This window comes from Methanothrix soehngenii GP6 (genome assembly GCF_000204415.1).
In the GTDB taxonomy this organism is placed as follows: Archaea; Halobacteriota; Methanosarcinia; order Methanotrichales; family Methanotrichaceae; genus Methanothrix; species Methanothrix soehngenii.
The window spans coordinates 227256-340338 of sequence record NC_015416.1 but is presented as its reverse complement, the minus strand read 5'-3'; the positions used below and the strand labels follow the sequence as shown (position 1 = coordinate 340338).

Annotated in this window: 120 protein-coding genes, 3 tRNA genes, 3 rRNA genes and 1 pseudogene (2 of these 127 only partly in view); 62 read left to right on the top strand and 65 right to left on the bottom strand. The window is 50.3% G+C overall.

Features of this window, described 5'->3' with window-relative positions; genetic code table 11:
• The 5 genes in view from MCON_RS01685 to atwA are tightly spaced (at most 15 nt apart) and all read right to left on the bottom strand, a layout consistent with a single transcriptional unit that may run on beyond the window.
• Nucleotides 1–289 carry the 5' end (the start) of a methanogenesis marker 15 protein gene (locus MCON_RS01685; RefSeq protein ID WP_013718319.1) on the bottom strand. 938 nt of this gene lie to the left of the window's left edge, so 289 of the gene's 1227 nt are visible here — the first part of the coding sequence; the start codon lies at nt 287–289; the stop codon falls past the left edge of the window.
• The gene (locus tag MCON_RS01680) at nt 286–723 is read right to left on the bottom strand and encodes a methanogenesis marker 5 protein (RefSeq protein ID WP_013718318.1); all 438 of its coding nucleotides are present in this window, start codon (nt 721–723) and stop codon (nt 286–288) included. The genes MCON_RS01685 and MCON_RS01680 overlap by 4 nt, the downstream gene beginning before the upstream one ends.
• Nucleotides 724–738: 15 nt before the next feature.
• Entirely contained in the window at nt 739–1152 is a 414-nt protein-coding gene (locus MCON_RS01675; protein ID WP_013718317.1) for a methanogenesis marker 6 protein, read from the bottom strand.
• Nucleotides 1152–2675 carry a methyl-coenzyme M reductase-associated protein Mmp3 gene (gene mmp3 / locus MCON_RS01670; protein WP_013718316.1) on the bottom strand — a complete coding sequence of 508 codons (1524 nt, stop codon included), beginning with the start codon at nt 2673–2675 and terminating at the stop codon, nt 1152–1154. Before mmp3 ends, MCON_RS01675 begins: the two co-directional genes overlap by 1 nt.
• A 1-nt stretch (nt 2676) precedes the next feature.
• Nucleotides 2677–4278, bottom strand: a complete 1602-nt coding sequence (gene atwA / locus MCON_RS01665; protein WP_013718315.1) for a methyl coenzyme M reductase system, component A2 — start codon at nt 4276–4278, stop codon at nt 2677–2679.
• 404 nt (nt 4279–4682) lie between these two features.
• Here atwA and MCON_RS01660 point away from each other — a divergent pair, with 404 nt between their 5' ends.
• Nucleotides 4683–5192, top strand: a complete 510-nt coding sequence (locus MCON_RS01660; RefSeq protein WP_013718314.1) for a nitroreductase family protein — start codon at nt 4683–4685, stop codon at nt 5190–5192.
• Nucleotides 5193–5237: 45 nt separating this feature from the next.
• On the top strand, nt 5238–5804 hold the full coding sequence (locus MCON_RS01655) for a flavin reductase family protein (protein WP_013718313.1): 567 nt from the start codon (nt 5238–5240) through the stop codon (nt 5802–5804).
• Nucleotides 5805–5852: 48 nt separating this feature from the next.
• Here the strand turns inward: MCON_RS01655 and MCON_RS01650 are convergent, their stop codons facing one another.
• From MCON_RS01650 to MCON_RS01635, 3 genes are all read right to left on the bottom strand, one after another.
• On the bottom strand, nt 5853–6164 hold the full coding sequence (locus MCON_RS01650; RefSeq protein ID WP_013718312.1) for a DUF3303 domain-containing protein: 312 nt from the start codon (nt 6162–6164) through the stop codon (nt 5853–5855).
• A gap of 367 nt (nt 6165–6531) precedes the next feature.
• Nucleotides 6532–7104, bottom strand: coding sequence for a hypothetical protein (locus MCON_RS01640; protein WP_162144985.1), 573 nt, complete (start codon nt 7102–7104; stop codon nt 6532–6534).
• Between the two features lie 60 nt (nt 7105–7164).
• Nucleotides 7165–7620, bottom strand: coding sequence for a hypothetical protein (locus MCON_RS01635; RefSeq protein ID WP_157863621.1), 456 nt, complete (start codon nt 7618–7620; stop codon nt 7165–7167).
• Between the two features lie 206 nt (nt 7621–7826).
• Here MCON_RS01635 and MCON_RS01630 point away from each other — a divergent pair, with 206 nt between their 5' ends.
• Nucleotides 7827–9134, top strand: coding sequence for a sodium:solute symporter family protein (locus MCON_RS01630; protein ID WP_232844316.1), 1308 nt, complete (start codon nt 7827–7829; stop codon nt 9132–9134).
• Nucleotides 9135–9244: 110 nt separating this feature from the next.
• Here MCON_RS01630 and MCON_RS01625 read toward each other — a convergent pair whose 3' ends face one another.
• Nucleotides 9245–9487, bottom strand: coding sequence for an RNA chaperone Hfq (locus tag MCON_RS01625; protein ID WP_013718308.1), 243 nt, complete (start codon nt 9485–9487; stop codon nt 9245–9247).
• Between the two features lie 259 nt (nt 9488–9746).
• Here MCON_RS01625 and MCON_RS01620 point away from each other — a divergent pair, with 259 nt between their 5' ends.
• Together MCON_RS01620 and MCON_RS01615 are read left to right on the top strand one after the other, a co-directional pair.
• The gene (locus tag MCON_RS01620; RefSeq protein WP_157863620.1) at nt 9747–10133 is read left to right on the top strand and encodes a hypothetical protein; all 387 of its coding nucleotides are present in this window, start codon (nt 9747–9749) and stop codon (nt 10131–10133) included.
• 75 nt (nt 10134–10208) lie between these two features.
• Nucleotides 10209–10586, top strand: a complete 378-nt coding sequence (locus tag MCON_RS01615) for a hypothetical protein (RefSeq protein WP_157863619.1) — start codon at nt 10209–10211, stop codon at nt 10584–10586.
• Nucleotides 10587–10780: 194 nt separating this feature from the next.
• Here the strand turns inward: MCON_RS01615 and MCON_RS01610 are convergent, their stop codons facing one another.
• The 3 genes from MCON_RS01610 to MCON_RS17040 form a co-directional block, all read right to left on the bottom strand.
• Entirely contained in the window at nt 10781–11878 is a 1098-nt protein-coding gene (locus MCON_RS01610; RefSeq protein WP_013718305.1) for an RNA-guided endonuclease InsQ/TnpB family protein, read from the bottom strand.
• 32 nt (nt 11879–11910) lie between these two features.
• Nucleotides 11911–13164 (bottom strand): IS110 family RNA-guided transposase, encoded by a 1254-nt coding sequence (locus MCON_RS01605; RefSeq protein ID WP_013719824.1) that lies wholly within the window; start codon nt 13162–13164, stop codon nt 11911–11913.
• Between the two features lie 211 nt (nt 13165–13375).
• A complete protein-coding gene (locus MCON_RS17040) occupies nt 13376–13423 on the bottom strand; it encodes a helix-turn-helix domain-containing protein (RefSeq protein ID WP_157863879.1) in 48 nt (15 codons plus the stop codon).
• Nucleotides 13424–13693: 270 nt separating this feature from the next.
• On the opposite strand from MCON_RS17040, the gene MCON_RS16810 reads away from it, so the two are divergent.
• Complete coding sequence (locus tag MCON_RS16810; RefSeq protein ID WP_013718302.1) at nt 13694–13855, top strand: flavin reductase family protein; 162 nt, start codon at nt 13694–13696, stop codon at nt 13853–13855.
• A 184-nt stretch (nt 13856–14039) separates the two neighbouring features.
• A complete protein-coding gene (locus MCON_RS01595) occupies nt 14040–14255 on the top strand; it encodes a heavy-metal-associated domain-containing protein (protein ID WP_013718301.1) in 216 nt (71 codons plus the stop codon).
• Nucleotides 14256–14348: 93 nt separating this feature from the next.
• Here MCON_RS01595 and MCON_RS01590 read toward each other — a convergent pair whose 3' ends face one another.
• Together MCON_RS01590 and MCON_RS01585 are read right to left on the bottom strand one after the other, a co-directional pair.
• On the bottom strand, nt 14349–15029 hold the full coding sequence (locus tag MCON_RS01590) for a hypothetical protein (RefSeq protein ID WP_162144984.1): 681 nt from the start codon (nt 15027–15029) through the stop codon (nt 14349–14351).
• A 104-nt stretch (nt 15030–15133) separates the two neighbouring features.
• Nucleotides 15134–15580, bottom strand: coding sequence for a hypothetical protein (locus MCON_RS01585; protein WP_013718299.1), 447 nt, complete (start codon nt 15578–15580; stop codon nt 15134–15136).
• 357 nt (nt 15581–15937) lie between these two features.
• Between MCON_RS01585 and MCON_RS01580 the strand changes: the two genes are divergently transcribed.
• The 3 genes from MCON_RS01580 to MCON_RS01570 are packed head-to-tail and all read left to right on the top strand — an operon-like array spanning nt 15938 to nt 19633.
• Nucleotides 15938–17881, top strand: coding sequence for an oxidoreductase (locus tag MCON_RS01580; protein ID WP_013718298.1), 1944 nt, complete (start codon nt 15938–15940; stop codon nt 17879–17881).
• Nucleotides 17882–17917: 36 nt separating this feature from the next.
• Nucleotides 17918–18787, top strand: a complete 870-nt coding sequence (locus MCON_RS01575; protein ID WP_013718297.1) for an acetoacetate decarboxylase family protein — start codon at nt 17918–17920, stop codon at nt 18785–18787.
• A gap of 27 nt (nt 18788–18814) precedes the next feature.
• Nucleotides 18815–19633, top strand: a complete 819-nt coding sequence (locus MCON_RS01570) for an SDR family NAD(P)-dependent oxidoreductase (RefSeq protein WP_013718296.1) — start codon at nt 18815–18817, stop codon at nt 19631–19633.
• Nucleotides 19634–19648: 15 nt separating this feature from the next.
• On the opposite strand, the gene MCON_RS15470 is transcribed toward MCON_RS01570, so the two are convergent.
• On the bottom strand, nt 19649–20968 hold the full coding sequence (locus tag MCON_RS15470) for a hypothetical protein (protein WP_013718295.1): 1320 nt from the start codon (nt 20966–20968) through the stop codon (nt 19649–19651).
• A gap of 93 nt (nt 20969–21061) precedes the next feature.
• On the opposite strand from MCON_RS15470, the gene MCON_RS01560 reads away from it, so the two are divergent.
• The 7 genes from MCON_RS01560 (at nt 21062) to MCON_RS01530 (ending at nt 29212) form a co-directional block, all read left to right on the top strand.
• A complete protein-coding gene (locus MCON_RS01560; protein WP_013718294.1) occupies nt 21062–22687 on the top strand; it encodes a DUF362 domain-containing protein in 1626 nt (541 codons plus the stop codon).
• Between the two features lie 163 nt (nt 22688–22850).
• Nucleotides 22851–23762, top strand: a complete 912-nt coding sequence (locus tag MCON_RS01555; RefSeq protein WP_013718293.1) for a MerR family transcriptional regulator — start codon at nt 22851–22853, stop codon at nt 23760–23762.
• Between the two features lie 181 nt (nt 23763–23943).
• Nucleotides 23944–25032, top strand: a complete 1089-nt coding sequence (locus MCON_RS01550; protein ID WP_013718292.1) for an iron ABC transporter substrate-binding protein — start codon at nt 23944–23946, stop codon at nt 25030–25032.
• Nucleotides 25029–25646 carry a class I SAM-dependent methyltransferase gene (locus tag MCON_RS01545; RefSeq protein WP_013718291.1) on the top strand — a complete coding sequence of 206 codons (618 nt, stop codon included), beginning with the start codon at nt 25029–25031 and terminating at the stop codon, nt 25644–25646. Before MCON_RS01550 ends, MCON_RS01545 begins: the two co-directional genes overlap by 4 nt.
• An 11-nt stretch (nt 25647–25657) precedes the next feature.
• Nucleotides 25658–27430, top strand: a complete 1773-nt coding sequence (locus MCON_RS01540) for a radical SAM protein (RefSeq protein WP_013718290.1) — start codon at nt 25658–25660, stop codon at nt 27428–27430.
• Complete coding sequence (locus MCON_RS01535) at nt 27423–28442, top strand: FecCD family ABC transporter permease (RefSeq protein ID WP_013718289.1); 1020 nt, start codon at nt 27423–27425, stop codon at nt 28440–28442. The genes MCON_RS01540 and MCON_RS01535 overlap by 8 nt, the downstream gene beginning before the upstream one ends.
• Nucleotides 28433–29212 carry an ABC transporter ATP-binding protein gene (locus MCON_RS01530; protein ID WP_013718288.1) on the top strand — a complete coding sequence of 260 codons (780 nt, stop codon included), beginning with the start codon at nt 28433–28435 and terminating at the stop codon, nt 29210–29212. The genes MCON_RS01535 and MCON_RS01530 overlap by 10 nt, the downstream gene beginning before the upstream one ends.
• A 326-nt stretch (nt 29213–29538) precedes the next feature.
• Here the strand turns inward: MCON_RS01530 and MCON_RS01525 are convergent, their stop codons facing one another.
• The 5 genes from MCON_RS01525 to MCON_RS01505 form a co-directional block, all read right to left on the bottom strand.
• A complete protein-coding gene (locus MCON_RS01525) occupies nt 29539–30030 on the bottom strand; it encodes a shikimate kinase (RefSeq protein ID WP_013718287.1) in 492 nt (163 codons plus the stop codon).
• Nucleotides 30031–30057: 27 nt separating this feature from the next.
• Nucleotides 30058–30585, bottom strand: coding sequence for a hypothetical protein (locus MCON_RS01520; protein WP_013718286.1), 528 nt, complete (start codon nt 30583–30585; stop codon nt 30058–30060).
• A 442-nt stretch (nt 30586–31027) separates the two neighbouring features.
• Nucleotides 31028–32752 carry a sirohydrochlorin chelatase gene (locus tag MCON_RS01515; protein ID WP_162144983.1) on the bottom strand — a complete coding sequence of 575 codons (1725 nt, stop codon included), beginning with the start codon at nt 32750–32752 and terminating at the stop codon, nt 31028–31030.
• Between the two features lie 38 nt (nt 32753–32790).
• On the bottom strand, nt 32791–33468 hold the full coding sequence (locus MCON_RS01510; RefSeq protein ID WP_013718284.1) for a ZinT/AdcA family metal-binding protein: 678 nt from the start codon (nt 33466–33468) through the stop codon (nt 32791–32793).
• Between the two features lie 113 nt (nt 33469–33581).
• Entirely contained in the window at nt 33582–34706 is a 1125-nt protein-coding gene (locus tag MCON_RS01505; protein WP_013718283.1) for an IS256-like element ISMco4 family transposase, read from the bottom strand.
• Between the two features lie 306 nt (nt 34707–35012).
• Here MCON_RS01505 and MCON_RS01500 point away from each other — a divergent pair, with 306 nt between their 5' ends.
• Nucleotides 35013–35966: a cache domain-containing protein gene (locus MCON_RS01500; RefSeq protein ID WP_013718282.1), complete on the top strand. Its 954-nt coding sequence runs from the start codon at nt 35013–35015 to the stop codon at nt 35964–35966.
• A 122-nt stretch (nt 35967–36088) separates the two neighbouring features.
• Here the strand turns inward: MCON_RS01500 and MCON_RS01495 are convergent, their stop codons facing one another.
• The 6 genes from MCON_RS01495 to MCON_RS01475 all read right to left on the bottom strand — a co-directional run bounded on the left by MCON_RS01495 (nt 36089) and on the right by MCON_RS01475 (nt 39719).
• Complete coding sequence (locus MCON_RS01495; RefSeq protein WP_013718281.1) at nt 36089–36619, bottom strand: metal-dependent transcriptional regulator; 531 nt, start codon at nt 36617–36619, stop codon at nt 36089–36091.
• 108 nt (nt 36620–36727) lie between these two features.
• Nucleotides 36728–37018, bottom strand: a complete 291-nt coding sequence (locus MCON_RS01490; protein ID WP_013718280.1) for a hypothetical protein — start codon at nt 37016–37018, stop codon at nt 36728–36730.
• A 167-nt stretch (nt 37019–37185) separates the two neighbouring features.
• Complete coding sequence (gene feoB / locus MCON_RS16530) at nt 37186–38490, bottom strand: ferrous iron transport protein B (protein ID WP_202795816.1); 1305 nt, start codon at nt 38488–38490, stop codon at nt 37186–37188.
• The gene (locus tag MCON_RS16525; RefSeq protein WP_202795815.1) at nt 38487–39221 is read right to left on the bottom strand and encodes a FeoB small GTPase domain-containing protein; all 735 of its coding nucleotides are present in this window, start codon (nt 39219–39221) and stop codon (nt 38487–38489) included. Before MCON_RS16525 ends, feoB begins: the two co-directional genes overlap by 4 nt.
• Nucleotides 39218–39481 carry a FeoA family protein gene (locus tag MCON_RS01480; RefSeq protein ID WP_013718279.1) on the bottom strand — a complete coding sequence of 88 codons (264 nt, stop codon included), beginning with the start codon at nt 39479–39481 and terminating at the stop codon, nt 39218–39220. Before MCON_RS01480 ends, MCON_RS16525 begins: the two co-directional genes overlap by 4 nt.
• A 1-nt stretch (nt 39482) precedes the next feature.
• Entirely contained in the window at nt 39483–39719 is a 237-nt protein-coding gene (locus tag MCON_RS01475) for a FeoA family protein (protein WP_048131660.1), read from the bottom strand.
• 162 nt (nt 39720–39881) lie between these two features.
• Between MCON_RS01475 and MCON_RS15025 the strand changes: the two genes are divergently transcribed.
• On the top strand, nt 39882–40439 hold the full coding sequence (locus MCON_RS15025) for a hypothetical protein (RefSeq protein ID WP_052297507.1): 558 nt from the start codon (nt 39882–39884) through the stop codon (nt 40437–40439).
• A 98-nt stretch (nt 40440–40537) separates the two neighbouring features.
• Here the strand turns inward: MCON_RS15025 and MCON_RS01465 are convergent, their stop codons facing one another.
• Nucleotides 40538–41428: a cache domain-containing protein gene (locus MCON_RS01465; protein ID WP_013718276.1), complete on the bottom strand. Its 891-nt coding sequence runs from the start codon at nt 41426–41428 to the stop codon at nt 40538–40540.
• A 249-nt stretch (nt 41429–41677) separates the two neighbouring features.
• Between MCON_RS01465 and MCON_RS01460 the strand changes: the two genes are divergently transcribed.
• From MCON_RS01460 to MCON_RS01445, 5 genes are all read left to right on the top strand, one after another.
• Nucleotides 41678–42229: a plasmid pRiA4b ORF-3 family protein gene (locus tag MCON_RS01460; RefSeq protein WP_157863617.1), complete on the top strand. Its 552-nt coding sequence runs from the start codon at nt 41678–41680 to the stop codon at nt 42227–42229.
• A 55-nt stretch (nt 42230–42284) separates the two neighbouring features.
• Entirely contained in the window at nt 42285–42491 is a 207-nt protein-coding gene (locus MCON_RS01455; RefSeq protein ID WP_013718274.1) for a type II toxin-antitoxin system HicB family antitoxin, read from the top strand.
• 50 nt (nt 42492–42541) lie between these two features.
• Nucleotides 42542–42709, top strand: a complete 168-nt coding sequence (locus MCON_RS17035; RefSeq protein ID WP_232844362.1) for a type II toxin-antitoxin system HicA family toxin — start codon at nt 42542–42544, stop codon at nt 42707–42709.
• Nucleotides 42710–43131: 422 nt separating this feature from the next.
• Nucleotides 43132–43365, top strand: coding sequence for a type II toxin-antitoxin system HicB family antitoxin (locus tag MCON_RS01450; RefSeq protein WP_013718273.1), 234 nt, complete (start codon nt 43132–43134; stop codon nt 43363–43365).
• Nucleotides 43358–43585, top strand: coding sequence for a type II toxin-antitoxin system HicA family toxin (locus tag MCON_RS01445; RefSeq protein ID WP_013718272.1), 228 nt, complete (start codon nt 43358–43360; stop codon nt 43583–43585). Before MCON_RS01450 ends, MCON_RS01445 begins: the two co-directional genes overlap by 8 nt.
• 428 nt (nt 43586–44013) lie before the next feature.
• On the opposite strand, the gene rrf is transcribed toward MCON_RS01445, so the two are convergent.
• The 4 genes from rrf to MCON_RS01425 form a co-directional block, all read right to left on the bottom strand.
• Nucleotides 44014–44135, bottom strand: a 5S ribosomal RNA gene (rrf, locus tag MCON_RS01440).
• 121 nt (nt 44136–44256) lie between these two features.
• A 23S ribosomal RNA gene (locus tag MCON_RS01435) occupies nt 44257–47159 on the bottom strand.
• A 126-nt stretch (nt 47160–47285) separates the two neighbouring features.
• A tRNA-Ala gene (locus MCON_RS01430) sits at nt 47286–47358 on the bottom strand.
• Nucleotides 47359–47494: 136 nt separating this feature from the next.
• A 16S ribosomal RNA gene (locus MCON_RS01425) occupies nt 47495–48965 on the bottom strand.
• The 16S, 23S and 5S rRNA genes sit together here with 1 tRNA gene alongside, the layout of an rRNA operon.
• A gap of 502 nt (nt 48966–49467) precedes the next feature.
• On the opposite strand from MCON_RS01425, the gene MCON_RS01420 reads away from it, so the two are divergent.
• Nucleotides 49468–51459, top strand: coding sequence for an aconitate hydratase (locus tag MCON_RS01420; RefSeq protein ID WP_013718271.1), 1992 nt, complete (start codon nt 49468–49470; stop codon nt 51457–51459).
• Between the two features lie 14 nt (nt 51460–51473).
• Here MCON_RS01420 and MCON_RS01415 read toward each other — a convergent pair whose 3' ends face one another.
• Complete coding sequence (locus tag MCON_RS01415) at nt 51474–51917, bottom strand: hypothetical protein (RefSeq protein ID WP_157863616.1); 444 nt, start codon at nt 51915–51917, stop codon at nt 51474–51476.
• 126 nt (nt 51918–52043) lie between these two features.
• Here MCON_RS01415 and tgtA point away from each other — a divergent pair, with 126 nt between their 5' ends.
• Both tgtA and arcS read left to right on the top strand, forming a co-directional pair.
• The gene (tgtA, locus tag MCON_RS01410; RefSeq protein WP_013718270.1) at nt 52044–53483 is read left to right on the top strand and encodes a tRNA guanosine(15) transglycosylase TgtA; all 1440 of its coding nucleotides are present in this window, start codon (nt 52044–52046) and stop codon (nt 53481–53483) included.
• A complete protein-coding gene (arcS, locus tag MCON_RS01405; protein ID WP_013718269.1) occupies nt 53480–55237 on the top strand; it encodes an archaeosine synthase subunit alpha in 1758 nt (585 codons plus the stop codon). Before tgtA ends, arcS begins: the two co-directional genes overlap by 4 nt.
• Nucleotides 55238–55394: 157 nt before the next feature.
• Here the strand turns inward: arcS and MCON_RS01400 are convergent, their stop codons facing one another.
• The gene (locus MCON_RS01400; RefSeq protein ID WP_013718268.1) at nt 55395–55622 is read right to left on the bottom strand and encodes a type II toxin-antitoxin system HicB family antitoxin; all 228 of its coding nucleotides are present in this window, start codon (nt 55620–55622) and stop codon (nt 55395–55397) included.
• Nucleotides 55623–55901: 279 nt separating this feature from the next.
• Nucleotides 55902–56222: a hypothetical protein gene (locus MCON_RS01395; protein WP_157863615.1), complete on the bottom strand. Its 321-nt coding sequence runs from the start codon at nt 56220–56222 to the stop codon at nt 55902–55904.
• Nucleotides 56223–56286: 64 nt separating this feature from the next.
• Between MCON_RS01395 and MCON_RS17030 the strand changes: the two are divergent.
• The 4 genes and pseudogenes from MCON_RS17030 to MCON_RS01375 all read left to right on the top strand — a co-directional run.
• Nucleotides 56287–56427: pseudogene (locus MCON_RS17030) on the top strand (adenine methyltransferase); the annotation flags it as partial.
• A gap of 125 nt (nt 56428–56552) precedes the next feature.
• Entirely contained in the window at nt 56553–56975 is a 423-nt protein-coding gene (locus tag MCON_RS01385; protein ID WP_162144982.1) for a hypothetical protein, read from the top strand.
• A 25-nt stretch (nt 56976–57000) separates the two neighbouring features.
• The gene (locus MCON_RS01380) at nt 57001–57336 is read left to right on the top strand and encodes a hypothetical protein (protein WP_157863613.1); all 336 of its coding nucleotides are present in this window, start codon (nt 57001–57003) and stop codon (nt 57334–57336) included.
• A gap of 199 nt (nt 57337–57535) precedes the next feature.
• Nucleotides 57536–58723, top strand: coding sequence for an RNA-guided endonuclease InsQ/TnpB family protein (locus MCON_RS01375; protein WP_048131654.1), 1188 nt, complete (start codon nt 57536–57538; stop codon nt 58721–58723).
• Here MCON_RS01375 and ilvA read toward each other — a convergent pair.
• Nucleotides 58710–59921 carry a threonine ammonia-lyase gene (ilvA, locus tag MCON_RS01370; protein ID WP_013718261.1) on the bottom strand — a complete coding sequence of 404 codons (1212 nt, stop codon included), beginning with the start codon at nt 59919–59921 and terminating at the stop codon, nt 58710–58712. The two genes, MCON_RS01375 and ilvA, sit on opposite strands and share 14 nt — an antisense overlap.
• A 95-nt stretch (nt 59922–60016) precedes the next feature.
• Between ilvA and MCON_RS01365 the strand changes: the two genes are divergently transcribed.
• Entirely contained in the window at nt 60017–60928 is a 912-nt protein-coding gene (locus MCON_RS01365; RefSeq protein WP_013718260.1) for an ion transporter, read from the top strand.
• 359 nt (nt 60929–61287) lie between these two features.
• On the opposite strand, the gene MCON_RS01360 is transcribed toward MCON_RS01365, so the two are convergent.
• Together MCON_RS01360 and rqcH are read right to left on the bottom strand one after the other, a co-directional pair.
• Nucleotides 61288–62781, bottom strand: a complete 1494-nt coding sequence (locus MCON_RS01360; RefSeq protein ID WP_157863612.1) for an HNH endonuclease signature motif containing protein — start codon at nt 62779–62781, stop codon at nt 61288–61290.
• A 537-nt stretch (nt 62782–63318) separates the two neighbouring features.
• Complete coding sequence (rqcH, locus tag MCON_RS01355) at nt 63319–65244, bottom strand: ribosome rescue protein RqcH (RefSeq protein ID WP_013718258.1); 1926 nt, start codon at nt 65242–65244, stop codon at nt 63319–63321.
• Nucleotides 65245–65299: 55 nt separating this feature from the next.
• On the opposite strand from rqcH, the gene MCON_RS01350 reads away from it, so the two are divergent.
• The gene (locus MCON_RS01350) at nt 65300–65863 is read left to right on the top strand and encodes a Mut7-C RNAse domain-containing protein (protein ID WP_013718257.1); all 564 of its coding nucleotides are present in this window, start codon (nt 65300–65302) and stop codon (nt 65861–65863) included.
• 87 nt (nt 65864–65950) lie between these two features.
• Here MCON_RS01350 and MCON_RS01345 read toward each other — a convergent pair whose 3' ends face one another.
• Nucleotides 65951–66631, bottom strand: coding sequence for a transglutaminase domain-containing protein (locus MCON_RS01345; protein ID WP_013718256.1), 681 nt, complete (start codon nt 66629–66631; stop codon nt 65951–65953).
• Between the two features lie 175 nt (nt 66632–66806).
• On the opposite strand from MCON_RS01345, the gene MCON_RS01340 reads away from it, so the two are divergent.
• Nucleotides 66807–67271 (top strand): nucleoside deaminase, encoded by a 465-nt coding sequence (locus MCON_RS01340; RefSeq protein WP_013718255.1) that lies wholly within the window; start codon nt 66807–66809, stop codon nt 67269–67271.
• A 63-nt stretch (nt 67272–67334) separates the two neighbouring features.
• Here MCON_RS01340 and MCON_RS01335 read toward each other — a convergent pair whose 3' ends face one another.
• From MCON_RS01335 to MCON_RS01325, 3 genes are all read right to left on the bottom strand, one after another.
• Entirely contained in the window at nt 67335–67922 is a 588-nt protein-coding gene (locus MCON_RS01335; RefSeq protein ID WP_048131653.1) for a hypothetical protein, read from the bottom strand.
• A 90-nt stretch (nt 67923–68012) separates the two neighbouring features.
• Nucleotides 68013–68315: an Lrp/AsnC ligand binding domain-containing protein gene (locus MCON_RS15020; protein ID WP_052297504.1), complete on the bottom strand. Its 303-nt coding sequence runs from the start codon at nt 68313–68315 to the stop codon at nt 68013–68015.
• A gap of 183 nt (nt 68316–68498) precedes the next feature.
• A complete protein-coding gene (locus tag MCON_RS01325) occupies nt 68499–69050 on the bottom strand; it encodes a hypothetical protein (protein ID WP_013718252.1) in 552 nt (183 codons plus the stop codon).
• Between the two features lie 565 nt (nt 69051–69615).
• Here MCON_RS01325 and MCON_RS15015 point away from each other — a divergent pair.
• Nucleotides 69616–70725, top strand: a complete 1110-nt coding sequence (locus MCON_RS15015) for a DJ-1/PfpI family protein (protein ID WP_013718251.1) — start codon at nt 69616–69618, stop codon at nt 70723–70725.
• A 125-nt stretch (nt 70726–70850) separates the two neighbouring features.
• Here MCON_RS15015 and budA read toward each other — a convergent pair whose 3' ends face one another.
• The 6 genes from budA to gatC form a co-directional block, all read right to left on the bottom strand.
• Nucleotides 70851–71654 carry an acetolactate decarboxylase gene (gene budA / locus MCON_RS01315; RefSeq protein ID WP_013718250.1) on the bottom strand — a complete coding sequence of 268 codons (804 nt, stop codon included), beginning with the start codon at nt 71652–71654 and terminating at the stop codon, nt 70851–70853.
• 183 nt (nt 71655–71837) lie between these two features.
• Entirely contained in the window at nt 71838–72992 is a 1155-nt protein-coding gene (locus MCON_RS01310; protein WP_013718249.1) for a baeRF10 domain-containing protein, read from the bottom strand.
• 102 nt (nt 72993–73094) lie between these two features.
• The gene (locus tag MCON_RS01305; RefSeq protein WP_048131648.1) at nt 73095–73292 is read right to left on the bottom strand and encodes a hypothetical protein; all 198 of its coding nucleotides are present in this window, start codon (nt 73290–73292) and stop codon (nt 73095–73097) included.
• A gap of 349 nt (nt 73293–73641) precedes the next feature.
• Nucleotides 73642–75057: an Asp-tRNA(Asn)/Glu-tRNA(Gln) amidotransferase subunit GatB gene (gene gatB / locus MCON_RS01300; RefSeq protein WP_013718248.1), complete on the bottom strand. Its 1416-nt coding sequence runs from the start codon at nt 75055–75057 to the stop codon at nt 73642–73644.
• Complete coding sequence (gene gatA / locus MCON_RS01295; RefSeq protein WP_013718247.1) at nt 75058–76476, bottom strand: Asp-tRNA(Asn)/Glu-tRNA(Gln) amidotransferase subunit GatA; 1419 nt, start codon at nt 76474–76476, stop codon at nt 75058–75060.
• Nucleotides 76477–76478: 2 nt separating this feature from the next.
• Nucleotides 76479–76760: an Asp-tRNA(Asn)/Glu-tRNA(Gln) amidotransferase subunit GatC gene (gene gatC / locus MCON_RS01290; protein ID WP_013718246.1), complete on the bottom strand. Its 282-nt coding sequence runs from the start codon at nt 76758–76760 to the stop codon at nt 76479–76481.
• A 283-nt stretch (nt 76761–77043) separates the two neighbouring features.
• Here gatC and MCON_RS01285 point away from each other — a divergent pair, with 283 nt between their 5' ends.
• Nucleotides 77044–78384, top strand: a complete 1341-nt coding sequence (locus tag MCON_RS01285) for a phytoene desaturase family protein (protein WP_013718245.1) — start codon at nt 77044–77046, stop codon at nt 78382–78384.
• Between the two features lie 28 nt (nt 78385–78412).
• Here MCON_RS01285 and MCON_RS16805 read toward each other — a convergent pair whose 3' ends face one another.
• Nucleotides 78413–78541 (bottom strand): hypothetical protein, encoded by a 129-nt coding sequence (locus MCON_RS16805; RefSeq protein ID WP_269798824.1) that lies wholly within the window; start codon nt 78539–78541, stop codon nt 78413–78415.
• A gap of 154 nt (nt 78542–78695) precedes the next feature.
• Here MCON_RS16805 and MCON_RS01280 point away from each other — a divergent pair, with 154 nt between their 5' ends.
• Nucleotides 78696–80057: a PQQ-dependent sugar dehydrogenase gene (locus MCON_RS01280; RefSeq protein ID WP_013718244.1), complete on the top strand. Its 1362-nt coding sequence runs from the start codon at nt 78696–78698 to the stop codon at nt 80055–80057.
• A 12-nt stretch (nt 80058–80069) separates the two neighbouring features.
• On the opposite strand, the gene MCON_RS01275 is transcribed toward MCON_RS01280, so the two are convergent.
• From MCON_RS01275 to MCON_RS01265, 3 genes are all read right to left on the bottom strand, one after another.
• Entirely contained in the window at nt 80070–81071 is a 1002-nt protein-coding gene (locus MCON_RS01275; RefSeq protein WP_232844315.1) for a cation diffusion facilitator family transporter, read from the bottom strand.
• A gap of 83 nt (nt 81072–81154) precedes the next feature.
• Nucleotides 81155–81433 (bottom strand): PspA-associated protein PspAA, encoded by a 279-nt coding sequence (gene pspAA / locus MCON_RS01270; RefSeq protein ID WP_013718242.1) that lies wholly within the window; start codon nt 81431–81433, stop codon nt 81155–81157.
• Nucleotides 81430–82125, bottom strand: coding sequence for a PspA/IM30 family protein (locus MCON_RS01265; protein WP_013718241.1), 696 nt, complete (start codon nt 82123–82125; stop codon nt 81430–81432). Before MCON_RS01265 ends, pspAA begins: the two co-directional genes overlap by 4 nt.
• A gap of 193 nt (nt 82126–82318) precedes the next feature.
• On the opposite strand from MCON_RS01265, the gene MCON_RS01260 reads away from it, so the two are divergent.
• The 3 genes from MCON_RS01260 to MCON_RS01250 all read left to right on the top strand — a co-directional run bounded on the left by MCON_RS01260 (nt 82319) and on the right by MCON_RS01250 (nt 84109).
• Nucleotides 82319–82549 carry a PGF-CTERM sorting domain-containing protein gene (locus MCON_RS01260; RefSeq protein ID WP_048131647.1) on the top strand — a complete coding sequence of 77 codons (231 nt, stop codon included), beginning with the start codon at nt 82319–82321 and terminating at the stop codon, nt 82547–82549.
• Between the two features lie 257 nt (nt 82550–82806).
• On the top strand, nt 82807–83532 hold the full coding sequence (gene hisA / locus MCON_RS01255; RefSeq protein WP_013718240.1) for a 1-(5-phosphoribosyl)-5-[(5-phosphoribosylamino)methylideneamino]imidazole-4-carboxamide isomerase: 726 nt from the start codon (nt 82807–82809) through the stop codon (nt 83530–83532).
• 10 nt (nt 83533–83542) lie between these two features.
• Nucleotides 83543–84109, top strand: a complete 567-nt coding sequence (locus MCON_RS01250) for an imidazoleglycerol-phosphate dehydratase (RefSeq protein WP_013718239.1) — start codon at nt 83543–83545, stop codon at nt 84107–84109.
• A gap of 36 nt (nt 84110–84145) precedes the next feature.
• On the opposite strand, the gene surE is transcribed toward MCON_RS01250, so the two are convergent.
• From surE to uppS, 3 genes are all read right to left on the bottom strand, one after another.
• A complete protein-coding gene (gene surE, locus MCON_RS01245; RefSeq protein ID WP_048132754.1) occupies nt 84146–84931 on the bottom strand; it encodes a 5'/3'-nucleotidase SurE in 786 nt (261 codons plus the stop codon).
• A 415-nt stretch (nt 84932–85346) separates the two neighbouring features.
• A tRNA-Arg gene (locus MCON_RS01240) sits at nt 85347–85435 on the bottom strand.
• Between the two features lie 37 nt (nt 85436–85472).
• Entirely contained in the window at nt 85473–86252 is a 780-nt protein-coding gene (gene uppS / locus MCON_RS01235; protein ID WP_013718237.1) for a polyprenyl diphosphate synthase, read from the bottom strand.
• A gap of 122 nt (nt 86253–86374) precedes the next feature.
• Between uppS and MCON_RS01230 the strand changes: the two genes are divergently transcribed.
• From MCON_RS01230 to MCON_RS01200, 7 genes are all read left to right on the top strand, one after another.
• Nucleotides 86375–86448: transfer RNA gene (locus MCON_RS01230), tRNA-Val, on the top strand.
• Between the two features lie 179 nt (nt 86449–86627).
• On the top strand, nt 86628–86948 hold the full coding sequence (eif1A, locus tag MCON_RS01225; protein ID WP_269798888.1) for a translation initiation factor eIF-1A: 321 nt from the start codon (nt 86628–86630) through the stop codon (nt 86946–86948).
• A gap of 16 nt (nt 86949–86964) precedes the next feature.
• The gene (locus MCON_RS01220) at nt 86965–87765 is read left to right on the top strand and encodes a serine protein kinase RIO (protein ID WP_013718235.1); all 801 of its coding nucleotides are present in this window, start codon (nt 86965–86967) and stop codon (nt 87763–87765) included.
• Nucleotides 87766–87787: 22 nt separating this feature from the next.
• Entirely contained in the window at nt 87788–88330 is a 543-nt protein-coding gene (locus tag MCON_RS01215) for a KH domain-containing protein (RefSeq protein WP_013718234.1), read from the top strand.
• A gap of 70 nt (nt 88331–88400) precedes the next feature.
• A complete protein-coding gene (locus MCON_RS01210) occupies nt 88401–90068 on the top strand; it encodes a site-2 protease family protein (RefSeq protein ID WP_157863611.1) in 1668 nt (555 codons plus the stop codon).
• Nucleotides 90069–90218: 150 nt separating this feature from the next.
• Nucleotides 90219–91328, top strand: a complete 1110-nt coding sequence (locus MCON_RS01205) for a hypothetical protein (protein WP_013718232.1) — start codon at nt 90219–90221, stop codon at nt 91326–91328.
• A 10-nt stretch (nt 91329–91338) separates the two neighbouring features.
• A complete protein-coding gene (locus tag MCON_RS01200; RefSeq protein WP_013718231.1) occupies nt 91339–91824 on the top strand; it encodes a hypothetical protein in 486 nt (161 codons plus the stop codon).
• Between the two features lie 60 nt (nt 91825–91884).
• On the opposite strand, the gene trxA is transcribed toward MCON_RS01200, so the two are convergent.
• Nucleotides 91885–92292 carry a thioredoxin gene (gene trxA, locus MCON_RS01195; RefSeq protein ID WP_013718230.1) on the bottom strand — a complete coding sequence of 136 codons (408 nt, stop codon included), beginning with the start codon at nt 92290–92292 and terminating at the stop codon, nt 91885–91887.
• Between the two features lie 2 nt (nt 92293–92294).
• The gene (locus MCON_RS01190) at nt 92295–92873 is read right to left on the bottom strand and encodes a DUF1638 domain-containing protein (protein ID WP_013718229.1); all 579 of its coding nucleotides are present in this window, start codon (nt 92871–92873) and stop codon (nt 92295–92297) included.
• 110 nt (nt 92874–92983) lie between these two features.
• Here MCON_RS01190 and MCON_RS01185 point away from each other — a divergent pair, with 110 nt between their 5' ends.
• From MCON_RS01185 to MCON_RS01175, 3 genes are all read left to right on the top strand, one after another.
• Nucleotides 92984–94849 carry an alpha-amylase family glycosyl hydrolase gene (locus MCON_RS01185; protein WP_013718228.1) on the top strand — a complete coding sequence of 622 codons (1866 nt, stop codon included), beginning with the start codon at nt 92984–92986 and terminating at the stop codon, nt 94847–94849.
• Nucleotides 94850–95000: 151 nt separating this feature from the next.
• Entirely contained in the window at nt 95001–95501 is a 501-nt protein-coding gene (locus MCON_RS01180) for a GNAT family N-acetyltransferase (RefSeq protein ID WP_013718227.1), read from the top strand.
• Nucleotides 95502–95514: 13 nt separating this feature from the next.
• Nucleotides 95515–96015: a GNAT family N-acetyltransferase gene (locus MCON_RS01175; RefSeq protein ID WP_013718226.1), complete on the top strand. Its 501-nt coding sequence runs from the start codon at nt 95515–95517 to the stop codon at nt 96013–96015.
• Nucleotides 96016–96107: 92 nt separating this feature from the next.
• On the opposite strand, the gene MCON_RS01170 is transcribed toward MCON_RS01175, so the two are convergent.
• Nucleotides 96108–97202 carry a right-handed parallel beta-helix repeat-containing protein gene (locus tag MCON_RS01170; protein ID WP_013718225.1) on the bottom strand — a complete coding sequence of 365 codons (1095 nt, stop codon included), beginning with the start codon at nt 97200–97202 and terminating at the stop codon, nt 96108–96110.
• Between the two features lie 230 nt (nt 97203–97432).
• Here MCON_RS01170 and MCON_RS15915 point away from each other — a divergent pair, with 230 nt between their 5' ends.
• The 4 genes from MCON_RS15915 (at nt 97433) to MCON_RS01155 (ending at nt 99929) form a co-directional block, all read left to right on the top strand.
• Nucleotides 97433–97585: a hypothetical protein gene (locus tag MCON_RS15915; RefSeq protein ID WP_157863610.1), complete on the top strand. Its 153-nt coding sequence runs from the start codon at nt 97433–97435 to the stop codon at nt 97583–97585.
• Nucleotides 97554–97793, top strand: coding sequence for a hypothetical protein (locus MCON_RS16385; protein WP_162144981.1), 240 nt, complete (start codon nt 97554–97556; stop codon nt 97791–97793). The genes MCON_RS15915 and MCON_RS16385 overlap by 32 nt, the downstream gene beginning before the upstream one ends.
• Nucleotides 97794–98248: 455 nt before the next feature.
• Nucleotides 98249–99034 (top strand): tetratricopeptide repeat protein, encoded by a 786-nt coding sequence (locus MCON_RS01160; protein ID WP_013718223.1) that lies wholly within the window; start codon nt 98249–98251, stop codon nt 99032–99034.
• Nucleotides 99035–99572: 538 nt separating this feature from the next.
• Nucleotides 99573–99929, top strand: a complete 357-nt coding sequence (locus MCON_RS01155; protein ID WP_013718222.1) for a VOC family protein — start codon at nt 99573–99575, stop codon at nt 99927–99929.
• 215 nt (nt 99930–100144) lie between these two features.
• Here MCON_RS01155 and MCON_RS16475 read toward each other — a convergent pair whose 3' ends face one another.
• Nucleotides 100145–100282 carry a hypothetical protein gene (locus tag MCON_RS16475; protein ID WP_193373738.1) on the bottom strand — a complete coding sequence of 46 codons (138 nt, stop codon included), beginning with the start codon at nt 100280–100282 and terminating at the stop codon, nt 100145–100147.
• Nucleotides 100283–100663: 381 nt separating this feature from the next.
• Between MCON_RS16475 and MCON_RS01145 the strand changes: the two genes are divergently transcribed.
• Nucleotides 100664–101020 carry an IS110 family transposase gene (locus tag MCON_RS01145; RefSeq protein WP_048131641.1) on the top strand — a complete coding sequence of 119 codons (357 nt, stop codon included), beginning with the start codon at nt 100664–100666 and terminating at the stop codon, nt 101018–101020.
• Nucleotides 101007–101909 carry an IS110 family RNA-guided transposase gene (locus MCON_RS01140; RefSeq protein ID WP_048131640.1) on the top strand — a complete coding sequence of 301 codons (903 nt, stop codon included), beginning with the start codon at nt 101007–101009 and terminating at the stop codon, nt 101907–101909. Before MCON_RS01145 ends, MCON_RS01140 begins: the two co-directional genes overlap by 14 nt.
• Before the next feature lie 79 nt (nt 101910–101988).
• On the opposite strand, the gene MCON_RS01135 is transcribed toward MCON_RS01140, so the two are convergent.
• A complete protein-coding gene (locus MCON_RS01135) occupies nt 101989–102423 on the bottom strand; it encodes a hypothetical protein (RefSeq protein WP_013718221.1) in 435 nt (144 codons plus the stop codon).
• Nucleotides 102424–102523: 100 nt separating this feature from the next.
• Here MCON_RS01135 and MCON_RS01130 point away from each other — a divergent pair, with 100 nt between their 5' ends.
• The gene (locus MCON_RS01130; protein WP_013718220.1) at nt 102524–103834 is read left to right on the top strand and encodes a transposase; all 1311 of its coding nucleotides are present in this window, start codon (nt 102524–102526) and stop codon (nt 103832–103834) included.
• A 200-nt stretch (nt 103835–104034) separates the two neighbouring features.
• On the opposite strand, the gene MCON_RS01125 is transcribed toward MCON_RS01130, so the two are convergent.
• From MCON_RS01125 to MCON_RS01110, 4 genes are all read right to left on the bottom strand, one after another.
• Nucleotides 104035–104988 (bottom strand): clostripain-related cysteine peptidase, encoded by a 954-nt coding sequence (locus MCON_RS01125; RefSeq protein WP_013718219.1) that lies wholly within the window; start codon nt 104986–104988, stop codon nt 104035–104037.
• Between the two features lie 7 nt (nt 104989–104995).
• A complete protein-coding gene (locus tag MCON_RS01120) occupies nt 104996–105649 on the bottom strand; it encodes a hypothetical protein (RefSeq protein ID WP_013718218.1) in 654 nt (217 codons plus the stop codon).
• 446 nt (nt 105650–106095) lie between these two features.
• A complete protein-coding gene (locus tag MCON_RS01115) occupies nt 106096–106905 on the bottom strand; it encodes a CPBP family intramembrane glutamic endopeptidase (RefSeq protein ID WP_013718217.1) in 810 nt (269 codons plus the stop codon).
• 8 nt (nt 106906–106913) lie between these two features.
• A complete protein-coding gene (locus MCON_RS01110) occupies nt 106914–107405 on the bottom strand; it encodes a deoxyuridine 5'-triphosphate nucleotidohydrolase (RefSeq protein ID WP_048131638.1) in 492 nt (163 codons plus the stop codon).
• A 159-nt stretch (nt 107406–107564) separates the two neighbouring features.
• Here MCON_RS01110 and MCON_RS01105 point away from each other — a divergent pair, with 159 nt between their 5' ends.
• The 3 genes from MCON_RS01105 (at nt 107565) to MCON_RS17025 (ending at nt 108966) form a co-directional block, all read left to right on the top strand.
• Complete coding sequence (locus tag MCON_RS01105; RefSeq protein WP_013718215.1) at nt 107565–108329, top strand: S-layer protein domain-containing protein; 765 nt, start codon at nt 107565–107567, stop codon at nt 108327–108329.
• A gap of 62 nt (nt 108330–108391) precedes the next feature.
• A complete protein-coding gene (locus tag MCON_RS01100; protein ID WP_013718214.1) occupies nt 108392–108781 on the top strand; it encodes a VOC family protein in 390 nt (129 codons plus the stop codon).
• Nucleotides 108778–108966: an Nmad3 family putative nucleotide modification protein gene (locus MCON_RS17025; protein ID WP_048131636.1), complete on the top strand. Its 189-nt coding sequence runs from the start codon at nt 108778–108780 to the stop codon at nt 108964–108966. Before MCON_RS01100 ends, MCON_RS17025 begins: the two co-directional genes overlap by 4 nt.
• Before the next feature lie 30 nt (nt 108967–108996).
• Here the strand turns inward: MCON_RS17025 and MCON_RS01090 are convergent, their stop codons facing one another.
• Nucleotides 108997–110688, bottom strand: coding sequence for an IS1634 family transposase (locus MCON_RS01090; protein WP_013718213.1), 1692 nt, complete (start codon nt 110686–110688; stop codon nt 108997–108999).
• 148 nt (nt 110689–110836) lie between these two features.
• Between MCON_RS01090 and MCON_RS01085 the strand changes: the two genes are divergently transcribed.
• Complete coding sequence (locus MCON_RS01085; protein ID WP_052297501.1) at nt 110837–111514, top strand: Nmad3 family putative nucleotide modification protein; 678 nt, start codon at nt 110837–110839, stop codon at nt 111512–111514.
• 365 nt (nt 111515–111879) lie between these two features.
• Nucleotides 111880–112701, top strand: a complete 822-nt coding sequence (locus MCON_RS15905; RefSeq protein WP_157863606.1) for an HhH-GDP family DNA glycosylase — start codon at nt 111880–111882, stop codon at nt 112699–112701.
• 227 nt (nt 112702–112928) lie between these two features.
• Here the strand turns inward: MCON_RS15905 and MCON_RS01075 are convergent, their stop codons facing one another.
• Nucleotides 112929–113083, bottom strand: partial view of a CDC48 family AAA ATPase gene (locus MCON_RS01075; protein ID WP_013718209.1) — the end only. Its footprint extends 2017 nt past the window's final position; only the last 155 of its 2172 coding nucleotides appear in the window; the start codon falls outside the window, past its right edge — the gene reads right to left on this strand; it ends in the stop codon at nt 112929–112931.

Genomic DNA, 113083 nt, shown 5'->3' with positions numbered 1-113083 from the left:
TTCGGATCTCCGAGCGTATGATGGCCGCCTCAGCGCATCGGAAGCAGGTCATGACCACCACAGCATCGGCGAGGTCTGGGTTCTCCACAATTCTCACTGCTCGAGCTATGGCCAGGTTGAGATCTCCAGAAGCCACTCGTACCCCGAACTTCTCTTCCACATTGAGCATGTCATCTAAAGAGACCTCCGGGAAGACTATCTTGGCCCCTACGGTCTCTGCCGCCCTTTCGATCTCTTTTTGAATGCCGCTGTACTCTGCGCCACAGGAGAGCTGTGCAATGCGAATCACTTTAAATCCCCCAAGAAATTCTTGATCTTCTGCACGAAATCCCTGGCCTCGGCATCATTGGTGGGGTAAGAGAGGTCCAGAATGGGAACTCCTTTGGTCCTGATCAGCAGCCTGACCAACTCATTGGTCCTGTTGCATCCCGCGCATCCTGTGAGCCACCCCGGATCCTGGACGATGATCGCAGCCTCGGCTTCCTCGATTATCGGGCCAATCAGGGCCATTCTGCCCCGGATCCCTGAGGGGACATCGACTGCAGCATAGCGAAGCCCTTTCTTGGGTTCCTCAGAAGTGACATTCAAAGGCGGTGAGGCGAGATTATTATCGGTTGCGAGCTTTCTCACCACTTCGGGAACTACAAGCGCCTTGTGGCCCATCCTGTCCACAAGGTCCGAGAGGATCATGCTGGTGGGAGGATAAACGATTACTTTTGCCATTGATTTACCTCAGAATTAATCTTCTTTTGCGATCTCTTCCAGCCTCTCAAGAGGAATGGGACGCACCTTCTTTTCTGGAACAGGCTCACACTCCTCCTCCGAGGCTAGAGCCCTGGAGATCATAGGCAGCAGCTTTGACTCAGACTCGATCATGTAGAAGCCTGGCCTGGCTCCTCCGCCTCTGCGACCGCGGCAGCGCCTTGGGTCGCCTGGTGGAAATCCCCGATCTTTGACGAATATGCCGGCTGGATCCAGACTGCGAATCTCCTCGAGAAGCTTCTCTATAATCTCCTCTTCCCCGTGGATAATAACGCCGAAACAGGTCTCCTTGACCAGGATATCGTAGCCTGAACCATAGATCTTCATGGCGATATCCGAGGGGAGAATATTGGACTCAGAGGACATTATTAAGTATTTAGTGACCAACATTACCGTTCCTCCCGAATGTAGATCGTCTCTCCTTCCTTCACATCTCTGAGCTTATCCGGCTCTAAAACCCGACCGATGATGTTCGTAGCTTCGAACTTCTCGCCCGAGGGCCCATATCGTTTGTCCTCTTCCAGCCGGATGCCAACCAGACCTATCTTCTTTGAGACCTGGTTAGAGATGCCTATCGAGCCGGCAGGCACGGGCCCAGTTGGCTTGTTCTCAGGAAGTAGCTCCTTGTAGCTCACCGCCTCGACCTCCGGCTTGAAGAGCAGGGTGTTCTCATAGGTGAAGTAGACAGGCAATGGCCCAACAGGCTTTTCTTTGAGGCCGGTGACATGGCGGAAATAGTCCAGGCTCTTGGGCGCCAGGTCATAATAAAGCTGGATAGAAATAAGGCGGCTGGAAGGAAGGGATGAGATCCGCACCTTTTTTGCTTTCAGAATCTCCATGGTGGCACCTGGCTCCTGCTTGACCACCACTGCATCCTCGCCCTCATAGCCCTCAACCTCGGCCTCAATTCCTCGTTGCTCCATCTCCTGCCTGGCATCCTCCAGGAACTTGCCCAGTAGCATTATGCGCTCAGGGGTTACATCAAATGTTATCATCTGGCCGGGCTTTGCCAGTTTGACCATGTCCATGCCTTTGATTACCCTCGCCACTACAGAATGGCTGGGATTCGAGGTGCGATCATGCTTGTAGATGAAGATCCTACCCAGACCCCGTCCGGTCGTTCTGACCGTGACCACGCCCTCCAGACGGGGCTCACGATGCTCATATGCAACGTGCTCCGTCAGAAGATGGTCGGATGAGATATAAGAGCTGGATACGGAATCAACCCTGAAAGTGCCGTCTCTGGTCAAAGCGAGGAAGAACTCCGCACCAAGTGGCGCGTCCTCGATGAGCTCTGCTTGGACCCGAGTATAGATCTCCATGCCCTCCTCCACGGGCAGAGTTAGATCCAGGGTGGACATCTTCTCAGTCAGGTCCTGCCATTCCACAATTGGCTCTATAGACTCAATTCTGTCCCCAATCTCCAGCCGGTCAAGGGTGTTCTTGCCTCCTACGACATGGGCAAACACCCCTCCATCCTTGGGCGTGCCGTAAACAGCTGAATGCCTTCTTTGCATGAATATCAGCTGAGTGTTATCTGCATCAAAGCCAGCCGCGCCTAAGACCACCTCCCAGCGATTGTACTCATGCGCATCCCTGGCAAAAGATATTCTGGATGAGAACGGCCCAAAGGCTATACCGTCTGCTGAAGCCCATCTCACCTGAGAGCCAGAGATCTTTTCCACGACCTCATGCCAGATCTTCTGCAGATCATTTTCTAAAAGCTCAATTCTGATTTTGCCCTTGGTCGTGTTGAGCCAATAAGAGTTGGTCTGACGCGATTTCTCGCCCCGGCCTTTGACCATCCCCACGATAGCGCCTTTAGCGGGATTGCTGCCTGCTTTTTGCAGGGCATCCGCCAGGCAAGCTCCAGCTGCCAGCTCAATCTCTTTGCCGTCAACTAAGACTCTCAAATTAACTCCCCAGCATCTCCTTCTCTTCTTCTTCTGTGATCCTGCTCAAAACCTCGTCCGGCAGGCCGGTGAATATAGCCCTCCCATTACGCATGAGCATGGCCCGATCACATACGTTCTTCACGAAATCCATGTCATGGCTCACGATAATGAACGTCTCGCCCAGCTCCTCGCGGGCATTGAGGATGGAATTCGTGACCTCGATCTTGGTGATGGCGTCCATTGTTCCCGTGGGCTCATCCAGGACCACTATCCTCGGCTCTTTTATTAAGACCTGCGCCATGGCAACCCTGTGCCTCTCGCCCTCAGAGAGCTCATGGGGCATCTTCTCCAGCACTGCTTCTGCCTGCTCCTCAGAAAATCCAACCGTCTCCAGAGTGTGAATGGCCTTCCTCTCCGCCAGCTCGAAGGGAAGAGAGAGGCCTATGGCTTCCGTCAGGTTCTCGATAACGCTGCGAGAAGGATAGAGGGTATATTCCTGATGGAGGATGCCGATGTATTTGGTGGCGCGACCTCGACCGTTGGAACCGAGGACGGTCATATCCACCCATTCGTCCCCCACCCGCACAGAGATGCTGCCGCCGGTGGGAGTAAGAATGCCGCTGATCATCTTGGAGAGAGTGGTCTTGCCGCCCCCAGAGATGCCCACCAGACCGAAGATCTCGCCCTCATTGACCTCCAGGCTGACCTCATCCACCGCTTTTACCACGCCCCGGTCTATGCTGATGTATCTCTTCGAAAGGCCGTTGGCCTTGATCATCGGCTCGCCCAGCTCGACCTCTTCCCGCTTGGCTAAAGTTCCAGCCATGGCCAGGAACTGAGCGGCTACATCCTTTGGCTTGCCTTCTGCCTTGATCTCTCCCTGATCAAGCAAAATAGCCCTTTGGGTCAGCTCGACCATGACATCTTCCCAGTGGCTGGTGATGATCAGGGTCATCTTGAAGTCGTTGACCGCTCGCTTTATGGAATCGTGAACCACTCTGGCTGTGGCTGGGTCGAGAGTTCCCGTTGGCTCGTCTGCCAGCAGGATCATGGGAGATTTGGCCAGCTGACGGGCCAGGACAACGCGCTGCTTCTCTCCCCCAGACAGCTCTCGGGCGACATGCATCAGCCTATGAGATAGATTGACCTCATCCAACAGGTCTGCAGCTACATGGACGCTCATAGTGTCTCCTGTCTCCTCCACCGCGCGCATCACGTTCACGATCACCCGCTCGTCTCCATAAAGTGCAAAGGTCCTCTGCAACATTATGGCAATCCTCTTCACAACGTCGCGCCTGAGAGGATCGTTTATATCCAGAGATACGAAATCGGCATCAAATGGCTCCAGAGTGCTCCCACACTTGCAGCTTCTTCCCACATGGCTGGGCGGCTCTACATGATGGCATTTGCTGCATCTGGCGACGTGGTAGATCACACTGCCAGATATATCCTGGAATGATTCTACGCCACGCAAGACATGCATCAAGACGCTTTTGCCTGAACCGCTCCTTCCCAAAATGCCGACCGACTCTCCCTCCTCAATGACCAGATTCACATTGCGAAGAGCTACAACTTCGCCGAATCGAACTGTCAGATCCTTAATCTCGATAAAAGGTGCCAAATTTATCATGCCTCATAAATTCATTATAATTTAAGGGTTCATCCGCGTATTCACCCGCGACCAAACCATGATACAACACCCATACTGTCCGAGACATAACGCCAGTGCCGTTCATGATATAATCCGCCTTCTTGGAGGATACAATGCTACTTAAGTTTATCCGAAGCTTTGAATACGTCTCGCCGATAACGATCGTTATGGCAATTCGCCCAGTGGATTCAGTTGATGCATAGGCGAGAATTCCGGAATTAGCCAGATGAAGAATTAGCCATATCGTATTGGCTAACCAGATCCCCTCGCCCAGAAGCGCTATTCATCTCGCTTGAATAAGATACTGCTGGATCGCAATCGCCAAACAAATTTATAAAGAACTAAGACACTGTTATCTCATTGGAGGTGTATCTATGGAAGCCCTGGAAGCAATAAAAACTCGCAGAAGCATCAGAAAATTCAAGCCTCAAGATATCCCCAGAGAGATCTATAGAGAGCTGCTTGAGGCGGCCATGCTTGCCCCCTCTGCCGGAAACGAGCAGCCATGGCAATTTGTGGCGATAGACGACCGCAGGATTCTGGATCAGATTCCCCTGATCTGCCCCACTGCGGCAATGTGCAGGCAATCCCCTCTGGCTATTCTGGTTTGCGGGGACAGCAGATATGAGAGATATCCAGATTTCTGGGTGCAGGACTGCTCTGCTGCTGTGGAGAACATTCTGCTGGCTGCGCATGCCCTGGGCCTGGGAGCGGTATGGGCTGGAGTCTATCCTATGAAGGACAGGATAGAGGGATTCAGGAGACTATTTGCCCTTCCGGATGAGATCACACCATTTGCCCTGATCGCTCTGGGCTACCCGAACGAAAAACCGGCCCCCTCCAAAAGATACAAGGAGGAGAGGGTGCATTATAACCAATGGTAGAGAGATCATCGGATATGATCGGGAAATGATGAACGAGGAGTTCGTATGAAGATATCTCTGGGAAAGAAGACCTTGCTGTATCCTGCGCCGGTTTGCGTGGTTGGGACCTATGACCATGCTGGAAAGCCGAATGTGATGACCGCTGCCTGGGCAGGCATCTGCTGCTCCAGCCCGCCATGCATTGCCGTCTCTCTTCGCAAGGCAACTTACACCTATGGAAATATCCTGGAGCGAAAAGCTTTCACTGTGAGCCTGCCCTCTGAGGAATACATTCATCAGGCGGACTATTTCGGCATGGCCTCCGGGAGGGACGAGGACAAATTCGCCAGGACAAGGCTCACCCCAGTAAAGGGGGAGTTGGTTGACGCTCCTTTTGTAAAAGAGTTCCCCCTCGCCCTGGAATGCAGCCTGCACTCCTCTGTCCAGATCGGTCTGCACACGGAATTCATAGGAGAGATTCTGGATGTCAAAGCGGAAGAGAGCTGCGTGGGTCCCGATGGCCTTCCGGATATCGAGAAGATAAGGCCGCTTCTGTTCTCGCCTGAGGGGCGCAAATATCACGGGGTGGGAAAATTCCTGGGCAGTGCCTTCCAGATGGGAAGAATGATTTAGGATGATCTTTCATCACCCATCTATGCCATTCGATCTCATTTATATAAATTACTTTGGCTTCGATTCAATCATAGCTTTATCGATTGCTCCTATAACTTGATCCACACTAAGAACCGGCTTTGCATCGAATGAGATATATGGATACCATTTCAGTATTTGATCGAATAGCTCAGATTCATTTGTTTCCACAATGCAGTATCCGCCAGATGCATCACAATACGATCCCCAGTCAATCATCTTACCAGATTTCAAATTTGCCCTTGCCACTTCGAGCAATGATAACTGTAACTTAGCCATCATAGCAGGATCCGCTGGCATCAATGACTCGTTCTTTTGCCATTTAATGAGATACTTTGTCATTCTCTTCACCTCGCAAAATGTGTTTCTTGTCATATACGTAATGATTATTTATTAATTTTTCGACCATTCAGAGCTGCAGTATCCTTGGGATACCTGCTATTAGCGGGGAGAAGATGGATCGAAGCAGATTGAGGAGATGCGCCGGGATAAGTCAAGATAAAATAGAATTTCTGAAATTCATGTGTTCTGCGCCGCTTCAGTTTGATTACATCTATTCTAAGCTTGAGGCAGATCAGAGGGACCGATGCAATAAAGAAGATAGTATCTTAAAATTCCAGAAGGCAGAAGCGTGCGGCCCTAAGCACATTCCGCTTTTAGAACGGGTCGGACGCATGCAGTTCGAACTTAATTATTTTCTCCTCTTTTTTTATCTTTCCGCCTCAAGCGCTTTCTTTCTCCCCTTATAGGTTGTGTAGGTGATAATGGCGGCAATCAACAGCGAGACCAAGATCAAGGTCATAGAGACCATTATCATACGAAGCAAACCCTCCAGGACCTCATTTCCCACTGCCAGGATAACCTTCGGCCCGGGCTCAGATGGGTAGGACGCATTTATCACATGGATTCCTGCATCTTCCGCTCGGAAAGCCATGAAGGACTGGCCAGAGCGCCCACCGATGGAATAGGTTGAGCCGGTTGGTGCGGGATAGGTCTGGAGCCTTCGGCCAGAAGACTTTTCCATCACCACAATCTGAAGGCCTGGTATTTGCTCAACGGTCATATAGAAGCTGCCATTGAAGTAGCTCTTATTCTCGTAGAAGATGGTATACTCCCCAGGCTCCTTGAGATCAAGCTCCAGCTCACCGGGTGCGGCCATCTGGCTCAGGCCGCCGAAAGAGCTTGATATTCCGGTGGTTAGATACCAGGTAAATGCGGCGAATCCTGCAATCACAATCAACAGGGCAAGACCATATCGCCAAACGCTGGGTATTGTGTCCATGCCTGTCATGAGGGAATGCCTTGCATCATAAAAAGCTATGCGAGAGCCCGGAACGGACCCTCAGATAGATAAGAATCTGAAATCAATAAAGAGACCCATCAATTTGCCATCCTCGAAGCATCCATAGACAGGATAGTTGCCGGGACCGGGACTCAGCTTGAGGCTGTTATCCTTGTCGGAAGCGATTATCAGCCCGCTGTCAGTCTTTAAGAATCCCATCAGCTGGCAACTTGAAAGTGGGAACTGGATTGAAGTCATCTGCTTTTGACCCATCTGGGTCCCATCGGACTTGAAGATGTCGGATGTGAATGGGTCCCCGCCCACCCATGGACCGCCAATACCCTTTTCGAAGAGTTTCTCCATCGCTTTTTCAGCAGGCCGATATTCAACGCCGTCCAATGAATAAGCAATCGCGGTCAGCGATAATGCCGCCATCAGCATGATCAGCACAGCCATTCCGAATTTTTTCATTGTTTTCACCATCCACGATAATTTTTGAATGACAACTACGCGCAAGATATTTAAATTTCTTCCGGCAGAACTCCCCCGGAGAGATCCAGAAAGATGACCAGCCTTATAACTGCAGTCCCACATTGTCCAGGAATGCAATACAAGAGACGTAATCAGCCATATGCTTTCCAGGAGGATTTACGAATCACGCGGTCATAGCGATAGCAGTTTATATGCTGGCCATTTTTATCATAGGAACTTGGCGCCATCGATTGAAAGGGCTGGCGGACTTCCATCTTGCTGGCAAAAACCAGGGGACTATAGCCCTCACAGGCACCTTTTGTGCAACGATAATGGGAGCCTCCACAACCATAGGAATGGCTGGCCTGGGATACAGCCGGGGGCTTCCCGGTTCCTGGTGGCTGCTCTCGGGCACAATAGGAATGCTGTTGCTGTCTGTTCTTCTGGCTGAAAAGATAAGAGCCACCGGATGTAGCACTCTGCCCCAGCTTGTCGGCTCCTTCTGGGGGGAGAGAGCAAGGGCTGCTGCATCTATTCTCATCGCCATTTCCTGGATAGGCGTGATCGCCGTTCAGATCATAGCTTCTGGAAATATCCTTTTAGCGGTCTTTGGTGGGGATATATCCCATTACATGGTTGCCTGCACTATGGTATTCGTTCTCTATACTGCATATGGAGGAAAAGTTTCCGTCATAAGAACTGACATGTTTCAGATCCTGATAATAATTTTTGGAATGATAGCCCTTTTCTGGCAAGCCTTGAAGGCCGCGGGACCCTTGCCCCTCATCCAGCTGAGCTTTCCCACATCTGCTGAAATGAATTGCTGGGAAGTGATCTCCATGATTTTGGTCGTAGGTTCAGCTTACCTTATTGGCCCGGATATGTATTCGCATATATTCTCCTCCCGCAGCTCAAAAGGGGCGAAGGCGTCTGCATTCATTTCCGCGGTCCTCCTGATACCCCTGGCATTTCTGATCACCTCACTGGGAATATTCTCCAGATATCTCTATCCGACAATCACCCCAGAGCAGGCGATTCCATCCCTGATGGCAGGGCTCCTCTCGCCAGCGATTGTGGGCTTGGTGGCCGCAGCTCTCCTGGCCGCCTTTATGTCCTCAGCCGATACCTGCCTCATGACTGCCACATCTATCCTCACCTTCGATATTTATGGAGAGGTGTACAGGAGGGTGAGGAGCAACGCAGATCCAAACGCCATTCAGGACCATATGATGAAGGTCTCCAGGATAGCAGTAGTGGCAATAGGAGCATCTGCTCTAATTCTTGCAGTCTCCAATCCCGATATCATCAAAACCCTGCTCATCGCCTACACAGTATTCACCAGCGGCCTTCTCATGCCTGTGCTCGCCGGATTCTATAAAGATAGACTCGGGCTTACATGTAATGGAGCTCTCTCGGCCATTGCAGGAGGAGGGTTCATTGCCATCATTCTGGGCCAGAGCTATCCACTGCTAGGCATGACGGCCTCTGCGGTGATTCTCTTTGCAGCAAGCTGGCTGGAGAGGTGGCTGGCAAGAAGACAAATAAAGAGAATCTGTTAAAAATAGGAGAGGATGATTCTATTTGCAGCCCTTCAGTGAGCAAAACTTGCTGCGTTGCCGGCAAAGATGTCGATCACCAAGATGCACTGAGATGTCTACTGCTATCGTCATCATACGGCAGGCCTATACCCTCTGGGCTCGTCCACGACCTCGATGGTGGCAATAGCATGCTTGAATACCAGTAGCTCTCCCTTTGCAGTCTGGAGCAGGATCTCATATGAGTTGAATGACTCAATAGTCCCAGTAACCGGCTGACCTCCGGAGGTCAGACGGATCAATACCCTTTTGCCCTTTAATTTGGGTATGAATTGAGGCGAGGATTGCTTTGCAGTGGATTTTTCTTCATCAGACATCTTTCATCCCTTGATCCGAAACATTCTTTGCGATTAATCGATCCATTCCCTGTGTAATGCCGCAATTTTTCACAAGTCTCATCGCTGGCAATGAGACTGCGATATAAGGCTTTGTTTGCAGCCCCCTTTTGCTGACTCATATGAGTTTCTACTCACAACGTTATCAATCTTGCGGCATTAGCATGATTTCCCAGATCTATATTGCAAACGGGCAGCAAAGCGTATTTAAGCCGGCGATGAATCAGACCTTTTGGGATATATGAAGTGCACGATTCTAATTCTAGCCATATTGATGGCCCTTGTCCTCTTTGCGGAGAGCAGATCACCAATCAATATCAGTGGCACTAATGGCGATATGCTATTGGCAGAGCTATCCGATAACCTTGCCAACAATTCATCCCTTTCCGCCTCAGATGAGAATAAGACCATCAACCTTTCGCAAAGCGCGCAGTCCGTGGATATCTCAGGCCATGAGGGGCAAATGCTCCTTAAAGACATTGTGAACACCACCAATGTCACCAATGAAACCGGAGCCTATGCTAACCTCTCCATGTGGGGATCTGCTCCCAAAAAAATCCCGCAAGCACCCGATTCCAGTAATGCCAGGACCATCGAGATATTGAGGATGAACCACATGGGGTATTAAGAGGGAGCAACAGCAATTTATTGAAATCATGAAAAGAATTGAAGGGATGTGCATATGGAGACGATGCTGTCAATAATGATCTGCATTAGCCTTATGATCATCTTCCCACAATCAGCTCAGTCTTTTCTGGATGTGGGAGGAGAATATGGGGCCTCATGGCTGAAAGAGCACGGCGAAGAGCCAAAAATCGAGGAGACTCGCAATAATCTCTGGAACTGGGGGAGCGCGCCAAAGGGCTTTGAGATTTATAATGGCACAGTCTACCCACCAGGATATGCACCATCATGGTACCATCCATATTATGCCGCCAATAGCACGCCCATCATCATAAATAGCAATGCAGGTAACGGCCAGCAGACAGCAGACAATACAGGCCTTGACCCATGGCTGACCGCCCAGCTCTCAGGCCGTCCTGTAGCACTGATCTCCAAGCCCAAAGGAGTGCTATTTTAATTTTTTTAGTTGGCTCCCTGCTATTTGGTATGGGTGGACTTGAATCAGAAATTCTCTGTTCCTCTGTGGTGAACCGCGATGCACTGACCCAACCGAGACACAGAGGAACAGAGGCCATATTCTCTGCCTGAACTCACCCCCATAATTCAGCGAAGAGCCTTTTAGTTTCTTTCGTGAAGTGACTGCTCCCCGCCCTAAATAGCAGGGCTTCCACGGCTTCCTGTGCCGACAGATTGCAATCCCAATCTGAGAATATTTATCGCTGCGTTCCAATCCCGGTCCATCGACAGCCCGCACAGAGTGCAGTTATGGACTCTATCGGACAGCGACTTTTCAATGAGAGTACCACACCTGGAACACATCTTAGACGTATTCCTTGGATCTACCAGGACCACCACCGAACCGGCACTTGCAGCCTTGTAAGAGGTTAAAGTCACTAGCATGTTCCAAGCTACGTCTGAGATGCTTTTAGCCAGGCAATGATTATGAACCATGCCTTTGATGTTAAGATCTTCAAAAGCTATTAGACCAAATCTATCTACCAAGTTATGACTAACCCGATGGGCAAACTCATATCGCTTGTTAGCTATCCGCTCATGGACTCGCTCAACAACCTTAAGAGCTTTCTTGCGATCTGGAGTTCCTTTAGGAGCCTTAGAGAGTTTCCTTTGGGCTCTAGCTAACTCGTGTTCTTCTTCTCGGAAGAATCGAGGATTAGCTATCGTCTCACCATTGGAAAAGGTGGCGAAGCTCTCAAGGCCGACATCAATACCTACTACAGCCCCATCTTTCCAGGGGGGGAGAGGAACATCTTCCGTTTCGACGGAGAAGCATGCAAACCATTTGCCTGTGGCTGTCCTTCTGACGGTCAGCCGTTTGATCTTGCCTTCTATCTGGCGATGGAGCTTGATCTTGATATCGCCTATCTTGGGAAGACGTACCATGCCGTTAACAAGATTGCCGCCCTTCTCAGGTTGTGGATAAGTAAATGAATCGTACCAACCCTTCCCTCGGAATCTGGGATATCCGGGTTCTTCTCCCGCCTTAATCCTTCTGAAAAAGGCTTTAAAGGCTAGATCTACCCGCTCCTGAACATTCTGAAGGGTCTGAGCATATACGTCTCTCAGTTCGGGTTTATCCTCTTTCCAACCAGGAAGAAGAGCGTTCGTTTCATATTTGGAAACTGATTTGCCTTCATTCTCCCAGGCGTTCTTTCTGTATGCTAGAGTCTGGTTGTATGTCCATCGGCACAAGTCCAGCGTTCGCTCCATCTTGGTTATCTGAGACTTCACATGAAAAACTTAAAAAAACAAGATGCTGCGGATCATCCGCATCCCTCCTTCAAATCTTTCTCCACCAAGTATCCTGCCTGACTGATGATCTTTATCATCTCGTCGATATCCATCATTCTTATGGGCGAAACAGAGCTGGGAATTTTTGGTTTGGTTTTCGTGACCTCTGGTTCTTGATAATTCTCGTGATTCATAAGCAAATGATAGATGATGCAGAGCACTTTTCTGGCGAGCGCAACGGTTGCAATATTCTTCTTTCCGCACCTTGCCAATATCCTCTGGAAGAATCTCATTAACCTTGAATTCTTCTTGGTCCTGGATATGGCTTTTGCAACTTCCACCAAGATCCTTCGCATATGCTTAGATCCCGTCTTAGTGATCTTCCCAGTTCGCAGCTTCCCTGCCGATTGGTAGACCGAAGGCACAATACCGAAGTACTTTGCCATCTTATCCGCACTCGGAAAGTCCCTGTAATCTCCCATTTCTGCAATAATGGTAGCTGCCGAAATGAATCCAACACCTGGAACAGACAAAATAATTTTCAAATCATCCTCGAAGGGTTTGACTTTTTCGGCGATCTCAGCTTCCAGAATTTTTATCTTCTTGCTAATATCATCTATGACATCAAGATTTGCCTTGATCAAAAATACCTGAACGGGATCTAATCCATTCTTGATGGCTTCTCTGAGTTCGTCCTCCTTTTTCCGAATCCTCTTCGAAGGTATTCCAGATATGATCTGATCGATCGTCTTTCCTTCCAGAAGCCTATCAATGATATATCTTCCAGATTTGCCAAAAGAGTCGGATATGACTGAGGAGAGCTTGATGCAGCAGGTCGAAAGTGATTGATGAATCTGGTTCTTGATTTTGGACCTTGCATTGACCAGTGTCTCACGAGCACGAGTTATGCTTCTTAGATCTCGGTAGTCTTTTGGATAGATTCTGGAGGGCGTGATGAGATTATTGAGACAATATATCGCGATTCGTTCCGAATCAAGTTTATCGGTTTTCTTGTGCTCAATATTCCGGATCTGATATGCATTGGCCAGGATAAATTCGACATGACCTTCTAGAATGGTGAAGATAGGATACCAAAAACCTCCCGTGGATTCTACAGCCAGCCTCTGGCATCTGTGGTTTATTATCCAGGATCTGAATGCCAAGAGGCCATCTTGGTTCATATTAAAACGTTCTTGGAGCTTCAATCCACTTCGGGATATCATTGTAGCAATAAGAAAATCCTTGTGGATATCTGCTCCGCAAACTATTTCCTTATCTGAGTCCATCGTCTCACTTGCCTGATATGGGCAGATGATGATCACTCGTGCGTGCAACTTCACATACGCGTTCAAAGACGCATTTGGGCATCCACGAGATCATGGTTGTCTTTGTGTCGAGATCATGTCTCAGGTCACAGATCAACCTTCACTGCCCATATCAGCCTTGCCTATGGCTCTATGGGTTTTTCATGCTTTGGGCATGATCCCCGCCTGAGGATCATGGGCTCTTTGTGGGATAAAGCCTGAACTTGTAAGCCTTAAGCATGTACAGTTCTACGCTGTTATAGTATATTAAGGTTCATAGCGTAGGGCGGGGTACGATTCATCTCCGGCCTAAAGACCGGAGCCCTCTCTACCCCTGCGCCCCAGCACTGTAGAGACGGAGAAAAAACGTATGAGAACATCCGCCAGACGGGCGAGTTCGTGGTGAACGTTCCACCTGCAGGGATGGAGGATGCGGTCATGGTCAGCGCCAGGAGCTATCCCCCCAGAGGTGGACGAGTTTCTGGCAGCCGGGATTGCACCCAGATAATCCTTGAAGGTCAGGGCACCCGGTGTCGAGGGCTGTCTGGCCTGGGCCGAGTGCACCCTGGAAGAGGAGATAGCAGGAGAAAAGTTCGTGCTGGTGATCGGAAAGGTGGTTCATCTGGAAGCTGACGATAAGTTCTTCAATTCCGAAGGCGAAATGGACTTCTAAGGGGCAAGGCCGCTGGGGGCTATTCTGGGGCATGGGGGTTTGCACTTCACCTATCCATCCTTTTCCGGAAAGCATGCGGATTACAGGGAGATGTTCCTTTCCACTTCCTCCCAGCAAAGGCCATAAATGGGAGCAGCCTGCCAGATATGCAATCGAAAGAAACCGAAAATAGGTCTGATTTGATATGTCGGGAAATAAGAAGATCGAACTGAAGATCTCTGGTATGGCCTGCGGCGGATGTTCGGCTGCGGTGGAAAGAGCCCTCTTTGGTCTTGACGGTGTCAGCAGTGCCAGGGTCGATCTAGGACAGAAGACCGCCTACGTAGAGTATGATTCCGCAAAGCTGTCCGAGCAGGACTTCAGGCGAGCGGTGGAGGCTGCGGGATATAAGATCGAATGATTCATTGGCTTCGCCCTGGACCTGACGCCCAGGGCGCCCTTCCTGCATCCCTCGAGCAGCAGCCGCGCTGATGGGCCGTCTTATCGATGGATGCTAAACCGCAGCCGTTTTCTCCAGCTTATAAATCCTCATCCGCCCGTTGTCAAACGACTTGGAGAATCCTTCGATTTCCTCGCCGCCGACCATTCTGGTGAAGATGGTCTCCTTGCTTGGGTACGATCTTGTTCTGGAAGTCTGGTTGACTTGAACGCTCAGGTAGTCGCTTAGGTTTTCTTTAGCCGCCATTATCAACGAGAAATACTTGCCCATATCGTCGGCCATGACCAGCGCATAATCCGCTCCATATTTTTCTGCGATCTGCATGGCCGATGTAGGATTATCTGATATAAAGAAATCTGCAACATCCCGGACCCTCTCTTCAGGCTCAAAGGGATACCACAGAGCATATTCTATCTTATGCCAAGGCTTGCTTGGATCGGTATAGCCACCAATAGTATTCCTGATCTCCCGAGAGGCCTCGGCTATCACCGCCTGGCGGTGTGCAACCCCCGTTATCCCATCAGCATAATCCCACCAGGCCAGAACAGTGGCATCGCTCTCGGTGTTGTTGGCCATCCACTGGTAGCCTTCTACTGCCTTGCTGTCTCTCAGGATCCAGTCTGGTGACTGCAAGCTGCCAAACTCCAAACGCATTCCAGCCAGAGCTGCAACCAATACCAGTACAACTACTGCTATGCCTTTTATCCTGCTGCTGATTCCCTTTTGTGTTTTCATGGACATCTCCCCAGATAGAAAAACAGCTCCTGAAACCATCTTCGCTCTCTGCTTCTTTGGACACCATCCCATCCAGTGCTCAATGATCTCAGAGACATTCACGGTCAGATCATCCCCATAACTCTAGCGAATAATTCCTCAGCCATCTTGGTGGGATCAGCCGTCCGGTTAAGCACTATGCCCAGCTCGCCAGCGTAATCCCAGAGCAGCTCTATGCACTTTGCGTACTCATCGCACGACCCGCAATCGCCATCGTGTTCGTACCAGACCTGCAGGCCATGTTTGCCGGAGATGAAGACGATGGCATCCACACCCAGCGGGACCGAACGACCGAGAAGAACGCCTAACTTTGGATTGATCTTCATGATGGCGATTCTATTTGCTGTTGCCATATCTCGAAGAGCAATCTCGACTTTCTCATCTGCCTTGAGAAGGGCTTTCGAGACCGCTTGCCTGGAGATCCCAAAGCTCACCGCTATCGCCTTATTGGACATCCTGGCACGTCTCAGCTTCCAGAACTCGAACTGCTTTCCGTTGGTTAACCAGTTCATGCGTCAACCTATGCAAGTTGACAATTTATAGTTTTCCCCGGCAATCAGAAGGCTGGAGATGAAAATAGGAGTGTCAAGGTACATATCAATGAAACTTAGCTTAGGAAGCCCAAGCTACAACAGCTTTTCGCATCGCAGCTATCTGCTTGCCTACACACGCCTGCCTATTCAACACCCGATTTCATAATATAATCGACAAGCTAATCTATTATGAATTGAAGAACATATGATGGATTATGTCATGATGCAGATTACAAAATTTCGAGAATTAGCCTCGAATAGATCACAGAACCAAGACAGCATACCAATTCTTCATCGCAAAATACTCAATAAATTCCACTATAGGTGTTGAAGCATATGTACGAGAGACTGTTCAGCACGGGGCGCATTGGGCGGATCGAGATCAAGAACCGAGTTGTGATGACGCCGATGGGTACGGTGATTGCAGCTCCAGGGGGAGGCGTCAACGACGACATCATCGCCTACTATGAGGCGCGGGCTAAAGGTGGTGTCGGTCTTATCGAGAGTGAGCTCTGCCGTGTGCTCAATGGTGCTGGAGCGGCCATGACCTGCCAGCTGGCAGCACGAAACCTCGCTGACGTTGCTGGATTGGCACGCCTCGTTGATGTCGTGCACAAGTACGGCACAAAGATATTCATCCAGCTCCATCACCCCGGTGGCCAGGGATCATCTGCCATCGGCGGCGAGCCTATAGTCGCTGCATCGGCAGTCAAATCACCTACTGCTTATGAGACACCACACGCACTCCAGGTCGAAGAAATAGCAAAAATCGAATCCGCCTTCATCTCCGGTGCATTGTTCACCAAGATGGCAGGAGCTGACGGCGTCCTGCTGCATGGTGCACACGGCTATTTGATCAACAGCTTTCTTTCGCCGTATCTGAACAAACGAACTGACGACTACGGTGGAAGCTTGGAGAACCGAATGCGTTTTCTGCTTGATATTATCAGAGGCATCCGCGAGCAGTGCGGAGGCGATTTCCCGATAGGCGTGCGGCTTTCCGTCGAGGAGTTCCTGGGAAAAGAGGGGAATGACCTCGAGGAAAGCTGCAGGATCTGCGAGGTGTTGAAGGAGGCAGGAGTCGACTTCATCGATGTGAGCTGCACCATTCCAGGAAGCCCTGAGGTCTGCGCATGCATAGAGCCCGGCACCTACGAGCAGGGTTGGAAGAGATATATGGCAGCTGAGATAAAGAAGCACGTGAACATTCCAATTATTGCGGTCTGCAATATCAAAGAGCCCGATGTAGCCGAAGAGATACTTGTCGAAGGATGCTGCGATTTCATCGGAGTGGCCCGTGGCCATCTGGCAGATCCAGAATGGTGCAACAAGGCCCAAGCGGGAAAAGCCCAGACAATCCGCAAATGCATTGGTTGCCTCTCCTGCTTCCAGGAGATAGAGAGCCAACGCCACGTCAAATGCGCAGTAAATCCAAAACTGGGACGGGAGCGGGAGTTCGAGAATCCCAAATATAACGGCCAAGGGCGAACGGTCGTGGTCGTCGGTGGTGGACCGGCCGGCATCGAGGCAGCGTTGCTTCTCGATAGTCGCGGGTTTCATGTCGTGCTCTTCGATCCGGCAAAACGTTTAGGAGGCACTCTGAACATCGCCGACAAGGGCGTGGGCAAGGAGAAGATAACAAGGCTAGTGGACGGATTGATTGCGCAGGTTTCTGCGAGCGATATCGAGCTGCGGATGGGAGAGGAGGCAACCGTCGAGAAGGTCAAAGCCCTATCGCCCTGCGGGATTTTCGTAGCCTGTGGTGCTATAGCCTCGATGCCGCCCATCCCTGGCATCGATGGAAAAAATGTCGTCACTGCCGAGGATGTGCTCATCGGAAAAGCCCAGCTCAAAGGCGATTGCATTATCCTCGGCTCGGGAATGACGGGACTTGAGACAGCGGAGGTTGTGCTGAAGGCCGGGCACCGGACAACGATTGTCGACATGCTGCATGAAATCGGCCAGGGCGTACCCATCATGGTCCTAATTGATATCAAACGGCGGCTGTCAGAATATGGGCCGGCTTATATGCTCGGACATAAGGCCTTGGAGATAGCCGAGGATGGAGTTGTCTTGGAGCGCGTAGCTGATGGAGAAAAGGTCTTCGTCAATGGCGAGACGATCATCTTGGCGCTCGGAGTTCAACCCCGAAAAGAGGTTTTGAAGGCCTTCAGGGATGCTTTTCCACAGGCGCATATCATCGGGGATGCAAACCGCGGAGGAAGGATTCTTGAGGCGACACAGGAAGCATATGGCAAGGCATTCGTCTTTGAATCCTGACCATTCCTGGAATGGAAAAACTAAAGAGGGTCTGTAATGAAGAACGGAAGCTATTTCATCGAACGAGAAAAGCTCAATGCTTTTATGAAGGGGGCTGCGATGAACGAGGAGGAGGGGCTCTACATCTTCTGGGAGACCGATCCAAAGGTCGCGCGACGTGTGCTGCCGCCGCAACTGGAATTGATCGATCCCGAGCATCCTCAAGTCTACTCCTACTTCGTTAACATCAGGGAACCAACCTTCGCCCCATGGTATATGGAGGCCGGTATCGGAATACTTGGTGCTCGGTACAAGGAGCATACAGGCCTGTATTTCTGCAACCTGCAACTGAGCGGGCCGGGCGCGCAGATGGGGCTGCTCTCCGGTCGGGAGATGTCGGGGCTTCCCAAGAAGATGTGCGAGAAGATCGTTGTTGAGCGAAATGACGATATCGCACACGTAGTGGTAGAGGCAAAGGGCAGGCGCATCTTCGAGGCCGAGATAGAGATTGGAAGCTATAACGAGCCGATAATGGAGGCTGGATTCACAGACCTCGTCCCCGGTGCGAGCGCAGACGGCTACTGTTTTCTATTCAAATACGACATATGTTCTGGCAAAGACGACAATGTGATCCTGCAAAACGCCACCCTCCTCGGATACGACAGCGTTACTGACTACAGGAGCTGGGAGGCTGCCAGCATAAAATCGATTTCTATGGAGCCGTCGCTGGACGACCCCTGGTCGGAGCTGGTCGTCATCAAGCCATTGGGTGCCGCATACTCCATCAATTCCAACTGGGTTCGAGGGATGCATGTACTGGCGAGATTCGAGGAAAAGGAGTCTGATGACCTATTCAGCTACCTGTTCGCCGGTCGTTACGACCGCTCGACCATCAGCACGGGCCATCAGCGTTATGGACAATACTAATAGCGATTTTCGAAGGGAGGAGAGAGAATGAGTGAGACGAAAAAGTACTACGAGAACAAGGTAGCCGTGGTTACCGGTGGCGCATCGGGAATTGGGCTGGCTCTCTGCGAGGCGATGCTGGCCTCGGGCGCCAACAAGGTCATCCTGGCCGACATCAATAAGGAGAAGCTCGATCGGGAGAGGGCCCGGCTCGAAGTAGAATATCCGGGCAGAGTGCTCGGCCTGATGTGTGACGTTACCAGCGAGGAAAGCGTAAAGGATTTGATCGCCAAATCTGCAGCCTTCGGCGAAGGGCGTATAGACATACTCTTCAACAACGCAGGAGTGGGTTTGAGTGGTCTATTTGAGCAACAGACCAATGAGATCTGGGAGAAGGCTTTTGCGATCAACTTTTATAGCGCCATCTACGGCATACGTGCCGCAATTCCAATCATGCGAGCACAAGGCGGCGGCCATATCATAAATGTGATATCAGGCATAGCGTTTTCCCCTATGGCTCAGCAGTCGATGTATTCTGCGACAAAAGCCGCATTGAACGGTTTAACTCTGGCCCTTCGTTATGAGTATTGGGATGAGAATATCTGCTTCACCTCGGCAACGCCTGGCACAACGAAAACTGGTATCTGGGCAGCAGGAGGCATTGAGCCACCGAAAGGCGCTCAGACTGCCGAGCAGTCGGCGAAGAGGATCTTGGAAGGAGTAGCAAGGAAAGACCGTCTCGTGCTGGGCGATGATGCTGATGTCGAAGGCGCGACCAACTGCTTCAATCCCAAGGCCGCTGAGGGTATGGACGCATATCTGCTCGATGTGGCACGCAAGCGCAGGAGCGGTGAGTGGGTCGTGTAGCCCGAGGAAGACGCGCTATGGAGAAGGCATGGACATACCATTTAATTTTTGGGTGATGGCGACCAAAATCAGCACCATTAATCCCATGATGATGATGAGTAGAGGAAGGAGCAGGGCATAAGCGATCATCCCGAAAAGGCCGGGAAGGAGCAAGGGTGCAAGCATGTTGATGCCAAAGAGGATGGTCACGATCCCGGTTACCGTCAGCACGAGGGTTAGTTGCTTGACGATAGGGGGGAGGGCAACCGATTCCGCAGGAGGATGGCTGATCTGATACACCCTTGGACCGACGATCTTGGTGGCGAGGAGCAGCACTCCTGAGATGATGTTCTGGAGCCCGATGAGCGGCTGGATCACACCGGTCAGGATTCCCGGAACAATACAAGAGAAAAACCCTATGGCAGCAAACAGTATCCCTAAAGCTATCGCTGGCCATGATCTGCTCATCTCTTTTCCCATGAACTCTCCCAGGGCGAGCAATTGAAGGGAGGTCAGCACCAGCAGAAGGCCGAGCTGGCCATCGGAATTAAAAGAGGGTATTATTCCAAGAATCATTAATAGAACCAGGATTCCGAGCAGTATCAGGAGATATCCCTGGTAGATGTTGAAGGAGTTTCCCACCGTTAAAGACGTCTCTTTTAACAGGAAGAACCCGCGTTTTGTTGTGGATGGCTCCAGCACTCTCTTCGCTTCTGTTGAGCGGTATTGGTGAGCTGCCATATGGATGCACCGGGCAAGGAAGAGCAGGCTTGCCCCAAAGAGGAGAAGAAAAACTGCTGTCAGAGGATTGGGCATGATGCCCGGAAGAAGAGTGATAATCCCTAATACTATCTCGATTCCATATACAAGGGCGCAGGCGACCGTCAGTTGCTGGAGGATACCGGGAACCTTCATCCACACTCTGGCCTTGTCCTCTGAAATGAACAATTGCAGCATCCCCACGGTCCCAGCGATAAGGACCATTAAGCCTGCAATTATACGGATCGTCGCGTTCAGGTGGACAGGATAGAAGATGGCCAGGGTTCCGAGCATCGCCGCCAAAAGCCCAATGACTACGACCAACCATGAGCGGAGGACGTCTCCGAAAGGCGTCTTTCCCATTGTGATGATCTGCATCGATACGAGAACCACGAAAATCCCGTACATGCTCCCCTCACTGTAGGGCAGCATTCCTCTATCGATCAGGAAAAGGAGCGCTCCAAATAGGAGAAAAAAGACCCCTCCGACTATCAGGAGAACCACTTCGATGGATAGGTCGATCTGGGCTTTTTTCATGATATTGGACTGCAACTGCTGTTGAGCCAAAGAGTCCGGCTGGAGTTTCCCGTTGTTCAATTTAATCCGCCACCATCAATCTCCATGAACGAATTACTGATAGTCGAAAGATATTAATCATTCTGCTCCAATTGAATCTCGAGGATTATTGTTATGAATAACTCTGATAATTCTGTCTCTTCCACCTGTGCTGATGAGAAGTTATCTCCCGCGGTCGGCATCCACTACTCCAGCGATATCAGCCGTCGATGGGAAAAGATCAACGCGGACATGAGACAAATCCAGGTTTCCGGTGTGCAAGGGACAGACATTTCCGCGGTTTACGCCAATACGAGCACCAGGCGAAAAATTCCCCCAGATAATCCCCTGCCAACTGTGGGTTTTTCATGCATGACCAGGGAACCTGCTGACGACGAGATACCTCATCTTGTTGATGACGCTATCGCCCAGGTGCTGGGCCCACGAGGCCTTTCAGAGATCATCAAGAGGGGCGACAGGGTCGTCATCAAGGTCAACGTCGTCGGGCCAAGCCAGGGTCTTCCAGGCGAGAAAGGCAGGGGGATCATATCCGATCCGAGGATCGTAAGGTATGTTGCCGGAAAGGTGCGAGAGATCATCGGATTTGACGGCAGTGCGGATCTTAAGGTAATCGACGCAACATTCACTCCCGAAAAGAATCCATCCGACAAAAATAATCCTCAAAGTTTTTATTATGCCCGTTTGCAGCGAAGTGCAGGAAATTCCGTCGAGGCAAACGATATCTGTTATGACTATGATGCCGATGGTATTCTCGATGGAGGGTCCGGGGCCAAGCTCGTCAACCTCGATTCCGTTCAGAAGTCAGACCGGTTCCTTGCTGTTGTCGATGAGCCTATACGGGGACGGTCTGAGGTTTGGCTCCCCAAGTTCCTGCGGACAAAGGATCAGGCACAAGGTGAGTCAGAATACTGCGATGTTTATATCGGGATACCCATTCTGAAAAGCCATGGACTTTGCGGCACGACAGGAGCACTAAAACTCCACTGGGGATCGATGCTCGGCCTCCTTGAAAAGCAGGAGCATGCCGGATATGGATTCGGTACAGGGGACATCCGGATGTTCCTTGATTACCTGTGTGCGCTGAACCGTGCAAGAGGATTCGACCTGGTGATCATGGATGCACTCACTGGAAACCGGAGCGGCCCGGCGAACAAAGTGGAAGATAAGGATGCCAAGACCGATTTCATTCTCGTGAACGCAATTCTCTGTTCGAGAGATTCCGTGGCAATCGACACTGTTGAGACGCTTCTTAGCGGATACCAGCTGGATTCGGTTCCCCTCCTGGAATCAGCATTCCGGGATGGGATAGGGATCAATAAGCCTGCTCACATCGACCTGCTGGGATTCGATGCGTTTGCCAATCACAAGCAATGGTTGCGTGAGCATTATTCAGGCTGCATGACCGGGAGTTATCCGTTCGAGAATGGATGGGGAAATGCAAAGATCCAGGATGACTTCAATGCCCCCGTGGACGTAAAAGTATCCTGCAAGAGAGAGGGCACTGGTTATATGTTCGAATACACGGCATCAGAGCCTACCCCCTGCATCCACAAGCTTGCGAGGATCGATCTTTTGGTAAATGGGACTGTTGTGCAGCGGATCTTCGACAATCTTAATGGTGGAAGAGTGGCGATCGACCTTGCGGAGTACAGAGGCCAGAATGTGCGATGCCGCATTGCTGCCTGGGATATGGCGCTCAATTGCACGCTTTCGGAAGAGACGGAAATGAAGGTAGATTGAATCGCTGCCTTCGAGCTGTAGCAGCCATCCGATTGGATCTGCTGAGCGGGCAAACGCTTTAAGGCCATTGCTTTCGTCTCTATGCAGACGGGTTCATTTCAAACCTTCTGCCGGGGCAGACTGCCAGCCTATTTATTTACCGGTGGGACCATATCAATCAGCAATGCCAGCCGATCGAATACCGATAGCCAGGTTCTCAGCCATCACCAGGATATCCCAGAGGGCGCTGCGTTACTACGACCGATTGGAAATCCTGGTACCGGAGGCAAGGGATCCCTTCACCGGCTATAGGTACTACACATCCTCCCAGATGGAACTGGGGGTGAAGATCAAAGCCATCTGCAGCCTAGGCTTCTCACTTGAGGACTTGAAGACATACCTGCAAGCCGAGGCTTGCGGCGATTGGGATACTGTTGATAGTCTCATGGAGGGACGGCTCTCTGCCGTCCGGTTGGAGATCTTGCGGCTGAAGAGGATCGAGGCCTTGCTGAAAGAGGAACGAACGGAGTTGATAGGAATGGCATTAACAGAGCCTGCGGTAAAAGATGTACCGGCACTGCGAGTCATCTGCCGGAAGGAGACGGGAATTCTCAGCCCAACCATCGAAAAGCTGATCGGAGAGCTATTCTCTTTTGTCGATCTCCCAGCCAGCAAGAGAAATCAGTTGAAGGTTATCGGTCCAGTCATCGCCATCTACCATGAGGACTGTGCGAAAGGGAATGAGAATGATAGAGAAAGAGGAGACGAGCATGTCAGCGTTGAGGCCGAGGCTATCTCCGATTGGTCGGAGAAGGAGGTCAGCATCGAGGTCGCCCTTCCCATTGCGGGAAAAGTGGAGGGTGAAGGTTCAGGAATCGAGGTCAAGAGCCTGCCGGCTGCCAGAATGCTTTCGATGATCCACAAGGGCAGCTATCCTACCCTGCACAAGTCCTACCAGTCCGTCTTCAAGTACATGGCCGGGGCCGGTCTGGAAGTAGCCGGACCGATCCGGGAGCTGTACCTTAGTGATCCCTGCAAGACGGCAGAGGAGGAGCTGTTGACTGAGATCCAGATTCCATATAGAAAAGAGAGGTGATCTCGGGCCGAGCAACGGGGTTCCATTTATCGAATTTTTTCTAAAAATACAGGTATTTTTAGGGCAGGGTGGCAGTGGGCAGTTTGATTCATAAATTTAAGAAAAGTCTGGCCAAGAGCCATATTTTAGCTCAACTAACTATTTATAGTGCTGCGATATCTCAATTCAGCGGGTTGATACCTTGAATGAAAAAAGGAGCATAATTGTTCTGATTTTTATGCTATTCCTGGCTATGAATGCCTGTGAATGCATGGCACAAGAAATTCAACAGGCATCAGGCACCGTACAGATCACCGACATGTTGGGCAGGCAATTAACCGTTCCTGAAAACATTAGCTCTGTTATCTCTACGTCTCCCCCGTCCACAATTCTTGTATACATGCTCGCACCCGACAAACTTGCAGGCTGGAATTTCATAAATAATTTTAACCATACTTTAATGGATGAAAATTATCAGAGCCTGCCGGTAATAGGAGGCTGGTATGGGACACAAACCGGGAATTATGAGACTATGATTAACATGAGTCCCGACATTGTAATAGAAGGTTACACTACAGACGGCGAAGTCCAGGAAACTATCAACCGCAGGCAGGAAAAATTTGGCAGCATCCCGGTTGTAGCTATCGATGGCTCCATCATCTTCGTTACGAAATCCGATCCCACCATCGAGTATGTGGGGAAGTTGCTTGATTGCAAGGATCAGGCAGAAAAGCTGCTCGAATTCCGCAGTTCAATCCTGACAAAGATCAATGAGACAGTAAAAGATATCCCAGAGGACGAAAAAGTGCGCGTTTACTATGCCGAAGGTCCCACAGGACTGGCGACAGATCCATCTGGTTCGCAGCACTCCCAGGTGATCGACATCTGTGGCGGCATCAACGTTGCTGATTGTCCCCTTACTCCAGGAAACGGCATGACGCAGGTATCCATAGAGCAGGTTATGAACTGGAACCCAGAAGCAATAATCACTTCCAGCCCGCAGTTCTATAAAACAGTATACTCCGATCCTATCTGGACAAGCGTCGAAGCTGTACAGAACAAACGAGTATATCTGGCACCGCAGAATCCGTTCTGCTGGATAGATAGGCCGCAGGGCCCTCACCTCATCATCGGAACGGCCTGGACTGCGAAGATGCTATATCCTGACCTCTTTGCCGATATGGATCTAGACAGCCTGACCGGTGAATTCTATTCGGAATTCTTCCACTATGCTCTCGAAGATAGCGATCTTGACATGCTATTGCATCCTGAGGCCAAGATAACGAAATGAGAGAAAATGGCAAATCCCCGGGTTTTGCTTATATTGCGGAGCATATCTTTGCTCCCATTTATCCAGTCATAGCAAACCATATAGTCACAGAGAGCGGGATTAAGAGCGGCAGATGCCTGGACCTGGGATGCGGCATAGCATCCCTGGGGATTTCCATTGCCCAGATCACAGAAATGCGGACCTATGGCGTTGATCTCTCAAGAGAGATGTGCAGGCTTTCACAGGAGAAAGTTCTTCATCACAGGATAGCGGACAAGGTTGTTCCTTTGATTGCTGATGTACATGTGCTTCCCTTCCAAAATGGCTGCGCCGATCTCATTGTGAGCCGTGGTTCCGTGTTTTTCTGGAATGATCTTCCTGCTGCCTTTAATGAAATAGCCCGCGTTCTTGCGCCCGGCGGGCAGGCATGGATAGGCGGAGGTTTTGGCACCAAGGAATTGAGAGAACAGATATCTGAAAAAATGGCCGCTATCAATCCCCAGTGGCAGAACAATTCCAAGGAACGCCTCAGCCCGGAAAACCAGAAGGTCATAGAAGAAGCAGCAGAGCAGACCGACCTCGTCTGCCATACGGTCCGGGATGATTCCGGGTTCTGGGTGGTATTGAGCAAATAGAGGGGGCAGAAATGCAGTGCAAAGTATGCGAGATCGGTTGTGAGATCAACGAGCATAGCAGAGGTAGATGCGGGACTTATGTGAAGAAAGGCGGCAGCATAATTCAATCTCCTGAAATTGGCTACATGGGTGGCTATCCCATTTCTGTGGAAACCATACCAATGCTGCATTTTCATCCCTCGGCAAAGTTCCTGCAGGTTTTCAGTACCGGCTGCAATTTTGAATGCCAGGGATGTGTGGCAAGATTGCTGGCATCCAACCGGTCTTTTGGCTGGCCAACGCTCAGCCCAACCCAGGTAGTCGCAAAAGCACTGGAGCAGGAATGCCAGGGCGTGGTTTCGACACTTAATGAACCGGCTGCCAACTATTACATTTTCAGGGAGCTTGCAGTTCAGGCAAAGGAGAATAGCCTGCTTGTTGGCTGCTCTACAAATTGCTATTTCACTGAAGAGACGCTTGAAGAGCTTGGAGGTCTGATAGATTTCGTGAACGTGGGGGTCAAAGGATATTCCAATAGTATTTACAGGACATGTGGTGCTAAATCCTCGACTCCTGTTTTTAGGAATATTGCCGGGCTTCTTGAAATGGGCGTACACGTAGAGACGTCGGTAGTGTATTCCAGGAGAAATGAAGCCGATGTCTTGCAGGCTGCAAGAACACTATCTAAGGTCTCCTCTGAGATCCCCTTACAGCTGATGAGATTCATTCCATTCGGGGATACACCTCTTGAACAGGAACCCTCCATAGGGGATGCTGAAAGATTGTGCAGGGCAATACGCGAGCACATGGATCACGTATATCTGTTCAATTCTCCGGGCACGGAATTATTGCATACCTACTGTCCGCAATGTGGGAGCCTGCTTGCAGAAAGGGAGTTTCACGGCCCCATGGGATGCAGGCTTCTGAAGCCCTGGACGGACTATGCCTGCCGCTGTGGGCATAATGTCCAGGTAAAGGGAACTGCTGCCAGTGAAAATTTCAGTGAGGCCGGATTCATGGGTGGTTACAGGATAAGCCGGGCTTTTGGTATGGTACATGCAGCGCTCATATGCATGGGAATATTTGACGAAGGGAAACTGCTTGAGGTCTGGCGGGAGGTCTCTGACGCTGAAACGCTTATGAAAATGCATCGCCTGATACAACAGCCATGCTCATATCTCGAGTTTATCAGGCTGATCGCCAAAAAGGCAGGTGCAGAGCATCAGGGAGAGGAACTTTCATCCTTTATCGGCAAGCGCATGGAATCAGTTCTAAGCCTTGCGGCAGAGAACAGCGATCATTCAGTCTATTACTGTATGGGCTCACCCCTTTTTGCCCTGAATGCAGGAAGAATGGAGAACAACCTTGTGACCTTTGCTGGAGGAAAGAGCATTAATAAAGTGCTTCAGAGGGAAGGAAAACCCGGTGTGAATGTATCCCCTGCATTTATAAATGAACATAATCCCCAAACCATATTTATTTCCGGTTTTCTCTCTCGTCCGCTCGATGAGTTCTATGGCCTGTGCAGGTATTATGGCATAGAAGCGGATGCGGTAAAAGAGCAGAGGGTCTATGTGATACCACCAATCTGGGATTTCGGCAGTCCTCGCTGGATATTAGGTCTTCTCTATATTGCGGACAAAATCCATCCCGGAAAGCTTGGGATTGACATTAAAAAGGAGGCAGATGAATTCTACAGGCGTTTTTATGGCATGTCCTTTGAGGATGCCAGCCCTAACAGGTCTTTCCACAGGCCATCGTCCAGTGGGTGGCCAGGGCATATGATGGAGTGCACTCATGCCTGATAGCAGGCACCATGGCACCACTGTCATGTATTTATTGCCTTTCTTGATGCTCATAGTTTCTCTCTTTATGGGAAGATACCAGGTACCTGTATCGGTTTTAATAGATGACATCATGAATACTATCACTGCTTTATTTTTTGGCACTGCTATTCCAGCATCAACTCATCACACAGTATTGTTCAGCGTGAGATTGCCGAGGATCCTCGCAGCCATGCTCGTAGGCTGCGCTCTTTCTGTAGCTGGTGTCTCATTTCAGGGTGTGTTTCGCAATCCATTGGTATCGCCTTATATACTGGGTGTGGGTTCAGGCGCAGGTTTTGGTGCATGCCTGGGGATACTATTATTCGACAACCACATCATGATTCAGCTGCTGGCTTTTATTTTCGGACTTCTGGCAATGTTCGCTGCTATCAGCATGGATAAAGCTAGCAAGGGAACCGGAACTCTGGTGCTTGTTCTATCCGGAATAATTGTGAGTTCTATTTTCACTGCCCTCATATCACTGGCAAAATATGCCGCAGATCCTTATGACGAACTTCCTGAGATAGTTTTCTGGCTTATGGGAAGCCTCTCCAGCATAAGGTACAGCGATCTGATCTGGATAACTGTACCCATGTTCATTGGAATGCTTGTATTGTTCCTTCTCAGATGGCGCATCAATATCCTCTCACTGGGCGACGAGGAAGCCAGATCCCTGGGAGTAAATGTGGACAAAATGCGCTTGATAATCATTATCTGTGCAACCCTTGTGACCTCGGCGGCAGTCAGTATTAGCGGGGTCATTGGTTGGGTGGGACTGGTGGTGCCCCATATTTCAAGGATGATAGTGGGCCCCAATTACAACCGCCTGCTGCCCATGAGCATGGTATGCGGCGCATCTTTCATGTTGCTTGTAGACGATCTGGCAAGAACTGTTAGTGTAACGGAAATACCCCTGGGCATAATAACCTCTCTAGTAGGTGCTCCCATATTTGCATATCTTATAAAGAGGGGGCGCATGGGATGGAACTGATCCTGGAGGTTGATTCTCTCAGCTACTCCTACGGAAAGGAAAATGTGTTCGAAAACGTGTCCTTTTCCCTGAGAAGTGGCGAGGTCATGTGCATCCTCGGCCCTAACGGATCAGGAAAATCCACACTCATCAAATGCATTGCAGGCATCTTCAAGCCTGCTACAGGTTCGGTCCATATCATGGGAGAGAATACAGCATCCCTGGGGGCAGGAAAAATCGCGCGGCGCATAGGATACGTGCCTCAGCAAAATGAAGTGGTTTTTCCCTTTACGGTTCTGGATTTTGTGGTAATGGGCCGTACACCCCACATTTCCATATTCGCATCTCCGGGCGCAAAGGACATGAAAATTGCCAGAGAATCGCTTGAAATGGTTGGCATTGGAGACCTTGCAGAAAGAACGCTTGGCAGTCTCAGCGGCGGGCAGCGCCAGATGGTTCTGATAGCCCGTGCCCTTGCCCAGGAACCAACTTTGCTTTTGCTGGATGAGCCAACGGCACACCTTGATTTTGGAAATCAGGTGCTTGTGCTGGAAGCAGTGCAGAAACTGGCATCTTCGGGAATATCAATTGTCATGAACACCCACATGCCTGATCATGCTTTCTTAGTTGGCAGCAGGGCCGCTGCATTATGCAATAGAAGACTTCTTGCGGTAGACGAAGTTGCAGCAGTTGTGAACAGTGAGATAATGTCCTCCGTATATGGGGTAAATGTGGCGGTAAGGGAAATAGAGGATATAAAAAGGAAAGTATGTGTTGCAATGCTGAAATGATCCTGGGCGCTCTTGCAGTCTTTGCCGCTGGATTCACCATCTTTCAAAGACCGATCAATACTGAGATCATTCGATGTTGCGTTCCTGGTGGCGGTGCTGGGTGAGGTGCCGGATAGAAGCGCTTGCCTGGGGTAGCTTCGCCGGGTGCTGTGCCCGGAGGGGCTCTTGTCCATCACCGAGTTCAAGCTGGGCGATCCCGATTTCATTCCCAGGCCGGTGATGATAAGGTCTGCAGAAGATGCCGGTTTTCGCTGCTGTGCGACACACGGCAATTTCCTGAGTATCCGCCAGATGATCCAATTCCCCGGGGGCGGATGTCTACGGGATCATATACAAAGGAGGACCTGCCCTACAACCGTCTCGAAATCCAGGCCGGCACAATCAATTGTGATGTCGGCATACTGTTCGTACAGGGAGACACGCTGGTCATACATCATGCGGAGGCTCTGGCCGGCAAAAAGAACAATCCCACGGCCCGAGATATTGCCAAGCCTCTTTTCTATCTCTTCGAAAGGCACCTTGAGGTAAACTACAGTACCAGCCGATATTAAATGCTCCATTGCCCGGGGGCTCATAACCACACTGCCGCCCGTGGCAATAACCGAATTCCTGCAACTGAGGGAGAGAACTGCCTCTTCTTCGGCTTTCAGGAATCCGGCTGGCCCATCCCTGTCGATTATCGCCTGCAGGCGCAGCCCGGTCCGCTCCTGGATCACGAGGTCTGCGTCGACAAAGTTCATCCCAAGGGCTTTTGCAAGAATAACCCCGACCGTGCTCTTGCCTGCACCTGGCATTCCGATAAGGACAATATTTCTCATGTTTCCATCACCATGACCAGATTAATTCTAAGAGGTCGATTGGATTGGGATCGAATGAGTCTCGCACTGGGAGTACATCTCACTGCCAGGACGATAGCAATCCGCCCTGTAGATCGCAAAATTCTCTCCACTTCTATCAATGAGCGAATCGTACTCGGCCGGCAGAAGGGGAATAACGGTGCTGCTTCTTATAATCACCCTCTCCTGGGCTATGCGAAGCATGTCCTCCAAAAACCTCTTGATCCCTGATCGAGCATCCCCACGCTGGCGAAATGGCCTTAAAGGTGGATTAAAGGTGACCACATAGCGAAAGCTCTTGGAGGGATAATCAAGCCGACTGATATCGGCGAGACTGGCAGGTATTCCCATCTCCTCCAGACAGCGGACGAATCCGGGACAATTGTCATGTCCATGGACATCATTGCAAATGCAGCCCAGGGAAAACGGCCCACTTGCTATGTCCAGGATGCTGCCTTCAAGATCTATGCCCATCTGCTCCAGGTAATTTTTAAATCTCAGTTCAGCTGCCCATCTGCAGCCGGAAAAAACCTTCATGATATAATACACCTCTATAAAGTTAGACTGTCGTATTCAGTGCCTTGAGGCTTCGCCGATTGTGAAACTTCCATGGCAAAGTCCAAAGGACAGAAGGAGCATTTATGAGGAGGAAACCGATGGCCAACGTTCCATCCGTCCTTATGGGCTCTGATGTACCGATATACTCTGTTAGGCGGCAATAACTTGATCCCTAATAATGATAGGATTTTCTGAAAATACAAAAAAAACGCAATTATTGACTCTTAAATGCTTGTGGTCCTATGATTTTAAATGCCAAATGGACAATTCGCGGCTATTATGTCGCCATCTGATCCAATCGCAAGTCGCATGTCAGGTGTTCGCCCCGGCCTCTCGGCGATGGTCGAGGCGATTACCTGCAGGAGTTTTGGCCAATCCGTTCAGTTGAGGTACAAGAGGCCTCAAGCCTCCTTTGAGGTTTTTAAGCCCTCACCTCCTCTGCGACCTTGTACTCGATCCATCGGGCGATGTTTGGATGAGGATCGAGGTTCTCAGAATAGCCATAGAACCCTTTTCCATTGTGGGTATAGTTGAGTCCTTCCAGGCGTTCGGCGATCAGATCATCGACGTATTTCGTTCCCATGCTGTTGACGGTGACGACGATCACAGCTTCGCCCTGGGCCTTCTCCACAGCCTCTCTTATGTTCGGGCTGCCCTGATACTCCATAAAGCCGAACCCAACATCCTTGAACTCTGAGCTTGCCTTTATCCTCTCAACCAGGGACTTGGCCAAAAGCTCGCTCTCCTCGAAGTAGGTTGAGCTGCCCCAAGGAGCCAAAATCAGCGTTTCGTTGGTTGCATCAATGCTGACTTCTCTCGCCCGGTCCAGGATCAGATCGGCAATTAAAAGATGATCGTCGATCGGCCCCTTCACCTCAGCACAAATTCCTTCATACAGCGGTGCAGTGATGAGAATCTTCGTCTGGTTGATGCTTTGCATAGCGGAATAGACCTCATCTCGAGCTTCCTCGTGGTCGACGGTGTTTCCGGTGAACAGCGTAACGGCAATTATTCTCCTGGCCCCCTGATCGAGCAGCCTGGCAATTCCTCCGGGAATGGTCTCTTCTTCAGCGGCGTTCTCTGCAAAGGCCACTGCAACTGGCATGCTTGATAACATCTGATTCACCTGACCAGCCAGCTCTCTCACTGCCTCAGCCCTCTTCGGATCGCTGGATCCGTGATCGATGATCAAGACGCCTCCCATGCCCTCGCCTATCTCACACCTGACCCGGTTCTCAATCCACCTGGCGAGATTGGGATGAGATGCCAGAGTCGCTCTATCGTAACGACAGCTATAACCTTCGAGAAGCTTTGGAATCTGGCTATCGGTTATAGATCCTCCAGCGACCATCAAGGGAAGAACTATCACGCCCCCATTCCCGTCCTCTGAGGAGCCTCCAGCCTTGGAAGCGTTTCGCATCACCGATTCCACCGTCAAATCAGGGTATAAGGTTTGGTTGCCGTGAATGAACGCATACTTCACATCTCTGAGCTTGATAGAGGGGCTCGCCCAGTAGCGCAGGTAAGACTTGACCTCCTCTGCAAGCCAGTTCTGGCAGCAGACCTGAGATCGGATGTCTCCTTCCTCGTCAGTTCCATGTGAAAGAATCACCACCGTCTCATTGGACGGATCACTGCTCATCTGGGAAACCCAGTCCGCCAGAATGTAGGCCACCAGAGAATGATCATCTAGCGCGCGGGTCATGGTGATATTGGCAGTGGTGTTCACCCGAGCCAGATCTTCGCCTGAGGGGAGAGTCTCTCTAAGCCTCAGCACATACTCGATCTCCTGAATATGGCTGCTGTATGAAGACACGAATAGAGGAATTGCAATAATATCCCTGATCCCTTGTGATTCAAGCCTTTCAACTGCATCGTCGATGCTCTCATTAGGAACAAATTCCAGAAATCCCAGCTCCACCGGATAGGGTAAAGATACGTTTGCTACGACCTGACGAACCTGCTGACACCATAAATCCTCATCGCTCCCGTGCGCCACCACCAGCACCCCCAGCTCACCTCCTGACTTTTCAAATGCAGAAACCGCCTTGTCCATAGCCTCATTTGCACCTTCGCCTTCTGCCAAGGCTGGCCAGGTTATTGACAGGACGATGACGAGAACTATGGCAATCAGTCTGATGCTCATTGTCTTCATATACCAATACTCCATTAAAAATAATAAAATTAGTTCGAAACGCTCTTCTCGCCCAGAGAATTCGCAGTATTGGCTGCCGCCTCGTAGACCGGATCCATGAGAGGATCATCCAGCAGCTGCTCCGTGTTAACCCACCTTCCGCTCCATTTTTCAAGAGAGAGAGTGTTGTTGGAGGCTTGTTTGGCTGCGACGGCAAATGCCCCGATCATCTGAGCCTCGGCACTGTAGGCGTTTGAGACCATTTCGGAATTGGTCCCGTTGGCAGCCATGGTTGGATACCACATCCCGTAAGCAGGATTTTCCATCAAGATATCAAAGCACAGCTTGCCGTATCTCATATGCCAGTGAGTAAGCCCGGCCTCATCGTGAACCGCGGTCGCTATCACGTGTTTGTATTCCAAGCAGCCTTCTTTGTCCGATCGCAAATTGAACATATGCCACTCTACCGGATATCCCTGAAAGTCTATGGTCTTGGATCCCACGTAATCGTATTCGCCCTTGCATTTGACAGAGCCTTCCGGGCTATAGAATGTGATGTTGTTTCCTGATATCTCAATATCCCCGAAGTCTGTCTTTTGCATGGCGTGGAAGAAATTGCTGATATCGTCGACGGTGAAATTGCTGCTTTCATCAGCTGCCGCGGCAGGAGCTATGATCATCACCAAAGCTGCCATGGCGATGACAATTGAGCCATTCAATGCATTCATTTTCAATACCTCTATTTTAAACCAGATGCAACTGCATCCGCAAGATGTAACTCTAATAGGTAGCGTGCCATATCTGCTGTAATTTCACAGTGGCCCTGTATCCTGATTCCACTCTACTCTTCCAATGATAAATACCTTTTACCTGTTATCCAATCCTCGTTAATGTCCATCATGATGCAAACCGCCACCCTCAGAAGCGACTGATCATTTGAATAGGCTCCAGCCACACGACTTCTTCGTTTCAGCTCCTTGTTGATTCTCTCCAGGACGTTAGTTGTTCGGATCCTTTTCCAGTGCGATCTGGGAAACGATTTATAGTTCCAAAGGTCAAATCGGAAGCTATCAATCGTATCCGCCGACTTTTTGAATCCTTTATCATCAAGAATGACAGCCAGCTCCTGCATCTTGAACTCATCTTCAATAGCATCCTTCAGCATGTAGGCGACCTCCTTTTTCTCTTTCTTAGGTATGTTCTTGAGCACAGCACGCATAAAGTGAACATTACACATTTGCCAAGATGCTCCAAGAAATGACTTCTGGACGGCTGCTTGTATCCCTTTATGCGCATCAGATATCACCAATTTGACTCCTTTAAGTCCTCGAGCCTTCAAGCTTTCAAAACAGTTTTCCCAACAGGATTCATCTTCGCTATCATCCACCGTGGCACTGAGGATCTCGCGATATCCATCATCATGAATGGCAACGACAACGAGCAATGCCTTATTTACGTATCTGCCATCTGTTCGGACCTTGAAGTAGCTTGCATCCACGAATATGTAGGGGATTGATCCTTCGATGGGCCTGTTCAAGAAATCTTTGACCAATTTATCCAGCTTTTTAGCAATTCTTGAGACTTCAGATGCAGATATGTTCTTTAATCCAAACTTCGAGAATACTTTCTCGACTTTTCTGGTTGATACTCCCTCAAAATAAGATTCTGCTACAGCAACTCTTAATGAGTCTTCCACACGAGAAAATCTCTCGAATACTGCGGTTTCGAATGGGAATTCTCGGATTTGAGGTTTATCAAGCTCTATCTCGCCGTAGATGGTCTTTAGTTTTCGCGATCTCGTTCCGTTGCGGTGTGCTCGTCTCTTGCCAGTCCGTTCATAGGGACGGGCCTGGATTTGATTTTCAGCCTCAAGCTGCATTACCTCATTCAGAAAACCCGCGGTCAGCTTCTTCATGCCCTCTTTTCGATCGATAAGATAATCATCTGCTATGTCGGATATATTCATGGCTCTGTGTCCCTCCCAAAGTTTCGACGACTTGGGGATACAGGGCCAATTATAATATCTCATGAAGAAATAACTTGCTGTTATCTCGTGAAGAGCAAGTCAGTTCTTGTTACTGATATTTCTGCAAATTTTACAGCAAAAATGATACGCTACCCTCTAATATTAGGCATATTTCCAATTAACCCAAATTAAATTAGAAAATACAGCATGATCCTAACATATCAGGAATTCTAGCTTATGAATTGAAGTTTGAAAAATCTAAATCCACCGAAACGATTAAATGAATCTATGCATTCTGCAGCAACTATGAGACTAATAGCTCTTTGGGCAATGCTTTTCGTTTTCACAGCCATTGTACTCAGCGCATCAGCTGCAGAAGACAAAACCAGCAAGTCTATGAATAATAGTTCATCAATTTCAGAACTTGTCGATTTCGTAAAGGAAGCTCGTGATTATGCACGTGAAGAGGATAGAGAGAGTGCATGTCAGCAATTCAGCAATAAGACTGGCGAGTTCGTGCGAGGGGATCTGTACATTTATGCGTACGATTTTCAGGGGATAAATGTCGCTCATCCCTTCCGCCCTGATTTTATAGGCGAAGACAAGATCAATTTGACTGATCCGAATGGAGTGGCCTTGATAAAAGACCTGGCTGACTGCTCCCGCAGAGGCGAGGACTCTACTTATTTCATATTTCCTAATCCGGATCATGGCTCCGAAGATGAGCTGAAGATCGGCTATGCGGCCAAGGTTGATGAAAACTGGTGGGTGGGCTCTGGCGTCTATTTATCAGATCTTCCGGTCTTCTTTCCACTAGAGTCAAGAGAGAATCTGGTACCCTTCGTGGATGAAGCGGCAAAATACGCAGAGGAGAACGGAAGAGATGCGGCTCTGCAGGCATTCAATGACAGGAACAGCTCATTCGTTCGAGGGAACCTCTACATCTTTGCCTACGACTTCAATGGCACAGTGCTGTCGCTGCCCTATCAGCCTGAGCTTTTAGGATCAGACCGCTTGGATGCAAAAGACGAAAATGGCGTGCGATTCGTACAAAATAGCATTGATCAGGCAAAGAGAGGGAGAGGCTATCTGTATTACCTCTATGCCAATCCCAGCAAGAATATGGAGGAAGAACTCAAGCTGGGCTATGTCAGGAGCGTTGACAATAACTGGTGGCTTGGTGCAGGAATCTACGCATCGGAATCAAATGCCACAAATGCCACAAGCAAAACATATCTGGGTGAGATCGGCCGCAATTAGATCGATGAATCAACAAGAAAATAGCGTGCTGCCTCCTTTCTGCATAATTGGGGTCGCACGCTCCATAAGCTTTTGTGACCATTTATTTCTAACCCAAAAAGCGCTTTTTCATTCAGCTATAATCAATCATTGCTCCCGCAGTGATCTGCTTTCCTTCGCATTTCTGCTCCCATTTGAGCTGCCATGGTCTGACTAAGCCTCGCATCCTTGATGCAGGGATGCTTTCCCAATTCGCAGAAAATGGCGAAGTGATCCAGCCATTGGGGATGATCGGGAGCGGTCTCGATGAAGCTCACAAGGCTCTTTATCTGCTCCACGGTCTTGGTGTGGAGCTCATGCTCGATCACGCAGGCATCCTCGTCCGCAACCTGTTCAGGGACGCCGATGAACTTCAGGAATGCAAATATCGTGTCATGACGGTCCTTGATGATGCGTCCGATCTCCTCGCCTTCTGCGGTAAGATATAGTCCTTCGTTCTTCTTGTAGATGAGATATCCCCGATCGTTCAGCTTTTTGACCATCTCTACGACCGAAGGTGGCTTGGTTCCCAGCTCCTTGCAGATATCCCTGATCCTGACATGCCCCTTCTCCTGGGATATGACGTAGACAGCCTCAAGGTAGTCCTCCGCCTTTCTGGATAAATCGCTTTTCATATCTACTCTAGGTAAATTTGATCGACGTTAATATCAATATTCCTGCAATTTCAATCTTTGCGGCCTCGCACCGTTCACTAGCCGTATCGCTTATCAGGCCGCATTTATTTACCAGGCCATTCCTCTGGTCATCTTCCTCATCATCGGCACCAAAGGCAGCGCTACGATCAGGAGGACAGTGGCTGGAGAGATCTCGGACAGCAGCGCGAAATCCTCCACCTCTCCCAGGAGGTACATTAGCCAGTCTGCTCCCGTCATAAGCAGATAGAGCCCACCCACGGCTCCTGAGAGGAAAAGTCCTCCCATGAGAAAGGACAGCCCTTCTCTTCGGCCTGCAACGAGGCTCTTTGCTCCCATCAGATATGTCGCCGATATCACCAGAAGAACCGCAATGCTCAAAATTCCTCCTGGGAACGATTCCCGGCCTCCAATCGTTTCTGCAAGGGCTTGTGCTCCGTATCCGACTCCCAACACAAGGGCGTATATGCCCAGCAATCTTCCTGTTCTAACGCTAAATTCTTTCATATTTTGTTTCCATAATCGCCATTTATCGGCCTTAAGCGGCTCTAGCTCAATCCCAATAGCCTTCCCGCACCGATGATCATACCTGCGATGATGAAGGCAAGCGCTGTTTGGTATACAAGTGCAAAGGCAGGCCATCGAATCGAGTTCGTCTCCTTCGCAATCGTCCCGATAACTGCAACGCATGGCACGTATATCAGTACAAAGGCCATGAATGCGAAGCCTGTTAGCGGCGTGAAGACCCCCTGGCTCACCAGCGCATCTCCCAGGCTGGCCTCCTCGGCTCCAAGCAAAATGCCGTAGGTACCGACTACCACCTCTTTAGCGACAAGGCCGAACAGGAGCGCTACGGCGGCCATCCAGTCCCACCCGAAGGGCTGAAACAGCGGCTCAATTGCATGTCCTATCCAGGCGATGTAGGATTCAGCTATCACCTGGCCGCCGGATGTCGCCTCCCAGGGATGAACAGATAGGAACCAAACAAGGATGGCAGCTCCAAATATGATCGTTCCCGCCTTTTTCAGGAACATTTTGCCCCGTGACCACATATGGAGGATGGCAGTACGCGCTTTCGGCACGGCATATGTGGGCAGCTCCAAGACGAAGGGCGAAGGCTCTCCCTTGAAGAGGGTCCTTCTAAATATCAGGGCCATTGCAACCGCTAGCATGATTCCCAGAGCATATACGGCAAAAACGGCTGTTCCAGCATAAGCCGCACCGTAAAGCGCTCCGGCTATCAGCACGTACACAGGAAGCCTGGCGCTGCAGCTGATGAGTGGGGAGATCAGCATTGTGATCATCCTATCCTTTTCGTTATCCATGCTGCGGGCGGCCATGATTGCCGGGACGTTGCAGCCAAAGCCGATCATCAGCGGTATGAACGAACGACCGTGCAGGCCCAGGTGATACATGAACCGGTCCATCACGAAAGCGGCTCGCGCCATATATCCGCTGTCCTCCAGAATCGAGAGCGCCAGAAAGAGGCCGAAGATCGGCGGAATGAAGACCAGCACCGATCCCAGGCCGCCGATTATGCCCAAGGAGACAAAGGATGCCAGATGGGGATTGGATATGATCTGATCCGACCAGGCCCCGAGCATTTCAAAGATCTTCTCGATAATGACCACAAACGGCTCTGAAACGGCAAATGCGAACTGGAACATCGTCCAGAGCATTGTCAGGAATATCGGTACGCCCAGATACTTATTCAAGAATACCTGGTCCAGCATATCCGATAAAGTAAATATTTCTTCGCTGCCCTTCTTAACAGTAGAGTCCATTATCGATGCTATCCTCTCGTATCTCCTTTGCGCAAGGGCAGAGCTCAGGTTTTCAGCGTATTCGCTCATTTTATTGCCGCCTCTCCGGCTTTGATTATGCATAGAATCTTCGCCAGCTGGGACGATGATAGATCGGCTCTCGTCTGTTCCATGACCCTCTCATCTCCCTCTAGCATCTTTATGGCCAGCCATCTCTTTGGATATTTCCCATTGAGCGCTGTGCACTCTTTGATTACCTCCTCAACTTTGTTTATTAGCTGCTCGATATCGTCTCCGTAATTTATTGCAGATTTGGGACCTTCCGCCCTTTTCTGCCCTGCGACATCGACTATCGAATCCTTCAGCTCTTTCAGGCCCTCGCCGGTGATTGCAGCCGTCGGAACTACCGGGCAGCCCAACAGCCGGGAGAGCTTCTCCACATCTATCCTCGTATCTCTGGCTGCTACCATATCCCATCTGTTCAAAGCAATGACCAGGTTGGCATCCATTTCAAGCAAGAGCATTGTGAGGTAAAGGTTCCTCTCCAGGTTGCTTCCGTCCACTATATCAACGATGACATCCGGTCTCTCTATAACGATGTAGTCCCTGGCCACAAGCTCGTCAACGGCATGAGCGGTGAGGCTGTAGGTGCCTGGCAGGTCCACCAACTCGATCTGCTGTCCCTTATGAACCAGCCGTCCTGCCTTCTTCTCAACCGTTACGCCGGGAAAGTTGCCCACATTCTGGGATAGCCCAGTCAGGCGATTGAAAATCTCAGTCTTTCCGACATTGGGATTGCCGATAAGTGCTGCTCGAATCATGGATCATCAACCCCTTTAACAAGTATCTTCATGGCTATGCCCCGCCCAAGGGCAATTCTTGAATCCTTCACCATCACAAGCATGGCACCCGGCGGGCAGGACTTTAGGACTAAAACTCTGGCAGGAGGGGCGAAGCCCATATCCTCGAGATGTCTCACAGCTCCGTGCCCGCCCCGAATTTCAAGCACAGTTCCTGCTCTGCCCTCCGGGAGGAAGGCCAGAGGCAGACTGCCTCCAGATATCGATCCCGTGCTGATCAAGTCAGTCCACCACCAAAGTTATGTTCACGGCTTCCCTCTTTCGAAGAGCGAGGCTGTAGCCCTTGAGGAGAATCTCCACGGGATCGCCTGAAGGAGCGAGCCTTACCACCTCCAGCTCTGCGCCCTTTACAAGCCCCATCTCCATCATCCTGCAGCGGAGAGCACCGCTTGAAGACACGACTGCAACCCTTCCTCTCTCGCCTGGCATCATCTCATTTAGCCTTTTTAATTTTGACATTATGCAGCTTTCACCTCTCAGACCTTAGTATCAATATGAGATCTGTTGATATCATTAGGGCCATAAATCAGTGATCCGAAAAGACTTAGGAAATGGCCGAAAAACCTAATGGATGAAGGAAAATAGGTTTCAGTATATGGGCTGCCCCATCCTCAATGTCAAATGGCTGATGTAGAGCTGATGCAATTGATAAAGGAGAAAGCTTTAAGAATGGCGGAAAATTTTGTTCCGCGGCAATTGGATAACTTTGAGCCGCTATTAATATATAGAACGGTGGTTTATGATAAAAAAAGTGGTGCAATGAGATCAATGCAAAGGATTTGGCTAATCTTTCTGATCATCCTAATTACGGGAATATGCACAGCTCAAGTTCCAGACCTCGTGGGCAACTGGACTGGATCGGCGACGGCATATTTTGTTGGTGATGGTGCATATGATCTGGTGGAAGATGATAGGGTCACTCTTATCGTCGTTGAGCAGACAGACCGCCTCATCACAGGAAACATAACCTATATGCACGAAGGAGAAGAGATTGTGGAGGCCTTCGCAGGAGCAATTGGTGCAGATAATAAAACGTTTTATATCGCCGAGAGCAAGGGATATGGCTTTGGAACTATCATCTCCGACGATGAAATCGAGATGTCGTATCTCGAGCAGGGAAAACCAGCGATAGCTTCCATTGATAAATTCCATAGAATAAAAGCATCGTCTGCCCACTAAAAATCCTTTTTCCGCAGTAGCAAGAAGTGAAGGGCTGGTTTGGATATTATTATGCACCAGCCCGATATCTGAGCCACACTGATTCAGTCCAGCAAGGTCTATTGGAGATCAAGCGTTAGAATAATTCTCATCTGCATACCATTGTTAGGAATGGTCGTCCAGTAGCAGCCTTTCCTTATCGTTTCTCCATGAGATTGGTCTAAGAATTCGTATGTTCCATAACCCGTTCTCTCCACGCTTATCCTATTCGAGAGCTCTAAAAGCTGTGGAAAATTCTGATATATTTGAGAGCTTTTATTGAGCAATATCTGAGACGGATCTGTGTCGTACAATTTCGTTGCATCATCTGCTCTGGCTATCCATATCTTGGAGTTTCCGCCAGGCTGGAAGGGAGAAAGAACGTTATCAAAAAACTGGCTGTTGTTAAACAGAAAGCTGACGGTCCCAATGAGAGTTCCATTCCGGTCAAAAACAGGCATCTCCGAGTCGATTGCATATACGCCCTCAACTGCCTTTATGAGATGGAATCCTGAATAGAGCCCAGTATCAATAGTATTATTTATATGCTCCTGGTTCTTCAAATTCTCTCCCTTCACGCTTTCAAATGATGATGGCTCCACCTCCCGTACTGTGCCGGTAGGATCGATTGTAACACAATCAATTGCAGAAGAGTCGGCCAGCATGAGTCTTGATAGGATTTCTCTAGCATCAGGCCCATCGATTCCTGTATCTGAAAGGGCTATGCTGGCATCCATAAGTGCTGTCTCAATTTTGGTGAAATTCGCGTTGACAGCATCCGATGCACAGACTAGCCTCCATAAAGCCTCTCCGCTTGTATTCTGGGGCGAAAAAGCAATATCGTCCAAAGCTCCTTGTTCAAGAGCTGCAACTTCCTGTTTGAGAGGATCAGCATCCTGGCCAGCGATAATGCCTGTTGAGAGGAGCAATCCCAAGACCAGTATGACGGCGCCAAGCTCTTTATAGATCATAAAAACTCACCCAATCATTAATAATATCTATGCTATTTGTAAGTGTCCGTGAACTACTATGTTCTAGTGGATAAGAACTTCCTGCTTCGTCCTTCGCAGAGTGACCTTCAGTCAAGTGTATCCAGCGCTCATCAGGCAACCGAATGGGTATGAAATTCCTATCCGCAGATCAATAATGATATCTATAGAGAACCCCAATCAGGGATTATGGTAAAAAAAACTAAGGGCTCTTCAGGTCTTTCAGAGCCTATGGCAATTTATCAACTCAAGGTGACCCTTGATAGAATAAGGCCGCCGATCTGGAGAAGGATTCAGGTTCGGGGGGATATATCGTTGTTCAAGCTACACAAGATCCTGCAGGAGGTCATGGGCTGGTATGACTGCCATCTGCACCAGTTCTTGATAGATGGTGAGAGCTACAGCATCATCTCCAGGGAAGCTGATATGCTTGGCGATGATTTCAAGGACGAGAAAAAGTTCAGGCTGGATAGAATCATACCCGGGGAGAAGTTCAAGTTCGTTTATGAATATGACTTTGGAGATAGCTGGAGTCACACGATCTTGGTGGAGAAGATCTTCAAGCCTGAAGAGGAACTGGAGCATCCTGTCTGCTTGAAGGGAAAGCGTTCTGCACCTCCCGAGGATTGTGGTGGAGAAAGTGGATACTACCATCTCCTGAAGACCCTCAGAGATAGAAGCCATCCAGAGCATAAGGATATGTTGATGTGGGTGGGAGGGAAATTTGATCCCGAGTATTTTGATGCTGATATGGTTAACGAGCGGCTGAAGAAGATCAGGTGAATATGGCAGCTATCAGAACATAGGTAAATATATGGTGAAGGGGAGATAAAGAACCATGCGACAAGTGATCATCTATCCAGGCGAAGATGGCTGCTGGGTAGCGGAAGTTCCTAGCCTTCCCGGATGCATCAGCCAGGGAAGAACCAAAGAGGAGGCCCTTAATAATACCAAAGAGGCAATTCAAGCATACATAGATGCATTAAAAGAGGATGGGATTGCCGTCCCAGAGGAACGCTTCGATGCACTTTTGGCAGTTGCATGAGCAAATTGCCCGTGGTTTCCGGTCAGGACTGTGTCAAAGCCCTTTAGAAGATCGGATTCTACTTCAAACGTCAGGAAGGAAGCCACATTGTCCTGAGACGAGATGATCCTTTCTCACAGGTCATTGTTCCTAATCACAGAGAGCTTGATCGAGGAACGCTGCGGGCGATCATCAGGCAGGCTGGTATGAGCGTTGATGAATTTTCGAAGTTATTATAATTATCTGGCATCTGATCTGAATAGTTTTCCAGGATTTCGCTGCGTATAGATTGACCAATGCTCTAAATCCTCTTAGCAACACCAAAACCAATTCGTTCCCAAGCGATATCCTTCAAGGGATACGGCAGGCTACCTGGATATAGGACAGCGATGATACGGGAGCCATGGTTCCGGTTTGGGATAATGTCTGTCCTATCCCGAGGGCTCGCGCCCCTGTGGGGTGGGATGCGATATGGTTGCATGGATTTATGATGGCAGTGATTGGGGAGCTCTAATTCAGCATGGAATAGGGACTATTGTATCCTCGGAGCTTGCACCCCTGCTATATCGAGATACTGATGATGGTCTTGCTGAAAACACTGGCCTGAGTGATCCCCAATAGCCGCAAGTTATATTTCATTTGTCAGTGATCTATATTAGATATGAGAACTCTCAGCTATCGGATCACTCTGCGCAAGGAACCTGAAGGCGGCTATACTGTTTTAGTCCCGGCACTTCCCGGGTGCATCACCTATGGAAAGACAGTGGAAGAGGCGATCGAGATGGCCAGGGATGCAATCAATGGCTATATTGAAAGCCTGATAGAAGACGGCGAGGCAATTCCTGTAGAAGAGGATCTCATCGAGTGCAGGCTGACAGTGGAGGCCCATGCCTAAGCTGCCATCTCTAACTCCTCAGAAAGTCATAGCGATTATTGAAAAGAAAGGTTTCGTACTGAAGAGAGTTACGGGGAGCCATTATATCTTTGCTCATCCGGAAACGAAGAGAAGGGTCACAGTTCCTTCCCATAGCGACCAGGATATAGCAAGAGGCACACTCATACAGATTTTGGAAGATGCAGGAATAAAAAGAGAAGAGCTTGAAGATCTGCTTTGACTATGAAATTCCTCCTTTGATCTTGTACGACTATAATGGACCACGTTTTGTATTCGTGATAGTAAGTAATCCGCAATCCCTAGTTGCAGATTGGGCAAATGTCTGTCACCTCTCGAGGGCTCGCGCCCCTTGGGGCGAAATGCTGCATGGTTGCCTGGGATTTGTGAAACCGAAATTGCTGGTCCTTCGATTCAATATAATAGCAATTCGGAGAGCCCTAAGCTCCAGTTGTGGTTAAAAAAGAAAGTTAGGTGAGCACGGCAGCTCTCCGTCCGGCCGCCTTTCCGGGCGCACAGCAGCCCGATCGACCGTGCAGTATCGATAAGATGGAAACCGTCATCCGTGCAGCGAGGATAAGTTGGGTTTAATGTGCAGTAATTCTGGAGCCCAAGCTCGGCTTGAAGCTCTAATAAAAAGATATTAGGTGAGCATGGCAGCGATCTACAGTTCCCGAGGGCTCGCGCACCTAAGTACAATGCAGAACGTGGACAGGCTTATCTTCTGAGTTCGGAATGGGTTCAGGAGTTTCCCTGTCGCTCTGGCCGCCATGCTCGATTCCAAGATCCGGAATCGAACCGGTATTTCTGCCACCCTAGACCTAAGTCCAGGGATCTTGGCTTATAAGCCGTGCATATCGTTGCTTTGCGACACAGATTTCGCCCGAGTTTAGCGGAGCGCTGCAGAGTTGTTAGTAGCTGCGAGCTGAACACCTCGTTGCCTTGGTGCGTACACACCAGCTCTATCAAACTCGTCTTTTACGAGTACTCTAAGCGGTCTCTTTTCAGGGGCGGTTTCGGGCTTAGATGCTTTCAGCCCTTATCCGCGAGCACGTAGCTGCTCGGCATGCCTTGCCAGACAACCGATAGACCAGAGGTGCCGTTGGTTTGTTCCTCTCGTACTAAAACCAACCTGCCCTCAGACCGCAATACACCCCTAACAGATAGTAACCGACCTGTCTCACGACGGTCTAAACCCAGCTCACGATCTCCTTTAATAGGCGAACAACCTCACCCTTGGCCGCTGCTGCACGGCCAGGATGGAAAGAACCGACATCGAGGTAGCAAGCCACCGGGTCGATATGTGCTCTTGCCGGTGACGACTCTGTTATCCCCGGGGTAGCTTTTCTGTCATCTAACGCTCTCACCAAGAGAGCTGAGAGGTTCGCTAAGCCCGACTTTCGTCTTATCACCTCTTGCTATGCGAGGTAACATCAGGCTGACTTATGCCTTTACACTCTTTGTTGGGTTTCCGACCCAACTGAGTCAACCTTAGGGCGCCCTTGATATCTTTTCAAGGGCGTGGCGCCCCACCCAAACTGCCCACCTACCGAGGTCCTCTTCTCAGAGTGAGGGCGGCGGCTCCGAAAGGGTAGTATTCCAAGGGCGACTCCACTCGGACTGGCGCCCGAGCTTCGACGTCTCCTACCTATGCTCTACAATCAGAACCACAGCCCAACGGCAGGCTGCAGTAAAGCTCCACGGGGTCTTCACTTCCCATTAGGGGTCTCCAGACTCTGCACTGGAATGTAAGGTTCACCGGGTACCAGCTAGGGACAGTGAGACTCTCATTGTTCCATTCATGCAAGCCGCCAATTAAGCGGCAAGGTACTACGCTACCTTAAGAGGGTCATAGTTACCCCCGCCGTTGACAGGCCCTTCCTCCCGTTGAACCGGGTTTTCAGGTACCTGCACTGGGCAGGATTCAGTGATTGTACTAGTCCTTACGGATTCGCAATCACCTATGTTGTTATTAGACAGTTAGAGTCCCCTCGTCACTGCGACCTGCTTTTTGCAAAGCAGGCACCACTTATCCCGAAGTTACGTGGCTAATTTGCCGAATTCCCTTAGCTAGCATATGCCGAAACGCCTTAGCCTTCTCAGCTTGGGGCACCAGTGTTGGATCTCGGTACGGACTTTCAACTCCCTTTTCACGGACTCCTGGAATTTGCCAACTTACGTCATCACGCTTTCTCCTGGTTCTCGCCATTACGGCTCTCCACAGGATTATACGATTGAACGCCCAGGCAAGGACGCTTGACATATCCGGAAGCGTCAGTTTTAATGTTGAAAGGTACAGGAATATTAACCTGTTTCCCATTTGGCGTACTCCGATTAAGGTACGTCTTAGGACCGACTGACCCTCGGCTGACGAACATTGCCGAGGAACCCTGGCCCTTACGGCGATCGGGATTCTCACCCGATTTTGCTGCTACTGCTACCAGGATTTTCGTCTCTACGCGGTCCACACCTGCTCACGCAGATGCTTCTGCCCACGCAGAGCGCCTCCCTACTAGATCACCTTGCGGTGCTCCGTGGTATCGGTAATCGGCTTAGCCCCGTCCATTTTCGGGGCCCTGAATCTCGACTGGTGAGCTGTTACGCACTCTTTAAAGGATAGCTGCTTCTAAGCTAACCTCCCAGTTGTTTATGACCCAGGACTCCCTTAAGTGTTGACACTTGGCCGATATTTGGGGACCTTAACCACGGTCAGGGTTGTCTCCCTCACGGACTAGAAGCTTACCCCCCAGCCCGGACTGCTGGTCGTCTACGACGACGGCGGTTTTGGAGTTTGACAAGAGAACAGACCCTTTCGAGTCCGGCTTCCCCAATCAGTGCTCTACTCCGCCGACTATCTCAGACCAGGTCATACTGCGATATGTTTCGGGAGGAACCAGCTATTTCCGACCTCGATTGGACTTTCACCCCTAGACGCGGGTCACGAGAGCGATTTGCATATCAACACCTCAAACGGTCCTCCACGCAGCTTTCGCCACGCTTCGACCTACCTACGCCTAGATCGCCCGGCTTCGGGTCGCATACGGACGACTGCACGCACTTGTATACGTCGCGCCTCTTCTCATGCGCGCTTGTCGCTTTCGCTACGGCTTCCTCTGTTAAAGAATTAGCCTCGCCGCCAATATGCACTCCCTGGTTCGTTCTTCAAAACGCATGTTAGAACGCTGGCAGTCTCTCTCGTACTGCGGCGTTGCCACCGTTTCCTTCGAAAGAAAGATCCTTTGGCGCCCTAACGCACTATCGCCAGCCAATTTCAGGCTCTTTGCACCTCCCTATTTGGGGTACTTTTCAGCTTTCGTTCACACTACTACTACGCTATCGGTCTCAAGTTGTATTTAGCCTTGGAGGTTGGTGACCCCCAAATTCCCGCGCGATTTCCGACGCACGGTACTCAAGTCATGGTCTCGGTATTGATCTGTTACGACTACGTGGCTCTCACACTCTATGGCAGGCCATTCCAGGCCACTTCGACTTCCAGATTAAAACGTTTAGACCAGCTTATAACACCACATCTCCCTTGCAGGATTCGGTTTAGGCTCTACCGCGTTCACTCGCCGTTACTGACGGTATCTCGGTTGATTTCTCTTCCTGTCCCTACTAAGATGTTTCAATCCGGGACGTTCCCGATCCTTGAGGATCAAGTCTTAGACTTAGGATTTCCCATTAGGACATCCTCGGTTCAATGGCTCCATGCGCCTCGCCGAGGCTTATCGCAGCTTGGCACGTCCTTCTTCAGCACTTGAGCCGAGCCATCCCCTGGCTGGCATAAGCAGCTTATGCCCCACTAAACTCAGTGAGCGTCTGGTCGCAAAGCTTGTGCACGGCTTCTTCGGACCGTAATCTTGCGGATTACGGACCTCGGCCCTTCCACATCGAGTCTGCCTCGATGTGTGCATTAGTTCAAATGGACTTGCTGGGATTCGGACCCAGGGCCTCCGCCTTGCAAAGGCGGCGCTCTACCAGCTGAGCTACAAGCCCCAAATCCTGCCCAGCAGATGATTATCAATTTGGCTGGATAGTTTCGCTTTTTTTGATTCGCTTTTCATGGTCTTGATCGACATTTCAGCTTCCGATTGGCTCAGAGAGGCATGAGATTTCTCATGCTCGTAACGTTAGGAGGTGATCCAGCCGCAGATTCCCCTACGGCTACCTTGTTACGACTTAACCCCCCTTGCAAAGCCCAAATTCGAACGCCTCCAAAGAAAGCGCTCTCATTCAGACCCTACTCGGGTGGTTTGACGGGCGGTGTGTGCAAGGAGCAGGGACGTATTCACCGCGTTCTGTTGAAACGCGATTACTACGGATTCCAGCTTCATGAGGGCGAGTTGCAGCCCTCAATCCGAACTAAGATTGGTTTTAGGAGATTCCCGTCCCCTTTCGGGGTAGATACCCATTGTACCAACCATTGTAGCTCGCGTGTAGCCCGGGATATTCGGGGCATACTGACCTACCGTTGCCCATTCCTTCCTCCGCTTTAGCAGCGGCGGTCCCCACAGTGTACCCGTCACTCCAGAGAGTACGCTGGCAACTGTGGGCGTGGGTCTCGCTCGTTGCCTGACTTAACAGGATGCTTCACAGTACGAACTGACGACGGCCATGCACCACCTCTCAGCTAATCCGGCAAAGTCTTCAGCCTGGCCTTCATATTGCTGTCGGTCCCGGTAAGATTTCCGGCGTTGAATCCAATTAAACCGCAAGCTCCACCCGTTGTGGTGCTCCCCCGCCAATTCCTTTAAGTTTCAGCCTTGCGGCCGTACTTCCCAGGTGGCTCGCTTCACGGCTTCCCTACGGCACCGACAACGGTCGCACCGTGGCCGACACCTAGCGAGTATCGTTTACGGCTAGGACTACCCGGGTATCTAATCCGGTTCGTGCCCCTAGCTTTCGTCCCTTGCCGTCAGGTCCGTTCTGGTGAGACGCCTTCGCCACTGGTGGTCCTTCAAGGATTACAAGATTTCACCCCTACCCCTGAAGTACCTCTCACCTCTCCCGGCCTCGAGCCAGACAGTATCTCCTGAAAGCCTGACAGTTAAGCTGCCAGATTTCTCAAGAGACTTATCCGGCCGGCTACAGACCCTTTAGACCCAATAATAACGGTTACCACTCGAGCCGCCGGTGTTACCGCGGCGGCTGGCACCGGTCTTGCCCGGCCCTTGCTATGAAATGCTTTTTAGGCATCTCGACAGCCAGATTTGTAACCTGGCACTCGAGGTTCCCTTATCGCTGTTGCCAGCATTGTAAAGTTTTCGCGCCTGCTGCACCCCGTAGGGCCTGGATTCGTGTCTCAGAATCCATCTCCGGGCTCTTGCTCTCACAACCCGTACCCGTCGTAGGCTAGTAGGTACGCTACACCCACTACTACCTGATAGGCCGCAGACCCATCCTTAGGCGCCGGAGCTTTAAATCTCGATGCATTCCAGCAATCGAGACCTATCGGGTATTATACCCAGTTTCCCGGGTTTATACCCAACCTAAGGGCAGGTTGTCCACGTGTTACTGAGCAGTTCGCCATGTATTGCTACATTCGACTCGCATGGCTTAGTCGAACCTCGATAGCAGTAACCTCTGGCAGGATCAACCAGAATTCTCTAGGAAGTTTTTGTTAATTCCGAACCAATCGGAATTGGCTGAGTCGCCAAGACCATTGTCAGACACGAAAAAACTCGCGTCTCCACTTGTTCCGTATATCGCAACCTGGAAGTCGGCCCATCATTAAATCAGGGTCGCAGCCTTAGGGATGCGATGCCTAAGCGGCCCATATAGGTAGTCACCTGCAGTATTTAATCTTTTCCCCTGCACCTCAGATTTTGAGGCTGAGAAAATCGCAGCGACAGCTTCAGGCCGATCTCGTATTCTTTGGTCCCATAATCAATATCTACAGGACCTGTCACCCAACCCTTTCAGGCGGGCCGAACCCATCCAATAACTCAGAGGTATATAACCTTTTTGCTCACGCCGCATAAGACACCGATTCTTGCGCCGAAGATGGATCGAAGAATTCCGCCGCATATATAACGCCACAATCGTCGAGTATTAATATCATCATCGTCGACACCAGCTGATTGATATGTCTGCTGGAGGTCTTTTATGGGTTACACATTAACTGAGAAGATCCTGCGAGAGCATCTCGCGGATGGCTCCTACGAGCTGGGCAAAGAGATAGGCATAAAGATAGACCAGACGCTGACCCAGGATGCTACGGGCACCATGGCTTATCTCCAGTTCGAGTCCATGGGGCTATCTGATATCGCCACTGAGCTTTCCGTGAGCTATGTCGATCACAATACCATCCAGGTGGGATTCGAGAACGCCGATGACCATGCCTACCTGGAGTCAATCGCTAAGAAGTACGGCATATACTTCTCCCGTCCAGGAAACGGCATCTGCCATCAGGTCCATCTGGAGAGATTCGCCCGCCCGGGAAAGACCCTTCTGGGCTCAGACAGCCACACCCCCACCGCGGGTGGGGTTGGCTCTTTGGCCATGGGTGCGGGCGGGCTGGATGTGGCGGTGGCCATGGGCGGAGGAGCATACTACCTCGCTGCCCCCAAAGTAATCGATGTCCACCTAATGGGCAATCTCCAGCCCTGGTCCACAGCCAAAGACGTAGCGCTAAAGGTACTGCAGATCCTGAGCACAAAGGGAAACGTGGGCTTCGTCTCCGAGTATACCGGCCATGGCATAGCCGGCCTGACGGTACCGGAGAGAGCGACCATCACCAACATGGGAGCTGAGACCGGGGTGACCACATCCATATTTCCCAGCGACCTGCAGACCAAGAGGTTCCTGGCTGCCCAGGAGAGAGAGAGTCAATGGAAACCTCTTGCCGCAGACAAAGATGCCACCTACGACCGCAGCCTGGAGATCGACCTGGCGGAGATCGAGCCCCTGGCAGCCGCTCCCCACAGCCCGGGGAACATAATTAAGGTCGGGGACCTGGATCTTGCTGTAGACCAGGTGATGATAGGCTCCTGCACCAACTCCTCTTATGTAGACCTGATGACGGTGGCCAGGATGGTAAGGGGAAAGAGGCTTCCTGAAGGCATTTCTTTAGGAATCGCCCCCGGATCGCGACAGGTCTTGAATGCCATTGCCAAAAATGGCGCCCTCAGCGACTTGATAGCATTCGGGGCCAGAATACTGGAATCGTCCTGCGGATTTTGCATTGGAAACAGCATGTCCCCTTGCACCAACTCCGTCTCCGTCCGCACCAGCAACCGCAATTTTATGGGTCGATCCGGCACTCCCAGCGCCAATGTATACTTGACCAGCCCGGTAGTTGCGGCTGCTGCCGCTCTCACCGGCAGGCTGACTGACCCAAGAGAGCTGGATATGGAGTTTCCAGGAATCCAGATGCCCGATCATTTCGATATCGATGACCGGATGATCATTCCGCCTCTGTCACCGGAACAGAGGGCAAGAGCTACGATCTGCCGCGGACCGAACATCGGCCAACCTCCCGTCAACCAACCCCTTCAAGAGGATATAGCAGGATCCGTGACCATAAGGGTGGGAGATCTGATAACAACTGATCACATCATGCCTGCTGGGTCCCGGCTCAAATACCGCTCAAACGTTCCCAAGTATGCAGAGTTCGTCTTTGAACCACTGGATAAGGACTTCTTCTCCCGGGCATCCTCCCTCCGCGATCAAGGCTTCCATAATCTGATCGTGGCCGGCCTGAGCTATGGCCAGGGCTCATCCCGCGAGCATGCGGCCATGTGTCCCATGTACCTGGGAGTGAAAGGGGTGATCGCAAAATCCATAGAAAGGATACATGCCGCTAACCTGGTGAACTTCGGCATAGTGCCGTTTACCTTTGAAAAAGAGTCTGACTGGGATCTGCTGCCGGAAAAAACGAATATAAGAATCCCTGGCATTCGCAAATCTTTAGAGAAGGGCCTAGATAGTGTGCTCGCCCATGCAGAAAGCAGCAGAAAAGGAGAAGAAGGAGTGGGAAGGAAAGGAGAAAATAAAAAGGAAGAAGAGCTAGTTCTGAAGATGAACCTCTCTCGTCGCCAGAGGATGATTCTCCTGGCCGGCGGACTCTTGCCCTTTACAGTCATGTCAAGAAAATAAATGAAATTAGCCGCTCAGACGTTGAAGAACGACATGACACTCTGAGAGAGCAGATTCCCTGTAGCATCAACTGCAGGAGTGGCACTGGTGGCATTCAGGCCTGCTACAGCAGCGAATTTGCCAAGATCGTTCAGGCCCAGTTCACGGTATACCGCGGTCTTCAGGGCCTGGCTGTTCTTCTCTTTCTCGCTGAGGCCCATGGTTGAGACATTGCTCTTGAAGCTCGTGGAATCAAGCTGCATAGGGGTGCTGAACATCAGGGGGAAGTTGTTTACCCACATATCCATTTCAGAGGTCATGACGTGGCTGCTCTGGTTCTTGTTGCCGACAACATAATTGCTCCAGTAGTTATTCACATAAGGTTCAAAGGTTGAGGTGATTGGTTCATTGAAGAATGCCCTTTGAGTGGAGCTATAACCATCTCCCAGGCCGCTACCCTGGGCACCTGCTAGGCCCATCAGGCAGAATAGTGTAACCAATGCGGTTATATTTTTCATATTAATCAATCCTCTTATATTCAGTTTTCCTTATCCCCTGATGATCAGACCCAACCTATTTATTCCTTATTGGTGAAGGATTTGCATATGCCGGACCGCTTCGAGATACTGCATAAAGATCTGGCCGGAAGGATCGGCCGGCTTTCTACTCTTCATGGCACCGTCGAGACACCACTGCTCATGCCTGTGATAAATCCCCACCTTCCCCTCATCCCTCCAGATGAGCTGGCCTCGATGGGTGCGGAGATGGTTATCACCAACAGCTACATAATAAATCAGGATCCTGACTTGAGGGAAGGAGCAATAGAGCAGGGCTTGCACCATCTCCTGGGCTTTCCCGGGCCCATAATGACCGACTCAGGAGCCTTTCAGCTCTCCGTCTATGGCGATATCGATGTTCTGCCTCTGGAGATCCTTGATTTTCAGTTTGCCATAAAATCAGACATATCCGTGCCCCTGGATATACCCACCCCACCTGATGTCTCCAGGGAGAGGGCGGAGTCGGAGTTGAATATCACAGAGGAACGACTGCGGGAGGCAGCCGGCCTGAAGAGAGATGCCCTATTGGCCGGACCGGTTCAGGGATCTACCTATCCCGACCTCCGGGAAAGGGCGGGGAGATTCGCCCGAGAGCTCGGATTTGATCTTTATCCCATAGGAGGAGTGGTGCCTCTGATGGAGGCCTACCGTTTCAGGGATCTGGTAGATGTGGTTGTCTCTGCCAAGAAGGGTTTGGGCTCGGGGGTGCCAGTCCATCTCTTCGGAGCTGGACACCCCATGATCTTTGCCCTGGCCGCTGCTATGGGCTGCGACCTCTTCGACTCCGCTGCTTATGCCCTCTACGCCCGGGAGGGCCGCTATCTGACCGTCCAGGGAACTCGGAAGCTGGAGGAGATGAAGCATCTTCCCTGCTCCTGCCCAGTCTGCCTGAAATATACTCAGCAGGAGCTGATGGATAGCCCCCAAAGATCGAGGGAGCTGGCCCGCCACAACCTTTACGTCTCCCTGCAGGAGATCAAGCTCGTCCGGCAGAGCATTCGCGATGGCTCGCTATGGGACCTTCTGGAGACGCGCTGCCGGTCTCATCCCCGCATGCTCGACGGCCTGAAACGGTTGGCCTCATATGGAGATTGGCTGGAGGGCCTGGACTCAGCCAGCAAGTCCACATTTTTTTATCTGAGCCCAGAATCTGCAAGCCGGCCTGAGGTCATCCGCCATGGCCGGAGGATCGAGCGGATCAGCCTGAAAGGCGAGGTTCTGATCACCGATGATCCAAACGCGAACCCGAGCGGTTATGATAACGTCCTGAATTTCAAGCCACCATTCGGACCCTATCCGACGCAACTCTCGGAGACCTATCCATTCAACGCCGAAGTCCCGGCGGAGGCTGACGATGCGGCGATAGATCGAGCGGTAAGGATCACAAGAAGGCTGATCGAGGCCAATCCAGATGCCCGGTTCACCTTCCGGCTGAAGATCAACCTTGAAGAAAGATTAGAGCAATTGCCCAAGGTGCATATGCCATGACAAAATACTTCGAGATCCTCCGCCGCGACGGCCCTGCTCGGATGGGAAAGCTCCTCCTGAACAGGCAGATCAGCACTCCCGGCGTTATCACTCCAGACGACTACCTATCCGCAGGAAGCATCTATAGCTATAATTCCCTGGATGAGGCCATAGCCATTCAGGAGGGGCTGAAGGGTCAAAAGAAGCTGGCCATCTTGCCTTACGTCCCTTCAGCATTGCACTCCGAGCCGGCCCTGGAGCTGCCCGCAATGGATTTGGACGGCCCCAAAGGATTGCTCGTCCACCCCTTCAGAGAGAAGACGCCGGAGGGGGCCGATGTTTATCTGATGGGCAATGCCGGAAGCCTCAAGAATCCCAGAGACCTGGTGAAGGCGATCATCGGGGTTAGGGATAAGACTGCTCCAGATAGCGCTCTTTATGCACCTGCTCTTGCCACGCCCGCCAATCTGGCCCTTCTGGTCTATTTGGGAATAGATCTCATTGATGGCACCAGGATGATAGCAGATGGCCTCCTGGGCCGTTACCATACCCGGGACGGAGTCTGGAGCGCCAAAGAGCTGGCCGAGAGGGATGAGCTTTTCTGCCTCTGTCCTCACTGCCAGAAGATGCGGGAGAAGGAGACCAGACAGGAGACGGATCTCCTCGTTGCCCATAACCTCCAGAAGCTCGATGAGGAGCTGCTGGCGGTCAGAGAAGCTGTCCGCACCCAAACAATCAGGGAGTACGTGGAGCGGCAGATGAGGGTGACGCCCGACCAGACCGCTGCCCTGCGCCTGCTGGACGCGGAGCACCGGTATCTGGAGAGGAGGACGCCCGTCAGCCGCCGCAGCGCTTTTTATGCCAACTGCGCCGAGTCATTGCAGAGGGTGGAGGTCACTCGATTTGCAGAAAGGGTTTTAGAGAGATATCAGGCTCCGCAAAGCGATGTGCTGCTGCTCCTGCCCTGCTCCGCTCGCAAGCCCTACTCCACCTCCCGATCACACCGCCTCTTCGCCGAGGCCATTGGCTCCGCCAGGCGCTATCTGCATGAGCTGATACTGACCTCGCCCCTGGCGCTCGTGCCACGGGAATTAGAGGAGGCTTATCCTGCTGCCAGCTACGATGTCCCCGTCACCGGCCGCTGGGATCGAGAGGAGAGAGCGTGGCTGGCCGGGTGCCTGAAAGCTTACCTGAAAAAGAACCGGTATGTCAGAATAGTGGCCCACCTGGATGGAGAGCTGGAGGAGCTGGTGCGAGAATCCGGCATTGATGCCGTCTATACCGGCGGAGGAACCAATGGTCCAGCCCTGGCACGCCTCGGTGAAGCGATAAAAGAAGCATGCCGTAACGCAGCACGCCTGCCAGATCTGCGGCTATTGCGTTACCGGGCCCATGCCGACTTTTATTTCGGCCAGGGTGCGGGCGATGCTCTGCTGGCGGGAAAGATCGTAGTCAGGGGCAGAGAAATTCAGGATGAGAACAAGAGGCCGCTGGCCACCTGGACAATAAACGGCAACATGGCGTTGTCGATGGCGGGGGCAAAGCGCCTGGAACCCCTGGGCCGCTATACGGTCAGGATAGGCGACTTTCTGCCCCGAGGCTCGCTGCTCGCACCGGGCGTGGTGGATGCAGACGAAGAGATCCGGCCGGGTGATGAGGTGATCGTCGAGGGCGAGCAGGCCTTTGGTATTGGCCGGGCGAAGATGTCCGGCTGGGAGATGGTGGCATCAAGGAGAGGAGTGGCGGTGGAGATCAGGCACATAAAGGAGAGGTAGAGGCGCCTCCAGCGCAAACGGGTTTACGGGCCTCTCGCGCTCTGGTTTTCATGGTTTTCCTTTCAGGTGCCCAGCGAATCGGGCCTGCAGGACCCTCAAGAAATGAATCCTTTAGGCAATATAATGAACTGGATTCATTTGCTGATATCAGGCAATATCACAGGCCGGGGACTTCCACTCTAACCTTTCCTATGAATAGACTCTCCTCGATTGGGGCCGCCACTAGATCTTCCTTCAGGGCTATCAGGTGGGATTCGATGGCTTCCTTGGTATTTTGCAGGGTTTGATCTATTGTTTCTCCTTGAGAGTAGCATCCAGGAAGAGCGGGAACTTCAGACCAGAAGCCACCCTCTTCCGCCTGATGGATCAAAATAGTATATTCCATAATTAATCACTCCTTCAAGAGTATCATGAATTCTTCATCATCCAGGCCGGCCTTTCTAATTGCCGACTTTAGCAGGCCAATCTTAAGACTCCCTGAGACTGGGATAGTTATGAGCTATCCATTTGGCATTTTAATGTTGACATGATCACCTTTTCCGCGGCGGACTATTCCGCCTGCTTTGATGAAAGCCTTAATCGCTTCCTTGCCGCTTACACTTCTCAATAGGCCCAATGGAATCCATCCGAACTACCCGAGACTTCTGCATATCTGTAGTTGTTTTTATACATCTAATTTATGCTTATTTCCCCCTGGTGCATTGCTATCTGGCCTGGCGCACCGCAGGCCGCGTCTCTTCGCATATTCTTCAAGGCTGATAAAATCATCCTTTTCCAGTTCGATGAGTGCATGAATTTCCTCTGCGGTCGATTCATCACACTCTTCCAGAGCGTCTAAGCCCTGGTCGCTGGTGGATTCCTCTCTTTTAGTCTTGATTCTGCCTCGTGCTGCCATTGAATCACTATCTTCTCTGCTATTCTTAATAATTTCGCCTATATGCGTTTTCTTCTGAGACACCAAAACCTTTTTCGTTATGACTGTCACAGGAAATCTGCAAACCATCCAAGCAATCGACATTTTTGTCGAGATATACGTAAGGGAGATGCTCATGCCACGCCTGACCGAAAGAGAACAGCAGGAGATAATCCGCTACATAGAAGCCGATAAGCCCCTGCCAGACAAGTACCGCTTTCTGCTCTTTGAGGATAAGCGCGAGGTGGAGCTGGTTTGGAACGGCAAGACAAATGAGGAGATCAGGCCGGGAGATGGTCCGATCAAGGAGAGGAGTGGCAGTGGAGATCAGGCACATCAAGGGGAGATAAGAGCATGAGAGGAGTGAGGAAGAGACGAAAGGTAAAGAATGAAAAGAACAGCTTGGATATGATCAGCCCAACCTCTTTTTATTCCAGCCAGGACGATAAGATTAAGCTGAACTGGTTTTGCTATGAATTAGCTTTGTCGATTTATGATAGCATGAAAGATGAACTTGCCTACAGGCTGAGAAGGAAAAAGATCAGTGATGAGGTCCTTGCGGAGTTTTGCATTTACTATACAAAAGCAATGAAGGATGAAGTTCTCAGGCAATTGTCCGGCGAAATTGAAAAAGTGTGCATCTCATACGAGCCCGTAGAATCGTTCTTCCCTGATATCGGCGATGACATGGTTAATAAAATGACTGATGCAATCTCATATGCATGGGATCATATGCTCAGCATCTGCGAGGTATGCCCCAATCGATGCATCAGCGAGAAGGATGTATTCTGCACCCTGTTCGATGAAAAGCATCTCTTCGAATAATGGGATACGGAAAGAGATGAGGAATATGCTGCTAATAGACGAGATGAAGGCCAATCTGCCCATCACCGCTCATGCCAGCCGCGATTTGAGCAAAACCTTGATTGCAAATGGATATGATGTCACACCGGAAAAGGAATTGAAGATCCTTAATGTAGTCGAGTCAGGAGAGGAAGGAGGCATAGCCTGCTTCCTGGATCAACCCGAAAACTTTGTCGTATCTTTAACACTTCTCAGGGTGGGGCCGGATCATCCACTGCACGACAAGATATTGTCTTATCAAAAGAAAAGGATCAGACGCATCTTCAGGTCAAAGGGTTTGGGGTCAAAAAGGATGAAACAGATTTTTCAGCAGGAGAAATAGTAGTATTCTTCAATTTGCACCAGAGAGATGGCAACAGATGGCTCCGATTGTCGTTTCAGCAATCCAATCGTAGCGGCGGAGGGCAGTTTGCGCTCCTCACATAAACACGGGCTGGAAGCCCCGCTCTTCAGGGCGGGGAGGAAAGCCGTAAGTAGCCCACCAAAACCTTTATATCACCTAGTGACTATACTGCCTGCTGATGACTGAGCAGGTGTTAACCGTCCGATGCAAGTTAAGTCCAACAGACTCCCAGGCCGAAGAGATGGAGGATACTCTGAAAGCCTTTGCGGATGCCTGCAATTGGATAAACCAGAATACGCCTGCTAAGCTCAGAAATAAGGTCCGTATTCAGGGCATTGTATACCAAGATGTTCGAGCTAAGTTTGGTCTTTCTGCCAATCTGGCAATCAGGGCTATCAATCGCGTTGCATCTAACCGTAAGACTGCCATGAAGGATCATTCATCAGTTAAGAACTTTGAACCAACCAGTATAGATTATGATACTAGGATCTTTGCTTTCAGAGAGAAAGACGAAGAAGTCAGCGTGACTCTTCTTAGATCGAGACAACGAATCAAGTTGGTTCTAGGCGACTATCAGCGATCCAGACTCAAGGATTCTAAACCGACAAGCGCAACGCTTTGTAAGAAAGGATCTGAATACTATATCAACATCCCGGTTAAAAGCGAAGCACCGGAGCAGATACATGTTGATACAGTTCTAGGTGTCGATCTTGGTATAACTGATATAGCTGTGACCTCCGAAGGCCAGAAGTTTGGCGGAAAGACTATCAAGCTGATCAAGCATCATTATGCGTCTATGCGTGCTGTTCTTCAACAGAAAGCCGTGAAAGGTACAAGGAGTTCAAGGCGAAGATGCCGAGAGCTTCAGCAACGACTATCAGGCAAAGAAGCACGCTACCAACGGCAGATCAACCACGAAATCAGCAAAGCCATTGTGACCAGAGCCCAGGAGATTCCTGCAAAGATAGCTCTGGAAGATCTAACCGGAATTAGAGAAGGCGTCAACCAGAAAGCAGGAAAAAACCATAGACGAAAAGTCAATGGTTGGGCCTTCTGCCAGCTTAAGGAGTTCCTTAGCTATAAGGCTCTCGCGGCTGGCGTTCCTCTGGTTCTGGTGGACCCCGCATACACCAGCCAGACGTGCCATCAGTGCGGTGAGCATGGAATCAGGAATGGCAAGAGCTTCAAGTGTCCTGTGTGTGGTTGGTCTGGCGATGCTGATTTCAATGGTGCTAAGAATATAGCTTTCTTGGGCCGCTATGTAGACCGGCCTGGAGGCTCGGAAGGACTTCCAAGTATCAAGGCAGTCCTTTCAGGGCTACTGAAAGCTCCGGTCTTTAGGCCGGAGCAGTTTACCTCCGCATGAATCTGTATCCTGCCCCCTCCATCGCCCGCTCGATCCCTTTTATGTGCTCGAAGCCCCTAGTTTCCAGCTCCAGGTCCACCCGGGTGTAGTTGATCGCCACTCCGCTCTCGTTTCGGGCGTGATGAATGTGCACCACGTTGGCCTCCTGATCGGCCAGCAGGCCTAAGAGGCAGGCGAGCGATCCGGGAGAATCCACCAGGGAGACGGAAAAATGCATCAGTCTGCCCTCCCGGAAAAGGCCTGCCGCGATGATCCGCTCCAAAAGCAGGCTGTCTACATTGCCCCCGCTTACCACCAGCACTACACGGCTCCCCTCGGCAACCTGCAGCGATCCGCCAAGTAACGCAGCCAGTGGAGCAGCGGCCGCCCCCTCCGCCAGAATGCGCTTTCTCTCCAGAAGCTTCAATACGGCAGAGGCGATCTGATCCTCATCAACCAGAACGATATCATCCACCAGCTTCTGCAGCAACGGGAATGGGGCCTCGCCCACCTGGGTGACCATGATGGCATCGGCGATCGAGCCCCGCTCCTCAGCCTGGACCTCCGCCGGCCTTCCAAGCTCCAGGGCCTTTCTGGCCGAGGGGCAGGATGCCGCCTGCACCCCCACCACCCTTGCCTCCGGCCGGATGGCCTTGGCTGCCAGGGCAATTCCTGCGATCAATCCTCCTCCTCCCACCGGAACGATTATGAGGTCTGCATCTGGCAGGTCCTCCAGGATCTCCAGGCCAACTGTCCCCTGGCCGGCTATGACCTCCTCGTCGTCATACGGATGAATGAAGATCCTGTTCGTCTCCTGGGCCATCCGCCTGCCGATTTCTATGCTCTCGACGAGGCTTTTGCCCATCAGCCTCACCTCTGCCCCATAAGCTCGGGTGGCCTCTTGCTTGGAGATGGAGGCCCAGACAGGCATGATGATCGTAGCAGGGACACCGGCTGCACAGGCGGCCAGGGCCACCCCCTGTGCATGGTTTCCCACAGAGGCGGCGATAACCCCTGAATGGATCTTTTCCAGATTGGACTGGAGCTTGTAGGTGGCCCCTCTGACCTTGAACGAACCGCCCATCTGCAGGCTCTCCAGCTTCAGGTATACCTCGGCATTGGCCAATCTGCTGAAGGTGGGGGAGTAGACTAAAGGAGTGCGGATGACCCTGTCCTTGAGGAGATTTGCCGCCTGCAAAACATCGGAGAATTCGATCATAATATCATGATACTACACCGCTGCCTGAAGACTTAATCATTTCCTGAGCTGATTCGGATGGTTTTATCCCCTAAAAGAGACTATAGACAATACAGATGTCCGGCCATCAGTTAAAAGCCAATCAGACAAGAGCCAATCCGAAAAAGGAGGCTTCGGGAAAGGGGGGCAAGAAATCTTCTCAGGCCAGAAGCTTGCGGGAGACCGTCCAGTTCTACATGATAGACTTTAGAACCCCTCTGGGAAAGGCCATTGACATCTTCATCATCCTGCTCAATCTGCTGGTGGTCATGCTCTTCGTCATCGAGACCTATCCCCTCTCAGCGGGCACGCAAGAAATCCTCTGGAGGACTGAGGTAGCAGCAGTAAGCCTGTTTATCATCGAATATCTGCTGCGGCTCTATGGCGCTCCTGACCGTTGGGCCTATGTCAAAGATGGCTACAGCATCATCGATATCGTGGCCATAATGCCCACCCTGGTTTTGATGGTCCTGCCCGCCACCTTCTTCACCCACGATATTCGGTTCATTCAGACCATAAGGGTGATGGCGGCATTCAGGATATTCAGGTTTCTCCGCTTTATGGCCAAAGATCATCTGCTCTTCGGAATGATCAGCCCGGGGATGATTAACGTCGCCCGTCTGGTGGCGAGCATATTCATAATCCTTTTTGTATATTCAGGACTCTTCTATTTTGTGGAGGAGCCGCTCAATCCTGATGTGCAGAACTTCGGAGATGCCTTTTACTTCGTGGTGGTTGCCGTCTCCACCGTCGGCTTCGGTGATATCGTTCCCTCATCCTCTGCCGGCCGGCTGGTCACGGTGGCCATGATAATCTCCGGGATCATCTTCATCCCCTTCCAGGCAGCGAGGATATTTCGCGCCTGGCTTCGGGCCTCCAGCCAGGACAGGACGGTGATATGCACCAACTGCGGGCTGGACAGGCATGATGTCGATTCTAAGTACTGCAAAAAATGCGGCGAAGCTCTGCCGGAGACGGGAGAGGGGTAGATGGCATCGGAGCAATTATCTCATTAACTTTTTGCTATTTTAGATTGCTGTGCAGGCTCCTGAGCTTTGGAGCTGTGGAAAAGTAAAAGGATGGACAATAATGAGCTTAGTGGATATGATGTCACAGTGAAATATACCATGGCTGGAATGGTTAAGAGGGAGAGGATGGAAGCTGATGTCAGGAAGAGCCATGGCTAGGTGGACAGTAGCTGTGAATCTAAATAAAGTCTTGATGGGGTGTGATGAGGGGTGGGGCGTCATCCATCTGAGTATGGCTATGATCCGAGAAAGTGGGCCTCTTTTATTCGATTAAAAATTAATTTTTAATAAACATTATTTAAATGTTTGTTTATATTAAACTAGGATTCTATTCCCATGAGCCATGAAGAGCTAAAGCCTTTTGAATTCAAAAATTGTTTAACATGCTCGGTATTATTTACTCGAAGATTAGTATCGATTTCAGGATCTGGATCAATCCATAATTTATGAGAGAAGAGTCTTTTCACAGTAGGTTCTACAATATTTTTAAATGTTTTATCATCTATCTCTCGATAGAAAACCATATGCCTATCTTCATCCTCTATTAAACCTAGTTTTGCAGCAATCACTGATCTAAGGATAGGAACCCATGCTCTAAGAGAGCCTGAGGCATATATTCTTTCTGCAGTTAAATGATTAGAATTTTTTGCTTCGGGATTCCACCTGCCTAAAAGAGATAAATTGACAATTGAATTCATCAATTTAATCATATTTTTCTTTTCATCTTTCCTGAAATCCTGTTGACTCTCAAATTCGGCAGACATTGGCTGCTGGGCAATGAATTCGGCAATAAAAGTTCTTTGAACGGCATGCATAGTTAGAGGGTTCTTACGAGTCTTATTCTTTTCGGAGATGTAATCTTTAAGTAGATTTTCCGGATCATCAAGAATATCATCTTGAATCGCAGATCTGAGCATTTTTAAGCCTTCGGTTTTAGTTTTTCCCTTTACCTTAATAAGATATTCAACAAAACCTGCTTCAGATTTTTGACCAGCCAATTCCAGGTAATCTTCCCAATCATCTTTAAATAAGTCGCTGTATATTGAAATGAGCTTGGATGTATAAAAGGGCATTTGGCGAAGTTTATCATGGGCCGCTAGTACGGTTTCCTTAATAGACTGAATATCCGGATCGATGTAAATCTTGCAATCTACGTATTTTCTCCCGGCCCATATCTGTGCTGCAGTTTTGTGCTGCCCATCAAAAAGTAAGACTTGCCGGTCTACAAGGCGGCAAATTGCGGGAGCAAGTTGAGTATATCTAAGGAAGTGACGATATAGCTCCCACATTCGTTTAGATTCTAATGGGCGCGGTTGGAGTTCAAAATCATTTTTAATGTATTCTATTGGAATTAGTGCATAAAAATATTGGAATCCTGAAGAGCATGTATATAAAGAGTGTAACTCTGGACCAGTATTCCAATAAATTTTTATTGATTTATCTGTCTTTTCAAAATTTAAGGGATTGCCATAATTTAAACCGTCTAATTTAAAATATAGCACTTCATCAAGCCTAATTCCATCTGCCTTTTTAAATTCCGTGAAGAACTTTTCCAGCATTAGCTTATCTCTAAATTCTTGAAGCGAAAGAGTGCGGATTAGCTTATGATGATCTTTGCAGACAGGGGCCATATTATCTATAGTGGTTGGTCCTCGCTCACAACGAGGTGATATATGATGGAAATCTACCTGGGATATGTCTTCAATTGGGTGATTATCTACAAAGCAGCGCAAGCTACCATCTCTCATGTATTCCTTAATCAGTTCCTCTTTTTCTTTATCTGTTAATTGCCTTTTTAGCATGTATACTTGCACCTATAGTCCAATTAGCTTAAAAGGTTAAGAAGATTCCGTTAGAAGCAAAATTATAAAGAAATGATTTGATTTTTTTGAAAGAATTAATGGCAAAAACTTATTTTATTATTTTATTTTGTAGTGCTCTTAAAAAAATGGTGCATACCAATTGCTGTTCCCCTACTCGCACTCAATGCTCTGCTACCCATATATTATACTATGTTAATTATACGCTTCAAATAGCTTTTTATGCCATTCTTTTTCCATTGTTAGATAATCAATAGCTCATTTCTCAGCAATAGATTGATTAATATAATCGGACTCTCTCTGGAAGTTTCCCAATTGCTTCCAATACGGCTGTTATTTGTCCAGAGTCTTATGCTCTCTAATCCGATGGCTGCGCGTAGAGATTTCTCTGCAGCTTCTTATATCCACCTATTTAGACAGAATTCAAGCCCTCAGCCAGAGAATCTCTTGCCACTAATGCAAGATCAATAGTTCCGCAGGTATAAAGTCTCTGTTAAAAATATGACCGATGCGACCTCAATTCATTATGCATCACTCCTTTATCCTCGAATTTCCCGGCGGCAGGAACTGCACGATCTGATCCACCGACGCCACGGACTTCAAGAAGGCTCTGTCCTCCACCTTTAAAGAGAACTGCCGGTAGATCCTCTTTGCCAGGTCGTCAGGATTGAGCTCTCCCTGCTCGATCTCCACCACCGGGTCAGATCCAGGCTTGGCCGCCGATACGGGACCGCCTATAAGAACTCCATCTCTTATGCCCAGGGCTATTCCCAGTGGAACATCCCGGAAGTATCTGCGCTCTCCCCGGATTACAAAGGCACCCTTCTTCAGGAACTCCCCCGATTCCGGGGTCTTGCTCACCTGGTCACCCTTCACCAGATAGCAGTCTGCAGCAGCAAGCCCGCTCTTCCAGAGGGAGGAATAGCTTACCGCAAACCCGGCCGCCTCCTGGAGAGTGCTCTCCGGTACCTCTTTGCCCTCGGTCTTAATCGCCGTCAGGGGAGCGCCGGGAGCATCGGTATGCATGGCCAGGTCCCTCCTCTCCAGGTATTTGGCATAAATCTCCTCATTGCTATCCGCATCCCTTCCCCCTAAGACCAGGAAGCCGTCGGAGGAGTAAAACCAGCGGAACCTCTCATACCACTTGGGCTTTCTCCGTCTGTAGTATGAAGAAACGGCGCGGGTCTTCTTGGGAGCGACCTTTCCCGCTTTCAGCTCCTCGGTTATGGCCAGAGCGCTCTGTGCCCCTCTGGCCTTGCGGACCATATCCTTGGCCTTATCGTAGTACCTCTGGGCATTCTGGGGGACGGCCAGTTCGGCATTAAGCTCCAGCTCCTCCCCATCCAGAAAGACCCTCATCTCTCCCCTGCCGTCCAAAGAGAGGATCGTCTTCGCCTGGGGAAGGCCCGAGCCGCTGATCCTCTCCCAGATCTGGTTGTAGGAGAAGCCCCGTGCCCGGGCATCGTTCATCAAGGTGAGGATCTGCTCGACGCTGCCGTAAAGCTGGTAGATCAGCTCGCCCTTCCGCACCAGTTCCGCCTCCTGGGACCGAAATTCCTCAATGGCTTTGCGCTGCAGCTCTATCCTGTGCTCCAAAGGATCCTGCCGGGTCGTCTCTTTCTCCCTTTCCACAAAGAAGGCATCCAGAGCTTCGCTGAAGGTGACAAACCTTTTTTTCTCCAGACCGGAATAGAGCTTCAGAGGGCGGGGCAGGACATCTATTGGGGCTCCATCCTCGATGACGATATGGGGATCGAGGGTTTCATTCAGGAACACTTCGCTTAATGCCTGATGCACACGGTCGATCTCTCCAGGGTCTAGGTCGATGGCCTCCTTGTTCTTGTCCACTCCGGCCACCAGGCAGACCTCCTCGCCGTATGTCCCGCCCATGTTCAGACCGCGCACCAGAGATCTCACCAGGTCTTGGCCGCTGGAGGCAAGCCAGAGGGCCAGCTCATCCCGGGCTATGGTCCTTGGATCAAGCTGGCCGGGGTGGTAGAGGTAGGGCTCCCCGGCGGCCATCTTCCTTCCCCGGTAGAGCATCTTTCTGAGCATGCTGAGGATGTTTCTGGATTCATCGAGCAGGATCATGCTCCCCTTGGGAAAGAGCTCAACGATGAGGTAACGAGCAGTTCCGCTTCGCTCCACCTTGATCTCCAGCACCCTATCGAACTGGTGCTGCCTGATATCGACTATCCGGCCTCCGGAGAGGTGGCTTCGGAGCATGGTGGGAAACTGAGGAGGGGTTTTGCTGGCCGGGCGCTCAGCCTTGGTGATATGGACCCTCCTTCCCGTTTCCAGGAGGAGGTCGAGCCGGCCCTCCGCCGGGGACTGAACCGAGAGCCAGATCCGGTCTGAGGATTGCTGATAGGCCTTGCCCATGAACCCCCCCAGGATCCGATCCTGAAGCTCCTTGACCATCGCCGCCACGTCCACATTGCTCATCGCCTTCTTCATGAATGGGAGGATCTAGATCAATCGATAAATAGTTGCGGATCGAGATGGGTGGATCGTGGAAGAGAGACCGCCGGATGAGACGCCGTCTGAAGAGAGAGGACCGGAAGTGATGCTGGGTGAAGACGAGCCGCCGGCAGAGAGGCCTCAAGAGAGAAGCTTTCTGGTCGACCTCATGCTCCTCCGCCTGGCAAGGTGGCTGCGCCTTTTGGGCCAGGATGTGGCCAATCCCGAGAGCGACAGCGATAAGGCACTCCTTGGCCAGGCAAAAAGGGAGAATAGGATCCTCGTCACCAGAGATAAGAGGCTCTTTTCATCCTGCTCAGCTGCCGGGGTGGAGGGCATTCTCATCCGCTCGTCCCGGATCTGTGAACAGATCCTGGAGATGGCCGAAAAGGGGATCGCTCTGAGGATAGATCCCCAAAGGTGCACCCTGTGCAACAGCTCCCTTAAGGAAGCTGAAGGGCGTGATGGGGAGATCTGGATCTGTCCCAATTGCCAGAGGCTATACTGGAGGGGTAGCCACTGGAAGAATATGGAAAAGATGCTAGAAGCTCTTCGACTTCGGAAGCATGAAAGAGAAGTCGATAAAGAAGAATGCAAGGGAGAACATAAATCATAATACAAAAATTATATGCATATATTTACCAGATGCGGAAAATAGACATTATAGGGCAAACTGGATGTGCGGCATATGTTATTATCATTATCACTCTGATGGCACTGGTTGCTGAGGTTTGACTCGAATCTTCAGATAATCCGTGAATTCGTTTTTCATCCGGGTCATCGACCAGAGATGAGAGGAGTTCAGGCAGAACTGTGGCTGGTATTGATACTGATTTCCAGGCAGGGTGAATGGATCAGCAGGCGTGAAGCTGGGAGGCGCTGATTCCAACGTCGTCTCCAAGAGGCACCATTGTCCAGACTCGCACTGGTAGACCACCCAGGCATGCCCGTAGGAACCAGCTGGAGAGGCCACCCGGCCCAAAACCACCCGCACGCACTGCTCTGAGATCCCGCTAGCCAGGAGAAGAGAAGCTAAGAGAAAAGAGGTATCCTCGCAGTCCCCTTTTCCGAGCATCAGCGTCTCCTCGGGAAAGAGCCAGAGGTCTTCCAGTCCAAAGCTGCTCTTGTCGGTGACGTAGTCTATTGACCTGGTCACGTAGTCCCAGCTCCGCCAGGCTCTCATGTCGAATGTCCCTGCCTCGCGGGAGGCAGGAAGGGCCATCTCCTCCAGGGCTCTGGCTATTACCTTGCTATGGGTGTGAGATAGCCAGTCCCGGACGTCAGTGGGAATCAGTATGCCCGAGCTGCCGATTACCACTCTCTTATCATAAACGATCGTGTCCCTGACGATCTCCTCCCCTGCCCAGTTACATCCTGTGATCATGATACCCCCAATCCCATCTATGTTAATAATTTTAGTTCACTATATTTAAAATTATCGAAATTGACTGTTTTTGGATATCGATGCTTGCTAAGATAAATTCATTACATATATTTAATAAAAATTCTATGAGATGAGCAAAGCTTGATCAATCTTGCCATCCAATTTGATATTCAACATGGATATCTTCATGCAGGCGGCGCTGGATGAGGCCCGCAAGGGCTCCAGAGAAGGTGGGATTCCCATAGGAGCGGTCCTAGTTGAGGAGGGACGGATCATAGGAAGAGGAAGGAACAGACGAGTGCAGCAAAGAGATCAGATGATGCATGCTGAGATCGACTGCCTGCGCAATGCCCGGCTGACCGGCGGCTATCACAATGCAGTGCTATATACAACCCTCATGCCCTGCTACATGTGCGCCGGGGCAGTGGTCTACTTCGGGATCAAGAAGGTAGTGGTTGGCGAGGCCAGGAGCGCTCCCGCAGCCAGGGACTTCATGCAGGCTCATGGGATAGAGGTGGTGGACCTAGACTGGGCTGAGTGCAGGATGCTGATGGAGGAGTACATAAGCATGAACCGGAAGCAGTGGGATGAGGTTTTGTCGGAGCTGAACCCGGATCTGCTGATCCAGCAGGAAAAATGAAATATGAGAGAATTGAGAAAGGGAGGCTTTGTGCCGCCCATTGCACTTGTTTTGCCAAAATATTCAGTCAGCCTTCTCCAGATATGCCGCTGCTTCCTCGCTTTGTGTGGCATTATATTGCAGGTAAAGGGAATCATAGCCAGCTTTCTGGAAGGCAAACTGCCAGGTACCGGGTATGCCGCTGATGATGGCGACCCCGGTGGAGTTCGTTGTCCCTGAAAATTCATTTCCATCTCCGTCCTGCCCCGTGATCTGAACATCAGAGAGAATTGGGCCATCCAGACTTCCTTCAAGGACATATACTGCAAGGGCAACCTGTTCAGCGCAAGAGCTCTTTTCAAGGTATGCGGCAGTCTCCTCGGTCTGCGTGGCATCATATTGCAGGTTAAGGTCGTCATAGCCATCCTTCTGGAAGGAAAACTGCCAGGTACCTGGAGTCCCGCTGATAACCGCTACACCGTCGCTGTCCGTTACTCCAGCAAACTCATTTCCAGTCCCATCCGATCCGGTAATGAGAACTTCTGAAAGAAGAGGACCATCAAGGGCCTCCTCATGAACGTTTATGGTGAGACTTATCTGTTCCTGGCATGAAGCCGGCAGGGCCATGCTGCTCAATATCAATAATGCTGTCAGATAATATGCTATATTCATATCGATTTCTCCTTTCAATTTTCGATCTGCAAATTTATGAATTGGTATCCACCATCAGGTGAGCAAAGCTCTTCAGAGTTCCGAAGAGCTTTAGGAGCATCCCCGTACTGGGACCTCGAAATCAAAAGATGATTCGTCGATCGGGGCTAACTGCTTTGATGCATCCCTATCTGTGATGAGAACATGGCAGATATTGGTCGCGTCAGGTATACTCCTTACCCCGCCAATCAATCCCTGCAGAGCAGCAACGCTTTTTGCCTGCATTACTACGAAGAACTGGTACTCGCCCAAGATGCGATAGGCTTCTTTTACCCCGCTGACCTTCCTGAGGTCCAGATAAGCCTCGTCCTCATGCCCGCGAACTACCTTTACCATCGCGAAACCAATAACCATTGTGAAACCCCCACCGCTTTAATCAAACTCCGAAATCATTGGAATTCAGTTTATCTTTGCTCCGTTCACCTTTTGTCATTTAACTCCAAAAAGCGGGCCAGGAATTCTGACTCCTGGCCGATCTGATACTCGCTTTTTGAAATTCACCTCGCCATGATCCCTTTGAATGATGGTTTTCCTGCTCTACCTCGGAGCTGCAATATCATTCATAGGACCCATATTCTGGCCCATGCGGGGATTCTGATCGAACGGATTCCGCTTGCCATCCATCATCGACTTGGGAACGATCTTATCGCTCTGTGGATTCTCCGAGTTCTGGCCGCGAGGACCTTCCCTACAATCCGTCATGACCTCAGGACCGATCTTATCATCCTGGCCTGCCTGTGGATTCTTGCAGAACTGATTGGGCTGCTTGCCGTCCATCATGGACTTGGGTGCGCCTCCTTTATTCCGATTCATCCGGCAATCCTGGCATGGATCTTCCCCGCACGAATCTTGCCTGCCATCCATCATCGGCTTGGGGGCAAAGTTACCCTCATAATTATCTGCCATGGCGTTCGTTCGACCCTGCTGCTGGAGATCCGGTGCCTTTTCGCTCATCAGGGACTTCTGACAGGGGGATTCCATCTGCTTTGCACATTCCTTTAGAGCAATTCCATTATCCTGCATTGAAAGGGCTGGGACGATGGAAATACATGCGACCAACAATGCCGCAAATAGTCTAACATATCTCATTCACTATACCTCCACTCAAGATCAACGTCAGCCCTCAGGCTTGAGTTGTCTTGCAGGCAAAGGGAAATCTGAACGATTTAAAAAAGAAGAGCCGGACGAACCGCAAGACACATCGAACGCTGACCCTAATAGCAGACCAATTAGCGTTTTAAAATCAGATTATAGGTTCCTAATGGTTTTATTTCTAATATTATATCACTTTAGCATTTTTATATTGATTAATTGCTCGTAGTTCGATCTAAAAATATAATAAAATCATTCCAGTCCTCTAATTTCGAAATAGAGATCAAAGAGACATTAATAATCTCTCATATATCGTCTTAGGCTCCCGATCCTGCTAACATTAAAATTTCGCCCAATGCTGCCACCTCTGCCTCCATAGCAAGATGCTTTGTTGCTCATCTCCGCCCCGCGCAGCAGGAGGTGATTTGTGCATTCGATTGTAAGATCGATTCTGAGAGTTGATTTGCCTGAAAGGGGGGATTGCATCGTGATATTCCGTATCATCAACCACAGTAATTCAGTTTCGCTAATCTATTTATCCTAATCCATCACTTCATTCAACATGAAAAGCCCATTCCTCACACCACTCATTCTCATATTGCTGGCTGCGATGTCTCCAGCATCTGCACAGACTGCTTCAGATACAGACTACACCTGCTGGCAGTGTCCCGTCTGCGGATATACCGTCATCCTGACGCCGGCCGAGGCTGAGAGCATTGATCCCTACACCCTCTGCCCGAACTGCTATTCCGCATATGCCGGCAACTTCATTCAAGTCTACTGCTCAGGCTATGTTCCCAAGGACGATCAATCCGACGACCCGTATCAGGATAATGAGCAGCCGTATTGGCAAGAAGATGAAATGAACTCGCAGGATTTCGGAGATAACAAAGACTCAGAGGATAGATCGGGCAATGGCCTTGCGCCTGCTCTGGATACAGGCTCAAGCAAAGAGAAGATCCTGATGGTTCTCCCGCCAGATCAGTATCAAGAAGAGGAGCTGAATGTGCCTCGCGACTACTTCCAGAGCATGGGCTACCAGGTTCATCTGGCCAGCAAAGGGGTGAAGACAGCCACCGGAATGAGCGGCGAGAGGACGGAGGTGGATCTGGACCTTGATGAGGTAAAGCTCTCCGATTACATCGCCGTGGTCTTCGTGGGCGGGGAAGGGATCTACTCCCAGGAGCTGAACCGTGACCCGGACTACCAGAAGATCGCCAAATCGGCCAACGCACAAAAGAAAATCGTGGGAGCCATCTGTCTGGGCCCCTGGATCCTGGCGGACGCCGGCCTTCTCAAGGGTAAGAAGGCCACTGCATCTGAGACCGACCATATCAAGTCAAAGGGAGCGATAGTATCAGACGATGCTGTGGTTCAGGACGGAAAGATCATCACTGCTAACGGCCCCTCCGCCTCTCAGGAGTTTGCCGAAGCGGTAGTCGCTGCCCTGCAGGCTTCCTCTCCCACTGATGGCAATTCAGATCAATTGGATAAAACCGAAGCAAACGCAGCTGCATCGAGCAATGCAGCCTCTCAGGCTGCCGCCTGGAGGTGCAAGGTATGCGGATACGTATATGATCCAGCGGAAAATGATGGAGTGGCATTCGAAGATCTGCCAGGCACCTGGAAATGCCCCTGCGGGGCCCCCAAGAGCAAGTTCGTCAGAGTCTGAAGCCAGGAATCTGGCACAAAACGTTTCTTCCTTTTTTGAAGATTGCCAGGAATGTGAGGATCTTCCAATGCTACCAGCTCACACATCACGTAATCATTGATAATAAAAATATTTTGCAAGATCCTCTACTCCCTGGGATTGCTCTCTATCCTCTCCAGCTCTTCCTCCTGGCTATCTGATAGATCTGCCTGATAAAACTGCTTGTTCTCTGGTAGATCCATCTCGAAGCCGGATATGCTGTCCACTTTCGCGCTCGCATCCTCGATCTCCAGGTCCAGGAGATGGCCTCCCGCTTTGCGATCTAAAGTGATGAAGTGCAGGTGGTAGCCGGGAACATTCACCCCTTCGACATAGTCTGGGCATCTGAATCCGACCACTGTTCCCTCAACATCGTGAAACTCGAATATCTCTTGCCCTTTTATAGCTTCTTCGAGAGGCGGATAGGGCTTCTCCTGGGCGGGCACGCTTCTTGTCTTGACATAGTCGAATGTGCCGTCGATCCTGATGGCGTAAAACAGATTATCACTTTCTAGCGAATTGTCCAGATAGCCCTGCAGCTCGCTGAGGTTATATCTTCCCCCCAGGTTTATCGTCTCCTCGGCATCAAAGAATGTGACCACGGAAAAAGGCGTGATCATGCTATCGCTCAAGCTATATGCGACACCATCGGATTTCACCTGGTAGAACCGGCCGTCAACGGCAACCATCTCACCATCAAGGGCCTGCACAGTCCCCAGCCCGAAATCGCCGCGCTCGCCAAGTTCTCCAAAAGTCATTGTGCCATCATATACCCCCTGCATAAGCGCGCCAATGGTCGAGATCTGATACAGGCTGTCGTCCTCCTCAGCCAGCGATCCCTGCGCCATCATCAGAAAGAGGATGGCAATGGCAGCATATGCACGGTCAAAAGCAATTTTTATATCACTCATGAGTTCATCACTCCAATAAACCTCTGAAAAAATAGCTTGTTATCTATATACTTATCTCCAAGATATTAGCTACTCGCTATATTCTTTTTGGTTCGCACTCCTTCTTTTTAGTTCGCCCTCCAGCAGGGGGGATCATGCCCAAAAGGATGAATAAAAACAGGCTATTCGCTGAATAATTCGCCTTCAATAGCGCAGTATTGCCCCCACGCCGCCAATAGACTGCAGGAACTCATCCTCCTCCACGAACTCCACCTCTGCTCCCGTCCTCTGGGCCAGCTCGTAGAGCTCCTCTAAGACGTTCACCTGAGAGGTCCTGCCGCCGCACTGGGGGCAGATCTCGGGCCGAGCCCCCTCCTGGAAGTGCTGGCATTTTTCGCAGATCCAGCCGGGGACCACATAATCGGAGAGCATGACTAAAGTGTTGACCCTGCCATGAGTCAGAGCATCTCTGACCGGATCGATTCCGTAGGAGGAAAGCTGGCCCTTGAGCACATTGGACTTCAGCTCCTCTGCCCTCTTCTTGCTCACCGAGCGCTCGTAATCCAGGGCCACCTGGTCGCCCATCTTCACCAGCTCGCTGGGAACTGTGCCCATGGGGACATCCAGCAGGCCTAATACCCGATCCCTGGCCTGTGGGGGGAGCAATTCCTTGAGCTGGCTTTTCGCCTCACCCGGTCCGGCAAGCACCAGTCCCCTCATCCCCTGCAGGTTATCCAGATTGGCGAGGTCCTCTGCTACCTGGGTGAAGAAGGACTTGATGGCCCCCTTTCGCAAGCGGTCAAAGCGCATCTGGCTCCATCCACCTTTCTTATGCTTGTTCATAAGGTCGATAGAAGAGCGGCTCATCTCTTCCATGATGCGGGAGCGGATGACAAACAATTTGGCCTCCTGAGAGTCGAGCAGCAAAAGGCCCCAGTCCAGGTAGTCGTCCCTGAGCCTGGCCAGGGGAAGGAGAAATGGCGAGGTGTCCAGGACCACTAGAGGCTCCGCCTCCAGTCCCATCCGGTAGACGTGCAGGAATGACTCCGGGCTGGAGGCTAAGATCACCCTTGATCTCTCTCCTTTCCAGGATGGCGATTCTATTGCCTCCTGGGCCAAAGAGACGGTCTTCTGAAAGGATTCTCGAAGTTCGGAGGGAAGGGACTTTTCCATGGCCCTGAACCGGGAGGCGACAAAAGAACGGCTGGCGTCCAGGTCCGCCGTGCTGGCGCTTTTCATATAAATCGATAAATATATGTCCATCTCATCGTATATCTCCGCGAGGGCTCCCAGGTCGATCTCGGTGACCGCAACCAGATTGCCGGGGGAGATGCTGGTGAACTCGGGCTTGGGCTGCATGGTTCGATAAAGGGGGGAATGGTAGAAAAGGCTGTCCCATTTTGGGAGATCTATGTGAACATTTTATTATTCTTTATAAGAAATTATAGTTACTGCTTCAAGTTAAGTTATCTTCACTTTATAGCCCTCAGAAGCACAACTTTGAATGTCGTCCAGGATCTCATAGTCATGGATCTCGATGACACGATTCCTGGATTTGTCGCCCTCGGCCGCCTTCTGTGACCCGAAGCTCTCCTTAAATACTCTATTCAGCAGCAAGAGGCCAGCCGCACTCAATGTCAACCCCAGTAGCATTGCCATTTTAATTCCTATATTGAGGATCCAGGATATAAGTAATTAACTCTTCTCCCAACTGAAAAACCGTGGAAAAATGGTATCATTAGATGGAAAACTGGGCCAACAGAATAGAGAGGTCGTGAATCAATTATGGGTTGGTATTTAGGCCTGCCGCAGAATTAGGCCTTATTGAATGCTGATTTGCCCAGAATGTCCTCTCTCGGGCGTGTCCGAGAAACCGCAATCGTTAATCGAGTTCCAGAACTTCAACCTATTTTAGGATCACGACCGAATAGAGAAGAAGGAAAGAAAAAAGAGATGACCCTGAGATTTTCCTCCATGCCTTGCTCTCCTCCCTCCTCTGACCATCGCCCTAAAGCTTGTCCACCTGGGCCCGGACCAGATTATGTACCTCGCCAGGGCTGGCCTTGCCCCTGGTCTTTTTCATCACCTGACCCACGATATAGTTCAGGGCCCTCTCGCTTCCCGCTTTATAGTCCGCGACGGCCGCGCTGCACTCCGCCACCGCCTCCGCAACCGCTCGTGCCACCACATCATCCTCCGCCCGGCCCAGGCCGCGGGATTTGATGATCTCCTGGGGCGAGCTGCCTTTCTTATCCAGCAGGTCGCGGATGACCTCCACCGCCCCGTGCTCGGTAATCTTATTCTCGCCGAGCAGCTGCACAATCTCCACCATATGCTCCGGGCTGAAGCTCTCTATCCCCAGATCGCGGTAGTTCAATTCCCCCTTGAGGACATCGGCGATCCAGACCGCGGCCATCCTGGGCGAGGCCCGGGCAGCCACGAACTCATAGAAGTCGGCCAACCGGATCTCCGTGGTCAATGACTTGGCGTGGTCATCGGCCAGGCTGTACTGCCGGACGAACCTCTCCCTCTTCGAGTCCGGCAGCTCAGGCAGAGCCTCCCTTATGGCAGGAACCCAGGAGGCGATGCGCAGGGTCACCAGATCGCACTCGGGGAAGTAGCGGTAATCGTGCGCCCCCACCTTGCTGCGGATGGAGACGGTGATGTTGCGCAATTCATCGAAGTGTCGGGTTTCCTGCACCACCTTGATGTTCCGCCGGGCCAGGTTCCTCTGGCGGGTGATCTCATAGGAGAGGGCCTTCTCCACTCCCTTAAATCCAGAGATGTTCTTGACCTCGGAGCGGTCGCCGCCCTTCAAAGAGATGTTGGCATCCACCCTCATCGCCCCCTCCAGGGAACCGTCAAAGACGTCCAGGTACTCGAGAATGCTCTTCAACTTATCGAGAAACGCCCGCGCCTCCTTGGGTGAATGCAGATCGGGCTCAGTCACCACCTCTAAGAGAGGCATGCCGCAGCGGTTGTAGTCCACCATGGTGTACTTCGCCTTATCAATGGTCCCGGCATGCACCAGCCTTCCCGGGTCCTCCTCCATATGAGCCCGATTGATGCGTATATTCCTCTCCTGGTCGTCGTCGCCCAGGATCATGATATGGCCGCCTGTCGCCAGAGGATAGTCGTACTGGCTGATCTGGAAGCCCTTGGGCAGATCCGGGTAGTAGTAATTCTTGCGGTAAAAGAGGGTCTCCTCCTCGATCTTGCAGTTCAGGGCCAATCCCACTTTTATGCCGCTCTCCACTGCTTTGCGGTTGATCACCGGCAAAGAGCCGGGCAGGCCCAGGCAGACCGGGCAGGTATGGCTGTTGGGCTCGGAATTATGATATTTAGTCGAGCAGCCGCAGAACATCTTCGACTCCAGCCGGTTGAGCTGAACATGAATCTCCAGGCCGATGATGACATCCTCCATCTAGACCACCTCCTCCGGCGTCCTCTCATGGTACGGCGTCGCCGCCTCAAAAGCCTGTGCCGCCTGCAGAACTGCCGCCTCGCCGAAGTGCGGGCCTATAAGCTGCAGGCCGATAGGAAGCTGGCCAGCAAATCCGCAGGGCAGGGATATCGCCGGAACTCCTGCCAGGTTGATGGGCACGGTGAATATGTCCGCTTTGTAAAGAGAGAGAGGATCGTTTATCCGCTCGCCGATCCTGAAAGCGGGAATGGGCATGGTCGGGCTGGCGAGGAGATCGACCTGTTTGAAGGCCTGCAGGAAATCCTCTTTGATAAGGGTCCTCACCTTCAGCGCCTTGAGATAGTAGCGGCCATAGTATCCTGCGGACAGAGCATAGGTCCCCAGGAGTATGCGCCTTTTCACCTCAGGACCGAAGCCCTTGCTGCGAATCTCGGAGAAGGTGGTATGCCAGTCCCGGTCCTCCCCAGCCTGGCGCAGCCCATAGCGCAGGCCATCAAAGCGGGCCAGATTGGAGGAGGCCTCACTCATGGCGATCACATAATAGGCGGCCAGAGCATACTGGGTATGGGGGAGGCTCACCTCCTGCCAGCTCGCTCCCAGGCCCTCCAGGACGGATATCGCATCCCAGACCGACTTCTCTACTTTTTCATTCACCCCTTCCCCGAAGTACTCCTTGGGTATGCCTATCTTCATGCCATAGATCCCCCGGTCCAGGTCGGGCAGATAGCTGCTCTTCTCCGCTGAGGTCGAGTCCCGCCAGTCATGCCCGGCGATGACCTCCAAGAGGAGTGCGGTATCCTTTACCGTACGGGTCAGAGGCCCGATCTGCTCTAAGGAGTTGGCATAAGCGATCAGTCCATAACGCGATACCAGGCCGTAGGTGGGCTTCAGGCCGACGATGCCGCAGAACGATGCCGGACAGCGCACCGATCCGCCCGTATCCGAGCCCAGGGAACAAGGAGCCTCGCCACCAGCAACGCAAGCAGCGCTTCCCCCGCTGGAGCCGCCCGGAACGCAATCGATATCCCAGGGGTTTCTGGTCGGACCGAAGGCGCTGGTCTCAGTGGAGGTCCCCATGGCGAACTCGTCCATATTGGTCTTGCCCATGATTATGGCCCCCTCTGCCCGCAAACGCTCGATCACATGGGCATCATATGGCGGGATGTATCCCTGCAGAATCCTGGAGCTGCAGTTGCTCTCAATTCCCTTGGTCGATATGCACTCCTTGATGGCGATGGGAACTCCGGCCAGGAGCCCCTTCCCCGGATTTTGATCAAAGCTTTTTGCCTCTCTCAAAGCCGTTTCCCTGGCCAGGGTGGTAAAGGCATTGAGCTTACCCCTCTCGATCCTCTCATAAAGCTGGGAGAGATACTCCTCTGCCGATCCGGCCAGGAGGGTTGCCTTAAGCTCGGACAGCATAATCACACTATCCTTGGGCTCTTGAAGTAGCCATTTTCGCGTCGCGGCGCATTAAAAAGCGCCTCATCCTGAGTGAGAGAGCCTCTGGCTATATCCTCTCTGAAGATATTGGCAAGGTCAACCACCCGGTAGGTGGGCTCCACTCCCTCTGTGTCCACCAGATCCAGTTGATGGAAGTACTCCAGAATGGAGTTGAACTGCTCCACCAACTCATCCTTCTCCTCTTCTTCGATCTTGATGCTGGCAAGCCAGCTGATGTGCTCCACATCTTCTCTGGTGATCATGTCATCCCACACATATAACCTACTAGATTCGGCAGCTAGATTCGGCATTCTAATATAGCGACTTTTGCCCACTGAGCCATGCTGATTGCCCGCAAGCGAAAGGTTGTTGTGCCATTTTCCGCTATCTCTTTTGTCTTCAGGCCCAAGATCACCTTATTGGATATAAATGCTCTTTTATCAGCAGCACTGCGATATCCCTCCTTCTGGAGGCCTGCGGGCCAAAAGGCTTAAGCATCCTGATACAATAAGATGGGAAGCGATATCAAAAATTGGATAATGATCTATGAAAAAGAATGATGTTGTGGTTATTGGTTCAGGGATCAGCGGCTTATTGACTGCACTTGCCCTTTCCCGGGAAGGAAAGAAAGTGCTGATTTTGGAGAAAGAGGACTGTATCGGCGGGGTCTGCAGGTCTTATGAGGTGGACGGCTATCGCCTGGACACCGGCCCTCATGCCATAACCAGGTTAAAGAGCGGTCCGCTCAAGGTGCTGATGGACAGGTACTTCAGGGTTGTTCCTCAGTTTGCTCCCTTTGGAAAGTACTACGTGCGAATCGGGGACGAGGTCAAGCCTTTCCCCTGGAGCATCAACTCCTGGCTCACATTCAGCCTGATTCCCATGACTGACAGGCTGCTATTGATGAGGGCGCTCTTCAATACCCTATACCTCTTGAACTCAGGCAAGGACTTCTCCAATATACCCCTATCCGCCGTCCTTCCCAATGCACTATCAAGCACCACCAGGAGATTTTTGGACTGGCTGTGCTACTTTATGGTGGGCACATCAGCGGATAACGCTCCCATATCCCGGTTCATTGACAACAAGATCCACAATACCCATTCCGTGCCCTATGTGGGAAAGCTGTACGACCTGTTCATAACCGATGGGGCCAAAGACCAGGGATACCCAAAGGGCGGACTCCAATCCATAATCAACTCCGTCACCTCCTCATTTCCTGAGGGCAGGGTGAAGATAATCACAAATGAGAGGGTCGTGAAGATCGAGGGCATAAGGCGTGAAGATCAGGTGTTCCGGGCGGATCAGGTGATCACCAATCGGGATAGCTACGAATGCGATACCGTCGTTTACTCGGGATTCTCTTCCAGACTGCCGGATCTAGTCGATGACCTGCCTTCTGAATACACCGAGAACCTCTCCTCGATCAAGAAGGTAAAGTCCCTGACCATATGGCTGGGCCTGACCAAGAGGCTGTTCCTGAATTACGGCTCGGAAATGTGGGTGGACTCGGATCCATATGCCTGGGTGGTTCCCACCACCAACTACGATCCCACATTGGCGCCAAAAGGCAATCATCTCGTAGGCTTCGCATTTACCCTGGATGGCGAGTATGATATGGCGAAGATAAAGAAGAAAGCCTTTCAATCAATCGTCCAGAAGGTTCCGCATATCGAGGATCATATCGATATGATTCACTACCAGGAGCTGATACCAGAGAAAGCATCCTGGGGATTGAACCTGGGATTCGGGGACGTGAGAACCCCGGTGAAAAACCTTTATTGCGTGGGAACTGACACCGAGAAAAGAAGCGCAGGGGTCAACCGCTCGGCATACTCCGTTCTGAAGTGCCTGGATCTCATGAGATCGGACGGAGTGCTGCATTAGAGTCATCTGATGCTTCGTCATTGCTCCTTTACTCTAGCCTTTCCTCTGAGCATAGCCCCCGGATCAATCCCGCTTTTCCAGACGGCACTCCTAATCCCTTTCGATCTCCTCTTTTCTGGACGTGTGCATCGAACGATCCTCTCTCCAGCAGATCCATCTGCTGAGCATAAATATATAAGTATTTAGAGCCTTAAAATAGATGTTCGGAATTCAAACCGCCTGCTTTTAGCTCAGGGGAAAACCAAAGCGCATTCTGAGCCGATCGGATGGCAGGAGAGTATTTGAAAGATATTCGAAAGGAATGATCGGAAATGAAAAATTATAAAACACCTTCCACCCTGATTCTGTTGACGCTTTTGGTCGGCATCACAGGTTGCATTGGCAATGAGACCGATCCCTCCACCGGCACAGGCGAGGCGTCACTCACCGCCCTGGAAAATAAGAGTCCTCCCACCTTGGGGCTGGAGCTGATAGCCACCGGCCTGACTGCGCCTGTGCAGTATATCAGCTCAGACGACGGCCGGATGTTCGCCGTCGATCAGACGGGGATGGTTGAGGTCTTCGATGAAGATGGCCGGATGCAGGAGGGCCCCTTCATGGATCTTCGCGACCGGATGGTCGATCTATCCCCGGGCTACGATGAACGGGGGCTGCTTGGGATGGCGTTTCATCCCGATTTTGTAAAGAACGGCCGAGTATTCGTATTCTACAGCGTCCCTCTGCGATCTGGAGCTCCGGAAGGCTACAGCTGCACCAACCGTCTATCTCTTTTCACAGTATCTGAGGACGATCCCGATGCAGTCGATATGAGCAGAGAGAGGGTCATCTTCCAGATCGACAAGCCCCAGATGAACCATAACGGCGGGGCCATCACCTTCGGCCCGGACGGCTATCTGTACCTGCCTTTGGGCGATGGCGGCGGGGCAAATGATCAGGGGCCTGGCCACTCCGAGGGAGGAAACGCTCAGGATACCTCAAGCTTATTTGGCAAGATTCTGAGAATCGATGTGGATTCGGCGGCTGATGGCTACGCCATTCCTCTGGACAACCCATTCATCAATGACTCCGCTTATCTCCCTGAGATCTGGATTTTGGGCCTGAGAAATCCCTATGGCATCGCCTTTGACTCACAGGGGCGCTTGTTCGTTGCTGATGCCGGCCAGAACCTCTGGGAGGAGGTGGACCTGGTGGAAAAGGGAGGAAACTACGGCTGGAACATCCGGGAGGGGACTCATTGCTTCGATCCGGAGAGCCCGAACGACTCGCCCGCCAGCTGCCCGGAGGTAGGGGCTAAAGGGGAGCCGCTCATAGATCCCATAATCGAGTATGATCATGACAACCATACCGTGGTCGTGGGCGGGTACCTATATGAGGGCCAGGATCTGACCGATCTCGTTGGCAGCTACCTCTTCGCCGACTGGTCCAGCAACTTCGATCAAGGGGATGGCAGGCTCTACCTGGCCCGGCAGGAAGCATCAGATGAAGGGCTCTGGAAAGCGGAGGAGATATCGATCGCCGGCCGTCCGGATGGAAGGATTGGAGAGTTCATCCGCGCCTTTGGGCGAGACGGGGAGGGCGAGATCTACCTCCTGACGTCAGAAGTTCTGGGCCCCTCAGGAGATAGCGGGAAGATCTATAAGCTGGTTAGAGCTGAAGAGCAGGCGCCGGCCTGAGAACGGCAGCTCTCAGCTTTTTCTGACCATATCCTCTGGCCCTGCCCCCTCCCTCTGCATTGCCCCATCTTCACCCTCATCGCCCAGACGTAACGCTTCGCTGCCCTGTCCGCAGCTCTCATGTTCAAGCTGGATGGTGGTATGCTCTATTCCGAAGAGATCATGCAGGATTCCTTTGATCTCCTCCATTATCGCCTCCCCCTGTGAGATCATCTGGTCCTCGATCACCGCATGGGCGCTGAGTATGACATGGGCAGAGCACACCCCCCAGACGTGCAGGTCATGGACCTGGAGCACACCGGGAACGCTGCCGATGGCCCGGGATACATCCTCAAGGTTGATACATGCAGGAACACCCTCCATCATGATACGAAATGAGTCCTTTATGAGCCGGTAGGAGCTGGCGAATATTATCAGGCTGATTATGATGCTGGCTATGGGATCGGCCTGGGTCCAGCCAGTCTGCCAGATGATGATTCCTGCCACTATGACGCCCAGAGAGGCGGCAGCGTCCCCCAGCACATGAAGCCTCGCTGACCTGATATTGAGATCCTCGGAGTGATGGGGGCCGTGATCATGGCGGTGGAGGTGGCCGCCTCCCAGGATGTAGGCCACAATCAGGTTCACTATCAGGCCGAAGGTTGCCAGCAAGAGAAGGTCAAGCCCCTTCACTGGTGCCGGCACTAAGAGCCTTTTGTATGCCTCTACCAGTATCCCCAGGGAGACGAATCCTAGCGTCAGTCCATTGGCCAGAGATGCTATCACCTCAAAGCGGTGAAAACCGTAGCTGTATCGCTCGTCCGCCGGCATGGTTGAGAGGCGGATGGCCAGCCAGCTGAGAAGGATGGCGAATATGTCCAGGAAGACATGAGCGGCATCTGAGAGCAGGGCCAGGCTGCCGGTCCACCAGCTGCCTATGGCCTCCACTATGAGGATGGTGCAGGTGAGGAGGATGGCGAGGAGAAAGCGTCGCTCGACCGTTTTTATCTCATGGTTCTTCATCTTCCCTGGCACCAGGATGTTATTGCCAAATCCGATCCAGATAAGCCTTTACCAATAAAAAGTATTTGCAGCTTGATGCCGCGCAGGCGCTGTCTTCATCCTTCGATAAGACCGTCATTGCAGAAGATATTCCTTGCCTCCTGGAAGGAGAGATCTGCGGGAGGGACTATGATGTCCGAAGGAATGACCTCCTGGACGCTTATGGGCTTCCCCAGCTCTTTGACCATGGAGATCATTCTGACCAGCTCCTGGCAAAAGCCATCTTGATCGCCATTCTTCACATGATCCACTATCTGATTGTCAATTTTATTCAGATCGCCCAGATTGCTGTCATCAAAGCGGAACTGACCCTCTCCCAGGATTCTGATAATCATTTATTCATCTCCGCCTTCAATCTGGCCATCTCATCATCTACGGTGTTCTTGGCCTTGACCCGTGCCAATTCACTCTCGATCTCATCCCCTCCCGAGTAGTCGGTGAGAGTTCCGGATTCCAGGAGCTCATCCAAAGCAGCAGAGCGGGCTTTCATATCCTCAGTCTTCTCTTCTGCTCTCTGAACCGCCAGGCCTACATCCGCCATCTCCTCGCTTATACCGGTCACGGACTCGGTGATCTTGACCTGAGCATCGGCGGCAGTATACTGGGCTTTGATGGTCTCCTTCTTGGTGCGGAAGGCCTCCACCTTGGTGGCCAGGCGGGTTTCGGCTGCCTGCAGCTTCTGCTGCTGATTATTCAGTTCATTTATCTCCCCTTCCAGGGTATTCAGCTGGGCCTGCATCAAGGCCTTGCTCTCCAGGGCCTTTCTCGCCAGGTCCTCCCGGCTGGCAGAAATGGCCTCCTTTGCCTGGCCATCAAGCTTATCGATGTTCATCTGAAGCTTGGCCTTCTGCAATTCAAGCCTCTTCTTGGAGGTGGTCACCTCTGCCACCCCTCTCTTGACATTCTGCAATAGCTGCAGTTGCTTTTCATAAGAGACCTCAAGGACCTCTCTGGGATCCTCTATCCTGTTCATGATCTTATTCATCTTTGCCTGCACGACAGCGCTCATCCGCTCTAAGAAGCCCATATAGATCCTCCTTCAGCCTATCTGTTATCCACCGTTTTCTTGATTGGATGCAAATTACATATACCAATGTCATTTTTGATATTTATAGGCTCTCGTGCAACGGATGCCATTTATGCTGCAATTGTGCAAAGGATGTGGCTAAAAGGGAAAGGATGAATTACGATGAAATAGGTTTGAATCCGGAGGTGAATAGATGAGAAAGTCCATATTAGCTCTTCTTTTGGCCCTCTTCGCCATCATGGCATTGGCAGCACCGATCTATGCCGAGGATGATGATGACGATGAGGATGATGAGGAAGAGAACGAGGCTTCCAGCGAGAGCGAAAGCGACTCTGATGAGAAGAGCACTCCGGGATTCGGATTTGCATTTGCAGTGGCAGGCACGCTGGCAGGAGCTCGCTTAATCAGATCTAAAATCCATTGAGGTCGTTTGATATCGATCGCTCGAGATCAATTGATCTAATCTTTTTTTCGGCTCCTCGCTATTTGATTTGTGAATTTGAATCAGAAATTCTCTGTGTCTCTGTTCCTCTGTGGTGAACCGCGATGCAATGACCCAACCACAGAAACACAGAGGAACAAAAGGCCATATTCTGCCTGAACTCACCCCCATAATTCAGCGAAGAGCCTTTTTTCCAACCATCGAAACGGTTAAGGTCTATTCGATGCCAATTGGCCATCATGAGTTTTTCATTCTTTCCTGCAGTGGACCTGCGAGGCGGCAAATGCGTGCAGCTGGTGGGAGGAGTACCAGGAACTGAGGTAGTGGCCCTGGACAATCCCCTCGCCCAGGCAGAGCGCTGGATCGACGAAGGCGCTGACCACCTGCACATCATCGACCTGGACGGGGCGATTCAGGGCAAGAGGGCGAACGCTTCCATCCTCGCTCAGATCGTAAAGGAGCTGGACGTCTATATCCAGGTAGGGGGGGGCATTCGGTCAGAAGAGGAAGCGAGGGATGTTCTCCGCCTGGGCGTAGATAGGGTGATCCTGGGAACTGCCGCCCTGAAAGATCCCGATATGATCGCCCAATTGGCTGAGGAGCACGGTCGGGAGAGAATTATGGTGGCCCTGGATGTCAAGCGAGGGGATGTCACCACCGAGGGCTGGCAGAAGACCTTAGGCAAGAGGGCGATGGAGCTGGGCAGATTGTTCGAGGATAAGGGGGCGGGGTCCATCCTCTTCACGAACATCGATGTTGAAGGCAGGGAGCGAGGAATCGATATCCAGCCTACACGAGAGCTGGTGGCAGCCCTCAGAATACCGGTTGTCGCTGCCGGCGGGGTCACCTCCATCGATGACGTCCTCGCCCTGAGGGATGCTGGGGCTGCAGGAGCCGTGGCCGGGACGGCCATTTACACCGGAAAATTGAGCGTCTCAGCTACTCTGCAGGCCCTGCGAAGATAGGTGATGGTAAATGGCGAAAAGAAATGGAAGAGGATTGGGATTATTCAGAGATTGTAGGGCCCAGGCCACAGTTAACCTGGACGGATCAGGCCAGGCAAAAGCCGCCTCCGGATCGGGATTTCTTGATCATATGCTGCTCGCCCTGGCCCGCACGGCAAATATTGACCTGGTGGCGGAATCAGAGGAGGGCTTGTGGAGAGCCCAGACATTAGGAAGGGCCATCGGCCTTGCCCTGGATGATGCTCTGGGAGACAGGAGCGGAATATGCCGTTACGGCTCGGCCTCGGTTCCCATGGACGAGTCTTTAGCGGACGTGGCTCTGGACTTCAGGGGGCGGCCCTATCTGATCGTCTCCGGAGAGTTTCGGGGAGAGAGGATCGGGGACTTCGAGGCCATGCTCCTTGAACCCTTCCTGGAAGAGCTCTTTAATGCAGCCGGGATGACGGTTCATATCCGCTTCTACGGGGAGAACGATCATCATAAGATGGAATGCATCTTCAAGGCCCTGGGCCTGGCCGTTCGCCTGGCGGCGGCAAAGGGTGGAGCGGGCATCCCCAGCACCAAAGGAGTAATCTGAGGGTAGATCGGAGGTAAATCTGAGGTCAGATAGAGATCAAAATAGTTTCTCTATCTCTTTCAGATCGATTCTGGCCGTGGAATCCAGGCTGAGGGGGGTTAAGGATACCAGCTTGTCCTGATAGATGGTCTGCACGTCAGTCCCCTCCTCGTCGCAGCATATCAGCTCCCCATCAATCCAGTAGTAAGGCCGGCCACGGGGGTCAAAACGCTCCTGCACAGCCGTCTTGAAGATCTTCTTAGCCAGGCGGGTCACTTTTATCTCCGTCTCCTCGCTGGCACCGACTGGGACATTCAGGTTTAAGAGATCCACTCCTTCAGGAAGGCCGTGCTCTAAGACCCGGGTCGCTACTCGGCGCAGAAATAGAGCTGCCACATCAAAGCTGTGCTTGGCTCCATGATGCATATCGAACTTGTCGCCCTGATCAACGGCCTGAATTGAGGCAGCAATGGCGGGAATGCCGTAGCTAGCAGCCTCCAGAGCCGCTCCGATGGTCCCGCTCGTGGTAACGGTATCGGTGCTGATGTTCTCTCCCACATTGATTCCCGAGATGACCAGATCAGGCATCTCCTTAAGGATGGCGAAGATGCCAATGATGACCGAATCCACCGGCGTTCCAGTGACCGCATAGGCTTTAAAGCCGTTCAGGTTCACCTCTGCGAAGCGAAGCGGCTCAAAGACGGATATAGATCTTCCCACGCCGCTCTTCTGTCCCGAAGGCGCGGCTACCGTCACCTCCCCCAGGCCTCGAACGCTCTTTGCCGCCGCCTCGAGACCGGAGGCATAAACGCCATCATCGTTGCTGACCAGTATGCGATGCATCGATTGAGCCTTGAGCATCCTATCGGTATTAAACTATCCCCCAAACCGGATAAATCGCGATATGCCCACTGGACGTGGCCGTCTTCATGACACCAATGTGGGCTGCCAACTGGAAAGCCATGGGCAGGAGGGGTCGGCCTAGCGCAGAAATAGAGATATGCAGTCGATGCTGAAGGGAAGCGGCCTGACCAGGGTGGCCAGGATTGACACTGGCCTCTCTTGAGAAGGGCTTTGATGAGAGCGTCGAAGACTTTGCCAGGCAGTTTGGACTGAAGAAGATCCAGCTTGAAGGAGGAACGGCGGTAGCGGAGAGGAGCTAGCAGCAGACTAATAGGCAATTAATGAAGTGCTGGGCAATGCACGGAGATCGAGATGCTTCATGCCAAAGCTAAATTTCTGCGCAGGATAAATATCACGTCCCGACCGGGATTCGAACCCGGGTTGAAGGCTCTCTGCGCGAAAATGCTCCGCAGGCCTCCGGGATATCCACTACCCCATCGGGACTAGAACACCTCTGATGGCATGCTTCAGGTTATTAAGCTTATTGGCATGATGCCCTGGTTTGTGCAGTCCTGATGGCCCGCAGAAAGTCGATCTTCCTGAACTCCGGCCAAAAAGGAGCGCAAAAGTAGGCGGCGCACTCATTGCCATTGGCCTGCCAGGGAAGGAAGTTCGATGTGCGAAAGTCCCCCGCCGTCCTGATGATCAGATCCACCTTGGGAACGGAAATGCCGTCCTGGGGATAGAGATGCTGGGCGATGATGGTCTCATCGAGATCCTTAGATCTGATCCTTCCCTCCTCCACCAGGTGGGCTAAGGAGCGTGCGGCATCCACCAGCTCCCTCTGACCTCCGTAAGCCAGGGCCACATTCAGATACATCTTCTTGTAATCCTTCGTGGCCTCCTCAGTCAATCGGATCTCCTCCTGCAGATCATCGGGAAGCATCTCCAACCGACCGATGGCTCGCACCCGAACTCTATTGAAATGGATTTTCTTTGAATTTCTCAGCTCATTGAACTTTTTCTTTATCAAATCAAAGATATAGCGCTTCTCCGAATCCTCCCGGCTGAAGTTCTCTGTGGAAAAAGCATAAAGGGTGAGATGCCGAACCCCCACCTCCAGGCACCAGTCTGACACCCTCTCCGAGGTCTCAGCGCCAAGGCTATGGCCAAGAGTCTTGGCGAGGCCCTTCTGCCTGGCATACCTGCGGTTTCCATCCTGAATTATCGCTATATGCTCCACCGGTGACCCTGCCAGGATCTGAGACTTGAGCCGCCTCTCATACAAAAGATAAACAGGATTTCTGAAGATTTGACTCATTTATTTAATTAAGCTCGCGAATAGATATTTAAATAATTCCTTGTCACGAGCCCAAAACTGGCCAAGGGATTTTTCCTCTAGGGCAAGATACTAATATCTGATGCCTTACTTCCTTACTTCGAGGGCCTGTGGTCTAGCTGGTTATGACATCGCCTTCACACGGCGGGGATCACGCGTTCGAATCGCGTCGGGCCCATTAGGATTCGGATCGACACAAGCTTTAACTATTTAAGCGTCATTTTCGACTGAGGTGGTGCGGCAAGTTGCTCTGGCGATTCTGGCTGCAAATGAGCCAGATAGCGATTCAACGCCGCTCAGGATCTCATCGATCCGGCATCTAATCTAAAATCTGCAATTATTATTTGAGGTGATAAGCTGTACAATAGAGGTCATGGTGGGGAGGAAGGAGCAGTAATAACCAGAGTTCGCCTCCCTCGCAAACAGGATAGAGAGATATTCGGTCATGTAGAAAGCCTGCTTGGCTCCAATCGCATCAAGGTCAGGGGCATTGACGGCGTAACCAGGATGGCCCGCATACCGGGAAAGATGAAGAAGAGGATCTGGATACGAGAGGGCGACGTGGTCATAATCATCCCTTGGGAGTTCCAGAATGAGAAGGCTGACGTGGTCTGGAGATACACCGGCCCTCAAGTGGACTGGCTGCAGCGCAAAGGTTTTCTGAAGGGCTCTTCATAAGCCGGATAGACAAATCATGAGCAGGCGCAGCAAGGATGAGGATTTTGATACTCGTATTGATGTTCTTCGTACCAGAATCAAGGACTCCGATGACCTGAATGTCCAGGACGCTGTCTTTGACAAGCGAACCCTGATGGACCTGTACAGCCTGGCAAGCAAAGGGGTCATAGATGCCCTGGGAGGTTCCATCTGCACCGGAAAAGAGGCGAATATATTCCGGGCTCTGGTGGGCAGCAGAGAGCTTGCCCTTAAGATCTATCGCATTTCTACCAGCAACTTCAATGTGATGCAGGATTACCTGCATGGCGATCCCAGATTTGGAAGCGTCAAGGGCACGAAAAGAGCTATTGTCGCCGCCTGGACCCGCAAGGAGTATCGCAATCTCATGCGTGCGGAGGAAGTGGGTGTGCGGGTACCCCATCCCATCACCATGAAGGAGAATATTCTGGTTATGGATCTGATCGGCAAGGGAGATTATGTCGCACCACCCCTAAAGGATGTCGAGCTGGACTCTGCAGAGGCCGAGCAAATCTACCAGAAGATCGTCGAATATATATCCCTGCTCTGCAATCAGGCCGGTCTGGTTCATGCCGACCTGAGCGAGTTTAATATCCTATACGATGATGGCGAGCCGGTGATAATAGATATGGGACAATCGGTCACCCTGGACCATCCCATGGCCAGAAAGTTCCTGGAGCGAGACATCTCCAATATAGTTCATTACTTCCAGAAAAAGTACTCCATTGGCTCATCCGAGGAGATCTATGCCAGGATCCAGAAGGATGGAGCTGAAAAGGCAAAAAAGGAGAGTAGCTGATCAAGATAAAAGGAGGCTGACAATGGATATAAAGATCCCAGAAGAACGTATAGGAGTGTTGGTGGGACCTAACGGCTCCATGAAACACTTCATAGAAGAGAAGACAAAGACCTCTCTGGAGATAGACAGCGATACAGGCACAATTTCTGTCACATCCGCAGAAGATCCATTGCAGGTATTGAGGGTCATGGACCTGGTGAAGGCGATTGGCAGAGGATTTTCGCCGGAGAGAGCGCTGGCGATCCTGGACGACGAGATGCTGATGCTCGATGTGCTGGACATATCCAAGACAGCAGGCACCAGGAGCGATATGGAACGGTTGAAGGGACGCATCATCGGCAAGGATGGAAGGTCGAGGGAGATAATGGAGCGGCTCTCGGGCACCAAGGTCTCCGTCTACGGCAAGACGGTGGCCATACTCGGCTACCCCGAGCAGATCAGAGTGGCACGCGCAGCGATAGAGATGCTCCTGGATGGCGCGCCACATGGTAATGTATACAGCTTCCTGGAGAGGAAGCATGAGGATCTGGCCAAGATGGAACTTGAGGAACAGGGATTGCTCTAAAGCCCTCGTCTCAACTTATATACATGATGCCAGACATATAACACCGAATTGACCTGATGAGGCTGGAGTTTTGAGCTTCGATTTACAGCTAGAATTCGCAGATTGGATGCTTATCGCAGCGGCGCTGATAGGCCTGTATTCCATCCTCCTTTTGCCCTTGAGAGATAGCGAGGCATGGAAGAAGAGAGGTGTGACTGTGGGAGGGATATCAGGAATACCCCTCCTCATATTCCTGCGGACAACCAAAGGATTGAAGCTGCTCGACCAGCTGAGCCGCCCCAAGTGGATATGGAGAACGGCGGTAACTATCGGAATTCCTCTGGTGATCCTGAGTATGGCCACATTCTTGATCCTCGTATTGCTCATGACCTACCTGATGATTCTCTCTCCACCCGAGCCCAGCAGCTACAATGCACCCAGAAATATCCTGCTCATCCCCGGTCTGAACGAGTATATCCCCTTTTTATGGGGCTGGATCGCCCTATTCGTCACCATGCTGGTGCATGAGTTCGCCCATGGCATCCTATCCCGAGTGGAAGGGGTCAGGGTCAAGTCCATGGGCATAGTAACCCTGCTCGTTGCCCCAATAGCTGCTTTTGTTGAGCCGGATGAGGAGGATCTCTTCGGCACAAAGAACAAGCCGTCCCTGGTGAACAGGGCCGCCAGGATCAGGATTCTCTCCGCCGGGGTCATAGCCAACTTCATGGTGGCCGCGCTGGCCATGGCCCTCTTCTTTGGGCCGGTTCTGGGCTCCATATCCCCTGTTGACCGGCTGATTGCGGTGGGTGTCCAGGAGGATTCAATAGCGGAGGAGGCAGGCTTTGAGAGCGGCATGGTCCTGCTTCAGGTGAATGGAGAGAATGCGATAAAGATAGAGGAGCTTTACAGCAATCTGGGCAGCACCATGGTGGAGATGGAGGTCTTGCACAACGGCCAAAAGGAGATCTTCAACCTCCCCGGCCAGGCGGCAAGGGGAATCATGGTTGCCTCCATCTTCCCGGACTCTCCCGCCGATTCCGTCGGCCTGCCTGCGGGCAGCGTGATCTCCAGGATCGACGGCAAGGAGGTGGTGGATGTTGAGGGCTTCAGAAGGGAGATGAACCTCACCCGACCCGGTCAGATCATCACCATCACCACCGGAAGTGGCAAGAGCTACCAGGTCAACCTCACCTCCGCTGCTGGCCAGGGAGAGGAGGAGCAGAATGAGGAGTCGGATGCTGCGGGAACGGGCTTTATCGGCATTGAAATGTCAGGGAACGCCATCTATGCGGGTGGTGTGGCATTCCAGGAAGCTCCTGCCAGCGAGTTCCTCGGGATCCTGAAGACCATTCCAAAGAGAGGCGTAGAGGGTTTCGCCTACATGCTCAACCTGCCCTTTTCAGGAATTCCCGGATTCACCCAGAAGGGATTTCCCGGATTCAGCGGTTGGCTGACTGCGGTCTACGAACCGGTTGGTTGGGCGGAGCCCCTGGGTGAGAGGTTCTTTTGGATAGCGAACCTCCTCCTCTGGATAGGCTGGATCAACCTTTATGCCGGCCTCTTCAATTGCCTTCCTGCCGGTCCCCTGGATGGAGGTCATATCTTCAGAGATCTGGTCCAAACGGGCTTTGAGCGGCTGGTTCCGCCCGAGAAGGCGGAGAAGCTCACCAGAACTGCAGTCGCCATTTTCACCTGGGTGATTCTGACCAGCCTGCTAATAAGCATCATCGCGCCGTTTACCCATAGTATATCGATCTGATAACTGGAGGTTTGGAGCAGCCCGTTGGCCGTTGTTGGCAGAGCTCTCTTGAGCTTTCTGCCTTCTGCCGCGCCGGCCTCATTCCCTCACTTCGATACGTTAGTTTTAAACCCATTCAGAAATGACAGGTTGCCAGGCAGGTTTCGTCCCATGAAAATATGCTCTATCTGTTCTATCCGCCATCTTGCGGCATTAGCCCTACTGATGGCCCTGGCCGCAACCGCTCAGTCCATAGAGATCTTTAGCCTCTACTCCAATATCGACTCCGCCGATATCACACTGGTGGGAGGAGGAGAAGGGATTCTTCAGATGGATCTGACCCAGGACAACAAGGTTCTGAATAGCAGAAAACTGGATATCGATGGCCCCGGCACCTATGTAGTGCGCTGGCCAAATCTCAAAGTCGATAAGGGAAGCTATTCGGTCTGCGCAACTCTGCGAGATGATGGGACGAAGGACAACAGAAGCGATGATGCGGGCGAGATAAAGGATGGTGCGGTGCAGTCCCGGAGATGCTACCGGTTCTATTATGGCGGAGTTGAGCCGGTAAGGTTTGATGTGCGCGATTTTCGTTCCGATTCCCGGGGCCTTCACCTGGCGATAAGCGCCAGCGATCCGACCATTGTGGACATCTATTACATGCTGGTTCAGGGAGATCGAGCGCTATATGTAACCCGGGAGAGGGCAGTGCCCATCTCTGGGCTCATGTCCATGGCCGTTGAAAAGGACTACAAATGGAAGCCCATACTGGAGAACGGCCAGACATATGAGGGCCGGGTCAAGATTGTGGAGCTGAACCACAATCAGACCAGGGCCTTTATGAACCCATTTGTGGCGATTGAGGATGCCCAGATAACTGAGACCTATCAGGATGAGACAGGGGCAAGCGCCACCGTCATGGGCGACTCCCGGGTTCCTTTTGAGGGGCTCCTCAGGTTCACCCTCTCTGGTGGGGGAGAGGTGCTCAATATCACCGAGAAGAAGACCCCCGTTCTTCTCTCCGGGGATGATGAGACGGTGGAGATCACCTGGAATTCTACCCTCGAGCCGGGGGTCTATCAGCTACAAACCGCCCTGATCGGGCAGGATGGCAGCATAGTAGACCTGCAGGAGAACATCATCGAGGCCAAGCCGATAGTAGTGAGAAGCAATGCGGATGAGACAAAGAGCTCAGGCCTTCCAGCCGGTCTCGCTGGAGTGGCAATGCTGGCCATAATCCTCTTCCGAAGAATGAGAAGACAGGGCCAATTGATGAATTAGAGGGTATGACATGGTACATGCTGTCTTCTGCCTGGTGAGCGCCTTGACCATCATGGCGGCGGTCGTATCCCTGGCTTATGCGGGGGAAGTGCCGAAGGGCGACGAGAATATGGCCCCAAATATGACATCCAATATCACCTTGAACGCCCAAGGAAGCATCGCATCGAATGAGACCAGGAATGCCGCCGAAGATGTAAAAGTCCTGCGCGCTGGAAGCGAGAGCATCAAGGCCCCAAAGGCTTTGGGATGGAAGAGCAGCCGCCGAACGGCTGGCATCAAGATTGGCCTTGAGACGAAATCCGAACTCAACCTCAGCCAGCGGCAGGGATCGGTATCGAAATTCAAATTCAATTCAGATATCTACACCCCGTTCTTCATCAAGAATCAGTACATGAGAACCAAGCCCTCATATATAACTCCGGATAATCTCTCCACCAGAGAGGTCTACAACGTCTCCGGATATCCACGAGTAATGCTTTCCGGCAGCATACCTTAGGGGGGCAAAGGATCTGGGCAATCGCATTCATGCAAAAAAAAGACGAATCAAAAGAGACCTTCAGAGGTACTTTTGAATCTTTGCCACCAGCGAGGGCTTGGGATAGGCGCCCACAAGCTTATCGATGAGCTTTCCATCCTTGAAGACCATCAGGGTGGGTATCGCCGAGATCCTGAACCTATTGGCAGTCTGAGGATTCTCATCCACATTCAACTTGCCAAAGACCACCCGTCCCTTCATCTCTGCAGCCAGCTCCTCGATGATCGGGCCGATCATGCGGCAGGGGCCGCACCACTCCGCCCAGCAGTCCAGGATCAGAAGAGGGTACTGGTTTGAAGCGGCATCAACGGTTGCATCTGTGACAATGATCGGCTTTCCTGGCAGCTCTACGGTTGGCTCATGGGGTTTGTTAATCTCGCTCATCATCTTCTCCATTTTCTTTTTCTTAATCTCTTCCAGCTCGTCCAAGCTCAATCCTCCAAGCTCTTTATAGCTTTGATGATCAGTGATTTGAAGTGGTCCAGCTCCATGGGCATGATGGTGAAGGGAAGGTTGGTGAAATCGAAGAACTCCAAGAGCTCCTCTTCCCTCTCCTGAGCATCTTTCATAGTATCGATATAAACCGAACCCTTGAATGAGCCCATATGCAGGCGTGCTATCTCCGGATCCCAGCCCAATCGCTTGAATATATCCTTCCAGGCATCCAGCCAGCCTGGGGAGAGGTAGAAGAAGAGGCCCTCGCGTGCCTTCTTCTCTACGGCCTGGCGGGATATGAAGGCATCCACACAGTTCTGACAATCCATTAAGGCGGCATGGTAGGGTTTCAGGATCGCATCCATCTTGGGATGGCACTGTCCATAAGCCACTATAATCCCCTGGCTGCCATCCGATGAAGCTCTCTTCAACTCCTCTTCCAGGGCATCCTTAAGCTCGTCGAAATCAACATGCAGGCCAGGGCCCAGGTAGCGAGCTTTAAAGGGAAATCCGAGATCGGCTCTCAATCTCTCGATCTCATCCTTGAAGATGCCGCAGGCGATGATTGTGTACATGGCTGGAGCGTTCTATATCATCTATAGGATAAATCTGTGATCCTCGATACTGCATTAATCATTCATAATCTTTATCTAGAATAAATGGCAAGTGCAAGTGTCAGAGCCTCATGAATCTATTGCCACTGGGAAAGTTGGGGGCCAGATGCACGCCAGAGGGCAGAGCAGACTTTGGCGTATTCTTGCCCTGGGTATCGGATTCAGATGGAGTTGGGCTCGGGGTTAAGCTCATCCATGAGAATGACCAGTTCCTTCAAGATGTTCCGGCAAAGACCTTCGAGATGGAATGCTCTATTGATCCGAATTATGGAGAATACTGGCACGGCCAGGTGGAGATAGACGCCTCTGAGAAGCCCCATAAGAAATCTGCCTGGGGCAAGCCGGGAAGATATGTATACCGCTATTTTCTGGAGAGAAGGAATAATGAGCCCATCGACTGGATCATAGACCCCTATGCCAGGGAGTTTGGCATCGGGAAGCTTTCCGCTTTTACATTAGGCTACGAGCCTCATATCTGGAGCGATGAAGAAGAGCTATGGAAGACTCCCAGGCAAGAGGATCTCATAGTCTATGAGCTGATGATCAATGAGTTCGGCGGGGACATGAGGACTGCCACCCGCCATCTGGAATACCTGCAAGACTTGGGAGTCAACTGCATAGAGATCATGCCGGTCACCAATATATCCAACACCACAGACTGGGGATTTCTGCCCATCGGCTACTTCGGGGTGGACGAGAGGTTTGGCAAAAGAAGAGATATGCAGAGGCTGATCGACTCCGCCCATCAAAAAGGGATAGCTGTGATCCTGGATATGGTCTACGGCCATACGGACAGCCTATTTCCCTACTCCTACCTCTACCGAGAGATGGGCTTTGGGGAGAATCCGTTTCTGGGGTCCTTCGCCAAAGACCTCTTCGGAGAGAGCACCGACTTCAATCGAGCCCTAACCCGGGACTTCTTCTATACGGTCAATCACCACTGGCTGAGCACCTATCACGTGGATGGGTTCAGGTACGACTGCGTTCCCAACTACTGGGACGGACCCACGGGCCTGGGTTATGCCAATCTGGTCTATCAGACCTACAAGCTGGTCTTTGGAATGAGAGGATCTCAGGACCATTGGCAGAGGTTCTTCGAGGGGGATGAGATCCACCTTATCCAGTGTGCAGAGCAGCTGGAGGAGCCGGTGGAGGTGCTGGAGAAGACCTACAGCAGCAGCACCTGGCAGAACCAGACCTTTGATGCTGCCATTGCCGTGGCCCGAGCCGAAGCCAGTGAATTAGCGGGCCGTCTGACCTATCTTGGCCATCGGCTGGGCCTTGTCGGCTATCCAGCGAAGGAGAAGATCAATGAGGACACCATCCAGAAGAGCGCCCTGCAGTATATTGAGAACCACGACCACTACCGGTTCGTCTGCAACTTCTGCACCATCAGCAGGGATGACAACGATCTACTGAAGGAGGGGGACAGAAGGTATTGGTACAAGGTCCAGCCCTATCTGATAGCGATCATGACTGCCAGGGGGATTCCCCTGATCTGGCAGGGCCAGGAGCTGTGCGAGAACTACTTCCTCCCGGAGAGCGGCATGGGGAGGGTGGTGATGTTCCGGCCGATGAGGTGGGACTACTTCTACGATCCCATTGGAAAGAGGACCATCTGGCTGACCAGAAGGCTGATGAAGCTGAGACGGAAGGCGCAGTTCCTGAGGGGGGAGCACTGGTTTTATGATGATCCTGAGAGATACCAGTCCCGAGGACTGCTGCTCTTCTCCCGGCGGGCAGGTGACGCTTTCAGCCTGGTGGCCCTTAACTTCACAGATAGCGATCAGAAGGCATACTTCTCCTTCCCGCTGGGAGGCGATTACTATGAGGAGATTCATGGGGAGGACAGCTTCAGGGCAGGGGCAGGGGAGTGGCTAGAGATCTGCATCCCCAGCAACTACGGGAGGATCTGGACCGTCGAGGGCGGTGAATGAAGATCACTCGCCTGGTAGACCAGGTTGATCACACCCTGGGCCGACACGGCTCGGACGATATGAGGCCGGAATGAATCAGCAGCCTGGATGAGTCGGAGGGAGGGACCCCCGGACATTATTTATGCGAAGCTGAGTATTAGCCCCCGATACAATGAATAAGCCCTTTCCCGATCCATCCCTCGGCATGAGGCATGACCTCCATCCAGGGGATATCGGATATATCATATACATGCACGGCATCTTCCATGCTCTCGAGCAGGGCTGGGACCATACGTTTGAGGTTTATGTGGCTGTGCCTTTGGCGGAGTTTGCCCAGTCCAAATCCAGCCGGGAGAAGATATGGATCCTGGAGGAGGGTGATCGGATCGCGGGCTCGGTGGCCATAGTCAAGCGCACAGAGGAGGAGGCTCAGCTTCGCTGGCTTCTCCTGGAGCCGGAGATCCGGGGGCGAGGAATTGGCAGGTGGCTGGTAGAAGAGGCCCTGGATTTCAGCCGGGACATGAGGTATGAATCCATTGTGCTCTGGACGGCAGAGAGCCTTCCCATAGCAGAGAAGCTCTATCGATCGGTGGGATTCGAGCAGATATTGAGGGTTCGGCATGAGAGGTGGGGAAGCATTGTGAACGAGGTTAAGTACAGGCTAGTTCTTTAGCTGGAGGGGCAAAATGAAAAAACCTTTTCCCCATTCAACGATCTCTGTATGCCACGATATTTGGCCGGGGGATATTGGATATATAACTTACATGCACGCCGTTCTTTATGCTCCCGAGCAGGGCTGGGACTATACCTTTGATATTTATGTTGCTTTGCCCCTGGCCGAGTTCGCTCAATCCCAATCCCCGCAGGAGCGCATCTGGATTCTAAAAGACGGTGATCGGATTGCGGGCTCGATGGCCATAGTGAGGCATTCGCAAAAGGAGGCCCAGCTTCGCTGGCTTCTCCTGGAGCCGGAGATCCGGGGGCGAGGAATCGGCAGGTGGCTGGTTGAAGAGGCCCTGGATTTCAGCCGCATCTCTGGGTATGAATCGATCTTCCTCTGGACGGTGGAGGCCCTTTACATAGCAGCAAATCTCTATCGATCGGTGGGATTTGTTCAAAGGGAGAGGCTGACTCATGAGATCTGGGGGAGCACGGTAACCGAGGTCAAGTACGAGCTGCCATTGTAGGCACCTTTCTGGCCTGCTTGGAGAAAGGATGGAGAAACGGCCTGGGCAGCAAAAAAAGAGATTCGTCGCTCCATCTCCATCCATTGCTCAGGCTAACCTATTACCATGCCCTTATGTGTTATCTTGGGCTTGATCAGATCGCTACTGGGAGTCATCAGTGGATGGTCATCCTGGCCATCATACTCAAAGCTGTAGCTGGCATCGCCCAGGCCGTTGCCATCCGAGTCATTGCCCTTATAGTCAGACCAGTAGTTTCCCAATAGGCCGGTGTAGCTCTTGCCTGCAGATGAGTAGCTGATCTGTTCAGGAGAGTGCCAGATGTTCTCTGAATCAGAGGACAGGGCATTCTGGAGGTTATCTATAAAGTCGTTCAGATAGATTGTGTTTTGGTTTGATTCGCGCAGGTAGATCCCGATTGAGTTGCCTGTCACATTGTTCTTTGTCACTGTATTTCCCGAGCAGCCATTGAGAAGGCCGATTCCCTCCTCTTTGCTGCCAATGGCCCGGTTCTCCTGAATGATGTTATCTCTTGAGCCCTTGATGGCGATTCCATGATCGTTGCTCAGGGCGGCGTTATTGAGGATGGTGTTGTTGTGGGAATAGTAGAGGTATATGCCCATGGATGCGCCGGATGCAGTGTTGCCCTCGATGATGTTCTCGTCCGAGTGGGCCAGCATGATGCCGTCGCTGGAGAGAAGGCCCATCACCCCCTGGCAGCGGACGGAGGCATTGTTGTTGACGATCTTATTTTTATCTGAGACCATGAGGTAGATTGCAGCTCCACATGCCTCTATGGTGTTATTGCTGATCGTGTTGTGGCTGGAGGTGACGTCAATCCCGTCTCCATTCGGGTTCACTATTCTAAATCCGCTTATCTGGCTGTTGTTTGCGGTCATGAACACCGATCCGAGGATAGATCCGGCGTCTATTACCGGCATGCCCTCTCCAGAGTCGATGCCCATCAGGGCAACCTCCTTTTTAATATCCAGGGTTCCCTGGTAGGTGCCGCTCATAACCTCGATGATGTCGCCTGTGCGGGCCTGATCGATGGCCTCCTGAATGCGTTCCCCAGGTTGGACGGTGATGGTGGCCGCCAGAGCCGATCCGCATATCAGGAAGAGAATCAGGATGAGAGATACAATCTCCCCCGACCTCTTGATACCAGAGCAAAAAACCTTCTTTATCATCGATGTTATCTAGACGGCAGGGAATAAGAAATTTTCCTCTGGACAGGGGGTTGCAGCTGATCTGGAAGGAAAACACGACGAGATATCGCAGGAAGCACCATTTCCATGCAGAGGATCGAGACGTCATAGTTCGAATTGTAGGCTGCTCTGAAATCCTTGCTTGGCGACATGTCTACTATCGTTGGCATTGATGATCAAGTCTTAAATAGCATGAGACGAAAGCTATACATATGCTTGAGAGTCTGGAACGCAAAGACCGAAAGCGACCCATTCCCTACGAGTCTGATGTTGAGAAGACCGATGAGGAGATTGTAGAAGGCTTGATGGAGATAGCAGCTCTTTCGCTTACCGATGTACTGGAAGATGAGCCAGCGTATGAATGAGGATTTTAAAAAAGGTGATATAGTCTTAGCACCTCTTTCCTATTCAGATCTGGTTAATGACAAGCTCCGGCCTTCGCTGGTTTTGTATCATGATATCGATGTGAGGCAACTCACTGTAGCATACATATCAAGCAAAGTTCCCGCCAACCCAAGCCTTTGCGATATTGTGATCTCGCTGGGCACTCCTATGAGCATTAGGGGGGTCTAATATATCCTTCTGTGGTTAAGGTCCATTGGATCACTATTGTCAAGAGAATCATGGTGGAAAGGAAATTGGGCGAAGCCAATGAGGAGCTGAGAAAGAAAATAAATAAGATTTTGCCGCAGGCCCTTTCAATCTGAGAACGATCCGATGAGCATTCCAAAGCATGATGACAGCTAGACAAGCTATGAAGGGGTGGATTGAGGGATTGATATTGATATTGAAAACATGAACATGTGCAATCTTAGGCGCCATAGTTATTGGAACTATCTCACCCCAGCGCCAGATCGAGGCCACCCACCATCAGATAAATGCAGGGGATACTACGATCATTAAGGGCTCCGCAACCAGAAATCCCAATAACTGGATTTTCGAAAGTGGCCCCGAATCATAACCTGACAATGCACAATACCCTCTCAAGTCCGATAATCATATCTCTTTCGAGCGCGTATAAGACCATCATGAAACTGATTTATCCCTTATTCATTCTTATAATAGCGATAGCGGCGCCGTCAACCTGTCAAGAGAATGCAGAGGAATGGCTGGAAAGAGGCAATGAGCTCTTTAGCCAGGGGGATTACGAAGAGGCCATTGAGGCATACGATGAAGCCCTCCGGCTGGATCCAGAGAATCCCGTGGCATGGAGCAATAAGGGCACAGCACTCATCAATCAGAGAAGATACGAGGAAGCTATACAGGCCTTTGATGAAGTCATAAGGATAGACCCAGAGCTTGCTAGTGCCTGGAGCTATAAAGGCGGCGCACTCCATGAGCTGGGGGAATATGATGAGGCGATTGTCGCTCTTGACCAGGCCATAGGTCTGGAGCCGGAGAATGGCTCGATCTGGAGCCTTAAGGGATCTGCTCTCTATTTTCAGGGAGAGTACGATGAGGCCCTCACTGCGATTGAAGAGGCCATAAGGCTGGAGCCGGATAGTACTATTGCCTGGTCCCTTAAAGCTGATATTCTTTATGAACAGGGCGATTACCAGGAGGCCATAACTGCAGTCGATGAGGTCATAAGGCTGATGCCAGACTATCCTGCTGCCTGGAGCAATCGGGGCGAACTTCTCTGGCGACTGGAAAGGTATGATGAGTCTTTGGAGGCACTGGACAGGGCGATCCAGCTCGATTCCGATCTTGCCGACGCCTGGTACAACCGTGGCGAAGCCCTCAAGGCTCAGGGTCGGGACGAAGAGGCAGATGTTGCCTATACCAGAGCGAAAGAGCTGGGGTATTCCAGTTGAGTCAAGAACGGCAATCGATGCATCTCGATAGGCCAACTCGGGAAGTCCCCATCCTTTAGAGAGGTCTCCCGGATTGCGAGTCCGGGGGAGTTGCGACGAAGTCGCAACAGGATGAAAGCGGAGTCCTTTGCCCCAATTACATTCGTCCCGCATAGATCACCTATATATCCCGTCATTCCCTCCACTTAACTAAGACATGATTCCATGCAGGCTTCAAGTGCTACTTGGATGATCGATCACTTCTCTCTCGGGGAGATTTTGGATTCGCCAGACAATTCCACAGAGTAGGGAGGGAACACCCCGAATCTGTCCAATGAGATCTGAACCTCTGCATCGCGAATCTGATGTAAGTTTGGGCCAATGAAACGGAAACCGAAAATTCCCGCGAAACGCGCCCCGATGCCAGAGGGCTATGACGGCGTAAAAACGAAGAAGCAGCAGGGAAGCCCCGGCCTTTAGGCCGTGGGAGGAGTTCACAACAAGAAGATCTACGAATATGATGGAATTAAGAGCTTTATAAAATGGTGAGGTAAGATAAATGACAAGTATTGTACATTTTGAGATACCTGCTGACGACATTCAGCGAGCAAAGACCTTTTACTCCGACCTTTTTGGATGGAGGATGGAGAGCATGCCTGGGATGGATTATACAATGATAGACACCTTTGGCGCACCTGGTGGAGGCATGATGAAGAGGATGCATCCGGAACAGCAGATCATAAACTACATAGGAGTGCCGTCGGTTGACGAGTATGCGGCGAAAGCGGAGAAGCTGGGCGGCAAGATCATAGTTCCCAAGATGTCCGTCCCTGGAATGGGCTACTTCGTGGTCTGTCTGGACACCGAGAATAATGCCTTTGGAATCTGGGAAATGGACATGAAAGCAAAGGAATAATCGGATCTATCATCCGACTCCCATTTTTCTTCCGATGGCCCACAGGAATAGCCTGGAATGGAACTTGAAGAAGAACAGAAGGCTAATCTCTGCCGGGCCTCACCCACATAATTCGGATTCAGCAAAGAGCCTAAAAAATCTCTGCCACATCGGGCTCATCTACATCCTGAAGGTCTTCGGGATGTGCTCTGCTGCCAAAAAAAGAAAATATGGATCTACTTGATCTTTTTCTGGAGCTTCTTGAGCTTCTTCTTGGCAGATTCGCTGCCTCCAGCTGCTTGCTTTGCAAGCTCCTCTGCCTTGGCCTTCTTCACTTTGTTCAGCTTCTCCAGCTGTTTCTTGCTCACGGGCATGCTGTCACCTCTTATTTCGCCTCTGGCAGACACTTTAGATCTTTTCCTTTTTAAGAATATCCCTGCATTATTTCTGCCAGCCAACCACCAGCAGGAAGTTCAGCAGGACATCAGAGATATTGAATAAGTCCACAAAACCACAAAACAGCATGATTCTTTTTTTTTGAAGGCAGGCTTTGGAATCGCACCCGAAAGATGAAAAACCAGGTAGACTCCATAGACGAGGCTGATATGGGCAGTGAAGGCCGATGTGCCTTGGGGCTTACAGCCCGTCATAAAACCGGCCAAGACTATCGAGCACCCGAATGCGTCCTTGAACGTGAATAGCAATGCGAACCCTTTAAGGGAACTTTAATCTGCCCATATCAGATGAGGGAATAAATGAAGAGACAAGAGAATAAAGCTTGTGGTGCAGATATTCACAAGAGATTTTTGATGGCCTGCATTCTCTCCAGGGACGGCTCAAAAGTCCTAAATCGGTTCGATATGACCGTAGAAGGCGTTCTTTGTTTCGCATCCTGGTTGAAGGATAATAACTGCAAAAAGGTAGCAGTAGAGTCTACAGGCAATTACTGGCATTTAGTCTACCAGGTATTAGACGACGAATTTGAGTTCATCCTAGGAAATGCATTCAAAACTCGTCGTCATTCTGGTGCTAAAACGGATAAACGAGATGCAGAATGGCTTGCGGAACTGTGTCTAAATAACCAGATCGAACCCCTCAATGATTCTTCCTAAAGAAGATCGCGAACTAAGGGCGCTAACCAGGGCAAGAAAGGGCTATGTTGATTTCAGGTCTAAGCTTAAGGCCAGAACCATTCAGGAATTGGAGGCATGCACCATTAAGCTTGCATCAGAACTCTCAGATGTTTTCGGGAAGTCTGGAAGACACGTTCTTCAAGGACTAGTTGATGGCAGAAGTGCGGATGTCATAGTCGAGTCGATACCCTCCAAGAAGGTGAAGAAGAATAAAGAGATGATCAAGCAAGCCATTATAGCTGGCCTTTCACCAATCAGCATTTTCCTCATAAAATCTCATATTCAAATGATAGATGAAGTCGATAAGAAACTCGTGCAGTTGGATGCACAGATCAGCAGACTTCTTAAGGCGAGAAAAAGGGATGTTGAGATCGCGATGTCTATTCCAGGAATTGGTTTTGTATCCGCGGCAGCGATTCTATCTGAGATAGGAGATTACAGGAATTTTGCATCTGGGAAAAAGTTAGCAGCGTTCTCTGGACTCGATCCTTCTGTTTATGAATCTGCAGGAAAAAGGTATAACGGCAAGATCACTAAAATGGGATCAAAGTACCTCAGAAGGATGATAATCGAGTGCCCCCATGCATTATCAAGGACTAAAGCCAAGACGCAATTAAAGAGGTTCTTCTTGCGAATTATGGCCAGAAGAGGGAAAAATATAGCTACTGTTGCTTTAGCCAGAAAAATGCTGGTAGTGCTACATCATCTCCTCATCAACCAAGAGATGTACAAAGATGATGGCTTAGCCAAGCCAAAGAATGTTAAGGTCAGCTTTTCGGAAGAGTCAAATTATCCCAGCTTAGACGAGATGATTGAGGTGTTAGTTGGTGCAGGCTACTTTGTTAAAAAAGATTCTCAAGGGGGGTGAAATGAACCCCTTGTTATCCTTTATTAGATGTTTTTCATAGCAAAGACACATTAAATATAAAGATAGATAAAATTATAGTTTAATTATTCGGCCTGTACTCTCCTTTTCCCATCAAATCCTTCATGGTTTCATCTATTAATCCTATGAGCGGACTATTTACTGCATCTTGTCCTAGAGTGCACAAAGCATACATTCCGAGGAACCAAGGCCAAAAACCCATATCCGATGAATTTACAGCACGAAGATATTGGGGATCAAATTCAGCAGGATCAGGACAGTAAATCGATATGCCAGCTGGCATGCCCTTACCGCCGGGCACATCGGATGCTAAAATCAGCCCGGATTGCTCGAAGAAATCCTTTAAAGACCTTGCCGCTACGCTTAGATTGTATGGTATTTGGCAATCTAGGAGAGATTCGGCAATATTCTTTAGGTCTCTATAGCCCTCTCCAAAATTGAATGCATTCTCAATGCACGATTTGATCACATTTGCTGCCTCTTTATCGTTTCCCAAGTATTTTGGGCACAATCTCCTAAATAAGTGATGTAGGCAGGGCACATTCTATCACAAGTTATTAATATTATGATAATCATGTACCCTGTGTGACCCTACAATGACTGAGATGCAATTAAGCTTGATAAATTTTCCGTATCGTGAAATGCTTTCAAATATCTTCCAGGATTACTCAAACGACTTTGAATTTACTGCGAGCGGTATTTTTCGGAAAATAGTGCCGCCATTATGTCCCGAATGTGGCCATCCAATGAGCCATAATGGTTTTAACACCTGCCAGAAGAGACATCTCGGAGGGGCAAACGTCGGGAAATATTTATGTGGCGCTTGCGGGAAGTCAACCGAAGAAGATCGAGACTTCTGGATCAAGCTAAAGACAGACTTCTTCGGGATTGTCACGGAAATCTGCACACGTCTGAGGCTTAATCACGTATCTTATGAAGTGATAGAATCGATAATGGGCTATCTGTATCCTCGGGATAAAGATACCATCCGGAACATGGTCCAGTGCGCGATTGAGGAGACAGATGTCCCTTCGGTCAAAAATATCCAGTTCGTGCATTATGACGAGCAACATCCCAAGGCAGGACGAAACCAAAAGTATCGTTTGACACTCCTTGATTCGGTAACAAGGCAAGTAATCGCGGATGAGCTTTTCGATTCAAAAGATGCCGATACTATCGAAGGTTTCCTTCGAAGAAATCTCGACACTCAAAAGCAGATATTTATTGTCACAGACCTTTACAGAGGATACAGCAATGTTTTTAAAAGAGTATTCGGCAACAAGGTAATCCATCAATTCTGTTTGCTCCACTTGAATAAGCTCATAGTCAATGATTTTCCTCGAAAAACAAGCATCGAACAGGAATTGCTTAAATACAAAATGCTTAACATATTTTTTAACCGTGAACTTGAGATTGAATTCCTTTCCACCTTGATCGAAGAAGAGAAAATGATGAGACAGAGAAGCAACAAGGAATACAAATCATGGATTGCAGAAGCCAAGCACCTATTTTATGATTTTGTTCGACGTCTGGAATTGAGACGTAGAAGAGAAAGCAAAAACCTTGAGCAAAGAACTTATCATGAAGCTTTAAATAATTTTAAATTTTTAAAGATGCAATCCGACTCGTTTATGATATCCGTTAGAAAGAGGCTGGATAAAATCGAAGAGCTTTGGCCAAACCTTACAGCATTTTACTTTACCGATAATGCCCCGGCTACAAACAATCCCATAGAAAATTACTATTCAACAAGTCTCAAGACTCATAGAAAAAAACAATTAGAGGAACCAGGAATCAAAGAGCAGATAAAGCTCTCTGCGCTAAAGAGAGCAGGAGTCTTTGGAAGGCCTCAAAAGTCTCTACTCAATGCATTCTTTATGTTCATTCCTTTTCTAGATACGGGTTAAAAGATTCGGCATCGCCTAACCAGATTCTAAAACAATAGCGTTAGCTTAGTAATTTTTTTTAAAATACAAAATTATTTTATAAATTATTCTGATAAATTTGCTTTAATCAAACCAAATGGGCCGATTTGTGTAACCACATTAGCAATAATATCATAAATGAGACAATCTATCGCTGGTAAAAAACAAATTTCACTTGATTTCTAGATAGTGCCGTATTTTGTCATTTTATTTGCCAAATTGTATATCATTTGATTGAGGCCTTTGAGCTCATGGCAATCCAAGGCAGCTTGAGTAATTACTATATTACCAAATTTATTTTTATAGTAATCTTTTGTTTGATTGATTATATTTATGGCCATTACGTTAGGATCTATATTGGGATCCGCTTTTAATTTCTGCAATATTTTATCATAAGGATAGCCCGATCCGGGGAACACATCCTCAGAAGTGACAATTATTTCTGATAAATCTTTGAAATGATTGATTGCCTCGATATTTCCCATAAGGCATGCATCAAAGGCGATTATGTTAATCTTTGATTTGTTTCCATCATTGATCGAATCCTTTGCCATCCTGTTCTGCAATCTTTTTTCATTAATCGCCTTGATTGCGCGATCATAGCAGTATTTTAAATGCGAACCGTCATCACCTGGGGGGAGAGAGAATCTGCCTTGCTCAATATACATCTTCCCTATGGCATAGTCCTCCAAAGCGCCTTTCCATCCGAGTCCATGACCCGCCAGTATAACAAGATTATTTTCTGCAGGATATAAAATTAGGTTATTGCTTATGACCTCTTTCAGGATTTTCGGTTCGCTTGCTGATAGCGTCAAAAACCGAAAGATGATATCCTCTCCAAGAGGCGTCCCTTTATTCAATCTGGCAAAGAATGAATCAGTGATTAGAGGACCAACGAAAAATACGCAAATGTTTACATTTTCATCCGATCCAATCGCTTTCATCTCCAGAATATCCTCGAATAAGTGAGCTGCCAAATCGCAGTTGGCTGCCATATATATAAAAACCGTCCATTTTGCTCTGCGATCAATCGCATTGAGGTTCCTATCAGATATGTTAAATGAAAAGTCCTCGGGTGATAGGATTATACTCTGGGGCCGGCCATTCTCATAGGGATTGCCATTATCCAGTAACATAATTACACTAGTTATATATTATTGCTTTAGCCATATCTTTATTGAACTCAACAACAGTTCCTTGAGCAGACCTTACCTTATATGCTTCGTCTGATACTGCGATCAATTTAACAGGATCTGTCTTTCCTGTCGACTCATTAACTGAGATAGAAGCATTCTTATAGTCTGGAGATGAGTTATCAGAAACTAAAAATTGAACTGTCTGTGGCGCTGGATCTTCTTCCTGAAATGATGTTCCCCCAAGGAATAATACAATCGCTGAAGCAGCAATGCTCATAATAAATAACCTTCTGCTCCATATTAGCTTGTCATATTTTTCCTTAATCCTTTTTTCTATAAAATTTTTAACATCATTGGGATCATTGACATATATGCGGGATAATTCGCTGAAATTTATGCTGGAGGCAAAAAAGATGCAAACCAGCCAAAGGACAATAGGGATTGCCATAATCCCCAATCCAAGATATGAGGCGTTTTCAGGAAGCTTGAACAATGTCAAAGCCCCTGTATATACCAGCAATAGAGACGACCCCAGTGTTGCCAATCCTTTTGCATCTTCGTTGAGCGTCTTCAGTGTATCCTTACGCATTTCCTTCCCTAGCGTTACCCACTCAACTTCTTCGATGGAGGGAACCTCTCCTATTAATACTCCATCATCCATTTAACCGCCTCATATATTTTATCTCAGGCTAATCATCGAGTTCCAGATGGATCTTATTTGGATGGTTCTTAGGACAATATACTATCATATCCCTCGAAACCGCCTTCTTTGAACCCCGTGCAATAGTATCTCGATCAATCTCTACCTCAAAAATATCTCCATTGCATTGTGGACATCTTACCTTCATAAATGCCCTTTAGAGCTTTAAGCATAAGAACTTATTGAGATAAATAGTTTGGATGATATTAATAAATTCTGGTGATAATATATCTCTAAGGCATAAAAAAAAACGAATACATTAGAGCCAAATCTGCAAAAAGATGAATACAAGCTAAGCTACGAAGCCTGCCACAGTACAATGGATGATCACCAAGATCCAGAAATGCGCGAGATTTACTTTAGAAGGCCTAAATCAGCACCCAATGTATTCTCCCAAAAATATCTCCTCAAGCCTTTGAACGGGCATATCTGTAATCAGCCAGGGTCTTGGGCCCCCATAGGATTACCACAGCGGCAGCCGTGACTGCCAGAAGGAAAAAGGCAATGATTGGATCGTAATAAGAACCATATATGGGGAATAAAACCAATTCGCTGAGGTTGACGCTGGCATGAAATGCTATCGCTGCGAACAGGCTTTTTCCTGTGTTGTTGTATATCCAGACGATGAGAACTCGCAGCATAACTGCGGCTTCGCACTGGCCCAAAATCCAGAGTGGTGCATTATGGCCCTGAATATAAGGGATTGCATGCCATATCGCCCAGATTATCCCCAGGATGATGCTGGCCTCCAATGCAGTCCGGCGAGCCTGCAATGGGTCGGTAGCATATCCCGTCCAGCCGATCTCCTCCCCCACCCCGCCAACGAAGAAGAGGATGAAGAATGCTGGCAGCGCAATAAAAGTGAACTGGGGATCAGGGACTGGCATCCCGGTCAGCTTCATCACCGTATACTCCAGCGCCATGAGGAGGGGCATCAAAAAAAGGATGGGCAAATACCAGACCTTCGATTTGATTCTTCCATAATCAAAGCATCTTGAAAACTGCTGCTTTATGCCGTTGGATCCTTCCTCTCTGTAGACGAGGATCAGTGCTGCAGCCATCGGACAGACGAGCACGAGTGCGCCTGCAGGCAGACTGAAGGGAAGAGGAAGCTCTTGCTCAGCCATGCCACCTGCCAGCCAGAATGGTACTGATAGTGCGAAGAGCAAGATGAAGAACTTGAGAGTGGACCTCTTAGCTGATCCTGGGGATGTCATCACCTACCTCAAATGTTCTCCCCCTGATACCTCCCCTCATACAGCTTCTCCGCCTCATTCTCCAGCCTCATGAACACCAGCTGCATCAGCCGGGCGTTCTTCTTCAGCCGCAGTCCAGAGGGATTATGGACCACGAGCAAGCTCTGGCTGCGCCCCCGGTATCCCGGATCCCAAAGGGCAGTCTCCAGGCTAGCCCCGCAACGCAGGAGGGTAGAGCGGGCCCTTGCCAGGGCAGCCACATCTCCGGGAATATTTACGATCTCATTGAACGTCACCAGATAGGCTCCGGCGGATAGATCGATCCAGCCGGATTGGTCGAAATCCAGTGGTGCCGTATCCGGCAGCTTTCGTTCACTATTTTCAAAGGCCACCGCCCCGGAAGATGTGAAGCGCTCTATCTTCTGAACTGTCAGCTCCATACCACACATCTGAGTCTGAGTCTTCGAGTCGATCATGGCCTCAATTAGGCAGGATGCATCATTACCAGTAATAATAGTAATAAGGACACCTCAATTCGTTAAATTCATTCTCATTAAGCCTAATATGCATCATACTCTAGCATATCTATATATTCCTTAAATCTGTGTCGCTAGGTATCTTCCTTTAGATCCAGTATTTTTGAAGCCCTCAAATACGTTTGTTGGAGCATCAAGATAATCATGCCCGCGAACGAAGTGGATGATACTTTCAACTACTCCAGTCCAGGAACATCGCAAGAAATTAGAGTTCACTTCAAGAACTCATTCAGAGGTGCAGATCAGAATCTGGCTACAATAGATGGCCTGTGGCAGACTTCAGAGGCTAATCCAGTTAAAATGCTGATCGCCGACTCCCAATCCCATACTGTGGCTTCAGGGACGCTTATGGCATTGGAAGAGGTATATGAGCTGGTGATCCAGTCCATAGATATCGATGGAAATAGAGTGTACCTGGAGCTCTACAAAGATGGAATTGTTATCGATTCCAAGATAATCATGCCCGCGAACAAAGTTGATGATACCTTCATCTACTCCAGTCCAGGAACATCGCAAGAAATTAGAGTTCACTTCAAGAACTCATTCAGAGGTGCAGATCAGAATCTGGCTACAATAGATGGCCTGTGGCAGACTTCAGAGGTCGATCCTAATCCAATATTGATTGCCGACTCCAGATCCCGCACAATGAACTCCGGGACGCCTTTAGGATTGGAAGAAGGATATGAGCTTTTGATCCAGTCCATAGACATAGATGGAAATAAATTGCACCTGGAGCTCTGTAAAGATGGTATGGTGGTTGATTCTCAGGTGATCATATCAGAGAAAGAGGTTGATGATACCTTCATCTACTCCAGGCCAGAAACATCGCAAAAAATTAAAGTTCGCTTTAAGAACGCTTTCAGAGGCGCAGAACAGAGCTTGGCCACAATAGACAACATCTCGCGGTGAATCTAATGGATGGGGGAGCATAGATCGTAAGTTAAATAGCATAGATAATAGCAAGGTTAATTATGAAAATCATATACACCAAAGTATTCGTTAACGATCAGGATAAAGCCCTGAAGTTTTACACACAAATCCTGGGCTTTGTGAAGAAAAGCGACATTGGCGCGGGGGATTACAGATGGCTTACCGTTGTCTCGCCTGAGGATCAAAACGGCACCGAGCTTATACTTGAACGGAATGATAATCCAGCAGCAAAAAATTATCAGAAAGCAATTTTCGAGCAGAGCATTCCCGCGATAAACTTCGGCGTTTCTGATGTCCACGCAGAGTATGAACGACTGAAGAATCTCGGGGTGAAGTTCACAATGCAGCCGTCAGAAGTAATGGAGAATGTGACCATAGCCGTCTTCGACGATACCTGTGGCAACTTGATACAACTACAAACGATAGGATGAGGAGCGCTTTAATAATGAAAGTCATCTTGAGCAGAAAAGGATTTGACTCCGAGTTTGGTGGGTATCCCAGCCCAATCCTTCCAAATGGGCAAATGATCTCGCTCCCTATTCCCGATCAAAATGAAGAGCTAAGATACTCAGATGTTATGGCGGGTGACTCGACTTGTTACGATCTAATGACCTGATCAGCGATGACTTCCTCCCTACATCTCTCGTTAGCCGACGAGTCGAGTCTCCTCTTTGAATAACGCACTCATTCCGATCTCCTTTAATCTTGCAGAAACAGAATCGGTCATATTGAGATACCATGTTTTGACCTCGTTGCCAAATCGAACCTCGACTCTTTGCACCACGGCCAGATCCCGCAAAAACATATCCGCGCTCTCCCAAGATCCTTCTTTGCCAGAAGCCTCTTTGAGCTTCCATTGAAGCACAGCCAACAATCGATATGCAAGCATGCAGACGAAAAGGTAAGCTTTCACACGATGCTCCAATCTGTGTCGAACAGGTTCGACCTCTTCATGTGTTTTCAAAACACGAAAGACTTTCTCTATGAAGTCCTTTTCCAGATACATGTTCACAGCATTATTTGCATTTAATGAGTAATCAGTAGATAATATGAGCCATTTTCCATCATATTTTTCCGCAGATCGGAGTCTCTGTCGATCATAACTCCATTCAATCCTAGGCCCGTCTTTTTTTCTGCGCACGCTGGCATCAATAAAGCCAGACCACTGTCCGACTATGTTTTTTATTCGATCATGGAGTCGTTTTTCGGACCAGTCTTTTCCAGTCTGGCTTAGCTCGTTGAGGCTTTCTCCGATTACGGAAAGCGCTTCATTTCTTGCATCAGCATCCTTCACGCTTCTTTCGCGATTGGCATAAACGATTGTAGAGCGTTCTTTTCCGAAAAGTTCATTTTCTGTCTTTATCGCATAGATATGCCCCGCATGACTGCTGCGGACAAGCGAATCAGGGCTAATTGGGATTTTGGTTTTGCCGATGATTTCTTTTGCTTCTTTCGATGTTTTAGGTACGCCGCATATCAGTTTCCACCCAGACTCATCTACCATTTGCACATGTTTTTTTGATACGTTTCCGCGATCCCATATTAGAGTTCCAGGTTCAATGGCCATTTTAGATAAGCGATTCAGCAGGTTTTTCACTGTGGATATGCTGTGACGGCTTCCGTTGTACACAAAATGCGAAAGAGGATATCGATCTCGTTTTGACACAAGAATCGCGAGGTTAGCTTGACGCCGACGAATTCTATCAGGATTATATCCAAGCTCAGCAAGAGGGCAACTAACTCCGAAAAACAGCAAAGTTGTAAGGTCGTAAGCTAATGTCTCTTTTTCATCGGCAGGGAGTGGATGGCTTTTTCGCCATCTATGGTACAGAGCGTCATCTATCCTCGAACTCAAATCGGTAATAGAAGCTGCGGTCTTGTCTTCCTTGCATACGAAATCAAGTGCAAAAAGGAATGCATCCTTTGTGAAGACATCTGCGGGAAGACCTGCAAGATGCGGGAGATCTGTAGTTTGCACCCATCGCTCAAGCATAGTAGCACTATCTGGGTCGATCGCACGGTTTATTGCCCAAACAGTCAGCAATTTCCCTGGAGAGACGCCGTTTAAGCCTGAATCGGAGCAGCAGATTCCGTCGATTATCTGGATAAAACCAAGATCCTCGGCAATCGACCAGAGCAATTGAACGTCACCTGCTCGATATGATCTGGACAAATCAAGTCGATCTATGACCTTCTTACGAGGTTTATAGGTATCGGATTTGGCATCTTCTCGTCCAATATAGCGCACGAACTTACTGACTACTTTTCCCTCTTCCCTTGTGGTTTTGTATTCCTCAAGGTAAACATGACCTCCTCGCTTGCGCCTTTTGATAGCCATGTGGGGAGTATACTCCCTACAAGCATAAGTATATTTCGGTACGAGGATAATTTAATATAGTGGCTTATTTTGGAAAATCAGTTTCAGAAATGGCTCATTAACAGAAGGATAAATTCTAGTGGGGAGTAAGTGCCACGCTGTTCAGGTAATGAGAGATCTCATGCCTAGCATAAAGTCGAGCAACGAACGAATAGATCTTAGTAATGATTTTGGGTGTCATTTGGATCCCGATATCTTTAAAAATGCTATCCATCGAGAGCCAAATTGGAGACCTTTGTTTGGCCAGGTGGATGCAGCACAAGGTCACCTGCAAAAGCAAGATGTTAGAAGAGACGATCTGTTTCTATTCTTTGGAAGCTTCAGGAAAACCAGAAACGATGATGGTAAGCTGGCATACGATCCCCATGAAAAAGAGATGCATGTTATTTTCGGATATCTCCAGATAGGAGACATAATTAAGGTAGACCAGAAATTCGATGTGCCTGAGTGGATGAGTTATCATCCCCATGCTAATAATGCGAGAAAGAGTAACGAAACAAACACCATTTATGTAGCCAGGGATCATCTAAGTTGGAGTGAGTCGCTTCCTGGAGCGGGAAGGTTCATTTTCAGCGATAGACTTGTTTTAACTAAGAGAGGATACTCAAAATCCAAGTGGGCCCTGCCCGACTGTTTTAAAGAAGCAAAAATCAGCTATCATAAAAAACCTTGGAAAGATGGATACTTCAAATCGGCGGGAAGGGGACAGGAATTTGTCATCATGGATAATAATGGTGTAGAAGAGTGGGCCAGGAATAAGATTGAAGAATCTCAAATTGATCGTTGAGCAGAAGGAGTGGGAAGAGTGCCAGGTAATCATATCATCGGAAACGTCGGTCTGTATTACACCTGCTATCAATTATCACGAAGAGGTTGGAATGTAATGCCTACCGCGCGCAATGCGCGTGGGATCGATATCGTAGCATACAATAGCGATGGATCGTGTTTTAAAGGGATTCAAGTCAAGTCTCTGAGAAAACGCAATTCTGTGCCAATGGGAGGTAGTCTGGACAATATTGGAGGAGACTTCTGGGTCATAGTAAATGATGTGCTTGAAAAACCAAATTCATTTGTGATGCTGCCCTCGGAAGTGAAGGAAAACGTTCATCGAGGAGGAAGAGATGGGCGAGTATCTTATTGGCTGGAGCCAAGATGTTCGAGGCCGTTTCAGTCCTCTTTAGAGCTTCCTATCAAGAGCCATTGTGGGGGAAGTATTGCAGCCATCTGGGGAATACCATTGATGCAGTATGTATATTTTTTAGAGGATATGCTTTTGAGCATCAGGGCAGAAGCCCTTCCTATCCGCCCGCTGCTGTAAAAGCAATAAAGAAGTCTGAAGATAACCATGATTCTCCCCAAGATATATGGAAAAATTTTGGTAATTCTCTCCGCAATAAAGGATTAAATAAAGATATAAATCCTTTGTATCACGATGATAACTCATGCAATACTAATGAAATGTGTATTTGGTGTGCGTTAGGTTCTGAAAACATAGTCTCTGCATCGAAGGAAGATTTGAATAAAGATCAGATCAAAGCGGCTCATGATCGATTGAAAAGAATACGTGGAGTAGGAAATAAGATTGCATCGCTCTTTCTGCGTGATGTCGCTGTGAATTATAATTTGACGCCTATCAAGGATAGATGGCTTTTGCAGCCAGTAGATATCTGGATTCGCAGAATAGTTCAGTCATTGAATAATTCGAGCGAAATGGATAATAGAGCAATTGCAGAATGGATTGTTGATCGTTGTAAGGAGTGCAATATTAATCCAGAACGATGCAATCAAGGCATGTGGTACTTTGCGGCCAGAATTGCAGGATCGGATTTCGAATTGGAGCAATCCTTGCAGGATATGAATTATGCCAGAAACCTTCTGAAAAATCATATTTCAGTTCTAAAGACATCATCATCAGCTGCTATTGAACTTGAGTCACAACTAAATAATTGGCTTTTCGCTGAATTGTGTGGGTGATTTCTGGCAGAAATTATTGCCTTTGCGCCTCTGCTTCGCTGTGGTTAGGTCAGAGCATAGCGGTTCACTACAGAGGCGCAGTACACTGCCCCCTGTTTGTGGCCACTCTTGGAAATGTAATGTAATGATCCGATGATCGGATATTGAAGCAAAACAAGAAATAAATTAAAAAAAATGCGAGGCCGGACCTCTCTCCAGCCTCATTCTCGCTCTCTCTTTCCCGCTATTCAAGCCGCTTTGCCGGATGCGAATCTCTTGTACAGGTCCAGCTCTATAGCCGTAGGCGTGACCTTCTTTAAGGCCTCTTCGAAATGCTTCTTGGAAACCTTATACTCGCAGATCTCCTCGTCCGCCTTGCACTGGCCGCTCAGGACATACTCAC

Excerpts from the sequence above, each read along its gene's own strand:
- MCON_RS01340 (WP_013718255.1), top strand. The coding sequence starts at position 66,807 with ATGGATATCTTCATGCAGGCGGCGCTGGATGAGGCCCGCAAGGGCTCC.
- MCON_RS01570 (WP_013718296.1), top strand. The coding sequence starts at position 18,815 with ATGAGTGAGACGAAAAAGTACTACGAGAACAAGGTAGCCGTGGTTACC.
- MCON_RS01460 (WP_157863617.1), top strand. The coding sequence starts at position 41,678 with ATGGCAATTTATCAACTCAAGGTGACCCTTGATAGAATAAGGCCGCCG.
- MCON_RS01215 (WP_013718234.1), top strand. The coding sequence starts at position 87,788 with ATGGATATAAAGATCCCAGAAGAACGTATAGGAGTGTTGGTGGGACCT.
- tgtA (WP_013718270.1), top strand. The coding sequence starts at position 52,044 with ATGCCGGACCGCTTCGAGATACTGCATAAAGATCTGGCCGGAAGGATC.
- MCON_RS15015 (WP_013718251.1), top strand. The coding sequence starts at position 69,616 with ATGAAAAGCCCATTCCTCACACCACTCATTCTCATATTGCTGGCTGCG.
- MCON_RS01375 (WP_048131654.1), top strand. The coding sequence starts at position 57,536 with ATGACTGAGCAGGTGTTAACCGTCCGATGCAAGTTAAGTCCAACAGAC.
- MCON_RS01200 (WP_013718231.1), top strand. The coding sequence starts at position 91,339 with ATGGTACATGCTGTCTTCTGCCTGGTGAGCGCCTTGACCATCATGGCG.
- MCON_RS17025 (WP_048131636.1), top strand. The coding sequence starts at position 108,778 with ATGAGGAGCGCTTTAATAATGAAAGTCATCTTGAGCAGAAAAGGATTT.
- MCON_RS01115 (WP_013718217.1), bottom strand. The coding sequence starts at position 106,905 with ATGACATCCCCAGGATCAGCTAAGAGGTCCACTCTCAAGTTCTTCATC.
- MCON_RS01420 (WP_013718271.1), top strand. The coding sequence starts at position 49,468 with ATGGGTTACACATTAACTGAGAAGATCCTGCGAGAGCATCTCGCGGAT.
- MCON_RS01310 (WP_013718249.1), bottom strand. The coding sequence starts at position 72,992 with ATGCAGCCCAAGCCCGAGTTCACCAGCATCTCCCCCGGCAATCTGGTT.
- MCON_RS01205 (WP_013718232.1), top strand. The coding sequence starts at position 90,219 with ATGAAAATATGCTCTATCTGTTCTATCCGCCATCTTGCGGCATTAGCC.
- MCON_RS01145 (WP_048131641.1), top strand. The coding sequence starts at position 100,664 with ATGAAGAGACAAGAGAATAAAGCTTGTGGTGCAGATATTCACAAGAGA.
- MCON_RS01455 (WP_013718274.1), top strand. The coding sequence starts at position 42,285 with ATGCGACAAGTGATCATCTATCCAGGCGAAGATGGCTGCTGGGTAGCG.
- MCON_RS01445 (WP_013718272.1), top strand. The coding sequence starts at position 43,358 with ATGCCTAAGCTGCCATCTCTAACTCCTCAGAAAGTCATAGCGATTATT.
- MCON_RS15025 (WP_052297507.1), top strand. The coding sequence starts at position 39,882 with ATGGCTGATGTAGAGCTGATGCAATTGATAAAGGAGAAAGCTTTAAGA.
- MCON_RS01380 (WP_157863613.1), top strand. The coding sequence starts at position 57,001 with ATGCTGCTAATAGACGAGATGAAGGCCAATCTGCCCATCACCGCTCAT.
- surE (WP_048132754.1), bottom strand. The coding sequence starts at position 84,931 with ATGCATCGCATACTGGTCAGCAACGATGATGGCGTTTATGCCTCCGGT.
- MCON_RS15905 (WP_157863606.1), top strand. The coding sequence starts at position 111,880 with ATGTTCGAGGCCGTTTCAGTCCTCTTTAGAGCTTCCTATCAAGAGCCA.
- MCON_RS01615 (WP_157863619.1), top strand. The coding sequence starts at position 10,209 with ATGATCTGCATTAGCCTTATGATCATCTTCCCACAATCAGCTCAGTCT.
- MCON_RS01580 (WP_013718298.1), top strand. The coding sequence starts at position 15,938 with ATGTACGAGAGACTGTTCAGCACGGGGCGCATTGGGCGGATCGAGATC.
- MCON_RS01265 (WP_013718241.1), bottom strand. The coding sequence starts at position 82,125 with ATGGGCTTCTTAGAGCGGATGAGCGCTGTCGTGCAGGCAAAGATGAAT.
- MCON_RS01090 (WP_013718213.1), bottom strand. The coding sequence starts at position 110,688 with ATGGCTATCAAAAGGCGCAAGCGAGGAGGTCATGTTTACCTTGAGGAA.
- MCON_RS01575 (WP_013718297.1), top strand. The coding sequence starts at position 17,918 with ATGAAGAACGGAAGCTATTTCATCGAACGAGAAAAGCTCAATGCTTTT.
- MCON_RS01365 (WP_013718260.1), top strand. The coding sequence starts at position 60,017 with ATGTCCGGCCATCAGTTAAAAGCCAATCAGACAAGAGCCAATCCGAAA.
- MCON_RS01515 (WP_162144983.1), bottom strand. The coding sequence starts at position 32,752 with ATGAGCATCAGACTGATTGCCATAGTTCTCGTCATCGTCCTGTCAATA.
- budA (WP_013718250.1), bottom strand. The coding sequence starts at position 71,654 with ATGAGTGATATAAAAATTGCTTTTGACCGTGCATATGCTGCCATTGCC.
- MCON_RS01325 (WP_013718252.1), bottom strand. The coding sequence starts at position 69,050 with ATGAGATATGTTAGACTATTTGCGGCATTGTTGGTCGCATGTATTTCC.
- MCON_RS01260 (WP_048131647.1), top strand. The coding sequence starts at position 82,319 with ATGAGAAAGTCCATATTAGCTCTTCTTTTGGCCCTCTTCGCCATCATG.
- MCON_RS01605 (WP_013719824.1), bottom strand. The coding sequence starts at position 13,164 with ATGGACTCAGATAAGGAAATAGTTTGCGGAGCAGATATCCACAAGGAT.
- MCON_RS01285 (WP_013718245.1), top strand. The coding sequence starts at position 77,044 with ATGAAAAAGAATGATGTTGTGGTTATTGGTTCAGGGATCAGCGGCTTA.
- MCON_RS01675 (WP_013718317.1), bottom strand. The coding sequence starts at position 1,152 with ATGTTGGTCACTAAATACTTAATAATGTCCTCTGAGTCCAATATTCTC.
- MCON_RS01140 (WP_048131640.1), top strand. The coding sequence starts at position 101,007 with ATGATTCTTCCTAAAGAAGATCGCGAACTAAGGGCGCTAACCAGGGCA.
- MCON_RS01495 (WP_013718281.1), bottom strand. The coding sequence starts at position 36,619 with ATGAAAAGCGATTTATCCAGAAAGGCGGAGGACTACCTTGAGGCTGTC.
- MCON_RS01305 (WP_048131648.1), bottom strand. The coding sequence starts at position 73,292 with ATGGCAATGCTACTGGGGTTGACATTGAGTGCGGCTGGCCTCTTGCTG.
- arcS (WP_013718269.1), top strand. The coding sequence starts at position 53,480 with ATGACAAAATACTTCGAGATCCTCCGCCGCGACGGCCCTGCTCGGATG.
- MCON_RS01500 (WP_013718282.1), top strand. The coding sequence starts at position 35,013 with ATGAGACTAATAGCTCTTTGGGCAATGCTTTTCGTTTTCACAGCCATT.
- MCON_RS01560 (WP_013718294.1), top strand. The coding sequence starts at position 21,062 with ATGAATAACTCTGATAATTCTGTCTCTTCCACCTGTGCTGATGAGAAG.
- MCON_RS16385 (WP_162144981.1), top strand. The coding sequence starts at position 97,554 with ATGTACTGGAAGATGAGCCAGCGTATGAATGAGGATTTTAAAAAAGGT.
- MCON_RS01120 (WP_013718218.1), bottom strand. The coding sequence starts at position 105,649 with ATGGATGATGGAGTATTAATAGGAGAGGTTCCCTCCATCGAAGAAGTT.
- MCON_RS01190 (WP_013718229.1), bottom strand. The coding sequence starts at position 92,873 with ATGTACACAATCATCGCCTGCGGCATCTTCAAGGATGAGATCGAGAGA.
- MCON_RS01400 (WP_013718268.1), bottom strand. The coding sequence starts at position 55,622 with ATGGAATATACTATTTTGATCCATCAGGCGGAAGAGGGTGGCTTCTGG.
- MCON_RS01475 (WP_048131660.1), bottom strand. The coding sequence starts at position 39,719 with ATGTCAAAATTAAAAAGGCTAAATGAGATGATGCCAGGCGAGAGAGGA.
- MCON_RS01535 (WP_013718289.1), top strand. The coding sequence starts at position 27,423 with ATGCCTGATAGCAGGCACCATGGCACCACTGTCATGTATTTATTGCCT.
- MCON_RS01465 (WP_013718276.1), bottom strand. The coding sequence starts at position 41,428 with ATGATCTATAAAGAGCTTGGCGCCGTCATACTGGTCTTGGGATTGCTC.
- MCON_RS01185 (WP_013718228.1), top strand. The coding sequence starts at position 92,984 with ATGAATCTATTGCCACTGGGAAAGTTGGGGGCCAGATGCACGCCAGAG.
- MCON_RS01625 (WP_013718308.1), bottom strand. The coding sequence starts at position 9,487 with ATGTCTGATGAAGAAAAATCCACTGCAAAGCAATCCTCGCCTCAATTC.
- MCON_RS01680 (WP_013718318.1), bottom strand. The coding sequence starts at position 723 with ATGGCAAAAGTAATCGTTTATCCTCCCACCAGCATGATCCTCTCGGAC.
- MCON_RS01590 (WP_162144984.1), bottom strand. The coding sequence starts at position 15,029 with ATGAAAACACAAAAGGGAATCAGCAGCAGGATAAAAGGCATAGCAGTA.
- MCON_RS16805 (WP_269798824.1), bottom strand. The coding sequence starts at position 78,541 with ATGGATCTGCTGGAGAGAGGATCGTTCGATGCACACGTCCAGAAAAGA.
- gatA (WP_013718247.1), bottom strand. The coding sequence starts at position 76,476 with ATGCTGTCCGAGCTTAAGGCAACCCTCCTGGCCGGATCGGCAGAGGAG.
- MCON_RS01105 (WP_013718215.1), top strand. The coding sequence starts at position 107,565 with ATGCCCGCGAACGAAGTGGATGATACTTTCAACTACTCCAGTCCAGGA.
- MCON_RS01280 (WP_013718244.1), top strand. The coding sequence starts at position 78,696 with ATGAAAAATTATAAAACACCTTCCACCCTGATTCTGTTGACGCTTTTG.
- MCON_RS01170 (WP_013718225.1), bottom strand. The coding sequence starts at position 97,202 with ATGATAAAGAAGGTTTTTTGCTCTGGTATCAAGAGGTCGGGGGAGATT.
- uppS (WP_013718237.1), bottom strand. The coding sequence starts at position 86,252 with ATGAGTCAAATCTTCAGAAATCCTGTTTATCTTTTGTATGAGAGGCGG.
- MCON_RS01595 (WP_013718301.1), top strand. The coding sequence starts at position 14,040 with ATGTCGGGAAATAAGAAGATCGAACTGAAGATCTCTGGTATGGCCTGC.
- gatB (WP_013718248.1), bottom strand. The coding sequence starts at position 75,057 with ATGGAGGATGTCATCATCGGCCTGGAGATTCATGTTCAGCTCAACCGG.
- MCON_RS15020 (WP_052297504.1), bottom strand. The coding sequence starts at position 68,315 with ATGGTTATTGGTTTCGCGATGGTAAAGGTAGTTCGCGGGCATGAGGAC.
- MCON_RS01555 (WP_013718293.1), top strand. The coding sequence starts at position 22,851 with ATGCCAGCCGATCGAATACCGATAGCCAGGTTCTCAGCCATCACCAGG.
- MCON_RS01530 (WP_013718288.1), top strand. The coding sequence starts at position 28,433 with ATGGAACTGATCCTGGAGGTTGATTCTCTCAGCTACTCCTACGGAAAG.
- MCON_RS01160 (WP_013718223.1), top strand. The coding sequence starts at position 98,249 with ATGAAACTGATTTATCCCTTATTCATTCTTATAATAGCGATAGCGGCG.
- pspAA (WP_013718242.1), bottom strand. The coding sequence starts at position 81,433 with ATGATTATCAGAATCCTGGGAGAGGGTCAGTTCCGCTTTGATGACAGC.
- MCON_RS01650 (WP_013718312.1), bottom strand. The coding sequence starts at position 6,164 with ATGACAAAGTATCTCATTAAATGGCAAAAGAACGAGTCATTGATGCCA.
- MCON_RS01125 (WP_013718219.1), bottom strand. The coding sequence starts at position 104,988 with ATGTTACTGGATAATGGCAATCCCTATGAGAATGGCCGGCCCCAGAGT.
- MCON_RS01335 (WP_048131653.1), bottom strand. The coding sequence starts at position 67,922 with ATGAATATAGCATATTATCTGACAGCATTATTGATATTGAGCAGCATG.
- MCON_RS01640 (WP_162144985.1), bottom strand. The coding sequence starts at position 7,104 with ATGGACACAATACCCAGCGTTTGGCGATATGGTCTTGCCCTGTTGATT.
- MCON_RS01505 (WP_013718283.1), bottom strand. The coding sequence starts at position 34,706 with ATGAATATATCCGACATAGCAGATGATTATCTTATCGATCGAAAAGAG.
- MCON_RS01220 (WP_013718235.1), top strand. The coding sequence starts at position 86,965 with ATGAGCAGGCGCAGCAAGGATGAGGATTTTGATACTCGTATTGATGTT.
- MCON_RS01345 (WP_013718256.1), bottom strand. The coding sequence starts at position 66,631 with ATGATCACAGGATGTAACTGGGCAGGGGAGGAGATCGTCAGGGACACG.
- MCON_RS16525 (WP_202795815.1), bottom strand. The coding sequence starts at position 39,221 with ATGATTCGAGCAGCACTTATCGGCAATCCCAATGTCGGAAAGACTGAG.
- MCON_RS01250 (WP_013718239.1), top strand. The coding sequence starts at position 83,543 with ATGGCGAAAAGAAATGGAAGAGGATTGGGATTATTCAGAGATTGTAGG.
- ilvA (WP_013718261.1), bottom strand. The coding sequence starts at position 59,921 with ATGATCGAATTCTCCGATGTTTTGCAGGCGGCAAATCTCCTCAAGGAC.
- MCON_RS01175 (WP_013718226.1), top strand. The coding sequence starts at position 95,515 with ATGAAAAAACCTTTTCCCCATTCAACGATCTCTGTATGCCACGATATT.
- MCON_RS01540 (WP_013718290.1), top strand. The coding sequence starts at position 25,658 with ATGCAGTGCAAAGTATGCGAGATCGGTTGTGAGATCAACGAGCATAGC.
- MCON_RS01585 (WP_013718299.1), bottom strand. The coding sequence starts at position 15,580 with ATGAACTGGTTAACCAACGGAAAGCAGTTCGAGTTCTGGAAGCTGAGA.
- MCON_RS16475 (WP_193373738.1), bottom strand. The coding sequence starts at position 100,282 with ATGCCCGTGAGCAAGAAACAGCTGGAGAAGCTGAACAAAGTGAAGAAG.
- MCON_RS01155 (WP_013718222.1), top strand. The coding sequence starts at position 99,573 with ATGACAAGTATTGTACATTTTGAGATACCTGCTGACGACATTCAGCGA.
- feoB (WP_202795816.1), bottom strand. The coding sequence starts at position 38,490 with ATGAGCGAATACGCTGAAAACCTGAGCTCTGCCCTTGCGCAAAGGAGA.
- MCON_RS01620 (WP_157863620.1), top strand. The coding sequence starts at position 9,747 with ATGAAGTGCACGATTCTAATTCTAGCCATATTGATGGCCCTTGTCCTC.
- gatC (WP_013718246.1), bottom strand. The coding sequence starts at position 76,760 with ATGATCACCAGAGAAGATGTGGAGCACATCAGCTGGCTTGCCAGCATC.
- MCON_RS01085 (WP_052297501.1), top strand. The coding sequence starts at position 110,837 with ATGAGAGATCTCATGCCTAGCATAAAGTCGAGCAACGAACGAATAGAT.
- rqcH (WP_013718258.1), bottom strand. The coding sequence starts at position 65,244 with ATGAAGAAGGCGATGAGCAATGTGGACGTGGCGGCGATGGTCAAGGAG.
- MCON_RS01130 (WP_013718220.1), top strand. The coding sequence starts at position 102,524 with ATGACTGAGATGCAATTAAGCTTGATAAATTTTCCGTATCGTGAAATG.
- MCON_RS01525 (WP_013718287.1), bottom strand. The coding sequence starts at position 30,030 with ATGAGAAATATTGTCCTTATCGGAATGCCAGGTGCAGGCAAGAGCACG.
- MCON_RS15915 (WP_157863610.1), top strand. The coding sequence starts at position 97,433 with ATGCTTGAGAGTCTGGAACGCAAAGACCGAAAGCGACCCATTCCCTAC.
- MCON_RS01415 (WP_157863616.1), bottom strand. The coding sequence starts at position 51,917 with ATGGGCCTAGCAGGTGCCCAGGGTAGCGGCCTGGGAGATGGTTATAGC.
- MCON_RS01655 (WP_013718313.1), top strand. The coding sequence starts at position 5,238 with ATGAAGATATCTCTGGGAAAGAAGACCTTGCTGTATCCTGCGCCGGTT.
- MCON_RS01510 (WP_013718284.1), bottom strand. The coding sequence starts at position 33,468 with ATGAATGCATTGAATGGCTCAATTGTCATCGCCATGGCAGCTTTGGTG.
- MCON_RS01100 (WP_013718214.1), top strand. The coding sequence starts at position 108,392 with ATGAAAATCATATACACCAAAGTATTCGTTAACGATCAGGATAAAGCC.
- MCON_RS01180 (WP_013718227.1), top strand. The coding sequence starts at position 95,001 with ATGAATAAGCCCTTTCCCGATCCATCCCTCGGCATGAGGCATGACCTC.
- MCON_RS01520 (WP_013718286.1), bottom strand. The coding sequence starts at position 30,585 with ATGAAGGTTTTTTCCGGCTGCAGATGGGCAGCTGAACTGAGATTTAAA.
- hisA (WP_013718240.1), top strand. The coding sequence starts at position 82,807 with ATGAGTTTTTCATTCTTTCCTGCAGTGGACCTGCGAGGCGGCAAATGC.
- MCON_RS01545 (WP_013718291.1), top strand. The coding sequence starts at position 25,029 with ATGAGAGAAAATGGCAAATCCCCGGGTTTTGCTTATATTGCGGAGCAT.
- MCON_RS01450 (WP_013718273.1), top strand. The coding sequence starts at position 43,132 with ATGAGAACTCTCAGCTATCGGATCACTCTGCGCAAGGAACCTGAAGGC.
- MCON_RS01660 (WP_013718314.1), top strand. The coding sequence starts at position 4,683 with ATGGAAGCCCTGGAAGCAATAAAAACTCGCAGAAGCATCAGAAAATTC.